The sequence below is a fragment of the Nautilia sp. PV-1 genome (genome assembly GCF_004006315.1).
Lineage (GTDB): Bacteria > Campylobacterota > Campylobacteria > Campylobacterales > Nautiliaceae > Nautilia > Nautilia profundicola_A.
The window spans coordinates 672,501-787,843 of sequence record NZ_CP026530.1; the positions used below are offsets into that span (position 1 = coordinate 672,501).

Annotated in this window: 114 protein-coding genes and 1 rRNA gene (2 of these 115 cut by a window edge); 64 read left to right on the plus strand and 51 right to left on the minus strand. The window is 35.1% G+C overall.

Annotation, left to right across the window (positions count from 1 at the left end; genetic code table 11):
• From rrf to C3L23_RS03720, 3 genes are all read left to right on the plus strand, one after another.
• Positions 1–100: ribosomal RNA gene (gene rrf / locus C3L23_RS03710) — 5S ribosomal RNA — on the plus strand (it extends 16 nt beyond the left edge of the window).
• A 272-nt stretch (positions 101–372) separates the two neighbouring features.
• Positions 373–1,566 (plus strand): M48 family metallopeptidase, encoded by a 1,194-nt coding sequence (locus C3L23_RS03715; RefSeq protein ID WP_127679973.1) that lies wholly within the window; start codon positions 373–375, stop codon positions 1,564–1,566.
• Positions 1,563–2,222 carry an SDR family NAD(P)-dependent oxidoreductase gene (locus C3L23_RS03720; protein ID WP_127679975.1) on the plus strand — a complete coding sequence of 220 codons (660 nt, stop codon included), beginning with the start codon at positions 1,563–1,565 and terminating at the stop codon, positions 2,220–2,222. The genes C3L23_RS03715 and C3L23_RS03720 overlap by 4 nt, the downstream gene beginning before the upstream one ends.
• 1 nt (position 2,223) lies before the next feature.
• On the opposite strand, the gene C3L23_RS03725 is transcribed toward C3L23_RS03720, so the two are convergent.
• Complete coding sequence (locus tag C3L23_RS03725) at positions 2,224–3,030, minus strand: ABC transporter substrate-binding protein (RefSeq protein WP_246831098.1); 807 nt, start codon at positions 3,028–3,030, stop codon at positions 2,224–2,226.
• Between the two features lie 75 nt (positions 3,031–3,105).
• Between C3L23_RS03725 and prmC the strand changes: the two genes are divergently transcribed.
• The gene (prmC, locus tag C3L23_RS03730) at positions 3,106–3,879 is read left to right on the plus strand and encodes a peptide chain release factor N(5)-glutamine methyltransferase (protein WP_127679977.1); all 774 of its coding nucleotides are present in this window, start codon (positions 3,106–3,108) and stop codon (positions 3,877–3,879) included.
• Here prmC and C3L23_RS03735 read toward each other — a convergent pair.
• From C3L23_RS03735 to C3L23_RS03745, 3 genes are read right to left on the minus strand one after another with little or no spacing between them, the layout of a single operon-like run.
• Complete coding sequence (locus C3L23_RS03735; RefSeq protein WP_127679979.1) at positions 3,869–5,008, minus strand: MFS transporter; 1,140 nt, start codon at positions 5,006–5,008, stop codon at positions 3,869–3,871. The two genes, prmC and C3L23_RS03735, sit on opposite strands and share 11 nt — an antisense overlap.
• Positions 5,005–5,277: a hypothetical protein gene (locus tag C3L23_RS03740; RefSeq protein ID WP_127679981.1), complete on the minus strand. Its 273-nt coding sequence runs from the start codon at positions 5,275–5,277 to the stop codon at positions 5,005–5,007. The genes C3L23_RS03735 and C3L23_RS03740 overlap by 4 nt, the downstream gene beginning before the upstream one ends.
• A 9-nt stretch (positions 5,278–5,286) precedes the next feature.
• On the minus strand, positions 5,287–5,862 hold the full coding sequence (locus tag C3L23_RS03745; RefSeq protein ID WP_127679983.1) for a MarC family protein: 576 nt from the start codon (positions 5,860–5,862) through the stop codon (positions 5,287–5,289).
• Positions 5,863–5,910: 48 nt separating this feature from the next.
• Between C3L23_RS03745 and C3L23_RS03750 the strand changes: the two genes are divergently transcribed.
• Positions 5,911–8,664 (plus strand): DNA mismatch repair protein MutS, encoded by a 2,754-nt coding sequence (locus tag C3L23_RS03750; RefSeq protein WP_127679985.1) that lies wholly within the window; start codon positions 5,911–5,913, stop codon positions 8,662–8,664.
• On the opposite strand, the gene C3L23_RS03755 is transcribed toward C3L23_RS03750, so the two are convergent.
• Complete coding sequence (locus C3L23_RS03755; protein ID WP_127679987.1) at positions 8,661–9,275, minus strand: hypothetical protein; 615 nt, start codon at positions 9,273–9,275, stop codon at positions 8,661–8,663. The two genes, C3L23_RS03750 and C3L23_RS03755, sit on opposite strands and share 4 nt — an antisense overlap.
• Before the next feature lie 123 nt (positions 9,276–9,398).
• On the opposite strand from C3L23_RS03755, the gene C3L23_RS03760 reads away from it, so the two are divergent.
• The 12 genes from C3L23_RS03760 to ubiE all read left to right on the plus strand — a co-directional run bounded on the left by C3L23_RS03760 (position 9,399) and on the right by ubiE (position 18,934).
• Complete coding sequence (locus C3L23_RS03760; protein WP_127679989.1) at positions 9,399–10,409, plus strand: ABC transporter substrate-binding protein; 1,011 nt, start codon at positions 9,399–9,401, stop codon at positions 10,407–10,409.
• A 9-nt stretch (positions 10,410–10,418) separates the two neighbouring features.
• On the plus strand, positions 10,419–11,399 hold the full coding sequence (locus C3L23_RS03765) for an iron ABC transporter permease (protein WP_127679991.1): 981 nt from the start codon (positions 10,419–10,421) through the stop codon (positions 11,397–11,399).
• A 1-nt stretch (position 11,400) separates the two neighbouring features.
• Positions 11,401–12,153 carry an ABC transporter ATP-binding protein gene (locus C3L23_RS03770; protein WP_127679993.1) on the plus strand — a complete coding sequence of 251 codons (753 nt, stop codon included), beginning with the start codon at positions 11,401–11,403 and terminating at the stop codon, positions 12,151–12,153.
• A 376-nt stretch (positions 12,154–12,529) separates the two neighbouring features.
• Positions 12,530–13,171 carry a cobalt transporter CbiM gene (gene cbiM / locus C3L23_RS03775; RefSeq protein WP_127679995.1) on the plus strand — a complete coding sequence of 214 codons (642 nt, stop codon included), beginning with the start codon at positions 12,530–12,532 and terminating at the stop codon, positions 13,169–13,171.
• On the plus strand, positions 13,168–13,539 hold the full coding sequence (locus tag C3L23_RS03780; protein ID WP_127679997.1) for a PDGLE domain-containing protein: 372 nt from the start codon (positions 13,168–13,170) through the stop codon (positions 13,537–13,539). The genes cbiM and C3L23_RS03780 overlap by 4 nt, the downstream gene beginning before the upstream one ends.
• Positions 13,536–14,084 carry an energy-coupling factor transporter transmembrane component T gene (locus C3L23_RS03785; protein ID WP_127679999.1) on the plus strand — a complete coding sequence of 183 codons (549 nt, stop codon included), beginning with the start codon at positions 13,536–13,538 and terminating at the stop codon, positions 14,082–14,084. The genes C3L23_RS03780 and C3L23_RS03785 overlap by 4 nt, the downstream gene beginning before the upstream one ends.
• Complete coding sequence (locus C3L23_RS03790; protein WP_127680001.1) at positions 14,077–14,835, plus strand: energy-coupling factor ABC transporter ATP-binding protein; 759 nt, start codon at positions 14,077–14,079, stop codon at positions 14,833–14,835. Before C3L23_RS03785 ends, C3L23_RS03790 begins: the two co-directional genes overlap by 8 nt.
• A gap of 178 nt (positions 14,836–15,013) precedes the next feature.
• Positions 15,014–15,727, plus strand: a complete 714-nt coding sequence (hypB, locus tag C3L23_RS03795; RefSeq protein WP_127680003.1) for a hydrogenase nickel incorporation protein HypB — start codon at positions 15,014–15,016, stop codon at positions 15,725–15,727.
• A 27-nt stretch (positions 15,728–15,754) separates the two neighbouring features.
• Complete coding sequence (locus tag C3L23_RS03800) at positions 15,755–16,066, plus strand: HypC/HybG/HupF family hydrogenase formation chaperone (protein WP_127680005.1); 312 nt, start codon at positions 15,755–15,757, stop codon at positions 16,064–16,066.
• Positions 16,067–16,086: 20 nt separating this feature from the next.
• Positions 16,087–17,205: a hydrogenase formation protein HypD gene (hypD, locus tag C3L23_RS03805; RefSeq protein WP_127680007.1), complete on the plus strand. Its 1,119-nt coding sequence runs from the start codon at positions 16,087–16,089 to the stop codon at positions 17,203–17,205.
• Positions 17,206–17,217: 12 nt separating this feature from the next.
• The gene (hypE, locus tag C3L23_RS03810; protein ID WP_127680009.1) at positions 17,218–18,195 is read left to right on the plus strand and encodes a hydrogenase expression/formation protein HypE; all 978 of its coding nucleotides are present in this window, start codon (positions 17,218–17,220) and stop codon (positions 18,193–18,195) included.
• Positions 18,196–18,232: 37 nt separating this feature from the next.
• The gene (gene ubiE, locus C3L23_RS03815) at positions 18,233–18,934 is read left to right on the plus strand and encodes a bifunctional demethylmenaquinone methyltransferase/2-methoxy-6-polyprenyl-1,4-benzoquinol methylase UbiE (RefSeq protein WP_127680011.1); all 702 of its coding nucleotides are present in this window, start codon (positions 18,233–18,235) and stop codon (positions 18,932–18,934) included.
• Positions 18,935–19,090: 156 nt separating this feature from the next.
• On the opposite strand, the gene thiS is transcribed toward ubiE, so the two are convergent.
• Together thiS and glyS are read right to left on the minus strand one after the other, a co-directional pair.
• Positions 19,091–19,291, minus strand: a complete 201-nt coding sequence (gene thiS, locus C3L23_RS03820) for a sulfur carrier protein ThiS (protein ID WP_127680013.1) — start codon at positions 19,289–19,291, stop codon at positions 19,091–19,093.
• An 8-nt stretch (positions 19,292–19,299) separates the two neighbouring features.
• A complete protein-coding gene (gene glyS / locus C3L23_RS03825; protein ID WP_127680015.1) occupies positions 19,300–21,273 on the minus strand; it encodes a glycine--tRNA ligase subunit beta in 1,974 nt (657 codons plus the stop codon).
• A gap of 87 nt (positions 21,274–21,360) precedes the next feature.
• Here glyS and C3L23_RS03830 point away from each other — a divergent pair, with 87 nt between their 5' ends.
• The 5 genes from C3L23_RS03830 to C3L23_RS03850 are packed head-to-tail and all read left to right on the plus strand — an operon-like array spanning position 21,361 to position 27,472.
• A complete protein-coding gene (locus tag C3L23_RS03830; RefSeq protein WP_127680017.1) occupies positions 21,361–23,250 on the plus strand; it encodes a hypothetical protein in 1,890 nt (629 codons plus the stop codon).
• The gene (locus tag C3L23_RS03835) at positions 23,247–23,636 is read left to right on the plus strand and encodes a hypothetical protein (RefSeq protein WP_127680019.1); all 390 of its coding nucleotides are present in this window, start codon (positions 23,247–23,249) and stop codon (positions 23,634–23,636) included. The genes C3L23_RS03830 and C3L23_RS03835 overlap by 4 nt, the downstream gene beginning before the upstream one ends.
• A complete protein-coding gene (locus C3L23_RS03840; protein ID WP_127680021.1) occupies positions 23,633–25,093 on the plus strand; it encodes a sensor histidine kinase in 1,461 nt (486 codons plus the stop codon). Before C3L23_RS03835 ends, C3L23_RS03840 begins: the two co-directional genes overlap by 4 nt.
• A complete protein-coding gene (locus C3L23_RS03845; RefSeq protein WP_127680023.1) occupies positions 25,086–27,059 on the plus strand; it encodes an EAL domain-containing protein in 1,974 nt (657 codons plus the stop codon). Before C3L23_RS03840 ends, C3L23_RS03845 begins: the two co-directional genes overlap by 8 nt.
• An 8-nt stretch (positions 27,060–27,067) precedes the next feature.
• Entirely contained in the window at positions 27,068–27,472 is a 405-nt protein-coding gene (locus C3L23_RS03850) for a thioesterase family protein (protein ID WP_127680025.1), read from the plus strand.
• 5 nt (positions 27,473–27,477) lie between these two features.
• Here the strand turns inward: C3L23_RS03850 and C3L23_RS03855 are convergent, their stop codons facing one another.
• The 8 genes from C3L23_RS03855 to C3L23_RS03890 all read right to left on the minus strand — a co-directional run bounded on the left by C3L23_RS03855 (position 27,478) and on the right by C3L23_RS03890 (position 35,672).
• The gene (locus C3L23_RS03855) at positions 27,478–27,978 is read right to left on the minus strand and encodes an NADH-quinone oxidoreductase subunit B family protein (RefSeq protein ID WP_127680027.1); all 501 of its coding nucleotides are present in this window, start codon (positions 27,976–27,978) and stop codon (positions 27,478–27,480) included.
• A 193-nt stretch (positions 27,979–28,171) separates the two neighbouring features.
• A complete protein-coding gene (locus C3L23_RS03860) occupies positions 28,172–29,536 on the minus strand; it encodes an NADH-quinone oxidoreductase subunit C (RefSeq protein WP_127680029.1) in 1,365 nt (454 codons plus the stop codon).
• Complete coding sequence (locus C3L23_RS03865) at positions 29,533–30,912, minus strand: proton-conducting transporter membrane subunit (protein WP_127680031.1); 1,380 nt, start codon at positions 30,910–30,912, stop codon at positions 29,533–29,535. The genes C3L23_RS03860 and C3L23_RS03865 overlap by 4 nt, the downstream gene beginning before the upstream one ends.
• Positions 30,913–31,500: a hydrogenase gene (locus C3L23_RS03870; protein WP_127680033.1), complete on the minus strand. Its 588-nt coding sequence runs from the start codon at positions 31,498–31,500 to the stop codon at positions 30,913–30,915. It abuts the gene before it with no gap.
• Position 31,501: 1 nt separating this feature from the next.
• Positions 31,502–32,422: a respiratory chain complex I subunit 1 family protein gene (locus tag C3L23_RS03875; RefSeq protein ID WP_127680035.1), complete on the minus strand. Its 921-nt coding sequence runs from the start codon at positions 32,420–32,422 to the stop codon at positions 31,502–31,504.
• Complete coding sequence (locus tag C3L23_RS03880) at positions 32,419–34,278, minus strand: proton-conducting transporter membrane subunit (protein WP_127680037.1); 1,860 nt, start codon at positions 34,276–34,278, stop codon at positions 32,419–32,421. Before C3L23_RS03880 ends, C3L23_RS03875 begins: the two co-directional genes overlap by 4 nt.
• Before the next feature lie 93 nt (positions 34,279–34,371).
• Positions 34,372–35,277 (minus strand): CoA ester lyase, encoded by a 906-nt coding sequence (locus tag C3L23_RS03885; RefSeq protein ID WP_127680039.1) that lies wholly within the window; start codon positions 35,275–35,277, stop codon positions 34,372–34,374.
• A gap of 11 nt (positions 35,278–35,288) precedes the next feature.
• Complete coding sequence (locus C3L23_RS03890) at positions 35,289–35,672, minus strand: cytochrome c (RefSeq protein ID WP_127680041.1); 384 nt, start codon at positions 35,670–35,672, stop codon at positions 35,289–35,291.
• A gap of 61 nt (positions 35,673–35,733) precedes the next feature.
• On the opposite strand from C3L23_RS03890, the gene folD reads away from it, so the two are divergent.
• Genes folD through C3L23_RS03910 form a run of 4 tightly spaced genes read left to right on the plus strand, consistent with a single transcriptional unit; the run spans position 35,734 to position 38,510 of the window.
• Positions 35,734–36,588: a bifunctional methylenetetrahydrofolate dehydrogenase/methenyltetrahydrofolate cyclohydrolase FolD gene (gene folD, locus C3L23_RS03895; RefSeq protein WP_127680042.1), complete on the plus strand. Its 855-nt coding sequence runs from the start codon at positions 35,734–35,736 to the stop codon at positions 36,586–36,588.
• Complete coding sequence (lepB, locus tag C3L23_RS03900) at positions 36,585–37,418, plus strand: signal peptidase I (RefSeq protein WP_127680043.1); 834 nt, start codon at positions 36,585–36,587, stop codon at positions 37,416–37,418. The genes folD and lepB overlap by 4 nt, the downstream gene beginning before the upstream one ends.
• A gap of 13 nt (positions 37,419–37,431) precedes the next feature.
• Positions 37,432–38,091 carry a site-2 protease family protein gene (locus C3L23_RS03905; protein WP_127680044.1) on the plus strand — a complete coding sequence of 220 codons (660 nt, stop codon included), beginning with the start codon at positions 37,432–37,434 and terminating at the stop codon, positions 38,089–38,091.
• The gene (locus C3L23_RS03910) at positions 38,088–38,510 is read left to right on the plus strand and encodes a hypothetical protein (protein WP_127680045.1); all 423 of its coding nucleotides are present in this window, start codon (positions 38,088–38,090) and stop codon (positions 38,508–38,510) included. The genes C3L23_RS03905 and C3L23_RS03910 overlap by 4 nt, the downstream gene beginning before the upstream one ends.
• Here C3L23_RS03910 and dnaJ read toward each other — a convergent pair.
• Positions 38,497–39,591: a molecular chaperone DnaJ gene (dnaJ, locus tag C3L23_RS03915; protein ID WP_127680046.1), complete on the minus strand. Its 1,095-nt coding sequence runs from the start codon at positions 39,589–39,591 to the stop codon at positions 38,497–38,499. The two genes, C3L23_RS03910 and dnaJ, sit on opposite strands and share 14 nt — an antisense overlap.
• Positions 39,592–39,773: 182 nt before the next feature.
• Here dnaJ and purL point away from each other — a divergent pair, with 182 nt between their 5' ends.
• Complete coding sequence (gene purL / locus C3L23_RS03920) at positions 39,774–41,969, plus strand: phosphoribosylformylglycinamidine synthase subunit PurL (protein WP_127680047.1); 2,196 nt, start codon at positions 39,774–39,776, stop codon at positions 41,967–41,969.
• 57 nt (positions 41,970–42,026) lie between these two features.
• Here purL and C3L23_RS03925 read toward each other — a convergent pair whose 3' ends face one another.
• The 15 genes from C3L23_RS03925 to C3L23_RS03995 all read right to left on the minus strand — a co-directional run bounded on the left by C3L23_RS03925 (position 42,027) and on the right by C3L23_RS03995 (position 61,287).
• Positions 42,027–43,427, minus strand: a complete 1,401-nt coding sequence (locus C3L23_RS03925) for an MBL fold metallo-hydrolase RNA specificity domain-containing protein (RefSeq protein ID WP_127680048.1) — start codon at positions 43,425–43,427, stop codon at positions 42,027–42,029.
• A gap of 17 nt (positions 43,428–43,444) precedes the next feature.
• Positions 43,445–45,844, minus strand: coding sequence for a phosphoenolpyruvate synthase (gene ppsA / locus C3L23_RS03930; protein WP_127680049.1), 2,400 nt, complete (start codon positions 45,842–45,844; stop codon positions 43,445–43,447).
• 18 nt (positions 45,845–45,862) lie between these two features.
• The gene (locus tag C3L23_RS03935; RefSeq protein ID WP_127680050.1) at positions 45,863–47,248 is read right to left on the minus strand and encodes an NAD(P)/FAD-dependent oxidoreductase; all 1,386 of its coding nucleotides are present in this window, start codon (positions 47,246–47,248) and stop codon (positions 45,863–45,865) included.
• A gap of 46 nt (positions 47,249–47,294) precedes the next feature.
• Positions 47,295–48,200, minus strand: coding sequence for an aldolase (locus tag C3L23_RS03940; RefSeq protein ID WP_127680051.1), 906 nt, complete (start codon positions 48,198–48,200; stop codon positions 47,295–47,297).
• A gap of 12 nt (positions 48,201–48,212) precedes the next feature.
• Positions 48,213–49,466, minus strand: a complete 1,254-nt coding sequence (locus tag C3L23_RS03945; RefSeq protein ID WP_246831100.1) for a DUF4010 domain-containing protein — start codon at positions 49,464–49,466, stop codon at positions 48,213–48,215.
• A complete protein-coding gene (locus C3L23_RS03950; protein ID WP_127680052.1) occupies positions 49,463–52,123 on the minus strand; it encodes a plasma-membrane proton-efflux P-type ATPase in 2,661 nt (886 codons plus the stop codon). The genes C3L23_RS03945 and C3L23_RS03950 overlap by 4 nt, the downstream gene beginning before the upstream one ends.
• Positions 52,120–53,415 (minus strand): NAD(P)/FAD-dependent oxidoreductase, encoded by a 1,296-nt coding sequence (locus tag C3L23_RS03955; protein ID WP_127680053.1) that lies wholly within the window; start codon positions 53,413–53,415, stop codon positions 52,120–52,122. The genes C3L23_RS03950 and C3L23_RS03955 overlap by 4 nt, the downstream gene beginning before the upstream one ends.
• Entirely contained in the window at positions 53,408–54,643 is a 1,236-nt protein-coding gene (locus C3L23_RS03960) for a dihydrolipoamide acetyltransferase family protein (protein WP_127680054.1), read from the minus strand. The genes C3L23_RS03955 and C3L23_RS03960 overlap by 8 nt, the downstream gene beginning before the upstream one ends.
• Positions 54,633–55,607, minus strand: a complete 975-nt coding sequence (locus C3L23_RS03965; RefSeq protein WP_127680055.1) for an alpha-ketoacid dehydrogenase subunit beta — start codon at positions 55,605–55,607, stop codon at positions 54,633–54,635. The genes C3L23_RS03960 and C3L23_RS03965 overlap by 11 nt, the downstream gene beginning before the upstream one ends.
• Complete coding sequence (locus C3L23_RS03970) at positions 55,594–56,565, minus strand: thiamine pyrophosphate-dependent dehydrogenase E1 component subunit alpha (protein ID WP_127680057.1); 972 nt, start codon at positions 56,563–56,565, stop codon at positions 55,594–55,596. The genes C3L23_RS03965 and C3L23_RS03970 overlap by 14 nt, the downstream gene beginning before the upstream one ends.
• Positions 56,558–56,890: a carboxymuconolactone decarboxylase family protein gene (locus C3L23_RS03975; protein WP_127680059.1), complete on the minus strand. Its 333-nt coding sequence runs from the start codon at positions 56,888–56,890 to the stop codon at positions 56,558–56,560. Before C3L23_RS03975 ends, C3L23_RS03970 begins: the two co-directional genes overlap by 8 nt.
• Positions 56,891–57,026: 136 nt before the next feature.
• Complete coding sequence (locus C3L23_RS03980; protein WP_127680061.1) at positions 57,027–58,934, minus strand: acetate--CoA ligase family protein; 1,908 nt, start codon at positions 58,932–58,934, stop codon at positions 57,027–57,029.
• A gap of 9 nt (positions 58,935–58,943) precedes the next feature.
• Entirely contained in the window at positions 58,944–59,903 is a 960-nt protein-coding gene (locus C3L23_RS03985; protein ID WP_127680063.1) for a 6-phosphofructokinase, read from the minus strand.
• Positions 59,904–59,912: 9 nt separating this feature from the next.
• Positions 59,913–60,728 carry a lipoyl synthase gene (locus C3L23_RS03990; protein WP_127680065.1) on the minus strand — a complete coding sequence of 272 codons (816 nt, stop codon included), beginning with the start codon at positions 60,726–60,728 and terminating at the stop codon, positions 59,913–59,915.
• Positions 60,697–61,287 carry a lipoyl(octanoyl) transferase gene (locus C3L23_RS03995; RefSeq protein WP_127680067.1) on the minus strand — a complete coding sequence of 197 codons (591 nt, stop codon included), beginning with the start codon at positions 61,285–61,287 and terminating at the stop codon, positions 60,697–60,699. The genes C3L23_RS03990 and C3L23_RS03995 overlap by 32 nt, the downstream gene beginning before the upstream one ends.
• Before the next feature lie 51 nt (positions 61,288–61,338).
• On the opposite strand from C3L23_RS03995, the gene purH reads away from it, so the two are divergent.
• Entirely contained in the window at positions 61,339–62,853 is a 1,515-nt protein-coding gene (gene purH, locus C3L23_RS04000; RefSeq protein WP_127680069.1) for a bifunctional phosphoribosylaminoimidazolecarboxamide formyltransferase/IMP cyclohydrolase, read from the plus strand.
• Here purH and C3L23_RS04005 read toward each other — a convergent pair.
• Entirely contained in the window at positions 62,850–64,001 is a 1,152-nt protein-coding gene (locus C3L23_RS04005) for a TDT family transporter (RefSeq protein WP_127680071.1), read from the minus strand. The genes purH and C3L23_RS04005 overlap by 4 nt on opposite strands.
• 99 nt (positions 64,002–64,100) lie before the next feature.
• Here C3L23_RS04005 and C3L23_RS04010 point away from each other — a divergent pair, with 99 nt between their 5' ends.
• Positions 64,101–64,979 carry a LysR family transcriptional regulator gene (locus C3L23_RS04010; protein WP_127680073.1) on the plus strand — a complete coding sequence of 293 codons (879 nt, stop codon included), beginning with the start codon at positions 64,101–64,103 and terminating at the stop codon, positions 64,977–64,979.
• Here the strand turns inward: C3L23_RS04010 and C3L23_RS04015 are convergent.
• Complete coding sequence (locus C3L23_RS04015; RefSeq protein WP_127680075.1) at positions 64,976–65,734, minus strand: sulfite exporter TauE/SafE family protein; 759 nt, start codon at positions 65,732–65,734, stop codon at positions 64,976–64,978. The genes C3L23_RS04010 and C3L23_RS04015 overlap by 4 nt on opposite strands.
• Positions 65,735–65,743: 9 nt before the next feature.
• Positions 65,744–66,145 (minus strand): rhodanese-like domain-containing protein, encoded by a 402-nt coding sequence (locus C3L23_RS04020; RefSeq protein ID WP_127680077.1) that lies wholly within the window; start codon positions 66,143–66,145, stop codon positions 65,744–65,746.
• 121 nt (positions 66,146–66,266) lie between these two features.
• Between C3L23_RS04020 and C3L23_RS04025 the strand changes: the two genes are divergently transcribed.
• From C3L23_RS04025 to C3L23_RS04045, 5 genes are all read left to right on the plus strand, one after another.
• Positions 66,267–66,698: a phosphoribosylaminoimidazolecarboxamide formyltransferase gene (locus C3L23_RS04025; protein WP_127680079.1), complete on the plus strand. Its 432-nt coding sequence runs from the start codon at positions 66,267–66,269 to the stop codon at positions 66,696–66,698.
• Positions 66,699–66,837: 139 nt separating this feature from the next.
• Positions 66,838–67,101 (plus strand): DUF2018 family protein, encoded by a 264-nt coding sequence (locus C3L23_RS04030; RefSeq protein WP_127680081.1) that lies wholly within the window; start codon positions 66,838–66,840, stop codon positions 67,099–67,101.
• Entirely contained in the window at positions 67,094–67,477 is a 384-nt protein-coding gene (locus C3L23_RS04035; protein ID WP_127680084.1) for a hypothetical protein, read from the plus strand. Before C3L23_RS04030 ends, C3L23_RS04035 begins: the two co-directional genes overlap by 8 nt.
• Positions 67,474–68,337, plus strand: coding sequence for a polyprenyl synthetase family protein (locus C3L23_RS04040; protein WP_127680086.1), 864 nt, complete (start codon positions 67,474–67,476; stop codon positions 68,335–68,337). The genes C3L23_RS04035 and C3L23_RS04040 overlap by 4 nt, the downstream gene beginning before the upstream one ends.
• Positions 68,337–68,798: a nucleoside deaminase gene (locus C3L23_RS04045; protein WP_127680088.1), complete on the plus strand. Its 462-nt coding sequence runs from the start codon at positions 68,337–68,339 to the stop codon at positions 68,796–68,798. Before C3L23_RS04040 ends, C3L23_RS04045 begins: the two co-directional genes overlap by 1 nt.
• On the opposite strand, the gene C3L23_RS04050 is transcribed toward C3L23_RS04045, so the two are convergent.
• Complete coding sequence (locus C3L23_RS04050) at positions 68,795–69,457, minus strand: ParA family protein (protein ID WP_127680090.1); 663 nt, start codon at positions 69,455–69,457, stop codon at positions 68,795–68,797. The genes C3L23_RS04045 and C3L23_RS04050 overlap by 4 nt on opposite strands.
• Before the next feature lie 74 nt (positions 69,458–69,531).
• Here C3L23_RS04050 and ppk2 (C3L23_RS04055) point away from each other — a divergent pair, with 74 nt between their 5' ends.
• Genes ppk2 (C3L23_RS04055) through C3L23_RS04075 form a run of 5 tightly spaced genes read left to right on the plus strand, consistent with a single transcriptional unit; the run spans position 69,532 to position 73,795 of the window.
• Complete coding sequence (ppk2, locus tag C3L23_RS04055) at positions 69,532–70,437, plus strand: polyphosphate kinase 2 (protein WP_127680092.1); 906 nt, start codon at positions 69,532–69,534, stop codon at positions 70,435–70,437.
• Between the two features lie 19 nt (positions 70,438–70,456).
• Positions 70,457–71,440, plus strand: a complete 984-nt coding sequence (gene trpD, locus C3L23_RS04060) for an anthranilate phosphoribosyltransferase (protein WP_127680094.1) — start codon at positions 70,457–70,459, stop codon at positions 71,438–71,440.
• 17 nt (positions 71,441–71,457) lie between these two features.
• Positions 71,458–71,859: a tRNA (adenosine(37)-N6)-threonylcarbamoyltransferase complex ATPase subunit type 1 TsaE gene (gene tsaE / locus C3L23_RS04065; RefSeq protein ID WP_127680096.1), complete on the plus strand. Its 402-nt coding sequence runs from the start codon at positions 71,458–71,460 to the stop codon at positions 71,857–71,859.
• Positions 71,847–72,566, plus strand: a complete 720-nt coding sequence (lptB, locus tag C3L23_RS04070) for an LPS export ABC transporter ATP-binding protein (RefSeq protein WP_127680098.1) — start codon at positions 71,847–71,849, stop codon at positions 72,564–72,566. The genes tsaE and lptB overlap by 13 nt, the downstream gene beginning before the upstream one ends.
• Positions 72,563–73,795 carry an RNA polymerase factor sigma-54 gene (locus tag C3L23_RS04075; RefSeq protein ID WP_127680100.1) on the plus strand — a complete coding sequence of 411 codons (1,233 nt, stop codon included), beginning with the start codon at positions 72,563–72,565 and terminating at the stop codon, positions 73,793–73,795. The genes lptB and C3L23_RS04075 overlap by 4 nt, the downstream gene beginning before the upstream one ends.
• On the opposite strand, the gene ybeY is transcribed toward C3L23_RS04075, so the two are convergent.
• Positions 73,792–74,211, minus strand: coding sequence for an rRNA maturation RNase YbeY (ybeY, locus tag C3L23_RS04080; protein ID WP_127680102.1), 420 nt, complete (start codon positions 74,209–74,211; stop codon positions 73,792–73,794). The two genes, C3L23_RS04075 and ybeY, sit on opposite strands and share 4 nt — an antisense overlap.
• A gap of 171 nt (positions 74,212–74,382) precedes the next feature.
• On the opposite strand from ybeY, the gene queC reads away from it, so the two are divergent.
• From queC to C3L23_RS04120, 9 genes are all read left to right on the plus strand, one after another.
• On the plus strand, positions 74,383–75,051 hold the full coding sequence (queC, locus tag C3L23_RS04085) for a 7-cyano-7-deazaguanine synthase QueC (protein ID WP_127680105.1): 669 nt from the start codon (positions 74,383–74,385) through the stop codon (positions 75,049–75,051).
• Positions 75,052–75,076: 25 nt separating this feature from the next.
• Entirely contained in the window at positions 75,077–75,919 is an 843-nt protein-coding gene (gene argB, locus C3L23_RS04090) for an acetylglutamate kinase (protein WP_127680107.1), read from the plus strand.
• 88 nt (positions 75,920–76,007) lie between these two features.
• The gene (locus tag C3L23_RS09475) at positions 76,008–76,175 is read left to right on the plus strand and encodes a hypothetical protein (protein ID WP_168175703.1); all 168 of its coding nucleotides are present in this window, start codon (positions 76,008–76,010) and stop codon (positions 76,173–76,175) included.
• 64 nt (positions 76,176–76,239) lie between these two features.
• Entirely contained in the window at positions 76,240–76,602 is a 363-nt protein-coding gene (gene fliW / locus C3L23_RS04095) for a flagellar assembly protein FliW (protein WP_127680109.1), read from the plus strand.
• A 48-nt stretch (positions 76,603–76,650) separates the two neighbouring features.
• Positions 76,651–78,678, plus strand: a complete 2,028-nt coding sequence (locus tag C3L23_RS04100; RefSeq protein ID WP_127680110.1) for an ATP-dependent helicase — start codon at positions 76,651–76,653, stop codon at positions 78,676–78,678.
• Positions 78,679–78,774: 96 nt separating this feature from the next.
• Complete coding sequence (locus C3L23_RS04105; protein WP_127680112.1) at positions 78,775–79,110, plus strand: hypothetical protein; 336 nt, start codon at positions 78,775–78,777, stop codon at positions 79,108–79,110.
• Between the two features lie 89 nt (positions 79,111–79,199).
• The gene (locus C3L23_RS04110; RefSeq protein WP_127680114.1) at positions 79,200–80,408 is read left to right on the plus strand and encodes an MFS transporter; all 1,209 of its coding nucleotides are present in this window, start codon (positions 79,200–79,202) and stop codon (positions 80,406–80,408) included.
• Complete coding sequence (locus C3L23_RS04115; RefSeq protein ID WP_127680116.1) at positions 80,408–80,980, plus strand: DedA family protein; 573 nt, start codon at positions 80,408–80,410, stop codon at positions 80,978–80,980. The genes C3L23_RS04110 and C3L23_RS04115 overlap by 1 nt, the downstream gene beginning before the upstream one ends.
• Complete coding sequence (locus C3L23_RS04120; RefSeq protein ID WP_127680118.1) at positions 80,977–81,663, plus strand: ATP-binding cassette domain-containing protein; 687 nt, start codon at positions 80,977–80,979, stop codon at positions 81,661–81,663. Before C3L23_RS04115 ends, C3L23_RS04120 begins: the two co-directional genes overlap by 4 nt.
• A 7-nt stretch (positions 81,664–81,670) precedes the next feature.
• Here the strand turns inward: C3L23_RS04120 and C3L23_RS04125 are convergent, their stop codons facing one another.
• Complete coding sequence (locus tag C3L23_RS04125) at positions 81,671–82,264, minus strand: NifB/NifX family molybdenum-iron cluster-binding protein (protein ID WP_127680120.1); 594 nt, start codon at positions 82,262–82,264, stop codon at positions 81,671–81,673.
• 22 nt (positions 82,265–82,286) lie between these two features.
• Entirely contained in the window at positions 82,287–82,556 is a 270-nt protein-coding gene (locus tag C3L23_RS04130; protein ID WP_127680122.1) for a DUF134 domain-containing protein, read from the minus strand.
• 151 nt (positions 82,557–82,707) lie between these two features.
• Between C3L23_RS04130 and C3L23_RS04135 the strand changes: the two genes are divergently transcribed.
• Positions 82,708–83,904: an NAD(P)/FAD-dependent oxidoreductase gene (locus tag C3L23_RS04135; protein ID WP_127680124.1), complete on the plus strand. Its 1,197-nt coding sequence runs from the start codon at positions 82,708–82,710 to the stop codon at positions 83,902–83,904.
• 4 nt (positions 83,905–83,908) lie between these two features.
• Here C3L23_RS04135 and C3L23_RS04140 read toward each other — a convergent pair whose 3' ends face one another.
• The 3 genes from C3L23_RS04140 to C3L23_RS04150 all read right to left on the minus strand — a co-directional run bounded on the left by C3L23_RS04140 (position 83,909) and on the right by C3L23_RS04150 (position 86,086).
• A complete protein-coding gene (locus C3L23_RS04140; protein ID WP_127680126.1) occupies positions 83,909–84,238 on the minus strand; it encodes a NifB/NifX family molybdenum-iron cluster-binding protein in 330 nt (109 codons plus the stop codon).
• A 1-nt stretch (position 84,239) separates the two neighbouring features.
• A complete protein-coding gene (locus C3L23_RS04145) occupies positions 84,240–84,977 on the minus strand; it encodes an NAD-dependent deacylase (protein ID WP_127680128.1) in 738 nt (245 codons plus the stop codon).
• Positions 84,978–85,084: 107 nt separating this feature from the next.
• On the minus strand, positions 85,085–86,086 hold the full coding sequence (locus C3L23_RS04150) for an NAD(P)-binding domain-containing protein (RefSeq protein ID WP_127680130.1): 1,002 nt from the start codon (positions 86,084–86,086) through the stop codon (positions 85,085–85,087).
• A gap of 219 nt (positions 86,087–86,305) precedes the next feature.
• Here C3L23_RS04150 and C3L23_RS04155 point away from each other — a divergent pair, with 219 nt between their 5' ends.
• The 9 genes from C3L23_RS04155 (at position 86,306) to C3L23_RS04195 (ending at position 101,007) form a co-directional block, all read left to right on the plus strand.
• Positions 86,306–87,541 (plus strand): glutamate-5-semialdehyde dehydrogenase, encoded by a 1,236-nt coding sequence (locus tag C3L23_RS04155; protein WP_127680132.1) that lies wholly within the window; start codon positions 86,306–86,308, stop codon positions 87,539–87,541.
• Positions 87,542–87,600: 59 nt separating this feature from the next.
• Positions 87,601–88,512, plus strand: coding sequence for a phosphatase (locus tag C3L23_RS04160; RefSeq protein WP_127680134.1), 912 nt, complete (start codon positions 87,601–87,603; stop codon positions 88,510–88,512).
• A 112-nt stretch (positions 88,513–88,624) separates the two neighbouring features.
• Entirely contained in the window at positions 88,625–90,322 is a 1,698-nt protein-coding gene (locus C3L23_RS04165; protein WP_127680137.1) for an acetolactate synthase large subunit, read from the plus strand.
• Positions 90,319–90,780 (plus strand): acetolactate synthase small subunit, encoded by a 462-nt coding sequence (gene ilvN, locus C3L23_RS04170; protein WP_127680139.1) that lies wholly within the window; start codon positions 90,319–90,321, stop codon positions 90,778–90,780. Before C3L23_RS04165 ends, ilvN begins: the two co-directional genes overlap by 4 nt.
• Positions 90,781–90,934: 154 nt before the next feature.
• Complete coding sequence (gene lpxD, locus C3L23_RS04175; RefSeq protein WP_127680141.1) at positions 90,935–91,909, plus strand: UDP-3-O-(3-hydroxymyristoyl)glucosamine N-acyltransferase; 975 nt, start codon at positions 90,935–90,937, stop codon at positions 91,907–91,909.
• 64 nt (positions 91,910–91,973) lie between these two features.
• Entirely contained in the window at positions 91,974–93,146 is a 1,173-nt protein-coding gene (locus tag C3L23_RS04180; protein WP_127680143.1) for a cysteine desulfurase family protein, read from the plus strand.
• Between the two features lie 76 nt (positions 93,147–93,222).
• A complete protein-coding gene (locus C3L23_RS04185; RefSeq protein ID WP_127680145.1) occupies positions 93,223–94,188 on the plus strand; it encodes an iron-sulfur cluster assembly scaffold protein in 966 nt (321 codons plus the stop codon).
• Between the two features lie 195 nt (positions 94,189–94,383).
• Positions 94,384–98,967, plus strand: coding sequence for an autotransporter domain-containing protein (locus C3L23_RS04190; protein ID WP_127680147.1), 4,584 nt, complete (start codon positions 94,384–94,386; stop codon positions 98,965–98,967).
• Between the two features lie 129 nt (positions 98,968–99,096).
• Positions 99,097–101,007, plus strand: coding sequence for an EAL domain-containing protein (locus C3L23_RS04195; RefSeq protein ID WP_127680149.1), 1,911 nt, complete (start codon positions 99,097–99,099; stop codon positions 101,005–101,007).
• On the opposite strand, the gene C3L23_RS04200 is transcribed toward C3L23_RS04195, so the two are convergent.
• Positions 101,000–102,550, minus strand: coding sequence for an L-aspartate oxidase (locus C3L23_RS04200; RefSeq protein WP_127680151.1), 1,551 nt, complete (start codon positions 102,548–102,550; stop codon positions 101,000–101,002). The two genes, C3L23_RS04195 and C3L23_RS04200, sit on opposite strands and share 8 nt — an antisense overlap.
• A 44-nt stretch (positions 102,551–102,594) precedes the next feature.
• Here C3L23_RS04200 and C3L23_RS04205 point away from each other — a divergent pair, with 44 nt between their 5' ends.
• From C3L23_RS04205 to C3L23_RS04220, 4 genes are read left to right on the plus strand one after another with little or no spacing between them, the layout of a single operon-like run.
• Positions 102,595–103,218: a plasminogen-binding N-terminal domain-containing protein gene (locus tag C3L23_RS04205; RefSeq protein WP_168175704.1), complete on the plus strand. Its 624-nt coding sequence runs from the start codon at positions 102,595–102,597 to the stop codon at positions 103,216–103,218.
• Position 103,219: 1 nt separating this feature from the next.
• On the plus strand, positions 103,220–104,602 hold the full coding sequence (locus tag C3L23_RS04210; protein ID WP_127680155.1) for an FAD-binding oxidoreductase: 1,383 nt from the start codon (positions 103,220–103,222) through the stop codon (positions 104,600–104,602).
• 23 nt (positions 104,603–104,625) lie between these two features.
• Positions 104,626–105,378 (plus strand): exodeoxyribonuclease III, encoded by a 753-nt coding sequence (xth, locus tag C3L23_RS04215; RefSeq protein WP_127680157.1) that lies wholly within the window; start codon positions 104,626–104,628, stop codon positions 105,376–105,378.
• Positions 105,368–105,967: a DedA family protein gene (locus C3L23_RS04220; protein ID WP_246831103.1), complete on the plus strand. Its 600-nt coding sequence runs from the start codon at positions 105,368–105,370 to the stop codon at positions 105,965–105,967. The genes xth and C3L23_RS04220 overlap by 11 nt, the downstream gene beginning before the upstream one ends.
• A gap of 1 nt (position 105,968) precedes the next feature.
• On the opposite strand, the gene C3L23_RS04225 is transcribed toward C3L23_RS04220, so the two are convergent.
• Genes C3L23_RS04225 through C3L23_RS04235 form a run of 3 tightly spaced genes read right to left on the minus strand, consistent with a single transcriptional unit; the run spans position 105,969 to position 108,455 of the window.
• Positions 105,969–107,009 carry a GGDEF domain-containing protein gene (locus C3L23_RS04225; protein ID WP_127680161.1) on the minus strand — a complete coding sequence of 347 codons (1,041 nt, stop codon included), beginning with the start codon at positions 107,007–107,009 and terminating at the stop codon, positions 105,969–105,971.
• A gap of 2 nt (positions 107,010–107,011) precedes the next feature.
• Positions 107,012–107,293, minus strand: a complete 282-nt coding sequence (locus tag C3L23_RS04230) for a Dabb family protein (protein WP_127680163.1) — start codon at positions 107,291–107,293, stop codon at positions 107,012–107,014.
• Positions 107,286–108,455, minus strand: a complete 1,170-nt coding sequence (locus tag C3L23_RS04235) for a pyridoxal phosphate-dependent aminotransferase (RefSeq protein WP_127680165.1) — start codon at positions 108,453–108,455, stop codon at positions 107,286–107,288. Before C3L23_RS04235 ends, C3L23_RS04230 begins: the two co-directional genes overlap by 8 nt.
• Positions 108,456–108,539: 84 nt before the next feature.
• On the opposite strand from C3L23_RS04235, the gene ppk2 (C3L23_RS04240) reads away from it, so the two are divergent.
• Both ppk2 (C3L23_RS04240) and C3L23_RS04245 read left to right on the plus strand, forming a co-directional pair.
• Positions 108,540–109,448 (plus strand): polyphosphate kinase 2, encoded by a 909-nt coding sequence (gene ppk2, locus C3L23_RS04240; protein ID WP_127680167.1) that lies wholly within the window; start codon positions 108,540–108,542, stop codon positions 109,446–109,448.
• Between the two features lie 34 nt (positions 109,449–109,482).
• Complete coding sequence (locus C3L23_RS04245) at positions 109,483–111,840, plus strand: methyl-accepting chemotaxis protein (protein WP_127680169.1); 2,358 nt, start codon at positions 109,483–109,485, stop codon at positions 111,838–111,840.
• Positions 111,841–111,845: 5 nt separating this feature from the next.
• On the opposite strand, the gene cysE is transcribed toward C3L23_RS04245, so the two are convergent.
• The 6 genes in view from cysE to lon are tightly spaced (at most 12 nt apart) and all read right to left on the minus strand, a layout consistent with a single transcriptional unit that may run on beyond the window.
• A complete protein-coding gene (cysE, locus tag C3L23_RS04250) occupies positions 111,846–112,547 on the minus strand; it encodes a serine O-acetyltransferase (RefSeq protein WP_127680171.1) in 702 nt (233 codons plus the stop codon).
• Positions 112,525–113,109 (minus strand): dTMP kinase, encoded by a 585-nt coding sequence (gene tmk / locus C3L23_RS04255; protein WP_127680173.1) that lies wholly within the window; start codon positions 113,107–113,109, stop codon positions 112,525–112,527. The genes cysE and tmk overlap by 23 nt, the downstream gene beginning before the upstream one ends.
• Complete coding sequence (gene coaD, locus C3L23_RS04260) at positions 113,109–113,573, minus strand: pantetheine-phosphate adenylyltransferase (RefSeq protein ID WP_127680175.1); 465 nt, start codon at positions 113,571–113,573, stop codon at positions 113,109–113,111. The genes tmk and coaD overlap by 1 nt, the downstream gene beginning before the upstream one ends.
• The gene (locus tag C3L23_RS04265; RefSeq protein ID WP_127680177.1) at positions 113,573–114,088 is read right to left on the minus strand and encodes a UbiX family flavin prenyltransferase; all 516 of its coding nucleotides are present in this window, start codon (positions 114,086–114,088) and stop codon (positions 113,573–113,575) included. Before C3L23_RS04265 ends, coaD begins: the two co-directional genes overlap by 1 nt.
• A gap of 12 nt (positions 114,089–114,100) precedes the next feature.
• Positions 114,101–114,697 (minus strand): flagellar basal body P-ring formation chaperone FlgA, encoded by a 597-nt coding sequence (gene flgA / locus C3L23_RS04270; RefSeq protein ID WP_127680179.1) that lies wholly within the window; start codon positions 114,695–114,697, stop codon positions 114,101–114,103.
• A gap of 12 nt (positions 114,698–114,709) precedes the next feature.
• Positions 114,710–115,343, minus strand: the 3' end of a protein-coding gene (gene lon / locus C3L23_RS04275; protein ID WP_127680181.1) for an endopeptidase La. It continues 1,691 nt past the right edge of the window; only the last 634 of its 2,325 coding nucleotides appear in the window; its start codon lies beyond the right edge, outside the window — the gene reads right to left on this strand; it ends in the stop codon at positions 114,710–114,712.

Below are 115,343 nucleotides of genomic sequence, written 5' to 3' on the forward strand. Positions count from 1 at the left end.
TAGGGGAAACACCCAGTTCCATTCCGAACCTGGCAGTTAAGCCCTACAGCGCTGATGATACTGCACCTTTCAGGTGTGGGAAAGTAGGTCCCCGCTAGGATTTATAGTATATACTGTAAGTCCCAAAGCTGCCTATTCATCATTTCAATCAACTCTTTTTAATATCCTACATATGGGTCTGGCACTTTTTGATTTGTTGTGTCCTTTCTTGTTTTTGTAGTTGTTTAGGGTGTCTAAGGTGTCTGTCACTGTTAGTATCTTTCATTCTCATCCTTTCGAATAATTTGTAAATATTATCTTTATTTTTTATGAGATAATAAATTTCTTTTTAATCAAGTTTAAATGCTATAATTCACATAAAAAAGGTTGAGTATGGTAAATCTGCTGATAGGAATATTTGGGGTGTATGTATTTATAAAAATTATTTTGGAAATTAAAGAAGTGATATACATTAAAAATGTATTTGGACTCGGTGCCGTATTAATGGATATAGAAACATATAAAGACGCAGCGATATATTCTATATATAAACACACCCTTAATATTTTCAATGCTTTAATTTCACTTTTTTTAGTTGTGTTTTGGTTAAGCGGAGGACTGTTTATTATTAATTTCTTACTTTACAAAAGTAATTCTTTGCTTAGTGAACTTGAAATACTCTTGGCTTTTTTTGCAATTAACTATATTTTAACTTTGCCTATTAATATCTGGGAAAAGCATATAGATAAAAGATTCGGGTTTAATGTGGCACCTTGGAGTATGTTTTTTGTTGATGAAATTAAAAAGATCTTTTTATTTATAATATTCGGAGGTGTATTTTTCGCTGGACTTATATATTTTATTGAGAATTTTCAAAACTGGTGGTTATACGGATTTGTATTCACATTCGGTGTAGTAATAATGATTAATCTTTTATATCCGTTTTTTGCACAGATGTTTAACAAATTTACTCCTCTTGAAGATGAAGAACTTAAAGATGCCATTGAAGATATGATGGCTAAAGTCGGATTTAAAAGCAGCGGTATATATGTAATGGACGCAAGTAAAAGGGATACGAGGTTGAATGCTTATTTTGCAGGGTTTGGTAATACTAAAAGGGTAGTGCTTTTTGATACGCTTCTTAAAAAACTTTCTAAAGATGAAATTTTGGCAGTTTTAGGGCATGAGCTTGGGCATTTCAAACACAAAGATATATTCAAAAACATTGCTGTTGTGGGGGTGATGCTTTTTGTATTGTTTGCGATATTCGGTAATCTGCCGGATACTCTTTTTAAAGAACTTATGGTGCCTAAAATTGGAGCGAATATAATTATTTTAGCACTGCTTTTCAGTGAAGTGATTTTCTTTGTATTACAGCCGTTTGTAAATCTTATCAGCAGACACAACGAATTTGCTGCCGATGAAATGGGAAGTGAGCTTGTAAGCAAAAAAGACCTTGCAAGCGCACTTAAAAAACTTGTAAGCGAAAACAAGCACTTTCCGAGAGTCAGCAAACTATATTCGTTTATTTACTATTCACATCCTCCTATTTTGGAAAGACTCGAAAAGCTGGAGAATGAGAAATGAAAGTATTAATAACTGGGATTAGTAGAGGTATAGGATACGGACTTGCGAAATATTACATTGAAAACGGGGATGAAGTTTATGCAATAGGCAGAAAAAATCCCTTTGATGATGCTGTAAGGTTTTACAGGCTTGATGTAAATGCATTTGAAAAAATACCTCACGCCGTAGAATCTCTTGAAATTGATGAGCTTGATGTGGCTATTTTAAATGCGGGAATATTGGGTGAGATTAAAGAGATGAAGTATTGGAGTGTTAAAGAACTTCAAAATATATTTGATATTAATGTGTGGGCTAATAAGGTTTTGATAGACGAACTTGCTCCTTTTACTGAAAAAATAGTGGTTATGAGCAGCGGGGCGGCCGTAAACGGAAACCCAGGCTGGGGAGGATATTCTTTAAGCAAATGTGTGGTAAATATGATGGTAAGTATATATTCAAAAGAAATTGATTCTAAAATTTACGCTTTGGCTCCGGGAGTTATTGATACGGATATGGTAGAAAAAGTAATAAGCGGCGATCATTCTAAATTTCCAAGCCTTGACAGGGTAGAAGCCGGACGTGTAAGTCTGGAAGAAGGAGTTGAAAGAATTGTTAAAACGATTGAAAAACTTGACGAATTTGAAAACGGCAGTTTTGTGGATGTAAGGCTAGTTTAAATTAATATACATTATATTTGGTAAAAATTCTTTTATAAGTACCGTCTTTTTTCAATTCATCAATTGCCTTGTTTATTTCTTTTAACAGTTTTTTTGCATTTGGATAGTCTTTTGAAATAAAAATATAAAACGCTGTAGGTTTTAAATTTGGTATTCTTTGACTTGCTATATCTTTTGGTATTTTATATTTTCCAATTTTTTCTGCACCGTATATATTTGCTTCAGAAGCAACTACAAGATCACATCTGCCTACTGAAATCTTTTTAAGTACACTTTCAAAGCTTCCAGCTTCCTGGTCTATTTTTTTGCTTTTTTTTAAACCTAATTTAGTATAATAGGAATTAATATTATAACCGTTTACATCACATATTTTATATTTATTGATATTCCATTTTCCGTTATGAATGATTCCATTTGGATATTTATTTTTTGAATAAAATACAGCCTGATATGTAAAATACACAGGTTTGCTGATATAATATTTTTTTGCCCTGTCTTTATTGTATGTACCGTTAATAAACATTTCATATTTTTTAGAGGCTTTTTTGTATGAATAGACAAGATAAGTACATCTTTTCCAAGGCATTAAGGTTAACGTATATTTTGTACCTATTTTTTTAAAAATAACATTTAAAAATTCAGTCATAGCGCCAATTAAATGTTGTTTGTCTTTATGCCCGTCAATTCTTTTATAGTAAGTAAATGGCGGCCATTCATTTTCATCGTCACATATATGTATAGTCTGATTATAATTATTAGCGTTTAATTTTAATAAAATTATAATAATTAATAACAGTAATTTTTTCACTATTACCCCTCCCCCTCAATTATATTATACAATTCTAAAAAATTATGTATTTATTATATAAAATAAGGCTTAATAATGCAAATAAAAGATTTTTTAAAAGAAACAAACGGCAGTTACATACTTGAAAAAGTACTAAACAAAGACAAAACATGGCTGTTTTTGCATGATGATCTGGAAGTGCCGAAAGAAGCTGTTGAGATTTTGCAAAAAGTAAAATCAGGGTATCCGATTGAATATATATTTGAGGAAGTCTGGTTTTACGGTGATAGGTTTTATATAAAAGAGGGTGTGCTGATTCCAAGGGATGATACGGAGGCAGTGCTGGAAAGAGCGATAAAGTTAATAAATGAAAAGTGTAAAACGAAAAGTGAAAAGTGTAAGGTAGTGGATTGCTGTACGGGAAGCGGGGTGATTGCGATAGAAATTGCCAAGCATACAAATGCCAAAGTTATTGCGACAGACATCAGCGATACTGCCATTGAAGTGGCTGAAAAAAACATAGCTTTGCATAATGTCGATGTTGAAATAAAAAAATGTGATTTATTGAATTGTGAAGGAAAGGAGATAAAAGCTGATATTCTTGTTTCCAATCCTCCGTATGTGGAAAACAGTTGGGAAAAACCTAATGAGTTTGAGCCTGATTTGGCTTTTTTCGGAGGGGATGACGGGCTTGATATAGTAAAGGAGCTTATCCTTAAAGCAAAAGATCTGAAATACAAAGCTGCGGTAATAGAAATAGGGTATAACCAAAAAGAACTTTTAAGCGGATTTTTAAAAGACAAGGTTGAAAGTTTCGAATTTTTTAACGATTTGGCGGGGAATGTGAGAGGGGTTGAGATTATTTTTTAAGTCTGTTTATAAAAAATATTGAAATTAATGTTAATACAACCGTAATTTCAAATGTTTTAAATAGACCAATTTTTTCCCCTACAAGTCCTACAAGATAGACTATAACAGAGCTTACTCCGAAATTTATTCCCATGTAGATACTGTTGACAAATGTCGGTTTGTCTGTTTTTAAGTCATGGACGAAAGCCAGCAGAACCGGTGAGGATGTAAACAGGAAAAATCCGAGAGGCGCAAGCAAAAACCATAAAAACTGTTTAAAAAACAGTAAAAAAAACATTAAAGAAACTGCGGATCCTAGCGCGGAAACCATCAGCATATTTACGCGACCGATTTTATCCGAGAATCTTCCTGCAAAAAAGGCTCCTAAAATACCGAAACCCTGTAATATACCAAAAGCAATACTTGCGCTCTCGACACTGTAGCCGTGATGAGTTAAAAAAAGCGGTAAATAAAGTGACATGGCGTATTTTGACGTATAATTGAACATAATAAAAAGAGTCAGCATTTTAAAAAACGGTTTGACTTTGTTTAAGACACCTTTGATTTCGCCTTTTTCAAACTTTTTGGCATTAAATGTAGTTTTGTAGTCTTTAAGTTTGTAATATAAAAAAAGACTTGAAATGATTCCAATAGGTGTCAGCTTCCAGATACCGTCAAGCCCCCAAAGAGAAATTACCCCGGCTGCCAAAATTGGTCCTACGGTTCTGGCACTCTCACCACCGACCATAAAATAGCTCATCCCTTTGCCGCTCTCTTTGCCTGAAAACTCTTTAATCATCGTAGGGCTTGGAATATGAAAGAACGCTGCGCTGAGTCCCGCAACAAACAATAAAAAAAGAGCTACTGCATAAGATGACGTCAGGCTTAAGAGCCCCATTGAAACCGCCGTAATTGACGGTGTCAGGATTACGAAATATTTTGCGTCGTTTCTTTCAGCTATCAGTCCCAGAAAGGGATTGAAAAGTGAAGGCACTTTTCTTGCTATATCCAAAAATGACGCTTCTGTAAGAGTGATACCAAGTCTACTTATAAGAAGAGGCAGTATGGGTGCCAGAAGTGCAGAGAATATATCATGTGTAAAATGAGCAAACGATATTAACAGTACTTTTGATTTTTGAAATTTTTTCATTTCAGTTTTTCGTTCATTTTAATGTATTCCGGTTTTGTTTCAATACACTGCATGGCTGGAGCGGCTTTTGGGTCGTCTCTGAATACTACAACGCAATGCATTCTAGGATATCCCTGTGTGTCAAATTCATATACTCTAGGATTGATTCCGCTTGTAGCAATGGTGTAACTTAAAGTATTAACCGTTTTTTTGAAAACTCCTACTAAACTGTTCCAGTTGAATGCGAGTGAAAAAGTGGCGATAAATGCAAGTGTGATTAATTTTTTCATGTTAACTCCTTAAAAATGTAAATATTTTGCGATTCCGTCCAATAACATCTGGACGGAGAGTGAGATTAAAAGCATACCCATCAGTTTTTCAACAGCGCTGAATACGCGGTTTGGGATAATTTTAGAAAATTTGAGTGAAATTATAATAATAAAAGCGCTTAATGTCCATGAAACAAAGGATGCTCCAAGGACTAAGCCTATACCATATTGTGAAGAAAACAGTATAAGTGTTGCCAGCAGTGAAGGACCTGCAATCATAGGAATTGCAATAGGCACCAGATAAAGTTCGTTTTCTTTTCCGAACATCGGCTCACTGCTTGGAAAAATCATTTTAAGCGCAATTAAAAAGAGAATTATTCCTCCGGCGATTGATACTGACTCTTCCCTGAGTCCCAGGAAACTCATAATGCTTTTTCCAAAAAAGATAAAAATAAAAATAACAATAAAAGCAAATATCAGTTCTCTGATAATTATTTGAAATTTCTGTTTTTCGTCGTAATCTTTTAATAAAGATAAAACAACAGGAAAGTTGCCAAAAGGATCCATTATAAGAAAAAGTGTTACGGCAATATGCAAAATATCCATAATCCGCCTTTAGAAAATTGTGTATAATTATACACAAAAAAGGCTGTTATGGACGTTAATAAACTACTCTCGTCTAAAAAACTTTTAACCGAGATATATTTTGACCTGCAAAAATATTATGACGATATATATCCCAATGCCGTAGTATTAATGGAAGTCGGAACATTTTTTGAAACTTATGAGGCCGAGGGAGTCGGAAAAGCCAGGGAAATTGCAAATGTATTAAATATACAGCTTACAAAAAAGAATAAATCCATTCCCGAAATTGACGTTAAAAACCCTCTGATGGCAGGATTTCCGAATCATGCGCTTGATCGCTATCTTGAAAAACTTATAGAAGAAAACAGATATACAATTATTCTGATAAAACAAAAAGGAACTCCGCCAAATGTTAAAAGATATCTTAGTGAAATAATATCTCCAGGTGTAAATCTTGAATATTCAAAAACTCCTGAAAATTACGTAACTTCAATAATAGTAGAAAAGTATTCCGCTTTTCATGTAGGGTTTGCAAACGTTGATGTAACAACCGGAAAAAGTTACGTATATGAGAATTATTCGACAAAAGACGATCCGACTTTTGCTTTGGACGAACTGTTTAGACTGCTTCAGACATATAAAAGTCATGAAATTATACTTACGCTTAAAAACGTTGAATGTGATGAAATTGTAAATTATCTGGAACTGGACGGAAAAAACATTGTAATCAACAGAACAAGAATGGATATAAAATATCAAAATGAGATATTTAAAAGAGTTTATAACATTCAGAGTCTGCTGAGTCCCATTGAAGTAATGAATTTTGAAAAGTTTCCTTTAATTACTGAATCATTGGGTATATTGCTTGAGTTTGTAATAGCCCATAATAAAGACCTTTTAAGTAAACTTAAAGAGCCTGTGCTTATCGAGGATGACAAGTTTGTGTATTTAGGAAACAATCCTATAAAACAGCTTGAAATTTATAAAGTTTTAAAACTTATAGACAAAACTAAAACCGCCATGGGAAAAAGACTTATTAAAGAAAGACTTTTCAATCCCATCAGAGATGAAGCGGAACTTGAAAAAAGATATAAATCCGTTGCTTTTATGTTGAACCGGTATCAGGAATTTGAATCTCTGCTGAGAGAAATATATGATCTTGAAAAAATAGACAGAAAAATAAAACTTAAAAAACTCCATCCGTTTGAAATTACTTTTTTACTTAATTCTCTTGAATCTGTAAGCGAAATTTATTTAAAGCTGAAAAAGAGAACAACAAAAATAGATTTTTTTGTAGAGTTTATAAAAAGAAATTTTGAACTGGATAAAATTAACGTAAAGTTTGAAGATATTAAAGAAAGTTTTTTTAAACGCGGAATAGATAAAAATCTTGATGAGCTTGTAGACGAAAAAGAGAAATATATATTACAGCTGAAAAAAATAAAAAACAAAATCGAATCTTTGGGTGATGTAAAAGTGGAGATTAACCAGCTTGATAAAGAAGGGTTTTATTTCAGTCTTACCAAAAACAGATTTAATATGATTAAAGACAAATTTAGTGAGAGCTTTGTAGATATTGACGGAGAAAAACTTTTTTTAGATGATTTGAGAGTAAAACAGCTTACAAACAGTGTTAAAATAAGCGGAGATTTTATTGATGAGATAAGTGATAAAATTATTGCCCTTCAAAATAAAATTATAAAAAAGACAAGTAAAATATTCATTAAGAAATTAGGGGAGATAGAAAAGGAATTTGATATTTTACAAAACATAGCAAATGAAATAGCCAAAATCGACGTAGCTGTCAGCAGTGCAAAAATTGCTAAGGAATTGAATTATTCAAAACCTAAATTAAAAAACAAAAAAGCATCTTTTAAAGCCCTGAGGCATCCTTTGATTGAAATAAATCAGGAAAACGGTGTTTATGTTCCGAATGATATAGATTTTAACGAATATGACGGAATGCTTTTATACGGAATTAACAGCTCGGGTAAAAGCTCTCTGATGAAAAGCGTAGGAATAGCTGTGTTTTTGGCTCAGGGAGGTTTTTTCGTTCCGTGTGAGAAAATGGAATTTACTCCTTATCAGGGGATTTTTACCAGAATTGAAGCCAGTGATAATTTAACTAAAGGTCTTTCAACTTTTGCCGTTGAAATGTTGGAACTTAAAAATATATTCAACCGTGCAAACGAGCATTCCCTTGTATTGGGAGATGAAATAGCACACGGGACTGAAACAACTTCGGCTTTGGCTATTGTGGCAAGTGCCGTTGTGAAACTTGCAAAAAGGAAAATAAACTTCCTGTTTGCCACACACCTTCATCAGCTTATGGATATAGATGAGGTAAAAAATCTTTCAAACGTAGTGGCAAAACATCTTGAAGTGTGGTTTGACGGAGAAAAACTCGTATATGACAGAAAACTTAAAGACGGAAGCGGCAGCAGTGTTTACGGACTTGAATTCGCAAAATCTATTTACATGGACGGTGAATTTATAAAACTGGCAGAAAATATAAGAAAAAAACTGACCGATGAATACAGTGAAATCGAGCTTCTACTTAAGAAGAAAAAAAGCAGATATAACAAAAACCTGTTTGTTACAACCTGTGCAATTTGCGGCAAGCCGGTTGAAGATGTTCATCATATAAAAGAAAAAGAAAAAGCAAAAGAGGGATTTATCGACCATATGCCGGTTCATCACAAATACAATCTCATACCTTTATGTAAAAAACACCACAAAATGGTTCATGAAGGGAAAATAAGAATAACCGGGTTTGTCACTACAAGCAAAGGGATTGAGCTTCATTTTGAAGAAGCGGATTAGACGATGTCTTTTACCTCGATTTTGAATTTATTAAACCTGAATTCCGCTTCTTTTAGATAATAAAAGAATTTATCTTTTTTTATCCCTTTGAATTTCGTAATGAAATTTTCAAAATATTCCCAAAACATAGGAATATTGATATTTTGTTTTATTTTTATAATATGGCTCTGGCGCATAAGCTTTTTTATCTCTTCCGGGTCCATGTTTTCGTAAACTTTCATATCGTTAAGAAGAATGTTGTATATTTTTCCTCCGTAATCAATTGTCAGGAAATTCTGAGCTTTATATATTGAATGAATGTTTTTTTTATTGGTTTTAGGAATATACAGATATTCGTCAAATTCAGTTATTTCATTTTTTTTAAGAAATTCATCTTCACATATTTTAGCCATAACTTCTCGAATATGCTGTATTTCTTTAACTACGCTTGCATATGCGAAATTATATTTTTCTGAAATTTTCGAAGGGGTCAGTTCCATTAAAAACGCATGCAGAATTTTTGCCTTTCTGTCTATTTTTTTGGGTGAAAACTTTCTTTTGCATTTTGCACATTTATAATAGCCGTCTTTTAATTTATACAGAATATAATGGTCGCAGTAAACACAGCTCATGTTGTTCCTTTAAAGTTTTGTTCTAAAATTATATAAGAAAAATTAAAATTTAAGAAATATTTAAGTTTATATGATATGATTTTATTGACCTTTTTAGAAAATCCCCTCTCTTTGGAGTTATCAATGAAAAAATTTTTTCTGTTAATTTTGGCAGTAATTGCGTTAAACGCAAAAATAATAGTAGATTCTTTAAACAGACATGTAAATGTGTCTGACAATATTCAGAGTATTGTTGCTGTTGGACCCGGAGCTTTAAGGCTTGTAGTATATTTACAGTCTCAAAATAAAGTAGTCGGAATAGAAAAAAAAGAAAAAAAATTTATTTATGCCAGACCGTATATCCTTGCCCATAAAGAACTTTTAAAACTTCCTGTAATAGGAATGGGAGGTCCAAATCCCAGAATAAACCTGGAAGCCGTTCTAAAACTAAAATCGGATGTGATAATCGCCGGATACATTTCTAAACAAAAAGCGGATATGATAACTAAAAAAACCGGAATACCTGTTATTGTAATCAGCTACGGCAATTTGGGTACGTTTGCTAATAAGAAGTTTTTTAATTCTATAAAAATTTTAGGAAATTTGCTGAATAAGCAAAAAAGAGCTGATAGAGTAATAGATTTTATAAAGAAGCTGGACAGGGATATAAAAAGCAGAAAATTTAAATGTAATAAAAAAGTATATATCGGGGCCGTCGCTTTTAAAGGTCTTCATGGTATAACTTCTACAATGCCTAAGTTTCCTCCTTTTGAAATGCTTGGAGTTTCAAATGCGGTAAATGTAAATGCTAAATCACAGATCTTTATAGATAAAGAAAAACTTTTTATTATTAATCCGGACGTTATATTTATAGACGAAAGCGGACTGAAGTTTGTAAAAAAAGACGGTCTGATTAAAAAATTAAAAGCATTCAGGCAAAAACAGATCTACGGGATACTTCCATATAATAACTATATGACAAATATCGGCACGGCTTACGCGGATACATATTATATAGGTAAAGTTTTGGCTCCTGAAAAATTTAGAGATATTAACATAGTTGAAAAAAGCAACGAAATTTATAAATTTTTAGTAGGAAAACCTTGTTATAATTCCATGGCAAAATTTTTCGGAGGATTTAAAAAACTATATTAAAGGTTTTCATTGCAGGATTATTTAAAAATTCTTAATAAAAATATTTTTTTTATTTTTTTTGCTTTTATAGTTTTAACAGCTGTTTTTTTAATATCAGTCAAAGTCGGAGATATTAATTACAGTATAAAATCTATATTTAACGCATATTTTACTAAAAACAGCGAATATTTTGTAATTTATGAAATCAGGCTTCCAAGAAGTCTCGCTGCTGTATTGGTAGGCGCTTCTTTAGGAGTCGCCGGACTTGTAATGCAGTATATTCTCAAAAACCCTCTGGCATCTCCTTTTACTCTCGGCATCTCGCACGGAGCGCTGTTCGGTGCCAGTTTGAGCATAGTCTTTTTTTCATCCTTATATCTGCCTTTGTTTGCATTTTTGGGAGCAAATGTCTTAACGGCTATGATACTACTGTTGAGCAGATTAAGAGGTTTTTCTCCTGAAGTTCTGGTATTAAGCGGTGTAGCTATAAGCGCACTTTTTGGGAGTGCAAGTATGTTTTTGCAGTATTTTGCAGATGATCTGCAGCTTAGCAATATAATAAACTGGAGTTTTGGAGATTTAAGTAAAGCTGAATATTTCAGTATAGGTATTGTAGCTTTGATTTTTGCCGGCAGTGCGATTTATTTTTATTTTAAAAAATGGGATTTTAACGCTTTGGACATATCGGAAAGTGAAAATGTCGGTGTAAATGTAAAAAAACTGACATTAGTTTCTCTGTTAATTGCTACTTTGTTAAGTTCTGTCAGTGTGGCTTATTTTGGAATTATAGGATTTATAGGTTTGATAGCTCCGCATTTTGCAAGACTTGTCAGCGGAGATTTCAGATTTTTACTGCCTATTAGCGCAATTATAGGGGCGACTTTGCTGCTTGTTTCCGATATTGGCTCCAGAATGCTTCTTTCTCCTATAGAACTTCCGGTGGGGATACTTACGTCTTTTATCGGCGCACCTTTGTTTTTAATACTTCTTATAAAACTGTACAGGAAATAAAATGATTTTCAGTGTTGACAATTTAAGATTCTGCTACAAAAGCAGTAAGATATTAAATGATATCAGTTTTGAACTTAAAAAAGGTGAGGTCGTTGCTATTTTAGGTGTGAACGGAGCCGGTAAATCCACTCTTTTAAAATCTATAGCAAGAATAATAAAACCTAAAAAAGGAACCGTTTATTTAGGAAAAGAGGATTTACACAGACTTGATTATGCCGAACTGGGTAAAAAGGTAGGCTATGTTAATCAAAAAAGCGAAGGCGGATATTTAAACGTATTTGATACGCTGCTGCTAGGAAGAAAGGTTTATTTTAGACATTCTCCAAAAAAAGAGGATTTGGCAAAAGTTGAAGAGATGCTGAAAATTCTTGATTTAGAAAAAAAGGCTTTTGTTCCGACTAATGAGTTAAGCGGCGGAGAACTGCAAAAAGTTGTAATTGCCAGAGCGCTTCTTCAGGAAAGCGAAGTGCTGCTTTTAGACGAACCGACAAATAATCTGGATATAAAAAATCAGGTAAATATATTAAAATTAATTAGAAACTACAGCAAAAATAAAGAAATTTTGAGTATTTTAGTCATGCATGATATAAATCTTGCTTTAAAATTCTGTGATAAATTTATATTTATGAAAAACGGTAAAATAGAAGAAGAGGGTGATATAAGTATAATTAATGGAGATATTATAAAAAAAATCTATGACATAGATGTAGAAATATGCGAATATAAGAATGATAAAATTATTATTATAAAGTAAATGAATGGTCGTTTAATCTAACTTTAAGTTTTGTTTTATAAAATTTCAGTAAGCCTTTTAAAAAGTTTCTTCAAGAAGGAAATGTTTTCCTTCTTATCTTCTGTTAAGTGTCTGTCACTAATCATTAAATAAAGATAATATTTAATTCTTTTTTAAATATTGACGGTTTTGTCTGTTTTCTATAACAACAAGTTATGCTATGGCCATAAGATTAAGTTAATTGTATTAAACAATTAGACTTGTATAAAATTGGGACCGTAAATTAATAAAAACAGTTAATTATTGGTTCTAAAAATATATAAGAATAATGTTTTTTTAAGTTTTTTTTAAAAAAATGAGTTACAATTCACTATAAAAATTAACAAAGGAGTTTACAATGCATATTCCTGACGGATATTTATCACCTGAAACATGTGTTGCAGCTTATGCAGTTGCAGTACCTTTATGGGTGTACGGTTTTAAGAAACTAAAAGAAACTTTAAATGAAAAAACACTTCCATTGCTTGGAGCTGTGAGCGCTTTAAGCTTTGTTATTATGATGTTTAATATACCTGTTCCAGGCGGAACAACAGCACATCCTGTCGGAGCGGTGTTGATATCGATACTGTTTGGACCTTGGGTTGGATATGTTTCAGTTTCCTTGGTATTGCTTATACAGGCTATTGTTTTTGGAGACGGCGGAATTACGACATGGGCTGTTAATTCTTTATCGATGGGATTTATAGGAAGTTTTGTAGGTTATTATGTGTTTCAAGCGCTTAAAAATTATAAATTCAGTCCGTTTATTGCTGGTTATGTAGGTATAGTGTGTTCAGCTTTATTTACCGGTACTGTATTAGGAATTCAGCCGATTTTTTGGACAGCACACGGGCATCCTCTGTATTTTCCGTTTGATTTGAAAGTTTCAATACCTGCTATGGTTATTGCACATCTGGTAATAGGTTTTGCTGAAGGTACATTAACACAGATTGTTTATTCATTATTATCTAAAAATGTTGCTGAAAGGATGATGGCATGAGTGTAAAACATAATGATAGTCCAAAAACTTTTGGTGAAAAAATTGCTGAAATGAGTACTACTAAAAAGATAGTTTTGTCGGTTTTAGCGATTTTAATAGTATTTGTTCCATTAGGACTGTTAGACAGTGCAGATGCTTACGGAGAATGGGATCCAAGCTGGTATAAAGAGCATTTAGGATTTGTACCACAGGGTCTTGTAGAATGGGGTAATAAATTCCAGTTTCCGCATTTATTGCCTGATTACGGAATTCCGGGAGCAAATGAAGTATTAGGTTATTATGTCAGTGCTATAGTAGGTGTTGTTTTGCTTTTTGCAGTTTATTTTATACTTGCAAAAATAATTTCAAATAAAAATAGCAGCAAATGAAACAAATACTTCTTTTTTTCTTTTTCTTTTTGATTTTGTCATTAAAGAATATCGAATATTTGGCGTTAGCTTTTGCGGTTGTTGAATTAATAGCTTTTAAAAATGCCTGGAAACTGAGTAAAAAAGTTATAAAATCTATATTTTTCTTTAATCTTAGCGTAAGTATAGGCTATCTGATTTTAAGCATTTTTAAAAGTATTAATCCATGGTATTATATAGCGTATATAAATCTTAAAGTTTTTACTTTGACCTTGTTTGTTTTTTGGTTTTTCTCAAAAGTCAGTATTATAGAATTTTTTTCATTTTCAAAAGAAATGAGTTATCTGCTTACTATAACGCTTTCTCAGATATATTCTTATAAAAAAACGTTTGAAGACTTCAGAATGGCTTTTAAAGCCAGAGTTGTAAATTTGAGAAATAAAGAAAAAGTGTTTGTAAAAAATGTATTTATGTTTTTCTTGAAAAAATCGATGCATGACGCACATGAAAGAGCTTTGGCAATGAGAGCCAGAGGGTTTTTTGATGATGGGAGTAAAAATGAATAAAATAGAACTAAAAAATATAAGTTATTACTATGAAGATTCTTTAGCTTTGGATAATATCAGTTTTTCTATTAAAAACAGAGAAAAACTGATTTTGTTAGGGAATAACGGAAGCGGAAAATCTACTGTGCTCAGAATATTGGCAGGCTTGTATTTTCCTAATAAAGGTGATTATTATTTAGACAATGTTAAAATAACTAAAAAAAATGTAAAAAAAGATTTTAGAAAAAAAATAGGTATTCTTTTTCAAAATCCGGAAGCTATGATATTTAATCCTACAGTATATGATGAAATTGCTTTTTCTCTTAAAGAGTTCGGTTTTGACAATATTGATGACAGGGTAATCAATATTGCAAAAAAATTTGGAATAGAAAAATTTCTTAAAAAATCTCCGCTTGAACTGAGCGGTGGTGAAAAACAGAAAATTATGCTGGCTTCAATACTGGTTTATGAGCCTGAAGTTTTGCTTTTAGACGAGCCTACTGCGGCCATGGATCCGAAAACGACCGGATGGTTTATAGATTTTATTTATGATCTCGATATTACGGCAATAATTGCAACGCATGATCTTGCTGTTGCGTATGAACTAAGCGACAGGGCTGTTGTTATGGATGAAAATCATAAAGTGGTATATGACGGCGATATGGAAGAGCTTATGAAGAATCTTGATGTATTATTACAAGCTAATCTTATTCACAAACATAAGCACAGACATAAAAAATTTATACATTCTCACTATCATTTACACTTCTAACAGTCCAAAACATATACAAGAAAAATCAGATTTTAAGTTTTTTTTAAATTTTCAGTGTATAATTCAAATTGTGAAGTTGTGAAGCAGTTAAGTTGGTTAAGCAATAAAGAATGAAGATTCATTAGATCTTATCTACTTCACTACTTAAGTATATTTCTACTTTAAAAAAGGAGTCGATATGGCTGAAATTATTAATGAAGATATTAAAAATAATCCTCAATTATCTCACAAAGTTACGGTAATTGAGAAAATTCTTTCTAAAAACAACGCAATGGCAGATGAAATCAGAAAAACTTTTGATGAACATAAAATTACATGTTTTAATATGATGAGTTCTCCCGGAAGCGGTAAAACAACCACACTTGAAAATCTGGCGGACAGACTGCCTTATAAATTCGGTGTAATCGAGGGAGATTTAGAAACAAGCAGAGATGCAGAGAGGATCAGAAACAAAGGTATCTGGTCTTTTCAGCTTCAAACAGGAAGAGCATGTCATCTTGACGCCGGAATGGTTAAACATGCTATGCCTGAATTTCCTTTTGATGATGTTGAAGTGGCTTTTATAGAAAACGTTGGAAACCTTGTGTGTCCTGCAAGCTATGATGTCGGAGCACATTACAATATGGTATTTGTAAGTGTGCCTGAAGGAGACGATAAAATTGAGAAATATCCTGTAATGTTTAGAAAAGCCGACATAGTTGTTATTACAAAAGCGGACATGGTTGATTATTTTGATTTTGATATCGAAAGAGCAATTGAAAATGCCAGAAAACTAAAACCAGGAGTGCCTGTAGTGCTGCTTAATAATAAAACAGGCGAAGGTTTGGATGAAATAATCGAATGGATTAAGCAAAAAAGAGAAGAACATTTAAACTCGCTCAAAAATCAGTAATTTTGAGCGCAAAAAAAAGGAGAAAATATGTGTTTGGCAATTCCTAGCAAAGTTTTGAGTATAGATGAAAACAACATAGCGGAAGTTGATACTTTAGGCGTAAAAAGACAGGTTAGCCTTGACTTGATTCAAGAAGAAGTTAAACCTGGCGATTATGTGCTTATCCATGTTGGATACGCAATGGGTAAAATAGACGAAAAAGAAGCGCTCGAGAGTATAGAGGTGTATAAAATGCTTGCAGAAGCCGCCATGAACGAGGATTTTGAAATAGATCCCGAACGGCTTGTAACAGAAGACGGTCCTTTATTATACAAACCGGAAGAAGAGGAAAACAAATAAAAAAATAACGGAGCTGAAAAATGAGCGATTTAACACTTAAAGATTTATATTTTAAATTCAGAGATCCTACGGCTATGAAAACGTTAGCCGAACTAATAAGAAAAGAAGCAAAAGATCTTAAAGAACCTATGAGGGTTATGGAAATTTGCGGAGGTCATACACATACGATTATGAAATACGGAATTAAGCAGCTGCTTCCGGATAATATCGAGTTTATTCACGGTCCCGGATGTCCTGTGTGCGTTATGCCAAAAGAAAGAATTGACCACGCGATTGAGCTTGCAAAACAGGAAGGTGTGATTTTAGCTACTCTGGGAGATATGATAAGAGTTCCCGGAAGCAAAAGCTCTCTTGCCAAAGTAAGGGCGGAAGGAGCTGATGTAAGACCTCTTCATTCAACTCTTGACGTGCTTAAAATCGCAAAAGAAAACCCTGATAAAAAAGTTGTGTTTTTTGCTATAGGTTTTGAAACAACAACTCCTATGACGGCTGCTTTAATGGAAAGAGCCTTTAAAGAAGGTGTTAAAAATATTTATTATCATATTAACCACGTTCTTGTCCCGCCTCCTATGAGAGCAATTATGGACAGCGGAGAAGCAAAGATTAACGCATTTATAGGTCCTAGCCACGTGAGTGTTATAATCGGTGCAAAAAGTTATCAGTTTTTGGTTGACAGATATAATACGCCTGTCGTTGTAGCGGGCTTTGAACCGGTTGACGTTATGGAAAGTATTTTGATGCTTGTAAGGCAAAAATTAAAAGGCGAGCCTAAAGTTGAAATCCAGTATAAACGTGCTACTACATGGGACGGAAACGTTCTTGCGCAAAAAATGATAGACAAGTATATGGACGTAAGAGATTCATTTAGATGGAGAGGGCTTGGGGATATTCCTAAAAGCGCTCTTAAATTAAGAGAGGAATATGCCGAGTTTGATGCTGAAAAAGTATTTGCAGACATATTGCCAAACGAACCTATTGACGATCATAAACTGTGTATCTGCGGACAGATTTTAAGAGGGCTTGCAAAACCTACCGACTGTAAAGTGTTTGGTAGCGCCTGTACGCCTAGCAGCCCGCTTGGAAGCTGTATGGTTAGTGATGAGGGTGCATGTAACGCATATTACAGATATGCAAGATAATAAGGAGTTTAAATGAAAATTACATTGGCATTCGGCGGTGGCGGAGAAGAAACAAATAAATTAATAAACGACCTGTTTTATAAAAATTTTTCAAATCCTGTATTGGAATCGGCTGAAGATGCGGCTGTAGTGGAAATGGACGGAAAAACGGCATTTACAACTGACAGTTTTACAGTCAGTCCCGTTTTTTTTAACGGAGGAAATATCGGAAAGCTAGCGGTAGCCGGAACATGCAACGATTTAGCGATGATGGGTGCCGAGCCGCAGTTTTTGACGTGCGGTTTTATGATTGAAGAGGGGCTTGAATTCAGCGAGCTTGAAAAGATTGTAAAAACAATGGCAAAAGAACTTGAAAAGGCGGGAGCTAAGATTGTCGCAGGTGATACGAAAGTCGTTCCTGCAGGAAGTGTCGATAAGATATTTATAAATACTTCCGGAATAGGGAAAATTATTAAACCTGGAATAAGCGCACATAATTTAAAAGAAGGCGATGTTATTATTGTAAGCCGTGACATTGGAAGACACGGAACAGTTGTTATGGCACACAGATATGAGGTTGAAACGGATCTGGAAAGCGACTGTAAAGTTTTATGGGACGAAGTAAAAGCCCTTATTGATGCGGATATTGATATTAAAGCGATGAGAGATGCCACAAGAGGAGGGCTTAGCGCCGTTTTAAATGAATGGGCACAGGCCAGTAATGTTGGTATTGAGGTATATGAAGATAAACTGCCGATTTCTGATGAGGTAATAGGTCTTTGTGAGATTTTCGGTTTTGAGCCTCTGGATTTGGCAAATGAAGGAACATTTATTGTCGCAGTTGACAAAAAAGATGCTCAAAAAGCCGAAGAAATATTAAGAAAATTTAATTCGTCTGCAAGTATTATAGGCAGTGTAAACAGCGATAAAAAGGTTGTGTTAAAATCTCCTTGGGGAAGTAAAAGATATATTGAACTGCCAAAAGGTGAATTATTGCCGAGAATTTGCTAAAATTACATAAATGAATAATTATTTATGAGGGGGCTTTGTGAGTAAACAAGAACAGATAGTCCGAATGTTTGACTCTATTGCAAACAGATATGATTTTGTAAATAGGGTTTTGACATTCGGAATAGATAAGAAATGGCGTCAGAACGCTATAAAAGACGCATTAAACGCAATTGATAAAAAAGAAGTGAAAATTTTGGATGTTGCATGCGGTACAGGCGATATGATTGAAATATGGCAAAAAGAAGCGTCTAAAAAGAACATATCTACTCGTATCTGCGGACTGGACCCAAGTGTGGGAATGCTTGAAGTAGCAAAAAACAGGTTTCCGAGTTTAAAATTTTATAATGCCTATGCTACGGATATACCTTGTCAAAGCAATACGATAGACGGTATAAGCATTTCTTTTGGAATCAGAAACGTACTGGAAATTAAAAAAGCTATAAGCGAATTCCACAGAGTACTGAAAACTGGAGGAATTGTTTTGGTGCTTGAATTTGTCAAAGCGGAAAATCCTAATAAATTCAGAAAATGTGTGGATTTTTATTCAAATAAGTTTTTGCCTAAAATCGGAGGAATATTGAGTAAGAATAAAGAAGCTTATGAGTATCTTCCTAACTCTATAGAAAATTTTTATACTCCAAGCGAGTTAATAGGGCTTTTTGAAGAATCCGGATTTAGCACTTTAAAACAAGACAGTTATAACTTTGGACAGGTAGGGGTCTTTATATTTAGAAAGTAAGGGATTTATAAAGACTCCTTTGCTTCTTTTATCTATTTGGTGACAGACACTAGCTGTTAATAAATGAAAAATTTAAAATAAATATATATCAATAATAATTTATAAAAAAATTTAGGTCAAACACTGTCATTATAAATAATAAAAAAAAAGAGGGAACTAACCTCCTCCTACAAAATTAAGAGCCTCTATTTTGTCATTTTCATGAAGAGTGTATTTGTCCCATTCGTCTTTTTTTACAATTTTCATATTAACGGCTACAGCCATTGTTTTATCAAGCACTTTTAAATCTTCTAAAAGCTTCTTGATTGTTGTGTTTTGTGCTATGTCTTTTTCGTGTCCGTTTATTATTATTTTCATCGCTTTCCTTAAATAGTGATTTCTTTAATATCTGCAATATCAAGAAATTCTTTATAGATTGACGCGATAAGGCTTTTTCTGTTGTGTCTTACTTTTTCATCTTCAACATTTACCATTACGTTATCAAAGAATTTGTCAATCAGAGGTTTTAACGAAATTAAAAAGTCCAGTTTTTCTTCAAGGTTGTCTATTGCGTTTACTTTTTTAAATTCATTCCATAAATTTCTCTCTTCATCTTTTTCAAAAAGATTCTCATCAACACTGATAGTGTTAAGATCAAAATCTTTAACAATATTAGCAACCCTTTTGAAGGTTGTTGAAAGCTCTTTAAAATCTTTAGAATTTACCATATTGTTAATCAGTTTTATTTTTTTGTCTATTTCAAGAAGATTACTTTCACCCGTGGCAAGAACGCTTCTTATTACTGACGGATTGATATTATAGAATTTGTACAGTCTTTCAAAAATGAATTCAATCAGCTGATTTGTATCGAATTCTTTATAAGCCGGTTTTAATTCGTTAATGATTTCTTTAATATCTAAAGGTATGCCGTTTTCATTGGCAATTTTAATCATGTAGTTTGCCGCACGTCTGAGTCCGAAAGGGTCTTTGTTTCCTTTTGGAATTTTGCCTATACTAAACAGAGCCATTAAAGTGTCCAGATTTCTTGCAATGTTTAATAATGCTGAGATTTTATTAGAGGCTCTGTCCGTATACTGCTCTTTTATTGCAGTTGCTATTTCGTCATCGATACCCTGGGCTTTTGCATAATAATATCCCATAATTCCCTGAAGTTCTGTAAATTCATAAACCATTTCAGTTAGAAGGTCGGCTTTTGCAAGATTAACGGCTTTTAGCAGTTTTTCTTTATCGGCATTATATTTGTCCGCCAGAATTTCTGCAATATTTTCTTCTCTTTTTACTTTATCGTATACGCTTCCTAAATTATCCATGTATACGATATTTTTAAGTCCTTCAATGCTAAGGCCGTTTTTCAGGTCGTTTTCCCAGAAGAATAAGGCGTCGCTTAGTCTGGCTCTTAAAACTTTTTCGTTTCCTGCAATAATTTTTGCAAAATTGTCGGTGTATGCATTGCTTACTACAACAAACGCGTTTGTAAGTTCTCCGTTTTTATATACCGGGAAATATCTTTGATGTTCTTTCATAGAAGTAATTATTACTTCAGGGGGAAGTACTAAAAACTCTTTGTCAAATTTTCCTAAAAGAGGCGTAGGATATTCAGTAATCGCAACTATTTCATCAAGAAGGTCTTCGTCAATTTCCACAGTGATATTATGCTCTTTTTGAAGTTTTTCTATTTCTCTTAATATCTTGGCTTTTCTTTCATCTTGGTATAAAATTACTCCGTTTTTGTCGAGTTTGCAGAAATAGTCTCCCACGTAGTTTATTTGTATGTCTTCTTTAAAAATTCTATGAGGTTTTGTAATGTTTGAAGATTTTACACAGTAAGCGTTAAATTCAACGGTTTCATCTTCAAACATACATAAAATCCATCTGACGGGTCTTATAAATTCTTCTTCGCATACTCCCCATTTCATTGTTTTTCCGAAATTTAAAGAATGCAACCATTCATTAATCATCTGAGGAAGCAGTTCTTTAGCCTCTTTTCCCTGTACTTCTTTTTGGAAATATGCAAATTCTTTGTTGCCTTTGGTTTTGAAAATCACATCTTCAGGAGCTATGCCGCATTTTTTTGCAAAACCTTCAAGTGCTTTAGGGTTTTTTTCAATAATTTCTTTAGGCGCTCCCCATATTTCTTCTACTTTGTCTTCCTGTTTTACCGGGAACTCTCTGTGCCATAATGTTAAACGTCTTGGCGTATAATAAAATGAAAAGTTTGCTTTTAAATCGTGTTTTTCTAAAATATCAAGCCATTTTTTTTCTATATTTGGCAGTTCTTTAAGAAGGGGAATTGCAGGAAGCTCTTCAACTCCGATTTCTATTAATAAAGGTTTTAACATTAAGTTTCCTTTTTGTTTGTAATTTTAACAAAATTGTTGTTATAATTTGTAAATTAATTTATTTTTAACTTGGGGAGAAGGATGAAAATGAGGCTGCTTGTTGCTTTGTTAATTGTTGCGACTTTTCTTTTTTCTTCAGAAAGTGTAAATTCTTTACTTAACGAAATTGAAAAAAAAGAAGATCTTTCACAGAAAACGAAACAGGAAAGTTTGGGTATTTCATATATTATTACTAGATATCAGCTGGATATGATGCAGGCGAGATATTTGAGAGATATTTTAAAAAATACGGTTGTCGGATATGATATAAGCAGATATGGTGTATTAGATCCGTGGAGTGCGAATAATTTACCTTATGCCAGCAGCGGAATAAGGGTTTTTATAGATAATCAGGAAATAACTACAGGCAAATACGACAACGGTGTTTTTTTATTAGGTAATATTAATCTTTCATTTGTCGATCATATTGAAATATATTATTTAAGCCCCTCGTATAAAATATCTACAGAACCCGCGTATGTGATAATTAAACTTTATTCGAAAAATCCTAAAAGAGATGAAGGTAAAAAATTTGCAGTCAGTTACAGTTCGTATAATTCTAATTCTGAATACTTTGATACAGCTGACGGAAATAAAAATTATTACTTTCATTTTTCAAGAAGCAAAGTAGGACATAAAGATATATATATTGACGGCAAGAATGTTTCAAGAAACGATTTAAATTATCACTGTTTTTGGACATACCAAAATGGAGACGCTAAATATCTTTTAAATGCTATTTATCATAAGCAAGATCCCTTTATGGGAATTAGTATGGATGGAAAACTTGACAGCGCTTATGAAAAGTACAAAGAGCTGCATTTTGGGACTGAACAGAAATTTGAGCAGGTGAATTTTAAATATACTTTAGATTATCTACAGGATTTTACCTACTTTTATGAAAAAAGCGGACTATTTTTAGAGCCGGTAAATACTTACCCATATTATATACCTATACAGAAAGTTGAGACTAAAGGTTATGATTTAGTTAATACCTTTAAAATAAATAAAGAGTCTAACTTTGAAAAACATAGACTTGTTTATGGGATTAGTTTAAGAAATAAACTGATGGATTATTATACTTTAAGACTCAATGATACCGATATAAATTATAACGGCATAAAACAGCAGAATATCGGAACAGTTTTTTTAGAAGACAACATTCAATTGAAGAGAAATTTTATAGTGACAATGGGTTATGAATTTAGCAGATATTTGAATGATATTATTGATAATTATAATTTACACCAGTATAAAGTTGGTACTACATATCTTTTTAATAAAAAAAATATATTAAAACTTTCATTCCAGCACATTGAATATACAGTACCTCCGTATTTATATAAAACTTTTTATGGCGACAATATATTAGATCCACAAAAAAATGATGTGTTTATTGCAAAATATAAAAAAATGTTCAATAATACAAATGAAATCGAATTAGTAGGATTTTACGGGATTAACAAAAACTTCCCGGTAACGCAGCAAGACGGAACTTTGAGAAGCTATGATAAGAATATTTATGTAAAAATGCTGGACTTAAAATATCATAAAAACTATAATGTAATTAATGACTTTATATTAGATTATATATATTTGAAACTGGAAAACGTTCCTTTAAACAGAACACATAAAGTTGTGCTTTTAAATACGCACAGATACAAACAGTTTGATTTTTTTGAAAATATCGTTTATAAAAACAACGAATACAAATTTAACGGTGAAAAATCAAAAAAAGAAGGTATTGATGTAAGTCTGGGTGTAAAATATAACTATAGTAAAAATTTGACGTTTTCTTTAAAAGGTGAAAATCTTCTTAATAGAGCATATGAAAATTCTTTTATTAGAGTTGTGAATTTTAATCTCAATGATCTGGAAAAAATAAACACTCAGTTAATCGATAGAAAAATTACTGTTGGAATGGAGTATTGGTTTTGAAAAAAATTATACTGCTGTTTTTTATTTTTTCAGGAATGTTGTTTTCTCAGGATATAGAAGTAAAACTGTTTTCAAAACTGTTTACAACACTGTTTAATAAAAAAACAGTGTTTGTTTATACTGAAAATAAAAAATATCAAAACCTGCAGTCAATTTTTCTTGTAAATGTTAAAGACTGTAAAAAAGCCGATATCGTTCTTGGAATTAGTAAAAAATGTAAAACGAAACCGCATTTTTTATTGGATTATTATAATTATAAGAAAGATAAAAATGCCATTGGAGCGTTTTACTGGAGAAAGGGCCGTCCTCAGCTGAGACTAAGAAAAAAAATGATATTAAAATATCATCTTTACATTTCTCCTGAATTTGAGGATTATCTGGAATGAAAAAGACAACATATATCTTAGGTGTTTTAATACTGATAATGATTGCCTTTTTATTGTGGGCATCAAATATTTTTCAGTCTACGGAATATAAAATAAGCAGAGATTTATTTAAATATCAGATAAAAGAAATGAAGTGTTTTATGAAAAATATAAATAGATACATATCTGTTGAATATGGGGATAACCTACTTGAATCTCTTAGAAGAAATCCAAAATTGAGAAAAGAGCTGAATTTTTATTTAAGCAGTTTTATGACCGGTAAAGTAAAAAATCTTTTTATTGTATACAAACCGGAAAATGAAAAATTTTTTAGAGTTTTAGCCGACGGAAGTAGAAACCCTGATGACAGATTTGCTTTTAATGAAAAATTTGAACCGTTGAAAAGTAAATACTGGTATAAGGTTTTAGCAACGAAAGAACCTATTGTATTTAAGCAGAAAATTAACGATATATGGACTACACTTTTATATCCGGTCGTAAAATTTAACAGGGTTGATTATATAATAGTAGTGGATTTTTCAGTACTGCCTCTTATTTTAATAAATAAAAACCTTGAAATACTTAAAGGAAATTTAAAAGTAATTATTTTTATAATGATTATGTCTGTAATAATACTGGTTATTTTTTTATTTTATGATTGGAAAAGACAGAGGGAAATGCAAAAACTTATTAACGAACTTCAAATATTAAACGATACACTGGAAGATAAAGTGAAGGAAGAAATAGAAAAAAACAGGGAAAAAGAAAAACAGCTTATACTGCAGTCAAGAATGGCCTTGATGGGAGAACTTTTGAGTATGATTGCCCATCAATGGAGACAGCCTCTTAATGTAATGGGACTGGTTGTTTCAAAACTGAAATTAAGATCTCAGCTTGGAGCTTTGACTGATGTCGAGATAAAAGAGGCTATTTCTAAAATAGACGAAATGATTAAACATTTAAGTAATACCATTGATGATTTTAGGAAGTTTTACAGAAAAGAAGATGATTTAAAATCTGTCAAGTTATATGATATAATTAATCAGACTTTGAATATAGCCAAGGCTTCAATAGAAAATAAGAATATCCAGATAAAATTAAATATAAATTGTCCAAAAGAATTAAAAACATTTCCTAATGAATTAAAACAGGTGCTTTTAAATATTATAAAAAATGCGGAAGATATTTTGGTGGAAAGAAAAATAAAAAATCCGTATATTGAAATCAGTGCGTATTTTGATAAAAAAGAAAAATTATGCGTTTTAGAAATAAAGGATAACGCCGGAGGTATCAGAGAAGATATTATAGATAAAATTTTTAATCCATATTTTACTACAAAGGATGAAAGAAATGGTACGGGGCTTGGTTTATATATGAGTAAACAGATTGTAGAAGAAAGGTTAAAAGGTAGGTTAATAGCGTATAACGATGACAAAGGTGCTGTGTTTAGAATAGAATTAAAGGCTGGGTATGAATAATTTACATGAAATAATAAACTTTACTAAGAATTTTACTGTTTTATATGTAGAAGACAATGAAGATGCTAGAATTGAAACAAAACAGATTCTTAAAGATTTTTTCAAAAATGTTATTACAGCGGTTGACGGAGAAGACGGTTTAAATAAATTTAAAAACAATAAAGTGGATGTTGTTATAACTGACATTAATATGCCTAAAATGAACGGGCTGGAAATGATTAGGCGTATTAAAGAAATAAAACCGGATATAAGTACGCTTGTCGTGTCAGCTTATAATGAAACGGAATATTTTATTGAAGCAATCAAACTTGGTGTTGACGGATTTGTATTAAAACCGTTTGAAATTGAACAGTTTGTTGATATGATACAAAAAATAGCTCAAAATCTGATTTTAAAAAAACAGGCTGAAGAGTTTGAAAATCTTTTAAAACAGTATCAGAATATTGTAGACAAAAGCGTGATGGTTGCCAAATTCGATATAGAAAAAAAGTTTACTTACGTAAACGACGAATTTTGTAAAATACTTGGATATGATAAAGACGAAATAATAGGAAAAGAAATTGAATATATTTTGCATCATCCTGAAAAAATCAAAGAAGAAATCGAATATTTTTGGAAAAAAATAATTGAAGACAAAAAACTTTGCACCACTTTAATAAAAGCAAATGATAAAAACGGAAAAATTATTTATATTAAAACTATTGTAAGCCCAGTACTTGATGAAAACGATAATATAATAGAGCTGATATCTCTTTGTTACGATATTAGTGAAATGATGAAACCTAAAAAACTGTTATATGATTATATAGAAAACGCAAAAGAACCTTTTGTGGCTTTAATAGAGATCGAAAATTTCCAAAGTTTCAGTAATTTTTTCGGTGAAAAAATTGCTGAAACCATTGAAAACAAATTTGAAGAATACCTCGAGGACCTTTTGCCAAGAGGTTTAGATAAAATATTTGATCTTGATGACGGTGTTTATGCAATTGTTACAGATTTGAGTCAAGACGGGATATGTTACAGACAGTATATTGAAGAGCTGAAAAATTTACAAAAAAAGATTAATTATTCTCAACTGGATATAGGAGAATTTTTATATGACGTTACAGTAATAATGAGCGTTTCCAAAGGTAAAGAGGCTTTTGAAAATGCCAGAATAGGTATGTTTAAAATTAAATCGAACAAGGATTCTTTTATAGTTGCCGACGGACTTCTTGAAAAAGAAAAAAAAGTGGCTCAGGAAAACCTTCAGATACTTCATATATTAAAAGAAGCGATAGACAATAAAAACATAGTCTGTTTTTATCAGCCTATAATTGATAACGAAACAAAAAAAATAGTTAAATATGAAACTCTAGTGAGGATAGAATATAATAATGAAATTATACCGCCTGCAAAATTTATAGACGTTGCAAAGCAGGGGATTTATTATTCCAAAATTACCGAGATAGTATTAAGTGAAGCTTTCGATATTGTTAAAAAAATGAAAGATTACGATATTAGTATAAATATCTCTGAAATAGATATCGAAAAAGAGATAGTAAGAGAACTTATTTATGAAATGTTGAGTAAAAATAAAGAATATGCAAAATATGTTACTTTTGAACTGTTGGAAGATGCGGATGTGGAAAAATATGACGTTTTGCATGAATTTATTAATAAAATTAAAGATCTCGGTGTAACCATTGCGATAGATGATTTCGGAAGCGGTTATTCGAATTTTGTAAGACTGATAAATTATAAACCGGATTATCTAAAACTGGACGGAACACTGATAAAAGATATTCATAAAGATAAATTTTCTTACAGCGTAGTAAAATCGATTGTAGAATTTGCCAAAGCAAATGAAATTAAAACTATAGCCGAGTTTGTTGAAAATGAAGAAATTTTTAAGACTGTGAAAGAGCTTGGAGTTAATTATTCTCAAGGATATTACTTTGGAAAACCTCAGAGACTAGCTTTATAAGGAAGAATATGGAGCCTAAAATTTTTGAAAAACATATTGTCGTAAAAAAAGAAGATATTGATTTTAATGGACATGTAAACAATCTGAAATACCTTGAATGGATGATAAACATAGCTATGGAACATTCTACGCATGAAGGTTTCGGAGTCGATTATTATAAAAAGCACGGTGTGAGCTGGGTAGCCAGGAAACACTGCATAGAATACAGACTTCCGGCATTTGAGGGAGATGAACTTATATTAAAAACATGGATTGATGAGGTTAAAAAACTGCTTGTAATCAGAAAATACGAAATTTACAAAAACGATAAACTGATCACATCCGGATTTAGCGAATGGGTTTTTGTAGATTTTAAAACACAAAGACCGAAAAAAATTCCGGAAGATATTATAAAAAAATTTATTATAGAATAAATATATTATTCGAAATTTTTTAAAAATTCCAAAATTCCTTTTATGATGTCTTTCGGGCTTGGAGGACATCCCGGAATAAAATAATCTATTTTTAAATCATTTCCTTTAATCGCATACGTTTTTTCAAAAACTCCCAAATCTTTTACGCAGTCCCCCACTGCGATAACCCATTTAGGACTTGGCATCTGATTATAGCAGTCGATTGCGTGATGATACATGTTCATGGTCATAACGCCGCTTAACAACATAACGTCAGCGTGTCTCGGGCTTGCCACGAAATGGATTCCAAGCCTTTCAAGGTCGTAATACGGATTGCTTAGCGCGTTGCATTCGGCTTCGCATGCGTTACAGCTTCCGCTATCTACCATTCTTATGGCGAGACTTCCAGCAAAATGTTTTTTGATTTTGTCTTTTATCTGTTTTTTTATCTGTTCAAGTTCTTTATCAAATTCGGGATTTTCCGTGAGGATTCCCGTTTTTATTCTTTTTTCCCAGAATCTAAGCATTTTTCAGTCCTTTATATAGGAAATATTTTAAACTTTCTAAAAGCACTCAGCAAGAGTGCGGATTTTAGATATTTCAAAAAAGCTAAAAAGTGCAAACGCAAGCGCCCTTTGAGTTTAGAGCACTTTTTTATACGCTTTTTTTCCATTAAAATCAGCAATTGTTTCACTTTATTTAGTAAATTTTTATTTTAATTTACAAATCGTTCCCCGCATAACTCAAATCGAAACTTTTGTTTATCAGCGGAAAATCGGCGATAATATCTTTGTAAATGGTCGTATGAAACGCCTGCCAGTTTATGTGCGAAGGGTCGCGCGCGTAAAACCTCTCAACCGCGCCGTTTTTTATTTTCATATACATAAAAAGTTCTCCGATTGAGCTTTCCACAAAGCTCATGTATTCGCCGTCTTTAAAGCTATTAAGTATATATTTTTCTTTTTTATCCGTTTTGAAATTTTTTATCATTTCTATGGAATTAAGCACTTCTTTTATTCTGACTTTAAACCTGTCCCCGACTTCACCCTTCACGCCAAACTGCATTTTATATCCGAAATTTTTATAAAAAACATTATCCCTCACGTCGATTTTAATTCCGCTGGCTCTTGCGCCGACTCCCACTACGCCGTATTTTATCGCTTTTTCCCGGCTGAGCGCCCCGGTGGTATTGAATCTGTCCCAAAGACTTGCGATGTCGTCCGTCCAGTCTTCGAAAAACTCCACTTCTTTTTTAAGATAATTTACAAAATCAACGAGCGTTTCGTAATCAACCGAGAGCTCTTCTTTTATAGCTCCAAAACCGAATCTGTGCCCGGTGATTTTTGCCATAACCCTTCTTGCGTCTTCACTTAGTTTGCTCATAAAAGCAAGGGCAGGGGCAAATCCGGCGTCGTTTGGAATGAACCCGAGGTCCGTTAAGTGATGAATTATTCTTTCAAGCTCAAGCAGGGTGTAATATTTTTGTTTTAGAGAATTTGGGATTTCGGTTTCACTTGCCTGGGCCAAAATATCCATAAACGCTATCTGATAAGCGATGCTTTCATTCCCGCTTATTCTTTCAACAATTTTTTTTATTTCTAGGGGTTTTTTGCCTTCGACCATTTTTTCGATTCCGCGGTATTTGTAATAATGCCTGACTTCAAGGTGAAGTATTTCTTCTCCCGCCTGTGAAAATTGAAAATGTCCTGGTTCTATTATTCCGGCGTGAATTGGACCAACCGGCACGACAAAAACGTTGTCACCTTCTATTTCTTCATATTTATAAGGCTTGTATTCGTCAAATTCAACGTCTTTTTTGTCAAAATCTTTTCTCAAAGGGAAGATATTTTTTGGAAATCTTTCGTGTTTAACGAGGGGTCTTTTATCAAACGCCCCTTCAAATTCTATTCCGAATTCGTCTCTTATTTTTCTTTCCATCCAAATGGCTGAGGGATATTTTGGCATAATGGATTTTACGATAGGATTTTGTTTATCGACTTTTTGGCGGCGTATTTCCTTGTCAAAAACGTCTATAATTTCAAAATGCTCAGTATTATCCAGTGCAAATCTTGCTATCAGTCTCATTTTACGATCCCTTCTATAAAATCAAAACTTTGCGGAAGTAACAATAGCGCGGTTGATATAAAAAGAATAAAAACGGCGATTATTTCACTAATGTAAACTTTTTTTTCTTTTTTATCGCCCGCATATAGCATATCCTGATAAATATGGACGAATCTGTAAAAAATAATGCTTAAAAGTCCTAAAATCGCAAAAATAGCAAAAAGCATCAAAAATAAATAGTATGAATCTTTTGCGACGTCCACCATTGCCTTAAATCCGTATATTTCACTGAAAAACATAGGACTCGGAGGCAGTGAAATTACTCCCAAAAAAAGAGCCGCTATCATAAACGCCGCAAATTTATTGACGTTTTTTAACGCTCCTCTGAAAAGATATTTTTTGTTTTGTTCTAAAACCTGTGAACTTATAAAAAGCCCCGGTTTCATAAATGCGTGTGCCGCAAAATGAAGCAGTGCTGCAAAATATCCCCCGCTAATCCAAAAGAGCGCGATCAGACTCATATGCTCAATTCCGGAAAGCGAAAAAAGACGAACGAAATCTTTTGCCCTGTAAAGCAGGAAACTTATAAAAAATAAAGTTACAAGTATATATCCGTATCCGATACCGATTAAATGGAAATAATTTATATGTTTTTCTATTTCGCTGAATCTGAAAAACCCTAAAATTATCGCACTCTCAAGAATTCCGCTAAACAGTGCCCCCACCTGATAAATGGATGCCCTTTCAATGTCCGCAAGCCATAGATTCATAGGGAAAAATCCCATTTTTATGAACATTCCGACCATTACGAATAAAAATCCTAGCTCAAAAAGATAATTGTTTATTTTTCTGGTGTTATTCATAAGGGCGTAAAAATTCATGGCGTAATCACCTAAAACATCTTTGCTTGATGCGTAAATTAGAATAATTCCAAAAAGAATGAGAGATATTGCTATAGCCCCTACGATTAGATATCTCCAGGCTTCAATGTCGGCTTCTTTTGTGATTTTTACTTTTATCATATAAACGGTTGAAAGGGTCGCAAATTCAAGTCCTATCCAATAAAGCCCCATGTTGTTAGAAACGATTGAGATAATAATTCCAAGCCAGAAAACCGCAAAAAACCTGTAAAACCGTTTAATTGATTTGTAGTTTAAGTTTATTCTCTCAGGCAGTGAAATCATCGAAACGAATACCGCTACGGCGACTATTGAAGATACAGTCAAAACAAAACCTCCAAGTTTATCGACAAAAAAATATTTATTGATAAACGGATGAAATAATACATAAATCACCCCGATCGCAATAGTTGAAGAAATAATGGCCATAAGCGTTCTGTTTATTTTAAAATAACTTAGTATAAAAATTAAAACCGGCGGTACGAAAAGAAATTCCATCTATTCTCCTTGATATTTAAAAAGTAGATTGATTATCAGAATAAACATCATTAAATCAAAAAACACGCCAAGCTCTATCAGCATAGGCATACCGTTCGTTGCGACTACGCCTAGTAAAAATAGGGCGTTTTCGATGAATAAAAATCCGACTATTTTTGCAATCATTCTTTTGTGTTCCATTATCAGCAAAAGGGCTAAAAACAGAGAACTTATAGAAATTGCAACGAAATTCGGATGCGTTTGAAACGTTTTTAAGACAGGTGTTATGAGATAATAGGTAAATACCAGAATTACGGGTACGAGTATCGTTAAATACTGGATTTTTATAATCGGCGTAATGTCCCTTGAAATTTTGAATTTGAACGTTATTTTTTTCAGAATAAAAGGAATGATTAAAAATTTTACCAGTATCGTAATTATTCCCATAACTATAAGCTCGTTAAGACCGTAAACGCTTCCAAGTGTAATTCCTATAAGTCCCAAAATAAGCGAATTAATCCCGTACCAGAAATAGAGCCTGAAAAGCCTGTTCGTAAAAAGAGCCGTTATCAGTACGGCGATAAAAAATCCTATTAAAACATTTATCATTTTATTCTCCCACTACATAATAAATAAATAGAGATAAAAAACCAAAAATTATCGCAATGCCAAGAAGATTTGGAACTTTAAAAAGTCTGAGTTTTGCTGTATTTACCTCTATAAAAGCTACCAAAACTGAAACTAAAATTAATTTTATTATAAAAACTAAAACAGCCAAACACCAGCAAAGATTTGTTCCAAAAGGTAAAAAGAGACTTACAAATAAATTTGCGAAAATTGCAAATTTAAGCGCATTTGCCGTCTCTATCAGAGCCAAATCGGCTCCCGTGCTTTCAAGAATCATGGCTTCGTGCACCATCGTCAGTTCAAGATGAGTTTCAGGGTTGTCCACAGGTATTCTTCCGTTTTCTGCTATTAAAATAATAAAAAAGCTGATTGCCGCCAATATAAAACTTGCTGCGTGGTTTATATCGAAGTGATTATTAAGATTTAACACCGCTCCACTGATCCCAATGCTTTTTCCAATAAGCGAAATACTGAATATTGTTAAGATCATAGCTGGTTCTACGAGTGCCGAAATAAACGCTTCACGACTGCTGCCTATTCCTCCAAAGGCGCTTGCACTGTCAAGCCCTAGAAGCATCAAAAAGAAAGTGGAAAGCGACAAAAGCCCCGTAATTGTAAATGCGTCTATAAATGAAATATAAAAACTTTTACTAAAAACGGGCGGCATTAAAAACACCACCACTACTATCGGAGCCAAAATCATAAATACCGCAATTCTGCTCATAATACTTGATTCTTTGGCGTAAACCAGCTCTTTGTTGATGAGTTTCATAAAATCGACATACGGCTGAAAAGGTGAAAGCGGTTTTTTAAACAAAAGATACATTTTAACGGATTTCGTAAGTCCCAGTAAAAACGGTGCTATTAAAAAAATAATTAGAATGGTTAGCAAATAATTTATCATTTTTTCTCTCCGAAAATGAATTTGTAAAATATCGCCATTACCACAATTTCAAGCAAAATATTCCCCCAGTTGTATTCTTTGTAAAACACTCTGAAACTGAAAAGCGTAAAAATTAAAAGCATAAAAATAAGGCTTGAATATTTGGTTCTTTCAAAATGTGAAAGTCTGTATACGAAATAGCTTAAATAATTTAGTCCTTTTACTACACTGTCATACAGACTTTTTTCAAAAAGAGGTTTTATATGCACTTCGTAAAGTGATGACGAAAATTTGGTTTTGTGACCGGCGAGGGTCTGAGTGTGAGTATGCACTTCAGGGCGGTAAAGCCACTCAAAAAATCTTCTGATAGGTCCGGCAAAACCGGTGGCAGAATATTGGCTTTTTGCGGATGTGTTGTATCCGCATGCCCATGTATGATAAATTCTGATTTTCGGATTTAGGTATTTGTAAAATGCGTATATAGCAGATACGACGATTATCAGTCCCGCCAAAATCAAAATAGGCGCAACCGCTCCGTTTGAATTAAGTGAATGCATAACCCAGATATTTTGGAAAAGTTTATGATAAATATCTGCAATCGGCATGGAGTGGTTTATTATTTTTATAAAGAAAGGCATAAAAAGCATGAGCGAAATTACAACACCGGCCATTAAAATCTGACCTGTGAGCATTAATCTGTTTACCTCTTTTGCGTGTTTTGCGTTTTCGCTTCTGCTTAGTCCCAAAAAGGTAATACCAAAGGCTTTTACAAAACAGGCTATTGCAAGACCTCCGGTGAGGGCAAGGGCGAAAATCGCAAAAGGGAATGAAAGTTTAAGCACGAGATTATCAATACCGCTGGAGTTAAGCATACTTTGAAATATCATCCATTCGCTCAAAAATCCGTTTGTAGGAGGAAGTGCGGAGATTGAAATAGCCGCTGTTAAAAACATAAAAGCGGTTATCGGCATTAATTTGATAAGTCCTCCGTAACTTTCGATGTTTTTTGTATGAGTTGCATACAAAACGCTTCCCGCGCTCATAAAAAGGAGGGATTTAAAGCTCATGTGGTTAAACGTGTGATACACGGCCGCAATAAACGCAAATGCCGCCAAAACAGGAAGTTTTAAGTAGGTAAAAATCATACCCACCCCTATACCTATAAGGATAATTCCTATATTTTCTATGGAGTGGTTTGCAAGAAGAGCTTTGATATCGTGGCTCGCTATTGCGTATAATACCCCGACAAGAGACGAAATTGCGCCAAGTGCCAAAATTATTACTCCCCATTCAATCTGCCAATTCGGGATAATAAAAAGAAATCTCAAAAATGCGTAAATCGCGACTTTAAGCATAACACCGCTCATTAAAGCCGATACCGGAGAAGGGGCCGCCGGATGGGCGTATGGCAGCCATACGTGAAGAGGCACGACCCCGGCTTTACTTAAAAATCCTATCGTTATCAAAAAAAAGAGAATTGAAGGGTATTTAAACTCAGCCGCAAGGTTTGAGAGGGTGTGAAAATTGGTAAACAAGGAATTTCCGCCAAGCATTAAGAAAAACATTAATATAAAAACAAACCCAAAATGCGTCATAAAGAAATAAAATCTTCCGGCTTTTACCGCTTCATCGGTCGGTTCTGTTAGGATTAACTGCCAGCTGCTGAGACTCATCAGCTCCCAGAAAAACAAAAACGGAAGTATCTCGTTTGATAAAACGACGCCTATCATGGAAATAATAAAAGTAAAGTAATGGATAAGAAAATGCGTTTTTCTTTTTATATGCGAAAGATATCCAGCCATATAAAAAAGATTCGGAATAACCCCAAGTAGAATTAAAAACAAAAACAACACTGAAAGTGGATTTAAATTAAACATTAACTTTGCCTTTAAGTAAATTTTAAGGAAAGAAAAACTGATGAAATTATACTATTTCTTACTTATAAAATTCTTAAAAAATTAAAAAAAATATTAATATGTTACAAAATTACTCAGTAAGAATTTATAATTTTGATAAATAGGTTCGTCCACATACAGGCCGTCAAAGGTAAACGGTCCTTCTTTTTCAAACCTTTCTACTATTATTTTTGCAAACTCCAAATCTTCATCAAATATTTTATTCGCTATTTCGCACTGGGCAGGAGTTATACATCCCACTCCCTGAATGCCGAGGTTCTTTTGTATTAAGCACCATTTTTTAAACCCTTCAAGATCTTTGTAATGCTGATATACAAATCCAATCGGGGTTATGTTTAAATATCTGCTTGTGAGTGAAAAATCGCTTAAAATTTTATGGATCAGAGGATTTTCCGGCGTAATTACCGAATGTGAAATTTTAAGTTCGTTAAGAAGATCGTAAATACCTATGTAAAACGTAGTAAGTTTCGGATGCTTAAGCTCTTTTAAATTAAAAAACGCTTCTTTTGTTTCTATTGAGGCGTGTATTTCCTTGTCCGTTTTCATAAAAACGTCGTCAATTTCTTCGATACTGTTAACTTTTGGAATTCTAAACGCATTGAAACTGAATTTATCTAAAAATTTAATATCTTCAAGACCTCCTTCGTTTATAGGATTGACTCTTATTACAATTTCTTTCCCGCTGTTTTTTAAGTTGGATAAAAATACGGCTGTCATTATTCTTGCTATTTCTTTTTTTTCTTTCGGGACGCCGTCTTCAAGATTTAGCATTATTACATCTGCCGGAAGAGAGTCTATTTTGTTTAGATGTTTAACCTGATGGCCGCTTACCATAAGAACGCTTCTTTTTTTTGTACTGAATAACTGGGAAGAATATGAATGTTTAATATAGGAGAGGGCTTTTTTGATATCGTTGGTTTTGACAATGTTTTCAAATTCCGAGATGTCTTCGAAGATCATGGTCAGTCCTTTTATTTGAGATATAACAGCAGCGCTTTTATTTCATCGTTGGTGAGATAATCGTATTTCGGCATAATGTTCATAAATCTGAGAGGTGATTTAGGGTTTTTGCGAAGTACCGGTTTTATTTTTATCTGATGGAAAAGTGCTTTTTTTAGCTTATCAAATGTTATGTTTTTGATAGGAACCGTTTTAATGATTACTTTTTTATCTTTTGAATTAATGTAAGAGGTAATAACTTTGCCTTTTCCTTTTATACCGTGACATTTTGCACAGCTTATTCCTCTTGGGTTGTTGTAGAGCATTTTGCCGTATTCCAGGTTTGTAATGAACCAGTTGTCTTCTTTAGCGTAAAGAAAAACAAACAAAGTGGCAAAAAATAATCGAATTAACATTAACTTTTACCTTTTATGTTAAAATTTCAAATATTTCTCATTTTATCAAAAAGGAAAGATAATGACAATTCTTGATGGAAAAAAACTATCCGAAAAAATAAAAGATAATTTAAAAACAGAAGTTGAAGAGTTAAAAAACAAAGGGGTAACTCCCGGGCTTGCCGTAATACTTGTAGGTGACGATCCTGCAAGTCATACATATGTAAAAATGAAAAAAAATTCATGTCAAAAAGTAGGTATTTACAGTGTGGTACATGAATTTCCTGAAAGCATAACCGAAAAAGAGCTTTTATCAACTATAAAAATGATAAATGAAAATCCTAATATACACGGGCTTTTAATTCAACTACCACTGCCAAAACATATAGATACCACAAAAATACTTGAAGCGGTGGATCCGAGCAAGGACGTAGACGGTTTCCATCCTTATAATATGGGAAGACTTGTCGAAGGGCTTGATACTTTTGCTCCTTGTACGCCTTTAGGTGTAATGGAACTTTTTGAAGAATATGACATTGATCTTAAAGGAAAAGACGTTTGCGTAGTTGGTGCGAGCAATATTGTAGGTAAACCTATGTGGGCGCTTCTTGTAAACGCATGGGCTACTGTTGATATCTGCCACATAGAAACAAAAGACTTATCCGCCCATACAAAAAGAGCTGACATAGTAATAGTAGGAGTCGGAAAGCCTAATCTGATTACAGCAGATATGGTAAAAGACGGAGTGATTGTTATAGATATAGGTATTAACAGACTGGATGACGGTAGACTTGTAGGTGATGTTGATTTTGAAAACGTAAGTAAAAAGGCTTCATATATTACTCCCGTACCTGGCGGTGTAGGGCCTATGACAATTGCTATGCTTCTTAAAAATACTGTAAAAGCCGCTAAAAATTTTGCGAAAGAGGTTAAATGAAAGAGAAACTGAAAAAACTGTATAACTGGTCGAATACATGGACCGGCACTATTGTTATTGTTTTACTTATTATTTTCTTTTTGGCTCAGGCTTTTGTAATTCCGAGCGGCAGTATGAAAAGAACGCTAATGCCGGGAGACGCGCTTTTTGCCAAAAAATTTGCATACGGAGTTCCAATTCCTCATATTCCCTGGTTAGAGATACCGCTGCTACCGGATTTCAGGGGTGACGGGCATCTAATCGACGGTCCGAGACCAAAAAGAGGAGATATAGTTATATTCAGATACCCTGTAAATCCTAAACTTCACTTTGTTAAAAGATGCGTGGCCGTAGGCGGCGACAAATTGATGGTTAGGAATAAAAATCTGTATTTAAGAGTTGAAAACAATGATGAAAAAACAGTTGCTTTTGCTAAAAAAATGAAAGCGAAAGTAGTTGAGATTAACGGTGAAAAATGGGCTCTTAATCCATATATGAAAATGCATCCCGGTATTCATCACGATCCTAAAGTGGATTTTCCTGAAGAAGTTATTAATTACGGACCTGTAATAGTGCCTAAAGACAATTATTTTATGATGGGTGACAATAGAGACCACAGTGACGACAGCAGATTCTGGGGACCGGTGCCGTATAAACTGATAGTAGGGAAACCTTGGTTTATCTATATGAGCTGGGTAATGCAAAAACCTGGAGAGGACGAAGCTGAAAACTGTCCAAACTATACAATCAGATGGAACAGAATAGGTAAAACGATCAATGAAATTGAAAATGAACTAAGAGAAGGTAAAAAGCCGTATCTGACAGCCGGCTGTAATCCTAATGCAGATTAATTAAAGGATTTATGTGGAATTTTATATTATTAAATACACGGCTTTGGCTTTTGCTTTTGTCATTGCGATAGTCGGCCATGAAATAATGCACGGACTAGTAGCCAAACATTATGGGGATCTTACTGCCACACAAGAAGGCAGGCTTAGCATCAATCCCTTAAAACACATAGACCCTTTTGGAAGTATTGTTTTTCCATTGATTTTGTTTATTTCTCAAAAGCTTGCAGGTGTTGCCGATCCGATAGTTTTCGGATGGGCTAAACCTGTGCCTGTAAATATATTTACCGTTGTAAATAGGGGTGGTTATATCGGAGCGTTTAATGTTTCCGTTGCAGGAGTTGTTTATAATTTTGCTTTAGCCGTTATTGCTTCAAGTGTTATCGGTTTGGTAGGTGAGCCAAGCGGTTTGATTAGTCTGTTTTTATATATGTTTTTGATGTATACTGTACTTATAAACGTTATATTGGCTGTGTTTAACCTGTTTCCGATTCCTCCGCTTGACGGTGCTAATGCGCTTAAGTATCTGTCTTTAGAGTTTAAATGTCATAAGGTTGTGCAGTTTTATAATAAAATAGAACCGTACGGTATGATTATATTAATGATTATACTGTTTACACCGTTGAGTAATTATTTTTTTTATCCGGCTGAGGTTTTGATTAAGATATTATTATGAATAAACTTACGGAATTACCTAAAGAAAAGCTCGTTGAAATTATTGAAAAACTGTATGTTAATTTAATTAAAGATCCTAAATACGATATTTATTCAAAAGCTTTTTTTATTGAATATTTAAAACAGAGTCTCGAAATATACAAAAGATACAAAAATATAAAAATCAGCCTTCTTTTATTTGCATTTAAAGCAGATAAAATCGATGTACTTAAAAAAAACATAAGAAAAAGCGATTTGCTGGCAAAATATGACAATGCTTTTGTAATATTACTTTTTGAAACCGGGGAATTAGGTATGTATAAAGTAAGACAGAAGCTGGAAAATATTTTAAATGAAAAGGGTGTTTCTGTCAATATAACGGTAACTGAAAATATTGAAGAGATAATAGAAGAGATAGAAAGTAAAATTAAGATTTATTAAACCAGCTTTTTACTTTATCTATAGCTTCTTCCAGCAGGCTTTTATGTTCTTTAATTTCTCCTCCGAAACTTTTATGAAGTTTTTCAAGCAGTTCTTTTTGTTCATCGGTCAGTTTTTTAGGATAAACGATTTTTAATATTGCTATCAGATCGCCTTTATATCCCGTATTCGGATCAGCAATACCTTCTCCTCTGAAAACGATTTTTGTATTGTCTTTTGTGTGAGGTTTGATTTCTATCTCTTTTTCTCCGCTTAAAGTTGGTATTTTTACGCTGTCTCCGAGAATTGCGCTTGTAAAAAATATTGGAACTTCAACGATAAGATTATTGCCTTTTCTTTTGAAGATTTTTGATTCTTTAACATTGAAAATCAGATATAAATCGCCTCTGTATCCGCTTATATCCTGGTTTCCGTGGCCTTTTATTCTCATTCTCATACCGGTATCGATTCCGGCGGGAATGTCAACTTTTACTTTTTCTTTTTCTACAATATAACCTTTTCCACGGCATTCGTTACATACCTTTTTGGCAATAAAACCTCTACCGTTACACTGAGGACATGTTTGGGAAATTCTCATAAATCCGTTGCCCATGATTATACTTCCTCTTCCGTGGCAACTAGGGCATGTTTCTTTCTCTTCCGCTCCTGTTCCGTGACATTTCGGACATAATTTAAAATAACTAATTTCTATTTCTTTGCTTATCCCGTAAACCGCTTCTTCAAATTCTAATGTTACTTCAACGGCTTTGTCTATGTCGTATGGCATCTGTACTTCAGCTCTTCCCCCGCCGAATCCTCCTCCGAATATATCGTTAAACATATCGAAGATGTCACCGAAATCAAAATCCGTTTTGAATCCCTGTCCTTCAAGACCTTCTTTTCCGTATTTGTCGTAAATGGCTCTTTTTTCATCATCGCTTAAAATCTGATAAGCCTCATTTATTTTTTTAAACATCTCTTCTGCTTCTTTGTCGCCCGGATTTTTGTCAGGATGGTATTTCATAGCCAGTTTTCGGTATGCTTTTTTTATTTCTACTTTTGTAGCAGTTCTTTCAACACCTAATATTTCATAATAATCCAACTGCCCCTCCTAAATTTTTTGTGGAATTATAACAACTTTAGTGGGTAAGTTGTGAAGCGGTTAAGTTGTGAAGCTGTAAAAAGTTTTATGATTGTCTAAATTCCTTAACCACTTATCTACTTACCCACTTAACAACTTCCCAACTTAATATATGGTATAATTTCTTTAAAAAAAGGTATATTATGGCATATGAAATTGATAAGAATCAATTAAATGAAGTGCTTGAGAAACATAAATTATCTTGGGAAGATTATGAACATATTAAAAAAATTTTAGGAAGAGAACCTAATTTTGTTGAACTTGGTGTATTTAGTGCGATGTGGAGCGAACACTGCTCATATAAATCAAGTAAAGTATATCTAAAAGGATTTCCTACTGAAGCGCCTTGGGTTATTCAGGGTCCCGGAGAAAATGCAGGGGTTATTGATATAGGCGGTAATATGGCGGCTGTATTTAAAATGGAATCTCACAACCATCCATCTTTTATTGAACCTTATCAGGGAGCGGCTACGGGAGTAGGGGGAATACTTAGAGATATTTTTACAATGGGAGCAAGACCTGTTGCAAACCTTAACGCCATCAGATTCGCACACATTAAAGGCGACGATGAAACCGCTAAATTTCACAGACATCTGCTTCACGGGGTAGTTGCCGGAATTGCCGGGTACGGAAACTGTATAGGCGTTCCTACGATCGGAGGAGAGACTGCGTTTGAAGAGTGTTATAAAGGTAATATTTTAGTTAACGCATTTTCACTCGGAATTTGTCCTCAGGATGAAATATTTTACGCAAAAGCCGAAGGTATTGGAAACCCTGTAATTTACGTAGGGTCTAAAACAGGAAGAGACGGACTTGGCGGAGCCGTAATGAGCTCTGATAGCTTTAAAGAAGGTGACGAAGATCAAAGACCTACAGTTCAGGTAGGAGATCCTTTTACTGAAAAACTTTTAATGGAAGCCTGTTTGGAACTTTTCAAAACCGATTATATAGTGGGTATTCAGGATATGGGTGCTGCGGGACTTACATCTTCAAGTTTTGAAATGGCCGGAAAGAGCGGCAGCGGACTTGTAATGCACCTTGACAAAGTTCCGATGAGAGAAGAGGGAATGAACCCTTATGAGCTTATGCTTAGCGAATCGCAAGAAAGAATGCTTATTTGTGCCAAAAAAGGGTATGAGGACAAAGTTATCGAAATATTTAAAAAATACGATCTTGACGCTGAGGTGATCGGTGAAGTTACGGATACGGGAAGGGTTGAACTGTTCTGGCACGGTGAAAAAGTGGCGGATATCCCTGTGGATCCAATTACTGAAGAAGCATCGGAACTTGTGAGACCTATAAAAGAACCTGAATACCTTAAAGAAATCAAAAACGTACAAATCCCTGAAGTAGATCCGCAAGAAGCGTTTGAAAAACTGATGGCTGAGAGCGAAGTGGTTGACAAAGCGTGGATTTATGAGCAGTACGATTCAATGGTACAGACAAATACCGTAGATACAAAAAGAGCCGACGGAAGCGTCATTAGAGTCAAAGAAAACGGAAGATTCCTTGGAATGGCGTGTGATTGTAACGCAAGATTTAATTATATCGATCCTAAAAAGGGAGCAGCAGCTGCTGTAATGGAAGCCGGAAGAAACGTAGCCGTTAAAAAAATAAAGCCTTTAGCGATTACCGACTGTCTGAATTACGGAAACCCTCTAAATCCTGAAATTATGTGGCAGTTTAAAATGGGATGCGAAGGTATCAAAGAAGCATGCCGTGAACTGAACACTCCTGTTGTCAGCGGTAACGTATCACTTTATAATGAAAATGAAGGTGAGGGTGTATATCCGACTCCTGAAATTGCAATGGTCGGTGCGGGCGACGATTACAGAACGACTGATCTTAAAAATGAAGGAAACAGCGTTTATATTTTAGGCGAAACGAAACCTGAGTTTGGCGGAAGTCTTTATCTTAAAGTTTTCGGAGATAAAGTTGCAGGAGTTCATCCTGAGGTTGATTTTGAAAAAGAACTTAAACTTTGGGACGTACTGCAAAGTGATCTGATTGAAAGCGCAAAAGATATTTCTACCGGTGGAACGGCAATTGCTGCATATAAATGGGCGTGTGTAAGCGATAAAGGGCTTGATTTGAATATCAGCGTGAATTCTCCTAAAGATATATTTGCCGAATCTTTAAGCAGGGCTTTTGTGGAAGTTAAACCCGAAAACGAAGCCGAGTTTGAAAAACTCTGCAGTGATAAGGGCATTTATTTTGAAAAAGCAGGAAAAGTCGGCGGAGATAAAATTAAAATTAATGATGTCGAAGTTTCTCTTGAAAAAGCTAAAGATATATACTTCAATACTTTCCCTAAAATCCTTAAAAACGAAATAATTTAATAAATTCCGGCTTTTTGCTTCTTTTTTGATTTTCGATTATTGAATTTATAGAAGGGATTAAAGATAAATCTTTTCTCCCTGTTCTACTATATGTGCTTTTTTATCGAAGTATGAGTGGATTACGGATTTAAATATAACCTGTTTGTCGTATTCACCGTGTATTAAGAAAATTCTGTCAAGTTTTTCAAATTCATTCATCCATTCAAGAAGCTCTTTTTGATCGGCGTGTGCGGAGAATCCGTTAATTGTGTAAATTTTTGATTTGACTATTATTTCTTCATGATAAATTCTTATGAATTTTGCACCGTCAATAATATCTCTTCCGAGTGTTCCTTTTGCCTGATATCCTACAAACAGCAGTGCGTTTCTCGGATTCCATATTCTGTGTTTCATATGATGAAGAATCCTTCCGCCGTTACACATTCCGCTTCCGGCTATAATTACGGCTCCTCTTTCTATTTTGTTTATGGCTTTACTTTCTTCTACGTCTCTTACTAGTCTTAACTGATCGAATTCAAATGGATGTTTTTTATATTTTTGACATTTTTTGCTTAAAAGCTGGTCCCATTTTTTATATACAGTTGTAACTTTCGTAGCCATAGGCGAATCGAGAAATACTTTTGCGTTTTTAGGAAGTGATTTTTCTTCACTCATTTCTTTGAGTATACACAGTATCTGCTGTGCTCTTTCTATTGCAAAAGTTGGAATTAATACGTTTCCTCCGTTTAAAAGAGTGTTTATAATTACGCTTTTAAATTCTCTGATACTGTCGTCAATGTTTTTATGGTTTCTGTCTCCGTATGTAGATTCAATAAACAAAGCGTCGGCATATGTCGGAGTATGTGGTTTTGGCAGTATTCCGTTGTTTTTATTTCCCAAATCTCCGCTGAAAACTATTCTTTTTTTTATATCAAATTCTTTAAAGTCGATTTCTACGAAACTGCTGCCTAAGATATGTCCGGCGTCTTTAAATGTGGCTTTGATATCTTTTGTGATTTTTATTTTTTTGTCATATTCTATTTTTTGTCTGTTCATTTTTTTGAATATTTCTTTTACTTCATCCTGAGTGAAAAGAGGTTTTCTGACATCTTTTTCTTTTCCGCGTCTTTGAGCTTTTTTATATTTGGTTTTATATTCTTCTTCTTGAAGTTTTCCTGCGTCCATTAAAACTATTTTTGCTATGTCAAACGTGGCCGGGTGGGCAAAAACTTTTCCTTTAAATCCTCCTTTGTAAAGAAGAGGTATTCTTCCCACATGGTCTAAATGTCCGTGGGTAATTATTAACGCGTCTATTTCTTTGGGATCAAAACCAAAAGGCTCATAGTTTTTATGCTCTTCCAGCCCCTGAAACATACCGCAGTCGATTAAAATTTTGCTTTTGCCTGTATCTAATAAATGTGCTGAGCCTGTTACGACTTTAGCGGCACCGAAACTTTGCTCATATGTTTGATTTTCCATTACCAGTCCTTTATAAATTATTTTTTATTTTCCATTTCTGCTATATCTTTTATAATTTTAAGTACGCTGTCAGGGTTTAGACTCATACTTTCAATTCCTATATTTACTAAAAATTCTGCAAATTCAGGATAATCGCTTGGAGCCTGTCCGCATAGTCCTGAATATTTTTTATTTCTTTTAGCGCCTTCTACGGCCATTTTAACCATTTTTTTGACGCCTTCGTCTCTTTCTTCATAATCGAACGCCACTATTTGAGAGTCTCTGTCAACTCCCAATGTAAGCTGTGTCAAATCATTTGTACCAATACTTATTCCGTCAAAAACATCTAAAAATTCATCTATCAGTATTACGTTGTTCGGAATTTCGCACATCATGTATGTTTCAACATCTCCAAGGCCGTTTTGAGTTAAAATTTCTTTTACTCTTTTTGCTTCTTCGACTCTTCTGCAAAACGGTATCATTAAAACTATATTTTCAAATCCCATATCAAATATAGCCCGTTTCATTGCTTTACATTCAAGCTCAAATCCGTCTTTGTAATTAGGGTGAGTATATCTGGCGGCTCCTCTGAAACCTATCATAGGATTTTCCTCCACAGGTTCAAAATGTCTACCGCCAAGAAGGTTGGCATATTCGTTTGATTTAAAATCACTCATTCTGACAATGCATTTTTTAGGATAAACTCCGGCTGCAAGGGTTGCAACACCTTCACTCAATGTTTTGATAAAGAAATCTTCGGGTTCACCATTGTAAGGAAATGCAAGTTCGTCTATTAAAGCTCTTTCCGTATCGCTTAAAATTTCAGGATGTTTTATAGCCATCGGGTGAGCTTTGATGTATGTGTTTATAATAAATTCCATTCTAGCCAGTCCTATACCGTCTACCGGAAGTTTGGCAAGAGAAAAAGAAAGTTCAGGGTTTCCTAGGTTCATCATGATTTTTGTTTTAGGACGAGGAAGTTTTGAAATGTCCACTTTTTCTATTTCAAAATCAAGTATTCCTTCATAAACTTTTCCGACTTCCCCTTCTGCACAGCTGACAGTTACTTCCTGATTTTCTTTTAATATCTTAGTGGCGTTTTTTGCACCCACTATTGCCGGTTTGCCAAGCTCACGGCTGACAATCGCCGCATGGCATGTTCTGCCTCCGGTTTCCGTAATGATAGCGCTTGCTATTTTCATTACAGGTTCCCAGTCCGGAGAAGTGGTTGTCGCGACAAGCACGTCACCTTTTTCAAATTTATCGGCTTCAGCCATGCTTTTTAGGATTTTTACTTTGCCGGCTCCTATTTTTTCTCCTACGGCATTACCGGTTAAAATAACGTTTGATCTTTCTTTTAGTTTATATATTTCAAATTCGTTAATACTTTCCTGAGAATGAACCGTTTCAGGTCTTGCCTGAACCATATATAATTTTCCGTCTACTCCGTCTTTTGCCCATTCCATATCCATAGGCGTATAATGACCGTTTACTTCTGTATAGTGTTCTTCTATTTTGATAGCCCAGTCAGCCAGCTGCAGAACTTCTTCATCTGTAATTGCAAACTGCATTTTTTTATCTATAGGGGTTTTAATGTTTTTAGTGAACTGTTCCGCTAGATTAGCGGTTTCTAATTTGTCAGAAAAAACCATTGTTTTTTCTTTATTTCCTCTTTTTCTTTTCAATACAGCTTTATGGCCTTTTTTGAATGTAGGTTTATGTATAAAAAAGCTGTCAGGATCGATAGTTCCCTGAACTACGTTTTCACCAAGTCCCCATGCCGCGTTTATAAATACAACGTCTTTAAATCCGGTTTCGGTATCAATACTGAACATAACACCGCTGCTTCCTAAATCGCTCCTGACCATTTTCATTATTACGGCTGATAAATATACTTTTAAAGGATCGAAATTATGAGTGTATTTGTAACTTATACTTCTGTCGGTAAAGTTGCTAGCTATACACATTTTATATGCCCACAGCAGGTTGTCGTCACCTTTGATATTTAAGTACGTTTCATTCTGTCCCGCAAAAGAAGCTGTGGGAGAATCTTCAGCCGTTGCAGAACTTCTGACAGCCAAACTTACGTCATCTCCGTATTCTTCTTTAAGTTTTGCATAACTGCTTAGAATTTCTTTTTTTAAATCTTCAGGCACTTCGCCTTTCATTATAAGGCCTCTTGCTGCTTTTCCTACAGCTTTTAATTCGTCTATGTCGTCAGGATTGAAATTTTCAAACAGTTTGGCAATAGGCTCCCATAAATTATTCACATCAAGATAATGCCTATATGCGGTTGCAGTTACTGCAAAGCCGTTTGGGACGTTTACGCCTAAAGGTGTCAAATGATTATACATTTCTCCCAGACTTGCGTTTTTGCCTCCGACTTCATCAGTGTCTTTTATACCTATTTCTTTAAACCATTTGATAAACGCGCTCATAATTTCTCCTTTTTGTTTTTAATTTGGATTGTTTTTGAATCTTTTAATCATTTCTTTAAAAAATATCTGCTGTGCAAGTTTGCCGAACCCTTCCGTTAAAGTAGGATGGGGATGAATTGTGTTTAACAGGTCTGTTGGCGACATTTTCTTAGATACTATTAATGACGCTTCTCCTATCAGAGTTTCGGCGTCTTCGCTTAAAATCTGAATACCTATAATCTGGTTATTATGTATTACGAATTTGATAAACCCGAAAGGTTTTTTGTCTATTTGAGCTTTGGCGTCTATTTTATAATCGTATTTTTCTACGGTGATGTCTATGTTTCTTTTTTCCGCTTCTTTTTCGTCAATTCCGACTGATGCGATTTGAGGGCTTGTAAACAGAACCCAGGAATTGTTGTCGTAATTCACCTCTCTTTTATTCGGGGCGAACATATTATGAACGGCCACTCCTGCTTCATATGTCGCCGTATGGGCGAATTTAGGAGTATTTATACAGTCTCCGCAGGCGTAGATGTTTTCATTGCTAGATTTAAGGGTAGAATCTACTCTTACTCCGTGTCTGTCATATTCAACGGAAGCTTTTTCAAGGTTAAGACCTTCAAGATTTGCAATTCTTCCTGTGGCAAGAAGAACTTTTTTGGATTCTAAAACTGAAGTGTTGTAATATATTTTGAATTTGCCGTTTTCATAATCTATCTTTTCCAGATTTACGTTCAGTTTTATATCAACACCGTTTTTTATCATTTTATTTTGAACGAACAAGGCCGCTTCTTTATCGAGTCTTTTAAGTATTCTTTCTCCTCTTTCAAGGATAGTGCATTTTACACCGAGTTTATTAAACATTCCTGCAAGTTCGCAGCTTATGGCTCCGGCTCCTATAAAAACGATTTCTTTAGGAAGCTCTTTTTCAAAAAAAACATCCCTGTTTGTCCAGGCTTTTTCAATACCGTTGCCTTTAAAAGGCGGCAGATTTACTTTTGCGCCGGTAGCGATCAGAGCTTTTTTAAAAGTAAAAATCTGACTGTTTACTTTAATACTGTTTTTACTTTCAAAACTTGCAGCACCTTGAATATAATCGATATTCGGGTTTTGCTGGATCTGTTCGTATGCTGCTTCAGCTCTTTTTTTTATAATTGCTTCTTTGTCTTTTAATACTTCTTCCCAGTGGATTTGAGGTGATTTAGACAGATCTATATGGAAATTCGGAGCTTCTTTCAGTAAAGCGAATTTATTAGCGGCGTTTTCCAAAACTTTTGAGGGTATACATCCTTCAAAAAGACATTCACCGCCGGGTTTTTCTCTTTTGTCTATTAGTAAAACTTTTTTACCGAATGCGGCTGCCGCCATTGCTGCGGGCGTTCCGCCCGGTCCGGCTCCTATTACGATTAAATCATACTCCATTTTCTATCCTTTGGTTTATTATATCTTTTTAAAACTTTAAGAAAGCTTAAGAATTCAAAATTTTTAATGCTTCTTGCGTGTTTTTGTTTTCGCAAGTTATTGCATATATAGCATTTGCCATTTTTATTGCTTCTTTAAGAGGTCTTTGGTGTATGTTTCTGCCCGTACCGTTTCCTCTCGTGCCTCCGATGTGAATCTGTTCGTATAATTCTTTTAAAAACTCTTCTTCATTTATTTTTTTACCGCCTTCACATAATACACCGCATTTTCCGGCAGCCTGAACTACTTCATGAAGGAGTTCGGGTTTAAACTGACTGTTTTCATAAGGAACTTTCACTTTTGCAAAGTCCGCTCCGAGACATACCGCTACACCTGCGGCTCCCGCTATCAGGTGTTTATCATGTTCGTCTTGAATGAATTTTCCTTTCGGATACATCCATAATACTGCCAAAAGCCCGTTTTTGTGTGCCTGATGAACTATATTTGCGGCTTCTTTGAGCATTGAATGTTCGTGTTCGCTTCCGAGATACACGGTATATCCTACGCCTTTAATGTTAACTCCGCTGTATTTTTTAAATTCAACAACGTCATTAACACTCAGCCACTGTTCGGAATACGGATCTTTGGCTTCATACGGGATTATGTTGGTTTTAGAATTCAGTTTAACAAGATAAGGTATATCCGGATAATCCACTCCGTATCTGCTGATAAGTCCGAACTGTGTTGCAAAAACTCCTATTTTTGCATTTGATGCGATTTGAAAAAGATGTTCGGGATTATGGTCGTCTGCCGGGATTCCCTCACCGTAGAAATCATTGTTTAGATGTTCTACTTTCTGATCTCCCGCAAACAGCATAAGTCTTCCTGTAGAGTTTGTAACCTCTTCAAGGATATTTAAAAATTCTTTTCTTTTTTCTGCCGGAACATCGGCAGGTAAATATTTTTCTAACATTTTATACTCCTTTTAGTATACGAATAATCCGTAAGCTATTGTTAAAATACCAAGTACAAAAAGCCATATTGCCGCTGTTTTTGCTATTTTTTTACTGAAAATCAGCGCATATATGGCTTTTAATATATTGTTGCTTCCGGCTGCTATTACTATTGCCGCCGATATTGCATTCAATGTAATGTGAAATTTGCCTGTCATTAGAGACAGGACAAACGGGTCTATATCCGTAAAACCTATAATGAAAGAGAGGATTTTAAGTCCTACGTTTCCAAAATGAGCCGTTACATAATGGGTAATAGCCATCATTGCTACAAACAAAAATGCAAAAACGAAAGCCGTTCCAAGTTCTAAAGGGTTTCTGTCGTCAATAGGCACATTGCTTGCGGTCTGTTTTTTGTAAAGGGCAAAAGATATTACTATTCCGGCTGCCGCAAATAAGATTAAAGGCAGAGAAATGGCTTTTGCCACCTGAAAATTGAAAATCACAGCAATTACAAGAAGTCTTAAGTACATCATCGAAGTAGCCACGATAATAGATGAATTGATAATACTTAATATGTCTCCTTTTGCCTTAATGCTTAACGCTTTTTTGCTTAATACAACGGTTGTGGCCGTAGAGCTGTAAAGACCTCCGAAAATTCCTGTAAGCAGGTATCCTTTGTTTTTGAATATGAATTTTTGAGCCAGATAGCTGCCGTATGATATTGCAGAAATGATAACGACTACAAGCCATATTTTAAAAGGAGAGATATTTATGTATTTGATTTCCGTATCAGGCAGTATAGGCAGGATTACCGCACTTAAAAGCAGAAATTTTCCTAGTGTTTCAATCTCTTTTTCGTTTATTTCGTTTAAGAAATTCTGGGTGTGGGATTTATAATTGAGTATAAATACAACAAGTACGAATAAAAACGCCACAAGCCATACGTTGTTGTAGGCCTCTATCAGAGCGCCGAAACTGTAAACTATACTCATTACAAGATATGAAACGATGGAAGTTCTGTCGTGTATTGTTTTGTAATAGTAATGAATCGCATATAAAAGCGTAAGGGATAAAAATCCCGCAATATAAAAATAAAGATTTATTTTAAAGAACACAAATCCCGCAATACCTATGAAAGTATAGGTTCTTGCGGAGCCGATATGAGTTTTTTGTACATTTTTGCTTTCTCTGTAGCTTTTTAATTCAAGGCCTATCAGAAAAGAAAGGGACGTGACTATAATAAGATAAATTAAATCCTGAGGAATAAAACTTAACATTTTCATAGTACGTCAATTCCTTTTGCTTTTCTGTAATATTTTACAACCGCTCTTTTAACGAAATCGTTAAATACAAACCACACAACGGTATAGAAAAATAGGAATATTCCCCATTTCCAGCCGATAGGCGTAATTAATCCGAATCCGTAAACACCTATAATGAGGCCTAAAAACGCAGTTGAAAAAGAGGCTACAAGCAAAATCCAGCTTGGATAAGGTTTTTTAAAGAACCAGTCGCTTGTTCTGGTGTTATAGATAGTCCAGTGTCCGGCCATTACAAGTTTGGTAAAAAATGCGCTTTGCACGAACAACAGCCAGCTTTTCGGATCGTGAACGTTTATCCAGCTTGGGATATCAGGGAAGAATGCACTGTCTGGATGCGCCTGGATATATACCATCGTAATATAAAAAATTGTAAAACTGCTGAGCACCCCTGCGATACCAAGCCACGTTGAGAGTACAAGCATTTCATGCATATCCCATCGGACCGGTTTTTTTTCTATTTTTGTGTTGTCATATGCGATTGAAAGAATAGGGATATCGTTTAAAAGTGCCAAAAGGATAATCATCAGTGCCGTAATAGGATAGAAATTAAAAATAACGATAGCAAGAGTCATAAATAAAATCACCCTGATTGTTTCGGCTATTCTGTAAATGGTATAGCTTTTCATCCTTTCAAACGTTATTCTGGCTTCCTTAATCGCGTCTACTATAACCCTGAGTCCCGGTGCCAGCAGCACAATATCCGCAGCAGCTCTTGCCGCGTCCGTTGCTCCGCTTACCGCAATTCCGGTGTCCGCTTTACGCAAAGCCGGTGCGTCGTTTACGCCGTCACCCGTCATACCTACGATATGATCGGCTTTTTGAAGTTCGTCGACTATAAAATATTTGTCTTCCGGATAAACTTCCGCAAATCCGTTCGCCTCTTCTATTATTTTTACTATTTCGCTTTCGTGTCTTTTTACGCTGCCTTTTGTAAGTTTACCCACTTCTTTTTTTACGAGAGATGTGATCTGATCAACTTTTTCTTTTATTTCCTCATCGCTTAAATTCATACTTTTGAGTAAAGCTTTGGAAATAATCTGAGCGAGTGTGATATATTCGTCGTGCGTTTCGTTTTTAAGCTCTCTTATTGAATATATGTTTTCTCCGATTCCGAGTATTTTTGCTATATATTTTGCAACGGCTACATTGTCTCCCGTTACCATTTTAACTTCCACGCCTTTTTCTTTGGCTTCTTCTATAGCTTCTTTGGAGTCCGGTCTTGGCGGGTCATACAGAGGAATCAGACCCAGGAAATGAAAACTGTTTTCATCTTCGAGTTTGTAAGCAACTCCGAGTGTCCTAAAGCCGTCCTGGGCGAACTCTTCTACTTTTGCATAAGCTTTTTGTTTATGTTCTTTATCCAGGTTGCACATTTCAATAATAACCTGAGGAGCGCCTTTTGTCGCTACTATTTTTTTACCGTCCAGTTCTATATAGGCTTCCGTTCTTTTACGTACAGGGTCAAACGGTATAAATTTAATCAGTTTAAATTCAGGCAGTTTCAGATTGTTTTTTTCCGCCCATTCAAAAATCGGTTTTTCGATAGGGTCGTTATTTTCTTTTTTACTGGCAAACAGAGCGTATTTAAAAAGCTCTTCGGGAGTGTGGTTTTCCTCTATGTAAGGAGTGCCTACCGTCATTTTATTTTGGGTGAGCGTTCCTGTTTTATCCGAACAGAGTATATCCATACCCGCCATTTCCTCTACTGCGGCAAGACGGGATACTATTGCCTGTTTTCTTGCAAGGTTAACCGCTCCTACCGCCATTACTACGGTAAGCACGGTTGGAAGTGCGACAGGTATTGCCGCGACCGTTAATACAAGCGAAAATTCCAAAAGCTCCCAAATATTTTCGTGTCTTTTTACTCCGGCAAAAATGATAATAGCTACCATAATAACGGTAATTAATATAAGATAATTACCAACGTTAATAACCATTTTTTGGAAATGGCTTCTTTGATTGTGTTCGGCTTTGGCTACAAGCCCCACCGTTTTGCCGAAATATGTATTAAGGCCGGTGCCTACAACCAAAGCAGTCATTTCTCCTTGTTTTATTACCGAATTTGAAAAGGCGACGTCTCCCGGTTTTTTGGTTACCGGCAGACTTTCACCCGTCAGTGCCGACTGGTCGACTGATAAAAACTCGCCGCCGCCTATAAGTTTTACGTCTGCTGGAACAATGTCTCCGATTTTTATTTTAATAATATCTCCGGGTACCAGTTCTTTAGCCGGTATTTCCATCCATTGTCCGTTTCTTAAAACCGTGGATTTGCGCGCCAGTTTTTTCTTTAATACTTCAATTGCGTTTAATGCTTTGTGCTCCTGGTAAAAGTCCAAAATAGCATTTGTAAAAAGCATTATCATAATAATGGTGAAATCTTCCCATCTGTGGACCAGTGCGCTTAAAACGGCCGCAATTTCGATCATCCATGGAATCGGTCCCCAGAATCTTCTGAAAATCCTGTGCCACAAAGGCTCTTTATATTCAGGGATTTCATTCGGTCCGTATTTTTTAAGTCTTTTTTTGGCTTCTTCCGAGCTTAGACCTTTTTCAAGATCCGTCTGAAATTCTCCTGCAACTTTTTCAACGGGTATATTTTTATAATCTTCCGTTTTCATCTAAACCTCCTTAAAGTTCTGTCGATTGCCTCACTGTATGTAGGGTGCGGAAATATTGTTTTTTTGAACGTATTAATATCAAGTTCTCCGGTCAGTGCAGCAGCTATAATTCCTATAAGCTCTTCCGCATTGGGTGCGAGTATGTCGGCTCCCGTTATGAAATTTTCATCATCCGAATAAAGTATCACCATTCCGTTTTTATCTCCAAAGCCGCTTCCTGAAATACCCAAATAAGAAAGCGGAAAAGAAGCGGAGTTTTCAGTGGCTTTACCGATGTTTGCGTAAGAAAGAGGAAGAGTGTATATGAATTTTGGAATATTTTTAAGATTGAGTTTTTCTTTGTTTCCAAGTATCTGATCTGCTACGTTGAGGGCTTCCGCCCTTGCCGCGTGGGCTAAAAGTAGTTTGCCGTTACAGTCGCCTATAGCAAATACCCCGGGCATTGTGGTTCGGAAATATTCGTCTGTTTTAACGGCGCCTTTTTCTATTGCGATTTTATCTGTTTTAACGGCGTCTGTATCAGGCACTCTTCCGGTTGCCACAAGCAGATATTCCGTTTCAAAGGTTTTGTCTTGCGTATGTATTACCGCTTTATTGTTTTTAACATAAGCTTTTTGTATAGAAGTATTAGGAATAAGATTTACTCCTATGTTTTTTAGCTGTTTTTCAAGATTTTGAGTAATAGCCTGAGGAAATTTTCTTGATATGTTTTCATGTCTGTATATCAGGTTGACTTTGCTTCCGAATGCGGCAAAAACGGTTGCCATTTCCAGACCTATGGCCCCAGTGCCGTAAATGGAAATTTCTTTTGGAATATGTTCCATTTTTAGCGCTTCGTCTGATGTGATTATTTTTTTGTAATCTATTTCTATTTCTGAAGGAATTCTCGGTTTTGAGCCGGTTGCTATTATTGTATACGCCGGGTTAAATATTTTGTTTCCGACTTTTACCCCTTCATCAGTTATTTCGGCTTTTCCTTCTATAAGATCTACTCCTGCGGCTTTACACTGGTTTATAACGGCCGAAGTGCTTTTTTGCAAAATCGCTTCGATTTTTTCTTTTATATTTTTAAGATTTACGGAAGCCTTTTTTGTAAAAACGTCTTCTTTGGATTCTATTACTGTTTTAGCCCTGTGAAGCAGGTTTTTAGAAGGAATACATCCGTTATGCAGGCATGTTCCTCCAATATGTGAGAGGTCTTTTTCTATTAAAGCCACTTTTTTGCCGGCTTTGCCTAGGACTATGGCTGCTGTGTATCCCAAGCCTCCTCCTATAATTATTACGTCATACATTTTTTATCTCCTCTTTGAAATCATTAACAAACATCGCAGCCTCCACACCGTTTAATATTCGGTGGTCTATCGTAAAAGCTGTTTTTATTTTATTTTCCGTCAGTTTTCCGAATGCCGCTATTCCCGCGTCTTTATCATTGATTACCGCTGTGAAGCTTTCAATATTAAACATTCCTAAATTGCTTATTCCGAATGTGGAACCCGTCAAATCTTCGATGCTGAGTTTTTTTGTTTTAATTTCTTTCAGCCATTCGTTTATTTCCTGTAAAGTTTTTTCTTCCGCATTTTTAATTACACACATAAAAAGTCCGTCTTCTCTGCTGACGGCTACCGAAATATTAGAAGCGGGATAGGTTAGTAAATTACCGTCTTTTAGAATTGATCGGCTTAAAGGGTTTTTCTGCATTGCGTTTGCGAGGGCTTTTATAATCTGAGCCGTTATTTTGATGCCTTCTTTTTTGGTGATTTCTATTTCTTCAAAAATAAAAAACACCGGCTTGGTAAGTGAATTTTCAAGAGTTTTTATAACCGCTTTTTGATTTGGCGTAAGTGTTGAAATTTTCGGTATATTGTTCTGTTTTATGTAGTTTATAACCTCTGTGCTGTCAATTTTATGATCAAGCTTGAATGTGTCGTAATTAATATTGTACTCTTTAAGCAGTTTAGCGGCTTTCGGTGTGAAATATCTGCTGATTATATGCTCTTCTATGTCTTTTATATGTGCGGGTTTTGGAATTTCGTTTTTTTCCTGAAGTTTTTCTATGTCTATTCCGAATTCAGCCGCCTTTTTCTTTGCTGCGGGACTGGCGCTGCCGGAAACGGTTCTGTTTTCTTCAGACGTATTTAAAACCGAACTTATAATTGTGTCAATATCAATATCTTCCGGCTCTTTTGAGGATTCGGTCTGTTTTTTATTTTCAGATGAGGTGTTTTTTTCACTCTTTGACTCTTCTGCTGTATTTACATTTTTTCCATTCTCAATTTTCAATTCTCCATTCTCAATTATAGCTATTACGCTTTTTACAGGAACCTCATCGCCTTCTTTTACAACTATTTTTTTTACTTTTCCGTCAACAAAACTTTCAATATCCATAGTGGCTTTGTCGCTTTCGACTTCGCACAGTTTATCACCTTTTTTTACGATGTCGCCAACTTTGACGTACCATTTTGTAATTTTGCCTTTGTCCATCGTATCGCTGAGAATAGGCATGGTTACTTTATATTCCATTTTCAGCCTTCCACTCTAAAATTTTTTTGACTATTTTTTCAGGGGTAGGGATTGAAGCGAGTTCAAGTTTTCTGTTATACGGAATCGGTACGTCTTCTCCGGCTATTCTTAAAACCGGCGCGTCTAAATCGTAAAAACATTTTTCTGTTATCTGTGCAAGTATTTCAGCGCCCATTCCTCCCGTTTTATGATCTTCTTCCACAATTACGGCTTTTTTTGTTTTTTTAACGGAATTAGCAATTGTTTCGATATCAAGAGGCCTTAGAGAATTTAAATCTATTATTTCAGCGTTTATTCCGGCTTTTTCAAGTTCTTTTGCGGCTTCAATTACGTCATATCTCATTTTCAGGTATGTGATGATCGTAACATCTTTGCCTTCTTTTACTATTTCTGCTTTAAACGGATCAAAATTTTTTATTTCTCTGAATTCCATATCCATGGGATACAAAAGCTCGTGTTCTAAAAACACAACAGGGTCGTTGCTGAAAATAGCCCATTTTAAGCCGTAATAAGCATATGAGGCATTGCTTGCGGCAAGAACAATAAGTCCGGGTATTGAACTGAAAAGCGTTTCGTAATTTTCACTGTGCTGCGCAGCGAGCTGTCTGCTGACTCCTCCAGGCATTCTGACAGTCAGAGGAATAGTCATTTTGCCTCCGCTCATATATCTGAATTTTGCAGCATGGTTTATAATCTGATCCATTGCAAGCAGGGAAAAGTTTGCGGTCATTATTTCCGCTATCGGTCTGAGCCCGGCAATTGCCATACCTATTGCGTTTCCCACTATGCTGAGTTCCGCAATAGGTGTGTCAATTACCCTTTTTTCTCCGTATTTTGAAAAAAGCCCCTCGCTGACGCGGTAGCTGCCTCCGTATCTCCCTACGTCTTCACCTAAAATAACTACACTTGAATCCGCTTCCATGGATTCGTCTATCGCTTTATTTAATGCGCTACGGTATAACATTTTCACACTCCTTACAAAATACCCCGTCATACAGTTCTTCCACATCGGGTTCAGGCGAATTTTTCGCAAATTCAACGGCTTCGTTTATTATATGTTCTATTTTTGCGTCGGTTTCCCGGAAATATCTTTCGTCAGCCAGACCTTTTTTTAACGCTTCTTTTTTAAGATTTTCAATAGGGTCTTTGCTTTTGTATATTTCAAGCTCTTCCTCGCTTCTGTATTTCCCGGCGTCACTCATGCTGTGCCCTTCGTACCTGTAAGTTTTCGCTTCAATAAAATATGGACCAAGTCCGTTTTCTATATATTCTTTTGCTTCGGTTACGGCATCATACACTTCACATACGTTCATACCGTCTATTACTTTTGCCGGCATATAGTTTTTGACTTTATGGAACTGTTCAATAAACGGGCTTACCCATGAAATATGCGTACCGATTGCGTAAAAGTTGTTTTCTAAGAAAAATATTACGGGCAGTTTCCATGCGCTTGCGATATTGATACTTTCAAAAAAAGCGCCCGCATTGCTTGCACCGTCTCCGAATATAGCGAATACACCGGCATTTTCGCCCTGGATTTTTCTGGCATATGCACATCCGACGGCTATAGGCAGATGTCCTGCCACTATCGCGTCTCCCCCGTAAAAATCAAGTTTTGGCTCAAACAGGTGCATTGACCCGCCTTTGCCTCTGCTTATACCCGTTTTTTTGCCGAACAGCTCGGCCATTACGAGTTTGGGATCCATTCCTCTGGCAATCGCTAGTACGTGTTCTCTGTAGTGTGTAAACACGTCTCCTTTGTCAAAAGCCTGCATAGTTCCGACACTTACGGCTTCCTGACCTATATCAAGATGTAAAAATCCGGCAATGTTCCCGTTCATATATTCGCGTTTTGCCGCAAGCTCAAACTCGCGGCCGAGTCTCATTAAATAATAAAACTTTTTAACTCTTGCGCTATTCATTGCTAAACTCTTCTATTGCTTTAAAAAGGGGAGTCATATACATGAGTGCCGGACCTCCGTGCATAAGTACCGCCTGCATTGCGGCTTCAACTATTTCTTCTTTGCTGGCTCCGAGTTTAAGAGCGTTTTTGGTATGAAACGCAATACACCATTCGCACTGTGCGGCTACCGCCAACGCAACATTAATAAGCTCTTTGTTTTTTGCGCTTACAGCTCCGTCTTTTTCTACACTTTGCATAAATGAAAAAAATGTTTTGGTTTCTTCAGGTGCGTTTTCCTGCAGATTTTTAATGAGAGTTTGAATTTCCTGTAGTTTTTCTTTCATCATTTGAACCCTCCTTCAGTGAAGTAGACTAAATCTTTTTTAGTCCTTTATTTATTATAACTCCGTAAACTTTAAACAATCCTTAAAAAAAGGAAAAAATAACATGAAAATGACAAAAAAATAAAAAAGAGAAAAATCAGAGGATTTTAGAAGCTTCTTCCAAAGAGGTAAAATAAAGCGTATGGGATTTTTCAAAAATTTCATTTGCTTTTTCAAAGGAGGTTTTTCCAAGCATAACGGGTATTACATTTTGATATTTAACCAGTATCCGGGCTATTTTTTCAGCATCCGTCATAAACTGGGGTGTTACGATAACAAAAATAAGTTCGCTTAGTGGCGCTAAAATTTTTAAAGCGCTGTCGTATCTTTGGGCGGTTGCGTCTCCTATAACATCGACGGGATTGTTGTGAGACCATGTTGGGGGCAGTACGCCGTTTAGTTTTTCTATTATGCTTTTATCCAGTGTTTTAATTTTTTTATATCTGCTGACAAGATCGGTTAAAACAGTGCCCGGACCCCCTGCGTTTGTAACGATAACAATTTCTTCAATATGATTGAATTTAGGTGAAAAAATAAGACTTTCTATCGATTCTTTTATCTCAGCTCCTGCCGAACGGGCAAGGTTTATTATCATTTCATAGTTTCCGGCTATATTTCCGGTATGGGAAAATGCCGCTTTTTTAGCCGCATCGCTTTTCCCGGCTTTAAAGAGAAGTACGGGTTTTGTGGATTTTCTAAGAGATTCTAAAAATGCTTTTCCGTATTGCAGGCCTTCTGCATAAATAGAGATTATTTCGCACGATTTTTGGGCGTTTAATTCGTCAATGGCGTTTGCAAAATTAAAATCGGCCATATTTCCCATCGAAATTATATGTGAAAAACCTATTTTATAATGTTCGGCTTTGTCCATTATTGCCGTTAAAACCGCTCCGCTTTGGGAAATGAGACCGATATTGCCTTTATGGATTTTGCTTTTTGCAAATGTAAGATTTAGAGTTTTTTCGGCATTGTAAATTCCCAGGCAGTTTGGACCGACAATGTTTATATTATATTTTTCGGCAAGAGATTTTAATTCGTTTTCGGCTTTTGTATTTCCGATTTCTTTAAATCCCGCTGAGATTATAATGAAGTTTTTACATCCTTTTTTAATAAGCTGTTTAACTGAGTCTAAAACAAACTGTGTCGGAATGGCTATTACAGCCGTGTCTATTTCCGGAAGAGAGTCTATTTGGTTATATACAGGTTTATTAAAGAGTGTTTTAAGTCTCGGATTTACAAAATATACCTCAGCGTTTGATTTGAGGGAGTTTTTTGCAATTGCATATCCTACTTTGTTTTCTTTGTCCGTTGCGCCTAAAAGGGCTATTTTTTCATTATTAAATAAAGACACCGTTTTGTTTAAATGATGTTTTTTTTCCGGTTTTCCTTTTTTTATTCTTGCATCTACCGCAATGAGACCTTTGTCGGTGTATAAAAAAGGATTGATATCAAACTCTTTAATATTTTCGTTTTCAAAAAGTTTTTGAAATTTTTTGATTTCGTTTACTACGATGTCTATATCATACCGTCTGCCTCTGAATGAAGGGAAAATTTTTGATATTTTAGTATCAAAAACGGCTTTTTTTATTTCTTCGTAGTTTGCATTCGTATCGATATAACATACGTCTTTTTCTATTTCTATAAGAGTGCCTCCTTTTCCGAAAAGAAGAATCTCTTCAAAAATAGTATCAAATATTCCTCCTATAAAAAGTTCGAGCCCTTTTATCTGTTCTTCTATAATAAAACCGTCTTCATTATCAAGGGTTATACCGTTTTTTTTAAGATTGTTAATGATGGTTTCTTTTGCTTTTTTTAACGCTTTTTTATCAGTAATATCCGTAATAACTCCGCCCACATCGCTTTTATGAACGACTTTTGAACTGTGTATTTTTAAAACGCACGGAAATATGTTGAAATCCAGATCTTCGTTTAATTTAAATACCTTATATTCGGGATGTTTTATGTTATATTTATCCAGCAGTGTATAAACTTCGGCTTCTTTCATTTTTTTCCTTTACAGACCCATCAAAGGTTTGGCTATTTTAACCATTTCTTTATCCAGGGTATATTTTGTGTTTATTATTTCTTCTAAATCTCTCAAAATAAAGCTGTCATTGTAAAAAGTTACTATTTTGTTGGGATTTGAATGCAGGCTGTCAATTGCGTTTACAATAAATTCCGCTGCTCTCAGTCTTTCTATAACGGTAGGGCTTCCTCCTCTTTGCACATGGCCGAGTATCGTAATTCTGCTTTCAAAACCTATTTCTTCTTCAAACCATTTTTTTATTCTGTCCGTTATTTTTAGCCCTTCGGATACTATGGAGATAAAATAATTTCGGCCTTCTTTAATTTCGTTTAGATATCTTTTTTTAAGATTTTCAAGATTGTATTCAATTTCGGGAATCAGACACATTTCCGCTCCGTTGGCTACTGCGCTTGTGAGTGCCAGATATCCGCATTCCCTTCCCATCGTTTCTATAACGAAAGCACGGCTGAAGCTGCTGGCTGTGTCTCTTATTTCGTCAATTGCGTGCCTGATTACATTTAGGGCCGTATCTACGCCGATAGAATACTCGTTTAAAGCTATATCGTTGTCAATGGTGGCCGGTATTCCCATAAAAGGTATTTTGAATTCGTTGTAAAAAATATTAAGAGCATGAAAACTTCCGTCTCCGCCTAAAATTATAAGAGCGTCTATTTGGTGTTTTTTGAGGTTTTCATAAGCCTGTTTTCTATATCTCTTTTCATACCATCTTTTACTTCTGCTCGAACGTATGACGGTGCCTCCTTTGTATATGATTCCTGCTACGTCTTTATACGAAGCGGATTTGATTTTCCCGTCTATAAGACCTTCAAGACCGTCATATACGAAGTAGGGAGATATGTTTTTTTGTTTTGTATATTCTACGAATTTTTTTATTGCGGCGTTCATACCGCTGCTGTCGCCTCCGCTTGTAAGAATTGCTACATTCATGAGTATCCTTTATAATTTGTCTGCGTAATAACTGCTTCTGATCAGCGGTCCGCTTACTACCGATTTGAACCCGGCTGAAACGGCCATCTGTTTAAGCAGTTCGAATTCTTTATGCGTATAATGTTTTTTTACGGAAACATGCTTGGCTGAAGGCTGAAGATACTGGCCTATTGTTAGCTGGGAAACTCCAGCGTTTATAAGATCTTTCATAGTGGCTTCGATTTCTTCAAACATTTCTCCTAACCCTACAATTATTGATGATTTGGTAATTTTGAATTTCGAATAGTACTCCAGCACTTTAAGACTCAGAGAATAAGAGCTTTTGGGCTTTAAGCGCTTATGAAGTCTTTTTACTGTTTCTATATTATGTGCGAGTTTGTAAGAATCGGAAGAGACCATCAGATTTAACGCATTAATATCTCCGTTAAAATCCGGAGTAAGACTTTCTATTTTGGTATCCGGGTTTTGTCTGTGTGTTTCTTCTACAACACTGTAAAAATGTCCGCTTCCGTAATCCGGCAGATCGTCTCTGTCTACCGAAGTGATAACTACATATGAAAGCCCTAAATCTTTTACGGCGGAAGCGATCTTTTCGGGTTCATTATAATCAAGGGGATCAGGTTTTGCGCTTGTAACGTTGCAAAATCTGCAGTTTCTTGTGCATTTTGACCCCATTATCATAAAAGTTGCCGTGCCTCTTTCGAAACATTCGGCAAGGTTGGGACATTTTGAAGAATAGCATACGGTGTTTATACCGTATTTGTCAATTATATTAAGCGTTTTTTTTATTGTTTCAAATGCCGGAGCTTTGACTTTGGGTTTCATTAAATACCTCTGTTATTATTTCTTTTAAAATATTTTTTGATTCTTCGATTGATATATCCACTCCTTCATTATACAACGATGTAGCTTTAATATTGCTTAAATTGCAGGGTCTTATAGTGTTAAACGTTTTTAAGTCGGGATTGATATGAATGGATATACCGTGATTGGATCGGCCGTCTGTATAGCTGAAACCGAGTGAAGCGATTTTTCTGTTTTGTATGTAATATCCGGGCTTGGTTTTGTCGTATTTGATGGGAAGCGCAAACTCCTTAAAAAACATATCCAAAACTTTTCTTATTTTTTTAAAAAAATTAGGAGGGCTTTTTACGCTGAAAATAAAATAGACCATCAGAGTCCCTTCGTCGAAATAGGTTATGCTGCCTCCTCTTTTAACCGGAACCGCATTAGGAAATTTTTCTTTTTCGTTTATTCCGACCGTAAAAACAGGGTAATGTGTGGCAAAAAGAACTATATTTTGTTTTAATGGAGTGAGTTTTTCCTGTATTTCTAAAAAGCGTTCATATTTTATCAGTCCTAAATCTCTGAAAATAATATTCATTTTTTTCCTTTTATAAATTATAGTAAAATTTCATAAAAAAAGGATTATTTAATGAGAGCACTTTTAAGCGTGTCTGACAAAACGGGTATTGTTGATTTTGCAAAACAGCTTGTAGATTTGGGATTTGAGATAATCTCAACCGGCGGAACTAAAAGAATACTCCAGGAAAACGGAATCAATGCGATCGATATCAGCGAAATTACGAAATTTCCAGAATGTTTCGGCGGAAGGGTGAAAACACTTAATCCGTACGTTCACGGAGGAATTTTATACAGAAGCGGGATTGACGACGAAGAGGCAAAGAAACTTGGAATTACAAGAATAGATTTGGTAGCTGTAAACCTTTATCCGTTTAAAGAAACGATCGAAAGAACGGACGATTTTGATGAAATTATCGAAAATATCGATATTGGCGGGCCTACAATGGTAAGAAGCGCGGCTAAAAACTTCAAAGACGTGCTAATTGTAACGGATCCGGAAGATTACGATACTGTGGTAAACGCACTTAAAGAGAAAAAAGACACATATGAATTCAGAAGAGATCTGATGATAAAAGCATATGAGCACACAGCCGCATACGACAGTATGATTGCGAACTATATGAACGAAAGATTCAACGGCGGGTTCGGGAATAAAAGATTTATCGTAGGAGAGAGGGTGTTTAACACAAGATACGGTGAAAACCCTCATCAAAGAGGCGCTCTTTATGAATTTGAAGATTTTTACAAAGGCCTTAACATTATAAAAGGAGAGCCGAGCTTCAATAACCTCACAGACATTAACGGTGCCGTAAAAATTGCGGTGAGTCTGGGAGAAGGCGCTATAAGTATCATCAAACACGCAAACCCGTGCGGAGCAGCGAAAAAAGACGACCTTGTTACAACATGGCAAAAAGCTCTTGAATGTGACCCTATCAGTGCTTACGGAGGGGTTGTTGCGGTTAACGGCGTAGTTACGAAAGAACTTGCGGAGGAGATTAACAAAATTTTCGTAGAAGTGCTTATTGCGGGTACTATTACGGATGAAGCCGTTAAAGTGTTTGAAAAGAAAAAAAGAATCAAACTATTCGATTTAAGAAAATCTAAACTCGAAATTCCGGGAGATGTATGGGATTTCAAACACATTGAAGGCGGATTTGTATTCCAGGATGCGGATGTAGTAACTGAAGATGAGGTTGCTCAGGCTAAATGCGTTACTAAAGTATGCGTGGAAGATAAAAAAGATCTTGAAATGGCGTGGAAAATTGCAGCTCTTACGAAATCAAACTGCGTTGTATTCGTAAAAGACTCTCAAATGGTGGCAATCGGCATGGGAATGACCAGCAGGGTTGACGCAACAAGATGTGCCGTTGAAAAAGCAAAATCACTTGGACTTGACATTACGGGAAGCTCACTTGCGAGTGAAGCGTTCTTCCCGTTCCGTGACAGCGTAGATTACGCGGCTGAAGTAGGGGTAAAAGCTATTATTCAGCCGGGCGGCAGTATCAGAGACGATGAAGTTATAGAGGCGGCTGACGAAGCAGGAATCGCTATGTATTTCACAGGAAAAAGACACTTCCTTCATTAGTCTTTTTCTTTGAATTTTTTACACTCTTCCATGTTTTTAGGAAGTCCGCTCTCTTCTGAAAGACAAGGGGCGTTAAACAGATATCCGCTCCATATACCCGGCAGAGTTTTAAAAAATACGATAAACCAGAATGTCAGAAGCTGGACGGTAAAAATGTATCCTAATATTTTGAATATTTCATATCCGGTAAGGTTGTATATCGCATAAGTAGATGCGGTAAATACTCCCACAGGGAATGTAAACGCCCACCATCCCATACTAAACGGCAGTCCTTCTTTAAAATATTTTAAAGTAATAAGCCATGACATAATCCACCACCAAAGAGCGTATCCCCATATTAAAATACCGGTAATTATTCCAAAATGGTTTAAAAATTCTCCAAAATTTTCATGCAGTTTTATATCTGACGCGTGACCTAAAAGCAGCAGCGAAAGAGCGCCCGTCCCAAGAGGTCCCAAAGTCAGCCAGCTTGTCGTCGCCATTGCAATGTCGGGCAGTTTGTGCGTGACAAGCCTCAAAAAAAGTATTACAAGCACCGAAAAAGCCAAAGGAACGGAAAAACTCCACAACACATAGCTTGAAAAAATAAGAACTTTAGCAGTATGAATATTAAAATAAGGTGCCAAAAAACCTCCGGCGGACGCCGTTACCTCGCAGGCAACTATCGGTAAAAGCCATACCGCGGTCATGTTTTTGAGTGAATGTTCTTTTTGAATCGTAAACATTAAAAATACGACGCCAAGTCCTATTGTAACCGCGAGAAACGCATCAAACCACCATAAAAAAAGAGATACATTTAAATAATGAATGCCCGGCAGATTAACTTTAAAAACGGTAAAACCTTCCAGTATAGGCACCAGTCCCATAGGAATAGCACCTAAAAACATAGACTGGACGGGATGTTTAAGCATAAGTTTGACTGTTTCGGGGAAAAATATAATTCTGCTTAAAAACAGTATGGAAAATAACAGAAAAAAGAATATGTCCATAACCCAGAAACTTTTAAGAATAATATTTTCATACGGAAAATTTATTCTAGTGTTATGCATAATTAAAAACGAAATTCCGGTACCCATATTCAGGGTAAACCAGTTGGGTGTAAAATTTTTGACTATTTCTTTGAGATTCTTGTGCTTAAACGGTTTCATTATGCTCCTTTTTATTTTTTGAGAGTATAGTTAAATGAATTTAATTTAAAAAATTTATAAAATTTAATATAATAATAAAAAAAACAAATAAGGCTTAATATGACCCTCAAAGAACTTGAAATATTTTATAAACTTGCCAAATACAATCATATGGGAAAAACGGCAAAAGAGCTTGGGATAACACAGTCGGCGGTTTCACTGGCTATTAAATCACTTGAAAACAGTGTCGGTGAGAAACTGTTTGAAAGAATAGGCAAAAAAGTCGTATTAAACGAATACGGCAGAAGGTTTTACGAAGAAACGGTTTTTTGTTACGAAGCTCTTACTGATGCTGAGAAAATGTTTGACAAAAACAAAATATCCGGACATTTAAAAATAGTAACGAGCAAAAGTTTCGGAAATTTTTTAATGCCTGAGCTTATTATCAGATTTCTTAATAAATACAAAGACGTTAAAATATCGCATTTTATAAGAAACTCTTCGCAGATTATACAGATGATTAATAACGGCGAAATCGATTTGGGTATTATTGAGACTGAAATAAACGAAATAGATATAATCAAAGAAAAAATAGGCAGCGATAAACTGATTATAGTAAGCAGCAATGAAAAACTTTCAAACAAAGAGGTGTTTATTGATACGCTTTTTGATAAAAAGTGGATTTTGAGGGAGAAAGGATCGGGTACCAGAGAAATGTTTATAAAGGCTCTGGGCGAACTTAAAAAAGATATAAATCTGTTTTTGGAATGCAGCGAGTTTGACGAAATTAAAAACTTTCTGCTTAAAGACAGCGATATGGTAACCTGCATTTCCGAATATGCTGTTAAAAAAGAGCTGAAAGAAAAAAAGCTCTTTGAAATAAAGGTGAAAAATATAGATTTAAAAAGAAATTTTTATATCGTTTATCATAAAAATAAATATAAAAGCAAACTTTTAAACGAATTTATAAAATGTATCAAATCCGGTCATAAAAATTAAATCAGTTTGAAAATGTTTTCCAAAAATATAAATACCGCCATAGCCATCGTAAAATAAGCGAATATCAGTCTTAATTTTTCCTGATTAAGATTTTCTCCTATTTTTGCACCAATAAAACCTCCAAGCGTTCCTCCTATAACGAAAACGGCGCTGATAAGGAAATTAACCTCTCTGTGCTGTAATATATAACTTGTCATTCCGAAAAGTCCGAACAGAAAAATAATAAATAAAGATGTTCCGACTGATTCTTTCATGCTCAGATTTGCACCCATATACAAAGCCGGAACGAGTAAAAACCCTCCTCCTACACCGAAAAGTCCGCTGGCAAATCCTACAATAAAGCCCAAAACGATAATTTTTAAATAATTTTTTTTCTGAACTGTTTTTTCAGGCGTTTTTCTTTTTTTGGTCATTCTGTAGCCGATGTAAAACATTAAAAACGAAAACAGAACAAGCAAAAGATGACCGTTAAGGTGTCTATTTACGAGTGAGCCCAGATAAGTGCTCAGAAGTCCCGGAGCCGCCATTAAAAACGCTGTTTTAAAGCGCACGAGATTATCTTTCATATATGTAATCGATGAAATTAATGATGTGGCTCCTACGGCAATCAGAGACGTTACAATAGCCAGATGTATATTTTCTCCCACCAGGTAGACCAATAGCGGTACCGCCAGTATAGAACCGCCTCCGCCGGTCAGTCCGAGGGCGAGGCCGGAGAGCAATCCGCTGAAAACCGTCAGAATGTATGTTTCCATATTTTCTCCTTACGGTTTCACTGCGTCTGCAAACGCTGCAATTCCGCCTTCAAGGGATTTTGAATTTTCAATGCCTAAAAGATGTAAAAACGCTGTAGCTACGATAGTTCTGGCTCCGCTGTGACAGCTTACTATTATTGTATGGTCTTTATACTGAAGTAGTTTTTCTATGTTTTCTTCTTCAAACAGTTTATTTAAAGGTATATTTAAAGTATTTTTGTATGTATATCCTACCAGAGAAGTTTCGTATTCGGTTCTGATATCTAAAATAAGTATTTTTTCGTCGTTTTTTATTTTTTCAATTACTTCTTCCACTTTAATTCTGCAGGGTTTAAGTTTTAAAAACTCCTGGTCAAAATGTTTGAAATGTTCGTTGATTTTATTTAATAGTATCAAATCTATATTTTCCATATACGCTCCTTAAAAATTTTTCGAACTTTTAATGATATTTTTTTTATTTGATAAATTAAATTTTTTCAATATAATAATAAATATTATTTATATGACCTCAATTTTGATTAAAAGGAAAGAAATGCTTGCACCGATTATAGAGCATCAGAAAGATATAAAAGAAATTTATAAAAAAATGGAGTTTTTGAGAGACAATTTTATTCCCGGGCAGAATGCTTTTTTTGAAGAACTGGAAGAACTGGCAAAAAATATGAAAGAAGAAATCGAATATCATTTTAATCTTCAGATTCATTCCGTTGGAACAAATCTGAAAACCGAACATCTTGTAAAAGAAAATCTGCTTGTAAGGGACATATTGTTCAGAATGCTTGATTTTATCGTATTAAAATCAAAAGAAAATTCAATGGACGCTTTTTTGAAATTTGACGATTTTGATGAAATATTAAGAGCTTACCTTAAAAAAGAAAAAGGGCTGTTTATACAAAATATCGAGTCTGAACTGGATGAAAAAGGGATAAAAGAGATTGAAGAAAAGCTTCTTACACTAGTATAGAGACATAAACGAGCTGTTATTTTCTAAATTATAACAGCGGACGGTTTTATTTTAGTGAACCGTTTTCATGTTGAAATGAAAGATTTATTCTTGCAAAAATTGTTATTTTATGATAAATTGCGCCAAAAAAGGAGATATGATGGATTGGTTTGACGAAAGTAAAAGTCCTAAAGATAAATTTTTTGAAATAGTGTACCACGCAAACAGAAATCTGGTAATCGAAGAGCTTGAAGACGTGTTTAAAAGACTTGCGGCACTTGAAATAATAGCTGAAGAGTGTTTAGGCGACGAGGTGGATCAGAAAATTAACGAAATAGTTTTTAACAGAAGCTCTGAGCTTGAAGCGGTGGAAACAGACTTGTATATTCACACAATGTCAAATATACTTACGAAAAATGAATAAGCTTTTTATTTTTTTTCTCCCCGTTTTATTACTGGCTGAATTTTGGAATTTTCCTCATCAGATTCAGCTTAAAAAAGATCAGACTGCAAATTTCGACGTTTATTACAACGGCGAAGTTTATCCTTTTAAATTCAGATGGACCCTTTACATTAACGATATATTGACCGTTCTTTACAGATATGACAATTTTCCCAGACAGATTACCCTTTATAAAGATCCTCCTTTAAATACATTTAAAGTGCCCGTTGCAAAAATTAAGCAGATATATCCGTATTTTTATATAGAATTTAAAGATTTTAATGGTAAAATAGCAACATTCGATATATATTTAAAAAACGGGGGCGGGGTAAAAGTCGATTTTAAAGGTAAAAAATGAGATATTTCGAAATAATGGACAATATGTTTGAAAAATTTGAAGAATATAAAGACATACAAAAAGGCAAAGGAATCAGAGGCAAATTAATTACAATTATAAACCCCGAAGCTGATAAACTTGCCGCTGTCGTAGAATCCATTCATCTTGCAAGTCTTCTTCACGACGATGTAATCGACGAAGCGGACAGCAGAAGAGGAGTTCAGTCAATCAATTCAAAATATGGAGATTTTACAGCTGTAATGCTTGGAGATATCGTATATTCAAAAGCTTTTTACGAATTGATAGATTTCGGAAAAGAAATTGCCAAAACTGTTTCAAACGCTGTATTTTTACTCTCTCAGGGAGAACTTGAAGATGTTAAACTCAGTAAGGAAATCAATCTGGACAAACAGAAATATATGGATATGATCTATAAAAAAACCGCTTCGCTTATAGAAGCTTCGTGTAAAGCGGCGGCGATCAGCGCAGGATTTGATTCCGATAAATTTGCGCTTTACGGTAAAAACATTGGAATAGCTTTTCAGATTATAGACGATCTGCTCGATATTACACAGGATGAGCAGACACTCGGAAAACCGGCAATGCATGATTTTTATGAAGGTAAAACCACACTTCCTTATATATATCTTTTCGAATCTTTAAACGGCAGTGACAAGGAAAAATTAAGAAGTCTTTATAAAAAGAAACTCTCAAAAGAAGAAACAGAGTGGATAAGAGATAAAATGAAAGAAAACGGAATTATTCAAAAGTGTTACGCCGAATCCAAAAAGCTTGTAGAAGAGGCAAAAGAAGCAATAAAAGAATATAATATAGCGGCATTGGACGTTATTGCAAATAAAGTGGTTGAGAGGGAGTTTTAATGTATAAATTTATGCTTGAAGCTCTCAAAGAAGCCAAAAAAGGTGTAGAGTCCGGGGACGGAGGGCCTTTTGGAGCTGTAATAGTAAAAGACGGAAAAATAGTCGGAAGAGGCCATAATCAGGTAGTAGGTCTTAAAGATCCGACTGCACACGCCGAAATTCAGGCCATAAGAGACGCAAGCAGGAATTTAAACGATTTTTCTTTAAAAGGGTGTGTTTTATATGTAACGGCCGAACCTTGTCCTATGTGTTTCGGTGCGATACACTGGGCCAGGTTAGACAAGGTTGTTTACGGAGCGACAAGAAAAGACGCAGCCGAGATAGGTTTTGACGACAGTCTGATTTATGACATTATACAGGGCAAAACTGAAGACAATGTTGAATTTATACAGAAATACAGGGACGAATGTCTGGAAGTTTTTAAAGAGTGGTACAATAAAAAGGACAAAGTCCCTTATTAAACTATTTCGTTAAAAAGTTTTTCATATCTTTTCGCCTCTTGAGAATGTGGAAATCTTTCTACGACGCTCATCTTTTCAAACGACATTGATTCAATAATATTGCTTTTAGGTATATAAGTGTTAAGATATTGAGATTTAGGCAGTTTAAGTATTGTCTGGATTATTTTTTTATGTGCGGGTTTGTTTTCATAGCCGTTTACGAACAGTTTTATGTTTTTTGCCAGTTTCGTTTTAAGTATCTGGTTGTATGTTCTGAGGGAAAGTATATTCGGAAGCACGGGTACTATAATAATATCCGAATTTTTAAGAAGGTCTCTTGTGAGCTGGTTAAGTGTGGCAGGCGCGTCTAAAATGATAAAATCGTATCTTTTTTTCAGGATACTTAAAAGATCCTTCATTTCGTTTTTGTATTTTTCAAGTTTGGTATCCGCTGGAATTATATCTATGTTTTCATATTGGGTGGCTTTTATTATTTTTTCCGCCGGTTTTTGAAATATATATCTTTTTTTGGGCTTTTTATTGAAAAAATAACTGCTGGCTCCCTGAATATCCAAATCCCAAAGAAGCGTTTTGCCTCTTTTTGAAGCAACACTTGCAAGATTTACTGATGTGGATGTTTTACCCACGCCTCCTTTGATGTTATATAATGATATTATCATTTTCTTCCTTCGGATATTCGCACTTTATAATTGCTTACTTTTGATATAATATCAAAAAGCATGCGGAGTTTCAAATGAAAGAGATAAATATAAACGAACTGCAAAATCCGGAATACGTACTTGTCGGGAATAAAAAGATGCCTCTTAACGATCTTATAAACGAATATGTCGATTTAAAAAAAGTAAATAAAAAAGCTATAAGAAAATATTTACAGGAGCAGGAATTAAAGCCTTACCAGGCCGAGCTGATTAAAATGCAAAAATATCTTGAAGACAATCAAAAAAGAATGGTTGTTCTTTTTGAAGGAAGAGACGCGGCAGGCAAGGGCGGAACCATAAGAAGAATAGTCAGATATATGAATGAAAAACACTACAGAGTCGTGGCACTCGGAAAGCCGAGCGACGTGCAGAAAACACAATGGTATTTCCAGAGATACGTAGAACAGCTGCCTCACGGAGGAGAAGTGGTGCTGTTTGACAGAAGCTGGTACAACAGGGCGATGGTGGAACCTGTTTTCGGGTTTTGCACTCCTGAGCAGTATGAAACGTTCATGCAGGAAGTCCCTATGTTTGAAAAATCTCTTGTAATGGAAGGGTCTATTCTGGTTAAAATTTATCTTTCTATTTCAAAAGAGGAACAGGCAAGAAGATTTGACAAAAGAAGAAGGGATCCTTTAAGACAGTGGAAACTCAGCGAAATAGACCTGCAGGCACAGGATAAATGGGATGAGTTTACAGAAATGAAATATAAAATGCTAAAAGCCACCCATACGCATTTCGCTCCTTGGACTGTAATAAGAAGCGACAACAAACATTTAGCCCGTCTTAACGCTATGAAAGTTATTTTAAATGCGGTGGACTACCCTGACAGAAACGAAGAACTTGATTACGTACCTGATGACGGAATAGTTGTCAGCGGCGCGAGGGAAATAGAAATTATGGAAGCCGACAGAATAAGAAGCGGTAAATTCGTTAGTTAATTTATTTTAAGGAGAGTTGATGATTTACAGTGAAGCAAGAGAGAAATTTGAAAAGCTTTTTAATAATGAATTAAGCGAGGAAGAAGCGAAAAATCTTCTTGTAAGTTTATACGAAAAAGGTGAAGAGGCAGCTGAGATTGCGGCGGCGGCGGATGTAATGAGGGAACACAGCATTAAACTTCCGGTAAGCGAAGAGCATAGGGAGAAATTAATAGACGTAGTCGGAACGGGAGGAGACAAATCCAACAGCTTTAATATATCATCCACAACGGCTTTATTATTAGCGGCGGCAGGGAGCTATGTCGCTAAACACGGAAACAGAAGCATAACTTCCAAGTCAGGAAGCGCCGACATGCTTGAAGCTCTCGGAATCAATCTGAATTTGAGCCCGGAAAATCAGGTGAAAATGTTAGAAGAGGTCGGATTTACGTTTATATTTGCGATTAACCATCATCCTGCAATGAAATATATTATGCCGATAAGAAAATCCCTGCCTCACAGAACAATATTCAATATTTTAGGTCCGCTGACCAATCCTGCAGGGGCCAGAAAATATCTTTTAGGCGTTTTTTCACCGGATTTTGTTGAAAAAATCGCAGCGGCGCTCAGTTTGATGGACGTAAAAAGCGCTATGGTCGTAAGCTCTTTAGACGGAATGGATGAAATAAGCGTGGAAGAACCTACAAAAGCCGTTTATTATAACGGTATCATTCTTAAAGGCTTGCTTATCAGACCGGAAAGTTTCGGTCTTAAAGGCAGGAAAGAAAATCTTATAGGAGGAGACGCCCCGGAAAATGCGAAGATCACCAGAGGAATATTAAGCGGTGAGATAAAAGACGACAAAAGAAAAGCCGTACTGTTAAACGCCGCAGCGGCATTATATGTAGACGGCAAGGTTAATTCGATGGAAGACGGTACAGCTATGGCCGCTGAGGTTATAGACAGCGGAAAAGCGTTGAAACATCTTGAAAAAATTATTGAAATCAGCAATAAACTGAATTGAAAATGGAGAGTTGAGAATTGAGAATAGAGGTAAACAGTTTAGAAGATTTGAATAAAGTTACGGAATGTATAAAAAAGAGCGGTAAAAATATTGTAATCCTCAGCGGAACGCTCGGAAGCGGAAAAACAACGCTTGTTAAGGAGTTTGTAAAGAACGAAGGGTTAAACGACACTGTTACATCTCCTACATTCGCTATTCAGAATATATACGCCGACACTGTATACCATTATGATTTGTATAACAAGGGAAGCGGGGAGTTTTTGGCTCTCGGGATGCTTGAAGAGCTGGAAAAAGACGGATGGCATTTTCTGGAATGGGGAGAAGGGCTTGAAGAAGTTTTAAAAACTTACGGACTTGATTATTTGAAAATAAAAATTACGATAGACGGTAATAAAAGGGTATATGAATGTCTAAATTAGTTGCGGAAAATTTAAAAAAAGCATTTAAAAAAACACTTATAATAAAAGGAGTTTCCCTAAATGTAAGAAGAGGGGAAGTTGTAGGACTGCTTGGTCCGAACGGTGCAGGGAAAACGACTTCGTTTTATCTTATCTGCGGTCTTTTACAGCCTGATGAGGGCAGGGTTCTGATGGACGGGAAAGATATTACGAAACTGCCTCTGCATAAAAAAGCGAGGCTCGGTATAGGATATCTGCCTCAGGAGAGTTCGGTATTCAGGGATTTAAGTGTTGAGGACAATCTTTATATAGTGGCCGAACAGTATTATGATAAGAAAACTCAAAACGAAATAGTTGAAGATCTGCTTGAAAAATTCAATATTGAGCCTATAAGAAAAAGAAAAGGAATAAATCTCAGCGGAGGGGAAAGAAGAAGGGTTGAGATTGCCAGAGCGCTTGTACCCAAACCTAAATTTCTGTTTTTGGACGAACCGTTTGCCGGTGTCGACCCCGTAAACGTTAATGATATTAAAAATCTCGTAGAACTGCTGGCTAAAGAAAATATCGGTGTAATTATCACCGATCATAACGTCAGAGAAACCCTTTCCATATGCCACAGGGCATATGTATTAAAAGACGGTATGATTTTAACACACGGAGACGCCGAACATATCGTTAATCATCCGGAAGTAAAAAAATCTTATTTGGGGGAAGATTTTAAACTATGAAGTTAAAGACAAAAGTAACAAACAAACTTTCCACAAAACTTCTCGGTTTTTTGCCTATACTAAAAGCCGGTGTTGACGAGCTTTTTGAAGAAATAAAAGAAATAAGCAAAGAAAATCCGTATATTGAAGTCAGAAATAAAAGATTTGTTACCGTCAGTAATTTGAAAAACGCAAACGCCGATGAAATAGAAGCTTTGACACTCAGTGAAGAAACGCTGTATGAAGCGCTGCTTAAACAGATTGAAGAATCCAATCTTTTTCCGACCGAAAAATCGAAAAAAATTGCGTATGAAATTATAGAAGACATTAACAGCGAAGGGTTTTTTGAAGGGGATGAGAAGGAAATAGCAAAAAGGCTCGGTGTCGACAGTGAGAAGGTCAGAAAAATCAGAGAAAGATTTATGTATCTAAACCCCGCAGGCGTCGGAGCAAAGGATTTAAAAGAAAGCATGTATTTTCAGCTTCAAAACATTGATATGCCTGAAGACGTTTACAAACTGGCAACAGAGATGATAATGTATCTTGAAAGAATAGACAAATTTACAGAGGAGCCTAAATATCAAGAAGCCATGAAAATTATCAAACAGCTCAAAGTCGTTCCGGCCATGGAGTATATTAAAGATGAGGAAATAATACCTGAAATTATAGTTTTAAATATTGACGGGGAGCTGGAAATAAGAATAAACGACGAGCATTATCCGGAAATAAACGTAAAAGATCCGGAAAATAAAAACAGTTTTTCAAAAGAAAAGTTTAAAGAAGCGAGAAATATAATAGATGCGCTTGAAATGAGAAAAGCCACTCTTAAAAAAATAGCTCTTATGATAGTGGAGCTTCAGTATGAGTTTTTTCAGGGCGGGATTATAAAACCTATGAAAATTAAAGACCTCGCAGATGAGCTTGAATATGCGCCTTCTACGATAAGCAGGGCGATTTCAAATAAATATCTTCTTTGTGACAGAGGTATAATTCCTTTAAAAAACTTTTTCTCGGTAGCACTTGACGAAGATACTTCTTCCAATCAGATTAAAGAAGAAATAAAAAGCCTTATAAAAAACGAAGACAAAAACAAACCTTTAAGCGATGATAAACTAACTGAAATTATTAATCAGAAATATAATTTGAACCTCGTAAGACGTACGATATCCAAATACAGGGATCAGCTTAAAATCCCGACAAGCAGGGAAAGAAAAAGAATTTATAAAGTCGGAGGCGAAATAAGCTTTTAATCTTCGTTTCTAATTATAAGACTTGCTGGAAGGTTCAGTTTTTTGATAATTTCTTCTTCTTTTTTTCTCATTTCTCCATTGTCTGTTTCGTGGTCGTATCCCAAAAGGTGTAAAAGTCCGTGTAAAAAAAGCAGTTTGATTTCATCATCTGTGTCATGACCGAACTCTTCTGCGCCTTTTTTTGCCGTGTCTATTGAAATTACAATACTGCCAAGCGGCATACCAGGCATATCTTCAAGAGGAAAGCTGAGTACGTCCGTTGCTTTGTCCTTGTTTCTGAACTGTCTGTTTATTTCTTTTATTTCTTCATCGTCTGTTAAAATAAGCTCTATATCTCTGTCTGTGAGCAAATTGTAAATATCGTTTAGTTTATTTGTATCAAATTCGTAAGACGTTCTATTGTCGAAATCTATCATTAAGGAGCCTTTTTTAGTAAAATTATAATAAAAAATTATTGATTAAAAATTTTCATAAGAATTATTTTTTCAAACGGCTTCACTACGGTACCCGAAATCATAGATTTCGACCGTAACGTTGCAGATATTTTCTCAAAATAATTTTATGCAAAATTCAAGAAAAGGCGGCAAATGAAAAAAGCGGTAGTCATATTAAGCGGCGGTATGGATTCAACGACTGCGGCGTTTATAGCAAAAAGCGAAGGTTACGAGATAATTCCCGTGCACTTTAATTACGGGCAGAGAACCGAAAAAAGAGAGCTTAAAGCCTTTAACGACATATGTGATTATTTAAATCTGGATAACAGATATATAATCGATATACCGTTTTTTAAGCAGATAGGCGCCAGCGCTCTTGTGGATGAGAACATTGATGTTCCTGTTGACGGGGTCAAACCCGGTATTCCTGTAACATACGTGCCTTTTAGAAACGGTATTTTTCTTTCCATAGCAGCGGCAATAGCGGAGAAAGAAGGAGCAGACGCCATATATATCGGTGTAGTCGAAGAGGACTCCAGCGGGTATCCGGACTGCAGGGAAGATTTTATACAAAATATGCAAAATGCTATTAATTCCGGAACAAAACCCGAAACGAAAATAGAAATAAAAACGCCTCTTGTGCATCTTAAAAAAGAAGATATTGTAAAAACCGCAATAGAATACGGAGTGCCTCTGAATCTTACCTGGAGCTGTTATAAATACGAAGACGAAGCATGCGGGGTGTGCGACAGCTGCAGACTCAGGCTCAAAGGATTTGAAAAAGCCGGAAGCAAAGACCCTATACCTTATAAAACAAAATAATAAAAACAGTGTAAAAAGGAGAATTATGCAAAAGAAAATAGAAACCGTAAAAACACTGCTTGACTCGCTCCCGTTTATCAGAAAGTTTTACGGAAAAACAATCGTGATTAAATACGGAGGAGCCGCTCAGATAGATGAAAAGTTGAAAGAATCGTTTGCAATAGACATTCTTATGCTTTATATGGTAGGTATAAAACCCGTAATAGTTCATGGAGGTGGGAAAAGAATTACAGAAATTTTAACGGCTCTTAATGTTAAAACAGAATTTAAAGACGGCGTAAGGGTTACTACGGCCGAATCTATAAAAATAGCGGAAATGGTTTTAAGCGGAGAGATAAATAAAGAGATTGTAAATATGCTTAACCAGCACGGTGCAAAAGCCATAGGAATCAACGGTAAGGATATGAGTTTTATGAAAGCAAAATCGCTTGTAGGCTATACCGGTGAAATTACATCAATAGACGGCGTTTTTGTAAATAAACTTTTAAGCGAAAACCTTATACCTGTAATCGCGCCTATTGCAGCGGGAGACAGCGCCACACATCCGGGATATAATATAAACGCCGATACCGCCGCAAGTGAGATAGCCGCTGCCATCGATGCAAAAAGGGTTATCTTTTTAACGGATACTCCGGGCGTTCTGGATAAAGATAAAAACTTAATAAGCTCTTTAAAAAAAGACGAAATAGAAAAACTGAAAAAAGACGGCACTATAGCCGGGGGAATGATACCTAAAGTTGACGCCGCCCTTAAAGCGGTGGAAAGAGGCGTTGAAAAAGCGCATATAATTGACGGAAGAATTGAACATTCAATACTTCTCGAATTATTGACAAGCGAAGGTATAGGTACTGAAATCAAGGAAAACTGATGCATTACATATGGACCGAGCTTTTTTTACTTTTTTTGACGGTGTTTGCAACGAAAATAACAGCTAAAAAACAAACAGCGTTGATGTTTTGTGGTTTATAATTTTCGAAGCGGTGCTTGGAAATCTCAGTCTTTTCAGCAGGGATCACAGATTAGAGTTTCTGGGTGAGAGAGGTATAGTTTTGGTAATGTTTGCTCTGGGATTTGAAGAAAATCTGAGCAATTTTTTAAAAGGTGTAAAAAAACCTGGGGAATAGCGGTTATCGGAGCGATTTTTCCTTTCATTATGTTAAAATAAACCAAAATCTAAAAGGAGAGAGTATGAAGTTTAAAGTAAAAAAGCCTATTCCGGGATTTGAAAACGTTGAAGAAGTGGAACTTTCCAAAGTTGACGACACTATAGCTGTATTGAAAGACGGAGAGGGAAGAGTTCTTTTTTCTTTGATTAATCCTTTTGCCCTGAGAGAGTATTCGTTTGATGTGCCTTCAGATGTAAAAGCCCTGCTGAATATAAACGAAAATTCTAAAATAGAAGTTTATAACAATATCGTAATGAAAGAGCCTGTTACCGAATCTATAGTTAATTTTAAAGCGCCTTTTTTATTCAATCTAGACAATCAGACCTGTGCTCAGGTTATTTTAGAAAATGAAACTTTTGAAAAAATGGGAGAATTTTTAAATTAATTCTTCCTTTGCTACAATTCCACTCCAAAACAATCTAAAGGACATATGTTGCCGCTTTCTAAACTTAATAAAGAACAGCTGCAGGCTGCGACGGCTGATCTTGGACACAATCTTGTAATAGCAAGCGCCGGAACAGGCAAGACTTCTACAATAGTGGGAAGAATAGCCTATCTGCTTCAAGAAGGGATAAAACCTGAAGAAATACTGCTTTTAACGTTTACGAACAAAGCCGCAAACGAAATGAAAGAAAGGGTCGGAAGTTTTTTACCGGAGGCTAAAAATATAGAAGCGGGCACGTTCCACGCCGTAAGTTACAGATGGCTTAAAAGGCTTAATAAAAATATTGTTTTAAAACAGCCTAAAGATTTGAAAATACTGTTTAAATCTATTTATGACAAACGCGATTTTTTGCGTATAAGAGGCGAGGAAAAGCCTTACAGTTCCAATTATCTGTTTGATCTGTATTCGCTTTTTTTAAATTCCAACGCGGATGATTTTAGTGAATGGCTTGCTCAAAGAGCCCCTTTGCAGGAAGAGTATGCACTGGTTTATGAGAGTATATTCGATGAATATGAGGAAATTAAAAAAGCGCACGGGTTGGTTGATTTTAATTCGCTTTTGATTAGAATGATTGAAGAGCTTAAAAACGGCATTGAAGTGCCGTTTAAAGAAGTGCTTGTGGATGAATACCAGGATACAAACCCCCTGCAAAACGAACTGATTGAAAGCATCAAACAAAGTTCGCTTTTTTGTGTAGGTGATTATGACCAGAGTATTTATGCCTTTAACGGAGCCGACATAAGTATTATTTCCACTTTTGACAAACGCTATCCCGATGCGAACGTTTTTACCCTTAAGAAAAATTACAGAAGTTACGGCGAAATTTTGGAAATCGCAAATAAAGTAATAGCGAATAATCCGAGAATTTATCCTAAAAATCTGGAAGTTACAAGGGGATTTTCCGGAGAATGGCCTAAGGTGCTTTATTATAACGATACTTTTGAGGAATACAGGGATGTTGCAAACAGAATTCTTAATTCAAGCGTCAGCAGGGACGAAATAGCCGTACTGTTCCGTAATAATTCAAGTGCAGACGCGATAGAGGCAATGCTTAGGGAAAAAGGAATTGAGTGCAGAAGAAAAGGCGGGGTCAGTTTTTTTGATTCCAGAGAGATAAAAATTACATTGGATATACTGACTTTCATTGTTAATCCAAAGGATATTATGGCATTTATACATATTTTTGAATACGCAAAAGGAGTCGGAAGCGCTATAGCGAATGAAATATTTGAAGCATTGATGACTCTGGGAGACGGAGACGCAAAAAAAGGCTTTTTAAATCCTGACCTTTCAAAAAAGGTGTTTACAAAGAAAAAAACCTCATACCAGCTGGGACTGTTTGACGATTTTGCCCAGCTTGGAAGCGTAAGCAAGTTTAAAAGCGTAGGAATGGATGAAGTGTTCCTGGCAAACCCGATACTGAAACATCCGAAACTTTCTGTTGAAGGAGGGGAGTTTTTATATAATTTTTATAAGCTGCTAAAAAGATTAAATAAACTTAAAAATCCGCATTCCGTTTTTAATGAAATTATTGCCAGCAAAACGTTTAAACATATAATACAGAATATTGCAAAAGAAAGAAGCAAAGATAAAAACGGTAAAATAATTGAAGAAAAATATCTTGAAGCTCTTGAAAAAATAGAAAATAAAGTTAAGGTTTTAGGCAATCTTTTAAGAAATTACAACGATTTGGAAAAATTTTTAAACGCTATGGTTTTAGGAGCAAATGAAATGAGCGAGGGAAGAGGGGTTAACCTTCTGACTGTTCATGCGAGCAAAGGCCTTGAATTTAAAGAAGTTTATCTTGTGGATTTGATGGAAAAAAGATTTCCGAATATAAAACTTTCAAAACCGGCAGGCGGTATTGAAGAAGAAAGGCGTCTGTTTTATGTAGCCGTTACAAGGGCAAAAGACAGGCTGTTTTTATGTCTTGCCAAAAATGACAGAATCAGAAATCTCTCTTACGAACCAAGCAGATTTTTAAGCGAAGCAGGTTATAAAATAGAAGTAAAATAAAAAACTGAATATAAATTCACTATAATTAAGTGAAGTTTAAGTTTCAATGAATATAATAAAGAAAATCATTTTGAAAAATGAAATCAAGGATCTAAATTGAAAGTGACAAGATTACTGCTGCTGCTGGTTTTCGTATCGTCTTTGTTTGCTTTAAGCCCTTATGTCAAAGGATACAGAGACTATATCAGATATATTAAATACAGCTCCGGAAGAGAATTGAAATCTCCTTATCTGTTAAGGAAGCTGAATATTGTAACTCCTGAAGAGTTAAACAAATATTTTGAAAACAACGCAACGCTGTTATTAAAAAAAGTTGAAAAAATTAATCCTAAAATCGCCGAGGGAATTAAAAAAATTATAAAAAAAGGCGATTTGAAAGACTTAAAAGTCTTTTGGAACAGTATTATCAACGGTAAAATACCTCCCGGCTGAATGTAAAAATCAAGTGCACAGGCTGTGCATTAACTAAATATTGAGAGTTTCTTTCCTTTTTGCTACAATTCGCTTCAAAAAGGACTTTCTTGTCTCCGAATTATAAAGAAAACAACATTAAAAACGTACTTCACGGTTTTTTTCTTGCCATAGCAATGGCAGTGGCTGAACCGAGTACAATTTTGCCTCTGATCGTTCATCATTTCAGTCAAAGCGTTATTCTTGTGGGAGTGTTTGCTTCACTGCTTAGAGGAGGGGCGATTGCGGTACAGCTTTTTGCTGCTTTTTATGCTCAGGGATATAAAAAAGTAATGCCTTATATGAGAAAAGTCTTTCTTGCAAGGTTTATAAGCTGGTTTATGATAGGACTGGCTATTTTGCTTATCGGGGACAAAAATCCTGCCCTTACTCTGTGGGTGTTTGGAATCGGGCTGTTTATTTTCAGTTTTTCCGCAGGATTCGGAAGCATATATTTCAGTGAAATAATTGCAAAGATTTTCGATAAGACCGAACGCGGAAAATCTATGGCTAACAGACAGTTTTTTGCCGCGATAGCTTCAATAATAAGCGGAGGTATTGCAGGATGGGTGCTGAGTAATTTCGAACCTCCTAAAAGTTACGCATATCTTTTTATGATAAGCTCTTTTTTGCTCGGACTCGGTCTTTTGGCTTTCGCAACAATAAAAGAGCCTGTAAAAGAAAATATCAGACATAAAGAAGAGAGCTTTTGGAAGTTTTTAAAAAACGCTTTTAAGTTTTTAAAAATGGATAAAGCGCTTCAGATTCAGATAGTGACTATTTTGTTCAGCTACTCTTTTCTTTTTGCTTTTCCTTTTGTAATTCTTAAAGCAAATCAGACCATACATCTGACAGGATGGCTGATAGGGGGGTTTGTAACCATACAGATGCTTGGAGCGCTTATCGGAAATCTTGTTTGGAAAAAACTGGCGCCGGAATATAAAAAAATTATAATTTTGGCTTTTATAAGTATAATCCTTGCTTTTGTGGTGGCTTTATTTGCAAAAAATGCGTATATGTATGCGCTCGTGTTTTTTTTAATAGGTTTTGCTATGGACGGATTTAAAATAAGCGGGTTAAATCTCTTATTTGAAATAGCTCCCGAAGATAAAAGACCGATATATGTGGCTTTGCAAAACAATCTGACATCCATTGGTCTGTTTTTTGCAATTCCGGGCGGGTTTATCCTTGAGAAGTTCGGATATAACGTGCTGTATATTTTTACAATAGTAATGCTTTTTATAGGACTGTTTTTTGCAACAAGGCTTAAGGCTGTATAATGAACGAAATCATTTCCTGGATTGTGGCAACTGTAGGAGATATGGGGTATGCGGGAATATTTATAATGATGTTTTTAGAAAGCAGTTTTTTCCCTTTTCCAAGCGAAATTGTAATGGTGCCTGCGGGATATCTTGCCAGCAGGGGTGAAATGAACATTGTTATTGCTGTACTAGCCGGAACTGCAGGATCCGTCGCAGGAGCGTGGTTTAATTATCTTTTGGCTGCCAGCGCAGGCAGAAAAGCCGTATCTAAATTTTTAAAAGAACACCATTTGAATAAAATTGAAAAATTTTTTGAACAGCACGGAGAGATATCCACATTTAACGGGAGACTGATTCCGGGCATCAGACAGTATATATCTTTTCCGGCCGGACTTGCTAAAATGCATCCGGCAAAATTTACTTTTTATACCGCGCTTGGAGCAGGGATCTGGGTTACTGTTTTGGCTCTTCTGGGATATTATATAGGAGAAAACCAGCAGCTTATACACAGATATTTAAGAGAAATTACTTTAGCTCTTATAATTTTACTGCTGCTTGGCACTGTAATATATATTAAGAGGAAAAAATGATAGAGCTTGAGTTTAAACATCTTTTTTTAGACATAAATCTTCGTGCTGAAGACAGTTTTACCATTTTAGGCCCTAACGGCAGCGGAAAAAGTATTCTTTTGAAAGTAATAACACACGAGCTGTATCCTCAAAAACTTGTCAAACGCAATATTTTAGGAAATAAACTTACATTAAATGAAGCAAGAAAAATATTCGGTGTTGTAAACAGCGATTTGGAGTATTTTTTCAAAAACGAAAATATTACCGTATACGATGCAGTTATTTCAGCGTTTAAAGAAGCGTTGGTTGTATATAAATTTTTTGATTTTACAGATTATGAAAAAGAAAAAACCGAGCAGCTTTGCAGGATGTTTAAAATTAACGCCTCACAAGATGTTTCCACTCTTTCTTTGGGAGAATTAAAAAAGGTTTTAATAGCAAGAGCGCTTGTGCACGATCCTGAAATTATCTGTTTTGACGAACCTACAAACGGTCTTGATATTAAAGCCAGATATCAGTTTTATGATTTAATACGGGAACTGGATAAAAAACTGATTTTAATTACCCATAATTTCGATGAGGTTTTAAAAAATAAAAAAATATTTATGTTAAAAAACGGTCGTATTGTAAAAGAGACTTTTGAATTGAAAAAAAGCGATTTGAGTTATCTGTTTGATATAGAAGAAGAAAAAATAAGATTATGAAAGAGGATTAGTCTTCCCATCCTCTTCCGAATCTCCCGAAGCCTTGGCCTCTGCCAAAACCAAATCCCTGGCCTCTTCCGAATCCGAAACCTCTTCTTCTTCCAAATCCCTGTCCTCTTCCAAGTCCTGCTCTTCTTCCAAAACCTTGGCCTCTGCCAAAACCGAAACCTTGTCCTCTTCCGAAACCGTAACCTCTTGATGCCCTTCTTGGAAAATCAAAAGCTTCTGAATTGTACTGAGTATTCATTTCTCCCTCCTTGATATCGTTAATTATTTCATCGATATTTTTTTTATCAGTGATAACATATCCGATACCTTCGGCTTCAAGGTTTCTGATCATTCCTTCTCCGAATTCGTCAGAAACAAGCACGTCAACACCCGCTTCTGCTAACAGAGGAGGAATTATTCTGCCTGTTCCGAAACCTCTGCTGCCTTCAGGCAGGTCTTTTAAATTAATGTGTTCTTCCTGAATTTTCTCCATTACAGGATTTGTGATATAAAACTGTTCGTTTGTATCGGTGTCTATTACTAAAAACCCTTTGCATAATCCTATATGCGGTGAAAGTGTTTTTTTATTGTTTGTAGGTATTGCTATTCTCATTTTACCCTCCTTAAAAGTTTTTTTATATTAATTCTATTGATTTGCCATTTATAATGGCATCGGCTATTTTAGCCCTTGCATTGCTTAAAATTCTTCCGAATGTCGGTCTTGAAACTTCCATTTTGCTGGCTGCTTCTTCTTGATAAAGACCTTCAAGATCGGCAAGTCTGATTGCTTCTAATTCGTCTTTCGTTAAAGTTACGGTTTGTAAATCATGTGCCGGAATTCCGCACGGTTTAAAACAGATATTGTTAAAATTTCCCCTGATACGTCTTCTGATTCTTCTTGGCATTTAAACCTCCTTGAACATATGCTCAATGAAATTATACAACTTTTTTGAACATATGTCAATATATTTTGATAATTTTATCTTATAATTGGTAAATGAAAATAATTTTTTGTTATACTTCGATCGATTTTATAATTTTTAAGGAGATAAATTTATGGCTAAAAAAGTTTTAATATTAGGCGGCGGATTTGCAGCTTTGGAAAGTGCGATATGGCTTAAAAAATACGGCTTTGATGTAACTGTTATCACAAACAGAAAATATATGTACGTATATCCTATTTCTATTTGGATTCCTACCGGTGAATATACTTTTGAAGACTGTATCATTGACTGGGAGGATTTGAGAAAAGTCCACGGTTTTGAGGTTAAATACAATAAAGTTGAAAAAATAGATATTAAAAATAAAAAAGTTGTATGTGAAAACGAGCAGCAGCAGTGCGAGTTTGACTATCTTATAATCGCCATCGGTGCTGATAAAGTCAAACATAAAGGGAGTGAACATTTTCTGTCTATATGCGGTGCTCCTGAAGAATCTATTAAAATTAAAGAAAAACTTGACGAACTCATAAAAAGGGGGCATGGAAAGCTGACATTCGGATTTGGAGGAAATCCTAAAGATCCTAGTAACGTAAGAGGCGGTCCTGCTTTTGAGCTTATGTTTAACGTACATAATAAATTGAAAAAACTTGGAATAAGAGACAAATTCGAAATAACATTTTTTGCACCGATGCCTAAACCGGGCGCAAGAATGGGACAAAAAGCGCTGGAAATTATGGATATGTGGTTTGAAAGACTTAATATCAAACAGGTCAAAGGCAAAAAAATTACTGAGTTTGTTGAAGACGGAATCATTTTTGAAGACGGAAGCAAACTTGAAAGTGATTTAACAATGTTTATTCCGGCCGGAAACGGTCCGGAGCTGTTTAAAGATACAGGTCTTCCGTTAAATGAAGCCGGATTTATAAAAGTTAACGAATACTGCGAGGTTAATCATGATTTTGACGAAACAAGCAGCGATGTTTTTCCTGTTTTTGCAATAGGCGACAGTGCGGCGATTGACGGTCCCGACTGGAGGGCTAAACAGGGACATTTGGCCGAAGTAATGGCAAGGGTTACCGCATTTAATATTAAAATGATGGAAGAAGGAAAAGAAATCAGAAAAGAATATATTTCTCATATTAATATTTTATGTGTAATGGACAGCGGTGACGGTGCGGCGTTTGTTTTCAGAAACAATAAAAGAGCAATACTAATTCCTCTGCCTATTATCGGACACTGGATGAAAAAAGGGTGGGGTTGGTATTTCAAAAATTCAAAATTAAACAGATTTCCTAGAATTCCGGGAATGTAGGAAATCAGATAACTTTTTCTATTTCTTTTTCATCAGTAAGTTTGTATTTTATATTATAAACTTCCAGATTATCAAGCATTCCTTCGCCTAGTTTCTGTGCAATTAAAAGCTCTACATCATAATTTTTAAGCAGGGGAGGGATTATCTCTCCTGTATGAAGAGCGTTTTCACCGCAGTCTCTTTTTTTAATATGTTTTTCTTTAACTATGTCAAACATAGGGTTGTTTATCAGTTTTTTTTGTTTTGTTTCTGTATCGTAAAGTAAAAAATATTTGCAAAAAGGAATAAATTCACAAATAGTTTTTTCATTTGAAGTCGGAACCGCGATTTTCATTTCATTCCTCCAATGCTTTTTTTAGATTATTACAAGCAATTGTAGCACGATTTTGAAGAAAAATATCTGTTACAGTGTCTGTATAGTTTGATTTTTCTATATTTATTTCGATAATAGAGGCTCCGTTTTGTTTAGCGATTAGAGGAATCTGGCTTGCCGGCTGAATTTCTCCGGTTGTACCGATTACAATCATACAGTCGCAGTTTTGTGCAAGCTCAAGAGAGTTTTCCAGAGCTTTTTTAGGGATAGGTTCTTTAAAAAAAACAAAATTCGGCTTTAAAACTCCCCAGCATTTAGGACACAGCGGAGGCAGATCGTTTAAATCTATATCTTTTGAATCGTATTTCTTAAAACAGTTCATACATACCAGATTTTTTGCGGTTCCGTGGAATTCTATTACGTTTTTGTTTCCGGCTTCCTGATGGAGATTATCAATATTCTGTGTTATTACTGCTTCTAAAAGCCCCTTTTTTTCTAAATCCGCCAAAAAATAATGCGCGTCGTTCGGCTTAATATTTTGCATATAATCGTAAAAAATTTCTTTTATTTTTTCCCAGGCTTCTTTGGGATTTACGGTAAAATAATCTATATCTAGTATTTTTGGATCATATCTGCTCCAAAGTCCGTCAGGTCCTCTGAATGTAGGTATGCCGCTTTCTACTGAAATGCCGGCACCGGTAAAAGCGATGCATTTTTTGGAATTTTTTATTAATTCTGCAGCTTTTTTGTAATTATCCATTCTTATATTCCTTTATAAATATTAATTTAAAAATTTTAGCATAAATACAAATGTTAAATTATAAGACGGATTAGAAAATGAATAAAGTAAAGAAGGGAAAAAAAGAGTTATTTTTTGTTTGCTATATCTTTTACCGCTCTGTATGCATGGTTAAATGCAAGTGCGATACTTCCCGCGCTTGTAACAACGTCACCGATTACATATAAACCTTCCACGTTGCTTTCCATTGTTTCTTCATTATATGCAGGCTCTCCCCATTCGTTAAGCTCGATACCGCTGTTTTTAAGAAAATCAACAGGGCTTGTTCCTCCAAGAGCATATACAACTCTGTCGTAAACTTCGCTTGTTCCGTCTTTAAAATTAACTTTTACTCTCGGAGGAGTTACACCGTCTTCTTCATAAGGTTCAACGCTCTCAACGTCAACACCCAGTTTTGAGTGAAGTTTTCCTTCAGCTATGTATTTTTCTACTATTTCTTTATTTGTAGGGTTCATTCTTGTGATTTCGGCTCTTCTGTAGTTTAGTGTTACGTCACATCCGATATTCATATCTACAAGTCCGTATGCATATTCTCCGGCTGTATCTCCGCCGCCTACTACCATTACTTTTTCGCCAGGCTGAACTTTGTCCAGATTAAAATTAAGTCTCGGTCTGATTTTTCCAGGGAATTTATATCCAGGTTTGTTAGGTTTGCCCATTCTGCCTATCGCGATAATTACTTTTTTTGCCTGAATTACGCCTAGTTCGTGGTCTGAACCAATTTCAAAAAAACCATTGCTATTTTTTTCTACCGCATATACGTGATGATTATATTTGAATTTGTCAGCTACTCCGGCATCCTGGATTTTTTTCTCCATCTGCTCAAGGAATTCTTCTTTTGAACATTCTTCAAATGTAACGTTTCCTTCAAATTCGAATTTTTTACCCTGCCAGTCTTTATCCACTCTTTTGCCAGGTTTATAAAATTTTCTGATCATATCTGAATGATTGTCTGCTTTTTCCAAAACAATAACTTTTTCAATTCCTGCAAGTTTTGCTTCTATTACACTTGCAATTCCACCAGGCCCGGCACCTATTACCACTATGTCTAATACTTTATCTAAAGACATATAGACTCCTTTTTTATTTGAATTATAACGCACTATATTCGCATACAGACCTCTTTGTAATAATCAGTTATTTTCTTAAGAAAAAACGTGTAAAAAAGTAACACTAAAAAGAAATATTTATAACAAGCATATTATAAATGAATATTTATTCACCATAAATACGATAATATTGTCATTATTCTCTTAATTTGGTAAAATAATATATAAAAAAGGAAGCAAATGACTGATGTGTTACAAAAAGTAAAAGAAGCGTCCAGAGTAACTGCCACCCTTACAGCTGATGTAAAAAGAAAAGTATTAAATGAAATGGCTGAAGCTTTGATTGAAAACGCAGCCGAGATTATTGAAGAAAATAAAAAGGACCTTGAGTTTGCAAAATCAAACAATCTCTCATCCGCATTAATAGACAGGCTTTTACTTGATGAAAAAAGAGTAAACTCCATGGCCGAAGCGTTAAAAGATATTGCTAAGCTTAAAGACCCTGTGGGTAAAATCATAGACGGATGGAAGCTGGACAACGGTCTTAGAATTGAAAAGGTAAAAATACCTATCGGAGTTATTGGGATAATATACGAAAGCAGACCTAACGTAACAAGCGACGCCGCGGGGCTATGTTTTATGAGCGGAAACGCATGTATCCTTAAAGGCGGCAAGGAAGCCATGCATTCCAATATTTCAATAATAAATATTTTACAAAACGTATTAGAAAAAAATTCTCTTCCTAAAGAAGCGGTTTCACTGCTTCCGGATTATTCCAGAGAAGGTGTTTATAAACTTATCCAGGAAGATAAATATGTTGATTTGATAATTCCTAGAGGCGGGGAAAAACTGATTAAATTTGTAAGCGAAAATTCAAAAGTGCCCGTAGTCAAACATGATAAAGGGCTTTGTCATATTTATGTGCATAAAGACGCGGATATCGAAGAAGCGGTAAAAATCTGCGTAAACGCAAAAGTTCAGCGCCCTGGTGTATGCAATGCCGTTGAAACGCTTTTAATTGATTATGATATAAAAGATAAAATACTTCCAGAATTAAAAAAAGAGATGGAAAAAGAGGGTGTAGAGCTTAGAGGATGTGAGAAAACACTGGAAGTTATAAATATAAATAAAGCGGATGAAGAAGACTGGAATACTGAATATTTAGATAAAATTCTCTCTATAAAAATAGTCGGAGGGGTTGACGAGGCGATTGAACATATTGAAAAATACGGTTCAGGCCACAGCGATTCTATAATCACTGAAAACTATACGGCCAGCGAAGAGTTTTTAAACAGAGTTGACAGCGCGTGCGTATACGTAAACGCTTCTACAAGATTTACGGACGGAGGAGAGTTCGGTTTCGGTGCTGAAGTCGGAATATCGACCAATAAACTTCATGCCAGAGGTCCTATGGGAATTGATGATCTGACAACATATAAATATAAAATATACGGAAACGGCCAGATCAGAAAATAGCAGTGAAATGCCGTTTTGGCTGATTTTGTTAAACAAATAATAAATGATAAGGAGAATAAGTGGTAGCTATAGATTTAGGCAGCAACACAATCAGAGCCGTTAAATATGACTGTGCGACACATACCAAACTGGACGAATTCGAAAGAATAGTCAAAACCGCCGATAAACTTGTTAAAACGGACGGTATAACGGATGAAGCAATACAAAGAGTTATTAATGCAATAAACGATATGAAGCAGAGATTTAATATGTCTGAAAACGAAAAAATCAGAGCCGTTGCGACTGAAGCTTTAAGAGCGGCCAAAAACAGAGATTATGTACTGGGAAAAATTAAAGAAAAAACCGGAATAGAATTTGAAATAATTTCTCCTCAGCAAGAAGCTGAATATACCGCCGTAGCAGTTGAAAAATGTTTGGAGAAATGTGATTATGTTAATTACAATCATTTTCTTTTGGTGGATATAGGAGGAGGAAGTACCGAAATTACCGTTAAAAATAAAGAAAACATCGTAAGTGAGAGTTTCAGGCTCGGAATTGTAACCATTACACAAAAACATAAAACTCCCGAAGCCATTAAATTTGCCGTTAAAAAGAAAGTAAAAGATATTAAAAACTTTCTTGATTTTGCTTTTAATACATTAAGAAAACCTAAACTTTTCGTTGCGAGCAGCGGAACGCCTACAACGCTTGCCGCTTTGAAACTCGGAATGAACTATTCCACTTACGACGGAAGCAGGGTTAACGGCACTATAGTTACTATGGAGGATCTGGATTACTGGGCTGAAAAACTAATGAAAATGGAAATGAAAAAAAGAGAAGAACTTGTAGGAGTCGGGAGAGGGGATTTGATTATCAGCGGTATTTATATATTTAAAGAAATATTCAAAATTGCGAAATTCAAAGAATGTGTGGTCTGTGACGACGGGCTCAGAGAAGGCGTTGCCATAGAAGAGTGTGAAAAAAATAAATAATAATATTCGGTATAAAATTGTATTTCAGAAGAATAATTCAAATTAAAATGAAATAAAAATAAAAATAAAAATAACAGCTAATTTGCTATAATTTCGACAAAAAGGTTTTTTAATGAAATTGACCGGCGCTCAAATTGTAATAGAAAGTCTTATTAAGGAAAACGTAGAGGTTGTTTTCGGGTATCCCGGCGGGGCTATTATGAATGTATATGATGAGATATATAAGCAAAATTCATTTAAGCATATATTAGCCAAACATGAACAGGGCGCTGTTCATATGGCTGACGGATATGCAAGGGCAAGCGGAAAAGTAGGCGTTGCCATGGTAACAAGCGGACCCGGGCTTACAAACGCCATAACAGGAATTGCCACTGCTTATACGGATTCTATTCCTATGGTGATTATTTCGGGGCAGGTTCCTACAACCGCAATCGGTACTGACGCATTTCAGGAAGTTGACGCAGTCGGTGTGACAAGACCCGTAACAAAACACAATTTTTTGGTTAAAGACGTAAAAGATCTTCCTTTTATTATGAAAGAAGCGTTTTATTTGGCTAAAAGCGGAAGGCCTGGACCGGTTCATATCGATATTCCAAAAGACGTAACCGTAGCGAAAACAAAATTCGAATATCCGGAAAAAATAGAATTAATTACATACAAACCGACATACAGAGGAAACAAAAGAGCGATTAAAAGAGCTGTAGACGCGATAAAAAGAGCTAAAAAACCTGTATTTTACGTAGGAGGAGGGGCTGTTTTAAGCGGAGCGTACGAACTGGTAAGAGAAGTTGTAAAACTTACAAAAATACCTGCCGTTGAAACATTGATGGCCAGAGGCGTTTTACGCTATGACTGTCCGTATCTTTTAGGAATGGTTGGGATGCACGGTACATATGCCGCTAATATGGCTATGAACGATGCGGATTTGATTATTTCACTAGGAGCCAGATTTGACGACAGGGTTACGGGTAAACTCGACGAATTTGCAAAAAACGCCGATATCGTACATATTGATATAGACCCGAGCCAAATCGGAAAAGTAGTCAATACCAAATATCCTATAGTGGGTGATTTGAAAAATGTTTTAGAAGATATGCTGCCTTTACTTATTGAGAGTATAGAGCCGGAAAGATATGAAGAATGGAGAGAGGTTTTAAACAGATATCAGGAACTTTATCCTTTAAAATATAATGACGACGATACTGTTATAAAACCTCAGTGGGCTATACAAAAAGCAGGTGAAATAGCTCCGGAGGATACTGTCATTTCTACTGATGTCGGACAGCATCAGATGTGGACGGCACAGTTCTATCCGTTTACATATCCTAGACAGCTTTTAACGAGCGGAGGACTGGGAACTATGGGATTCGGTTTTCCTGCAGCGCTTGGAGCTAAAAGAGCGGTTGAAGACAGACTTGTAATAAACTTTACGGGTGACGGAAGTATAATGATGAATATCCAGGAAGTCCTTACGGGCTACAAATATAAACTTCCTGTCATAAATATTATATTAAACAACAATTATCTTGGAATGGTAAGACAGTGGCAGACAATGTTTTATGACGACAGGCTAAGTGAAACAGACCTAAGCGACGTTCAGCCTGATTTTGTTAAACTTGCTGAAAGTATGGGGGGAATCGGCTTCAGGGTTAAAACAAAAGATGAGTTTGAAAAAGCCCTCAAAGAAGCTATTGAAGCGAAAAAAGTAGCGTTTATAGACGTTCAGGTTGACAGGCGTGAAGACGTTTTACCGATGGTACCGCCTAATTCACCGCTTAAAAATATGCTTATATTCAAGGAAGACAAATGAAAAGAATAATATCAGTAATAGTCGAAAACGAACACGGTGTATTGGCCAGAATAGTAAATATGTTCGCAGGGCGCGGGTATAATATTACGTCTTTAACGGTTGCGCCAATTCCCAGCAGCGAATTTTCAAGAATGACAATAGTGAGCGAAGGCGATCCGAAAGTTTTTGAACAGATAGTTAAACAGCTTCATAAGCTTATTCCCGTATATAAGGTAATAGAAAGCGACGATTTTATAGAAAAAGAAATGGCGATGGTCAAGTTTCCTATAGAAAACCATCTGGCAGACATAGACGCTCTTGCAAGATGTTATAACGGCAGTATAAGCAATGTGGGTGAAAAACACGTAATAGTCAGCGTAGTTGACAGACCTGCGAGAATTGACAACTTTTTAAAAGCGATAAAAAAATATAAACCTATTGAGATAGTAAGAAGCGGGGCAAGCGTTATCGAAAGATAACGTTTTGCTTTTTTGTTGTTTATATTGGTGTCTGGCCCTAATAAATTGAGAAACTGACAGTTTATTATTTATTGTTTTCTAAATAAAATTACATATGTAAGAATAGTTGATAATTATATTTATTGTATAATAAAAAAAATTGAAAAGGTTTATAATGTGCGAGAGAAATCAGTCCAAAAAAACATACACATTAAAAGAAATAGCGAAATATTTGGATTTACAATGTGATAAAGATATTGAAATTACTGGAATTAATACACTTCAGGATGCCGGTGAGACGGAAATCAGCTTTTTAGAAAATCCTAAATATGAAAAGTATCTTCCTAATACAAAAGCGGCGGCCGTTTTAATCAGAAAAGAAGACGCCGGCAAGCTTCCTGAAAATACTATAGCGCTTATTACGGATGAACCGTATTTGAAACTGGCTTATTTAACAAAGCTTTTTGCAAAAGAGCCTTGGGAAGACGGAGGCTATCAGGTGGCGTTCAGTGCAAAAGTACATCCGGGTGTTACACTCGGAAAAGGTGCCAGAATCGGTAAAAATACGGTAATTATGCCGGGATGTGTAATAGGTCCTGATGTTGATATAGGCGAAAACTGCGTTATTTATCCTAATGTTACCGTTTACAGAGATACCAAAATCGGAAACAACGTAAGAATACATGCCGGCACTGTTATCGGAAGCGACGGTTTCGGATATGCTCATACGAAAGACGGCAGACATGTAAAAATATATCATTTAGGATATGTTGAAATAGAAGATGACGTCGAAATAGGTGCAAATACGGCCGTTGACAGGGGCGTGTTCGGTAAAACGATTATAAAAAAAGGCACTATTATCGATAATCTCGTTCAGATTGGACATAACTGCGAAGTCGGTGAATGCTCTATAATGGTCGGGCAGTCAGGTCTGGCGGGCAGTACCAAGCTCGGAAGAAATGTAATTATGGGCGGACAGGCTGCTACGGCCGGACATTTGGAAATTGCCGATTTTACAACTATTGCGGCAAGAGGAGGAGTGTCTAAAAGTATCAAAAAACCGGGTGTTTATTCAGGGTTTCCGTTAATGCCTCACAAACAGTGGCTTAAACTTCAGGGCGTATTAAGCAGACTTCTTAAAAAATCTTGATATATATCAATCTTTTTTTTTCTTCTTTCGCTAAAATTAATCAAAAATATTTAAAGGTGTCGATATGATGGTCTATTTAGATAACAATTCAACTACTCCTATGGATGATAAAGTTAAAGATGTTTACTGTAAAAGTACAGATTTGTTCGGAAACGTAAACGTTATTTATCAATTAGGAATAGAAGCCAGAAAAGCGATGAACGACGCGTATGATATTTTATATCCTGGGATTGGCGCGGCAGACGAAGACGATATTATTATTACTTCGTCAACGAGCGAAGGTAACAATACGGTAATAAAGACTTTTATTGACGCCTATCTTAAAGGAAACGGTAAAAAGCATATCATTACCACTGTCAGTGAACATTCGTCAATTAAAGCCCCGTGCGCATATGCCAAAACACTCGGTATGGAAGTTACTTATCTTTATACGGATGAAAACGGAAGAATCGATCCTAAAGAGCTTGAAAATGCAATAAGAGAAGATACGGCTCTTATAAGCGTGCTATTAGCTAGTAACGAAAGCGGTGCCATTCAGCCGATTAAGGAAATAAGCGAAATTGCAAGAAGACATAATATACCTTTTCACTGTGACGGAGCTCAGGCTATCGGAAAAGTAAAAGTAAACGTAAGGGATCTCGGGGTTGATTATTTTACGTTCGCAGCTCATAAATTTCACGGACCTAAAGGAGTAGGAGCGCTTTATGTCAGAGATGGGGCTCCTTACGTCAACCTTATTCACGGCGGAAACCAGATGGGAGGAAAAAGAGGCGGAAGCGTATATCTCAACGGTATGATAGCCATGGCCGAAGCTCTTAAGCTGGCTAACGAACACCTGGATGAAATGAATACGAGAGTTGCAAAATTAAGGGATAAACTGGAAGAAGCGATACTGAAAATTCCGGATACAAAAAGCTATGTGGATAAAAAATACAGACTTCCTAATACGGTTGTTGCTTCTTTCAAAGGAATTGAGGGTGAATCCATGCTGTGGGATTTAAACGTTAACGGAATATATGCCGCAACGGGCAGCAGCTGTTCGAGTGAAAGACTTGAGGGAAGCGAAGTCCTCGAAGCGCTGGGTGAAGATCCTGAAATAGCACATACGGGGATAATATTTTCACTCAGCCGTTTTACTACGGAAGAAGAAATAGATTACGTCATTGAAAAACTTCCGGGAATTGTTGAGAGATTAAGAGCTATATCAATGACTTACGCCAAGGTTGCGCCTAAATAAATTGAGAATGTAGAATTGAGAATTAGAAACTTAAAAACTTTAAAACCTTAATAACTTATAAATACAAGGAGATAAAATGGGAAGAAACGATTTAATAACAGGAAACGTGTGGGAACAATATTCGAATAAAGTAATCGAAAGAATGAACAATCCGAAGTATCTCGGAGAATTTACCGAAGAAGACGCCAAAAAAAGAGGACTTAAGCTTGTAGTTGCCGATTTCGGAAGCGAAGCGTGCGGGGACGCAGTAAGGCTTTACTGGCTGGTGGATCCTAAAACCGATAAAATAGTGGACGCAAGATTTAAAAGTTTCGGATGCGGAACCGCAATAGCGTCTTCTGATATGATGACGGAGCTTACTATCGGAAAAACAGTAGACGAAGCCATGAAAATAACAAATCTTGACGTTGAAAAAGCTTTAAGGGACGATCCGAATACGCCTGCGTTTCCTCCTCAGAAAATGCACTGCAGCGTAATGGCATATGACGTAATTATTGAAGCAGCGGCAAAATATAAAGGTAAAAACGCGGACGAATTAAGAGACAATGAAATCGTATGCGAATGTGCAAGGGTTACGAGAAAAGAAATAGAAGATATTATAAGAAAACACAATGTCAAAACCGTTGAAGAACTTCAGAAATACACTGATGCCGGTAAATACTGCAAAAGCTGCGTGGCACCGGGCGGACATGAAGAAAAACCGGTATATCTTGTGGATATCATTAAAGAAGTTCAGGAACAGATGAAAAAAGAAAACTTAAAACAGGCCGCCGAAACGGAAGATTTTGAAAAAATGAGCCTGATTAAAAAAATAAAAGCGATTGAAGAGTTTTTGGATACGAAAATCAAGCCTATGCTTGCAATGGACGGGGGAAGCCTCGAACTTGTCGATATCAGGGAAGAAGACGGAATTACGAAAGTATATATAAGATACATGGGAGCGTGTGCGACATGCGCAAGCGGAGGCGTTACGCTTCTTGCCATTGAAGACGAATTAAGAAAACACTTCAAAACGGATAAAATCAAAATCGAACAGATTTGATTTTCTAACTTTCTTTTTCTTCAGCTTTTTCTTAATAACTTTTAAAAACTTCTTTAAATAATCCTTTAAAATAAAAGTTTACTTTTTAATATTTTAGGTGTATAATATTAATGTAAAATTAAATTTACTATAATTATTAATTAAGGAGTCGAAAGATGAAATAATTAATCGTTATAGAAAAGAAAGTGAGTTGTTATGAAAAATTCTTTTGATTATAAATCAAGGTTTAGAATTTTAAAAGGCGGTAAAATATCGCTTGTTGTATCTGCGATGGTTTTAAATACTCTTGTGATGTCTCCGTTAAATGCGGCAATAAGTATTAAATCTCTTGTTTCATTAGATGATAGTAATGCTACTTTTACCCTTCAAAATCCATTAACATATTGTGGTGAAACAATTACAAATGTAGTGGGTATAGGATTTTCAAGTCAGATTGCTAATCATAATATTGTAATAGGAAAAGACGTTTATGTTAATCTGCATAATGATGCAGACAGCGGTAATATAGGGGTATTATACAGTGCATACGGAGTTACGAATACTACAATAACCAATAAGGGGATTCTAAACAGTTCTTCTTCCGACGGAAATGCGGTAGGAATATTCTTGGAAAACGACGTAAACACTTCGGTTTTAAACAATGAAAATAAAATTAATATAACTGCCAACGATTGGGCAGTAGCGATGTTTGGGAAGAATTTAAATTCTTCTTCAATTCAAAACAGCGGTGAAATCAATGTTCTTTCATCAACCGGTGAAGAGGTTAGAGGAATAGACACAGTTAATATGAACGGCTCAACTATTTCAAATTCCGGTGACATTACTTTGAAATACGTTAACAGCGGATCTTATAACAGCGATGAGGATTATAACTTAAGCGCTGTGGTTGTGGAAAAAAACGCGACTGCCTCTTCAATAATAAATAATGGAAATATTTCCGTTGCCACGTTTGAACGCCTGACGCTGGTTTCGGGGATTAAAATAGGCGGAAATATTTCCGGAAGTTCGGTTTTAAACACTGGAAATATAAATTTAAACGGATACAACGTTTTGGGATTCTTTTTTAACGGAGACGTTGAAAACACCGTAGTTGAAAATAGACAGACAATAAACATTCTCAGCAGCGATTCAGGTATCGGAGTGGAAAGTGACGGTAATTTTTTTAATTCTAAATTTATAAATTCCGCAAAAATTATTATCAACGGTGAGAATGCCATAGGAATGTACGCAACGGAAATCAACTCTTCAGTAATTTCAAATACAGGGACTGTCATTTTAAATTCAAGAAGCAGGTCAGCGACTTCCGGAGGTATAGTTGTTGACGATTTAAATAACCGTTCAATAATATTGAATACAGGTGATATTAATTTAAGTGCCAACGAAACGGGAGGCGGTTATTCTTACGGACTTGAAGCTGATTGGATAAGCGGGGGGTCTAAAATTATAAACGACGGCAAGATTACTGTTGTAAATCATAAGTCTGTTTCAGGAACGACCGCGGGAATAATGGTTGATAATTTCAAGCCCCTTCCTGCTTCATACGACAATATTTATTATCTTATCAATAGAGGGACAATCAGTATAGGTGTAGATACGAACGCGAGTCTGGTTTTAGGTATAGGTTCCGCTCAGGATTTGGAGCAGAATTCGTATATTTCCAACAGCGGAAGTATGGTAATTAATGCGGACGATAACGCGAGTTTGATTGCAGGTATAAGCGTTAACGGCGGCATGGATGACGATTCGTATATATCAAACAGCGGCAGTATAGAATTTAATGCAAACAACAATACAAATGTGGCTTCCGGAATTTATATAGAAAAGAGCATGAGCGGAAGCTCGTTTATAAGAAACAGAGGCACGATTACCGGTAATATTGTAAGCGGAGCGAAAATTGACGGAATAGGCGTTTACAGTTTAACGGAAAATTCAAGTGTCGTTAACGACGGAAACATTATACTAACCGAAACAAATTCTTCCGATTCAGATAATTATTTTGACGGTATAGATATTGGAAGGATGGAAGATAACGCGTCCGTTTACAATAACGGTCTTATATCTTTGAATTTAACGCAAAACAGTGTAAGCGGGGAAGCTACGGGTATATTTATTTTTGAGAACAGATATAATTATGCAACACAGCTTGTTAATAACGGTAAAATAGAAATAAGCGCTGAAAGCAAAGACGAAGATTCGTATTTTTATTTGTCCGGATTGTATAAAGAGAATACGATAGGGTATGATAAAATAATAAACAAAGGTCTTATTTCAATAAACTCAAAAGCCGCAGATATGGATATCGAAGGTATATACGCCGGGGATGTAACTGGTATTGCAACGGTTGAAAATAAGGGATATATAATGATTAGTACGGATTATATAATCCCAGCTTCAGCTGCGGCAAATATCCTTACAATTGAGCCGGAAGACAATCTGGGTAAAAACATAGGAATCAGTATATACCATTTGGAAAACAATGCCGGTATAATCAACAGCGGAGGGATTTATTTTTCCACTTCGCAAGAAAGTATAGGCGGGACTATGACGGGAATTGAGATATTAAGTGCAATAGAGGAGAGTTTTATTTTAAACAGCGGCGATATCGTAATGAATACCAAAACCGACTTAAATGATTCACAGTTGAGACTCGGCGGAATTTTAATTGAAAGAGGACTCGACGACAATTCAGTATTAACAAACAGCGGTAATATTATAATAAACGCAAAAGCTGACTATACCGATATAAAAGGTATAAGTATCGAACGCGGTATGAAATCAAACGCTTCCGTCGGAAACGGAGGACTTGTAAGTATAAATGTTAATTCCTTGTCTTCGGACAATGTAATAGGAATAAACACGAATGATTTGCGTGACGATACAAAAGTCGAAAACAGCGGAAAAATAAGCGTTGACGTAAACAGTGACGGAGCTAATATAATAGCGGGTATATATGTTGACGATATGAGCGATAACGCGCAGGTCGTAAACACCGGCTCAATTAATATCAATACGCATTCAACAAAATCCAAAGCTATTAACGGAATATATATCGACAGTATGAAATCAAACAACAGTATAATAAACAGCGGTTCGATTACGGTTGATTCAGGAGTAGGTTTGTATGCCGCAGGTGTTTATGTAAACGGTGCGGAAGAAGGTGCTTATTTTGAAAATAGAGGAAGTATCATAAGCAGTGCTTATTCGGTTTTTGTAGACAGAGACTCAAACTTTTCATTAAACAATACGGGTTATATGAGCGGGTTAATTTATGCTCCGCTGACGGAGATAGACAACGGAAAAAACGGTGAGGTTTCTTTATCCTCGCCAGGTGAATCCGAGGTAAAGGATTTCTACAACGAAGAGGGAGCGGTATTGGAGTTTAATGTAAACACGGAAGATAACGGCAGTGTGAAATATGCGAAACTAAACGCTTCTGATAAAGTAGTGGTTTCAAATAATTCAACGTTAGGTTTTAAAGTTGATTCCGGTTTTTATTCAAGCACTACCGACGGCGAAGTTTTAAACGAAATAGTAAAAACACCCGAAATGGATATCAATACGTCTAAAGTAAACGTTACCGACAATTCCCTGCTTTTAGATTTTGAAATAGAAAAAGGCGTTTCTTCTGACGGCAATGAAACATTAAACGCAAAAGTTGTAAAACATACACTTAAAGATGTTATGCAGACTATAAATACCAATACCAATTCTGTTGCAAAAGTTTTAGACACAAAATTTGCCACAGCAACGGGGGAATTGAAAAGATATCTTGATAATCTGGTAACAATATCCAGCTCTTCGGGAATGAACAATGCAGTAAGAGAAGCACAACCCGTAACGGCTGCAAATGTGTCGAGAGTTTCCGTTGCGGCTGTAAATTCTATGTGTAATGTAATTCAAAGCAGACAAACAGCTGCAAGAGGTTTGAACTCAGGTGATACAGTTTTTAGCAATAAACATATATGGTTTAAACCTTTTGGATCTCATACCACTCAGGATGATATAGACGGAAAAAACGGTTACAGCGCAAATACATACGGATTTGGAATAGGAATTGACGGAGAATATGATGAGGCAAAAACCGCAGGAATATCATTTTTCTATGCAAGGCTGAAATCAGACACCAATGATATTGATCAGGAAAGCACCGGAAACATTTTCAGTTTGATTGCATACGGAAATAAACCTGTTATGGATAATAAAACAACTATTTATTATCAATTAGGCTTTACCAGACAAAACATCGAATCAAGAAGAAACATTACAACAGCTGCTGTAACAGCAACTGCAAATTATCACACAAATTCAATTTTAGCGAACATGGCCGTAGAGAAAATATATGAATTTAAAAACAGATGGAACATCAAACCAAAATTTAGATTATCATACCAGTATGCATATACTCCTGGCTACAGTGAAAGCGGTGCGGGCAATTTAGATTTAAATGTAAATTCATATCATGCAAAATCTTTTATTGCAGGAATCGGCAGTACATTTAGTTATTTAACCGAGAATAATATCAGATTTATGATGAATTTTGCGTTGGATTACGATTTTAATGCTAAAGGACAGAGTATTGATTCAAGTTTCCAAGACGGTGAAGGTGCTGTATTTACAACTCAGGGAATTGATAAAGACCCGTTGATTTACAATGTCGGAATGGGTATGCATGAGAATTTAAACAAAAATCTTACTTTTGAGTTGAAATACGATTATAAAGGAAGAAGCAGCGGATTTGCAAATCATTCGTTGTATGGATTGTTTAATTATAAATTCTAATTTAAAATGTTTTTAAGAAAGAAAAGAAATGTGGTAAGTCGCGAATAATTCTTTTCTTTTTTTTAAAACACATTAAAGACACATAAAAAGAGTATAATAATATATCAATTTGTCTTTTTAGGTGTTAATATGAATATAAGCGAACTTTTAAAACAGAAACTGTTAAACGACGAAATAGTAAAAAATTCTTATAATGCCGATGATTTAGAGCGAGTCTCCGGTATATTGGAAGAATATCTCTCTTCAGAAACTATTGATGAAGAAGTGTGTTATAACTTCTATAAGGAAATGAAACTTCCTTATTCAATAGTTTACCGTTCTTTTGGTCTTATTAAAGAGGAAATAAAAGACAATGAAATTAAAAGAAAACTAAACAAATTATTAAATATAACTGCCAAAGTTTATATAAAAAAAGAAATATCTTCTTTAAAAACGCTTTTACTACAAAAACAAAAGCATGATTTTTTACTTTTTAAAGCCCATGAAGAGTGGATTGAAAAAATAGTTGTTTCCGTCAAAAATGATGATTTGGACAGTTTTCCTCTCGTTGAAGCAAAAAATTGTAAATTTAAGAAATATCTTTCATATCTGGAATCTTTAATGATATGTCTTGATGTTAATTTATGTGTTTATATTCATGATCTTCATAATTTAATACACACTCTGGCCAATTCTTTTTATATTTTTTATAAAAGAGGGTATTATGCCGAGTCTTATTTTGTTTTTAGGGACTTAAAAGAACAGATTTTAAAATTTTATAATACATTAAACGAACTATATATGGCTACATTTACCAATACGGAGAAAAGTTTTTTCGATTTAATTGAAATTTTAGTCAAAAGCAAAACATTGTTTGTTGCGGTTATAGATTTGAAAAATCTAAAAACAATGAATAGTGTTTTTAATGAAAATACCGTTACCAACGCTAAAATAGTCTTATTTAACAAGCTTCATAACCTGTATAAAGATAAAAAAAACTTCTTGCTCATACAAGGTTCAAGTAATGACTTTTATTTTATAGGAACCGATATCGATTTTGAAATTTTTCAAAAAGAAATAGACCATATACACGATATAATTTGTGAGACAATTGATATAAACGGTGAAAAAATAAATTTTGACGGAGCAATATTCGGTATTAAATTAGATAAATACACACAGATACAAATAAAAGATTTAATTAATTATTTCCGTTTTTTAAAACAAGCAGCAAAAAAAGAACATAAAAATATAATTTTAAACAATAAAGAAAATCATCTTGAAGAGTGGATTAAAAATCAAATTGATATTAAATTTATCAAAGAAAAAATTGAAAAAAAAGAAATAGACGTTATGTTTCAGCCGATTTTTAATTCAAAAGACAATACGGTGTTTTCTTTGGAAGTTTTAGGCAGAATATCTGATAACGGAAAACTTATACCGGCCGGAATGTTTATAGACCACATATATGCAATGAATAAAATAGCCGAATTTGATATAGTGGTGTTGGATAAAATACTGGAAAAAGAATATTTAATAAAACAGATTACAAACAGAATTTTTCTTAATATCTCTTTTGAAGCTTTAAAAAATGAAAAATATATAAAAAAACTGTATCAGGTAATAAAAAAAATAGATGTTGATATTGTTTTGGAACTTACAGAACAGCGTTTTGTGGAAAATCTGGAATTAATTGAAAAAATACATAAAAAAAACGATACATATTTTGCCGTAGACGATTTTGGGAGCGGTTATTCGTCTATACTGCTTGTTATAAATCTTTTGAGAAAAAACATGATAAGAGTGCTTAAAATTGACGGAACTCTGGTAAAAGGTATAAAAAATGATGAATATCTTAAAAAAGCGATAAAAATAATTGCAGGGTTTAGAAAAGAGTTTGATTTAAATCTGGTGGCGGAATTTGTGGAAGATAAAGAAACTATGGATTTTTTGAAAGAATCAGGTGTGAATTTGTTACAGGGGTTTTATCTGTCTATGCCTAAAACTATCGAAGAGCTTTTAATAGAAAAAGAAGAAAGAATAAGAGAAATTGTTAATTGAGTTTTGTATAAGTATGATGTAAAAATGCGTGGTCGCTTTCAGGGTAATCAAGTCTGAAATGAGCGCCTCTGCTTTCTTCCCTGTCAAGTGCGGCTTTTGCGATAGCCGTTGCAATGTCTAGACCGTTTATTAGTTCAATTTTTTCCTGGATAGAAGAGTCTTTTTCGCTTTGAAGATTGTTTTTCATATCATTAAGAGTTTCAAGAACTTTTTTAAGCTGATAGCCGTTTCTTATAATGCCTACTTTTTGAAATAGAAGGTCTCCTAATTTATGTTTAATTTCTTTAGTGTCAATTTTAGTGTTTTGTAATCTGTTAAGAAACTCTTTGTCTTTTTCTATCTGTTCTTTTGGCAGATCAACATATGTTTTTTGTCTGTGAGAATATTTTACGGCCTGATAACCCGCTATTTTTCCAAAGACCGCACCTTCGCTAAGAGAGTTTCCTCCGAGTCTGTTTGCACCGTTAACACCGTTGTTTCCTGCTTCTCCCGCATAAAACAGACCCTCAATGTCTGTAACACAGTACGTGTCTGTTTTAATGCCTCCCATTGTATAGTGTGCAAGAGGAGTGATAGGAATTGGCTCTTTTGCTATATCTATGCCTTTTAGAGATTTTACTCTTTTTTTAAGGTTTACAAGCTTGGTGTTAATAATCTCTTCAGGTATGTCCGTTAAATCTAAATAAACTTTTTTCCCTTTTTGGAGCTGTTTTACAATTGCTCTTGTTACGAAATCCCTGGTATTAAGTTCGTCGACAAATTCTTTGCCTTCGCTGTTAACCAGTTTTCCTCCTTCTCCTCTGGCGGCTTCGCTAATCAGATAATTGCTGCCTTCAAGTCCGGTAGGGTGGAACTGAATGAATTCCATATCCATTCCTTCAAGGCCGGCTCTGAGTCCCATTGCTACGCCGTCGCCGGTTGCGTCGTTAACGTTTGTCGTAAATCCTTTATATAATCCTGCATACCCTCCGGTTGCCACGATTACGGCTTTTGCCTGAACGGCTTTGAGTTCGTTTGTTTTTTCGTCCAGAAACGTAACTCCCGCTATTTTGCCGTCTTTAACCAGCAGATTGACGGCAAGGTGGTTTTTAATTACGTCTATACCTAAATCTTTAAGAGCTTTGTTTAACGCTTTCATAATAGCCGGGCCGGTTGCATCTGCAGCGTAGACCGTTCTTTTGAATTTCGTTCCGCCAAAAGGCCTTTGGGCCAGTTTGCCGTTTGGGAGTGTATTAAAAGGCACTTTAAATCTTCTGTAAAGCTCTCTTACTACCTGAGGAGCCTGTTCGCAGAAGATTCTGACGGCTTCTTCATCGGCAATTCCGACACCGCCCTTTAACGTGTCCTGTATGTGGTGTTCTATAGAGTCACCGTCTTCCATATTGTTAAGCGCTGCGTTGATCCCGCCTTTAGCCATAAAAGAGTTATTGGCCATTGGTGATTTTTTTGTAACGATTGCAATGTTGCTTCCAAGCTCTTTTGCTTCAATCGCAGCCATCATTCCGGCAATTCCGCTTCCGATTACCAAAATATCATATTTCATTAATGTCCTTTTTGATATAATTGTATCAAAAAAGAGGAATGCCTATGAGATGGTTTGTTTTTTTGATATTCGCAGTACTTTTAAATGCTTATGATGTTACTATTACCAATGTAAATTCTGATGTTGCCACGCTTGACAAATATGTAAAAAAAGGCGTAAGCGGTGTGGTTCTCTGTCCATATAACGGGAAAAACATAATATGCGCTAGAGCTGTATGCTACGGAAAAAAAGCTAAGCTTTTGGTTTATAAGGAATTAAAAAACGACGCTTTTGCACTTCCGGTTGTTTTACCTAAAAAGGGAGATAAAATACTTCTTGCCAAAGATTATGACAGAATTTTGATTATTGCCCCTAATCAGCTTGAATATTTAAAAATGAAAGAAAAATATAAAAACGCTACCGTTATCAGTTCTGATAATTTTGCGGCGTTTTTAGAAGGTATACCGAGCAGGGAGAATTTTATAAATTTTGCAAAAAAACTGAATATAGGGAGAATTATATTCGTATTGGATAAAATATACGAAGTGGACGCAAACAGCTTTTATGCCGTTAAAAAATACGGCAGTATTAATGCCAAATATAAAGAAATATTCTTTACAACATATCCTAAATTCGATATAAAAGGCAAAAATATTATCGCATATTATAAAAGTCTTATAAAGGAATGATATGATAGATGCAAAACATATTGAATTTTTAAAAAATATAGTCGGTGAAGAAGACGTCAAAATTGACAAGCCTCATTTAAGAGCGTATTCGTATGACGCCACTAAAGAGCATTATGAGCCCGATGCGGTTGTGTTTCCTGCCGATGAAGAGGAAGTGAGCAGAATTTTAAAATACTGTAACGATAATAAAATAGCTATCGTTCCAAGAGGTGCGGGAAGTGGCTTTACAGGAGGCGCTCTTCCGGTAAACGGAGGTATCGTTCTTGCTTTGGAAAAATACATGAATAAAATTTTAGAGATTGATGAGAAAGACATGGTCGCTGTTGTTCAGCCGGGTGTAATTAACGCCGACTTGCAAAAAGCAGTAGAAGAAAAAGGGCTTTTTTATCCTCCTGATCCTGCAAGTATGGACTATTCTACAATCGGAGGAAACGTGAGTGAAAATGCCGGAGGTATGAGAGCGGCTAAATACGGTCTTACAAAAGATTATGTAATGAGTCTTAAAGCGGTGCTTCCGAACGGAGATATCATAAGAGCCGGGAAAAGAACGATTAAAGACGTTGCGGGTTATAATGTGGCCGGGATATTGATCGCGAGTGAAGGAACGCTTGCGGTAATTACGGAAATCACTATGAAGCTTCTTCCCAAACCTAAACTTAAAAAAACTTATATGGGTATTTTTGAAAACGTAGAACAGGCGATGAATGCCGTATATAAATCACTTGCAGGCGGGGCAATGCCAGTAGCAATGGAATTTATGGATGCATTAGTCGTAAAAGCGCTTAGGGAAAAACTTGGAGTAAATCTGCCTGACTGGGCCGGAGCTCTGTTAGTGGGCGATGTTGACGGCAATGTTGAAGAAGAAATAAACTATCAGCTTCATATTCTTGAAAAAAGCTTCAAAGAAGAAGGGGCTAAAGAATTTAAAATAGCCGCTAACGATGAAGAAGCAAATGAAATATGGTATGCAAGAAGAAATGCGTCTCCGTCTATTACAATGTATGGAACCAAAAAAATTAATGAAGACATTTCAGTTCCTAGAAGCAAACTTCCGGATGCCTTAAACGGTATATACGCAATAGCTGAAAAATATAACGTTTTAGCTCCATGTTTCGGACATGCAGGTGACGGAAACATTCACGTAAACGTAATGGTTGACGGAAGCAAAGAAGATGAGGTAAAAAGAGGGTATGAGGCAGTCGAGGAAATATTTAAGCTGGTTGTTGACCTTGGAGGAACGCTAAGCGGAGAACACGGAATAGGTTTAAGCAAAGCGCCTTTTATGAAACTTGCTTTCAGCGATGCGGAATTGAATCTTTTCAGAAAAATAAAAAACGCATTTGATCCGAACGGAATACTTAATCCAGGTAAAATGGGACTTTAAAATATAAAATGGAGAAATGAAAGTTGAAAATTTGCACGTTTAATGTTAATTCCATAAGAAGCAGACTGGAAATTGTTCAAAATTTAATTAATGAATACGGAATTGATATATTATGCATACAGGAAATTAAAGTAGAAGAGGAAAAATTTCCTAAAATCGATAATGACTTCGAATGTGTAATACACGGACAGAAAAAATTAAACGGAGTTGCAACTTGCTCCAGGCTCCCTATAGAAAAATATCAAAAAGGTTTCGACGGAGAATTGGAAGAAGCAAGATTTTTGTATACTCTTATTGACGATATACATATTATAAACGTATATGTGCCTTTAGGGGATAATTACGGTGAAAGATTCGAATATAAAATGTATTTCTATGAAAAACTGTTTGAATTTTTAAAAAAATTTGACTTAAACAAAGATAAAGTGGTTTTATGTGGAGATATGAATGTGGCTTTTAGCGATTTGGATGTATGGGATCCGGAAATATGGGAAGGGGAGGTTACTTTTCTTCCTGAAGAAAAAGCTATGATAAATACTCTTTTAAATATGGGATTTATAGATGTTATCAGAGAATTTCATAAAAATGAAAGAGTTTATACTTTCTATGATTACAGAGGCGCCAAAGTATATAAAAATGAAGGTATGAGGCTAGATTATTTTCTGCTGAGTCCCGCCGTGGCAAAAGAAGTGTCTAATGTCGAAATACTTACACAGGTAAGAAGAAAAAGAAAACCCACTCCTTCGGACCATGTTCCGGTAATAATTGAATTGTGAGGTTGTAATGTTTAATGAAATAGTGAATTTTTTAGTACATTTTTGTAATTCCATCGGATATTTGGGAGTATATGTGTATATGCTGCTTGTAGGTACTTTTATACCTGTACCGAGTGAATTGGTACTGCTGCCTGCAGGATATCTGGCGGCTACCGGACAAAAACATCTTCTGCTTTTATGGCTGGTAGGCTCTTTAGGCTCTTTGACAGGAGCTCTTATAAACTATTTTTTAGCTAAATATCTTGTAAATAAACTTTTAAAAGATAAGCCGATTATAGAAAAAGTCAATAAATTCTGGAAAAGACACGGAAAAATTTCCGCTTTTTTGGCACCTCTTACTCCGGGACTTGGACAGTATATTTCAATTCCTGCCGGGCTTTCGCATATGCCTCTTCGCTGGTTTATACCTTTGACTTACAGTGCCAATTTAATCTGGGTAGGTTTTATGCTTATGATAGGTTATCTTTTCGGGACCGGAGAGAGCGCTCATAAAGAGGTGGTTTACGGCAGCCTTTTTTTACTCGGAGGGGTAATTGTTGTTGCAAGTATTTATGTTTTTATGGATTTGAGAAAAGATAAAAACAGCTGAATTATTTACTGATAATAACTCTGTCTTTTCCTTTTCTTTTTGCTTCATAAACCGCTTCGTCAACTCTTTCTATAAATGAGAACATGCCTTCTCCGTCATAAGTTCCGACGCCCATACTTACAGTTACCGGTTTTGATTTTATTTTTATTTTGTTTTTGATGCTTTCTCTCAGTCTTTCCGCAATCTGATAAGCTTCATAAAGCTCTGTTTCAGGAAGAATTATTACTATTTCTTCGCCTCCGTATCTGAAAGCCAGATCGGTGTTTCTTAATTCATGCATTATGTGTTTTGAGAGGTTAATTAATATTTCATCACCTTTTTGGTGGCCGTATGTATCGTTTATCTGTTTGAAATTGTCAATGTCCAGAAAAATAATTGAAAACGGTCTTTTATATCTTTCATATAGATCAATAAAATAGTTAAAATTATCAATAAAATGTCTTCTGTTGTACAGTTTAGTAAGAGGATCAATAATTTTTTCTTTTTCAAGACCTTTTTTTATCATAAAATATACGAAGAATATTATCAATAGTATCAAAAATGCGGTTGCAAGAGTAATGTAAGTCACTTTTTTAAGAAGTTTGTTTTTTTTGTATTCGGATACCTGCTCAGCATAATTTGTAAGATTATTAGCTTCACTCCAACAGTTTTCGCTGGTTATCAAAATAGATTCTTTGCTTTTTTCTTTTTTAAGTTCATCCCAGTCATGTTTTACTTTTTTTAAAAGATACAAAAAATGAGGTTTTTTAGCATCAGGTATATAATTTTGTTTAACGAACTGGTTAATAATATTAAAATCGTTTTCTATCTGTTCTTTAACGAAATCAGCTGATATGTTGTTCAGTTTGAGTTTGGCGTATCTTTGTATTGAACCTCTAATTTGGCCTAATTTATTAACTAAAAAAGCATCTTGGTAAATAGAGTTTTTTAAGGATTTAGTAAGCAGATATCCGTTAAAAAGAGTTATGGATAATATTAAAATTAATAAAACTAAAATAGGGCTTGAGGCGGTCATGCCTCTTTTTTTTAATCTGATTAACATTTTTATACCTTAAAGTCTACTACTTTCCTTTCCGTTATATATGGTTTAATAAAAGATATTACTTCTAAATGATCCGGATGATTTGCATAAATTTCTAAATCTTTTATATTTTTTACATCCGTTATTACACAGAAATCGGAAGAATTAGGGTCAAACTTAATATCCAGACCTACATTTATATTAAGAATTTCAGGTATTTTGTGTTTTAAGTTTTCTATTTTTTCCTTAAAAAGAGGCAAAGGGGCACCTTCTTTGGTTTTAAAAAGCACAACGTGTCTAATCATTCAGTCCCTTTACAAACTCAGTAATTCTTTCAATTCCGGCTTTAATTGTGTCTATATCTGTTGCAAATGAAAATCTGAAATATCCTTCGCTTCCGAAACCTATGCCAGGAACAACGGCAACACCTTTTTCTTCAAGCAGTGTTAATGCAAATGCCATTGACTCTTCCATTATTTCTTTGTGGTTAACGTAAATATAAAAAGCTCCCTGAGGTTTTGCGGCACTTAGTCCAGGGATTTTATTAAATTGTTCATATACGAAATCTCTTCTTTTTTTGAATTCTTTTCTCATCATTTCAACATCGTTATCAGCTTTTCCTAAAAGAGCTGGTATTGCCGCTTTTTGTGTTATTGAGTTAATATTTGAAGTCATTTGTGACTGGAGTTTGGTCATTGCTTTTACCAAATCTTTATTTTTTGTTGCAAGATAACCGAATCTCCATCCTGTCATTGCATGAGATTTGCTTAAGCCGTTTACCGTAATGGTTCTTTGAAGCATGTCTTCGTTTATACTGGCAGTTGCACAGAATTCGCCTTCATAAATAAGTTTTTCATACATTTCATCGCTTACGACCCATATATCTGTGTCTTTAAGCACTTCCGCAAGAGCCGAAAGCTCTTCTTTAGAATAAACTGCTCCTGTAGGATTGCTAGGAGAAGTTAAAATAAGCATTTTTGTTTTTGGTGTAATTGTATTTTTAAGCATTTCAGGGGTTATTTTGAAATTTGTCTCTTCAGTTGTATGAATTGAAACGGGAACACCGTCGTGGTATTTGACAAGTTCGGGATATGTAACCCAGTACGGTGCAGGAATTATTACTTCATCGTCTTTTTCAATAAGACAGGCCATAATATTGTATAAAGACTGTTTTGCGCCGTTGCTGACAATGATTTCGTCTGTTGAATAATCAAGCCCGTTATCTCTTTTTAATTTTATTTTTATCGCTTCTAAAAGTTCTGGAATACCGGCAACGGCAGTATATTTGGTAAATCCTTCGTTTATTGCTTTTATCGCTTCTTCTTTTATTATTTCAGGAGTGTCAAAATCTGGTTCTCCGGCACTAAAAGCAAGCACGTCCCTTCCGGATGCTTTAAGGTCTCTGGCTTTTTGGGATATGGCTATAGTCAGAGAGGGAGAGAGTTTTTCAATTCTTTTGCTAAACATTCTTAACCCTTATATTTTTACCATAATTATATAATATTTTTTTGATTTTGCCGATTTATTATAAAATTAAATAAAAGGTAATACATGAAAACACTGTTCAATACGATTAACGATTTAAAAAAAGAAATTAAAAACGAAGAGTTGCAGAAAAAACTTGATTTTTTGGAAGAAGCTTTTAGAAAACTTCGAACAAAAACGGGTTTAAAAGGACTTGTAAGAAAAAAGAAACTGCGAAAAGTTTTAAGAGATGTGGAATATGAAGAAGAACTGATAAGACTTCAAATAGAATTAATTAAACTGCAAAATTGGGTTTTCGAAAATAAAAAAAGAGTGATGATAATTTACGAAGGACGTGATGCCGCAGGAAAAGGCGGGGCCATAAAAAGATTTACCGAACATTTGAATCCTCGTAAATACAGAGTAGTGGCACTTCCTAAGCCTACAGAAGTTGAAACGGGCCAGTTTTATTTTCAGAGATATTTCAAACATCTTCCGGATCCGGGAGAGGTTGTTTTCTTCGACAGAAGCTGGTATAACAGGGCTATAGTCGAACCGGTGTTTGGGTTCTGTACGCCTGAGCAATATGAAAAATTTATGATGGAAGTACCTGAAATCGAACATGCCTTAATTGATGATGGAATGATTATGATTAAATTCTGGTTCAGCATTTCAAAAGAAACGCAGAAAAAAAGATTTGAAGAGAGAATGAAGAACCCTTTAAAACAGTGGAAGCTTTCGCCGGTGGACAAAAAAGCCCAGGAATTGTGGGATGAAATAACACATTACAAAGAGGAAATGTTTAGTAAAACGCATACGAGTTATTCGCCATGGATTATTGTTAATTCAAACGACAAAAAAACGGCGAGACTTGAAAGTATAAGATATGTTCTTTCTCAGATACCTTATGACGGTAAAAAAGACGCAAAAGTATCTCTGCATCCTGACCCTGATATAGTGCAGAGATATCATAGAAAAAATTTACAAATAGATTAAAATATGATAAAATCAATCTTAAAAAAGGCTTTTAATGTTTAAAAATCTCAGTATACGACAGAAATTACTAATAGCGGTAGGAGTGCCGTTAACATTTGTTGTGCTTTTTGCAAGCTATTTGATTTATTCCCAATATTCTAAACTTACTAGACAAAAAACATATCAGAAAATTGTTGTTTTAACTGTTAATTATATGTCTAATGCTTTGGTTGAACTTCAAAAAGAAAGGGGACTTAGTACTGCTTACATAGCAAATCATGGAAAAAAATTTGCTTTGCAGCTTAAAGAGCAAAGAAAAAAAACTGATAAAAAAATTGCTGAATTAGAACATTATATTGAAAAAATTCAGCTTAAAAAATTAGATGAAAATATATATAAAAGATATGAAGAAGCTTTTGAAAAGCTTGATAAACTGCCTATAATCCGTCAAGAAGTCGATAATTTAAAAATTAATGTGTTAAATGAAATAAAATATTATTCTGATATAGACAAAGCATTTTTGGAAACAAAAGATGAAGTTGCAAAATATTACATAAACGAAGAACTTAATGATAAAATGAATAAATATTTTAAAATATTAATACTTACAGAAAACGCTGGTAAAGAAAGAGCGTATATTGCTTATATGCTAAGTACTGGAAATTTGGATCAGACAATTTTAACCGCTTGGAACTTTACAATTGTTAATCAAAAAAATCTTTTAGAAGAACTTCCTGATTTGAATGCAAAAACCAGAATATATTCACAAAAAGTAGCGGAAATCAGAAAAGAATTTCAGGTTATACCTTTAAAACTTGCCATAGTTTCTAAAATGAAAGATTTAGCCGGATACGGCGGACTGATTCACAATTTTAAAAATTATGTTTTAAGAGGTAAAGAGAAATATGAAAAAAGATTTAACAGAGACTATAAACAGCTGTTAAAAGAAATTCAGGAGTATAAAAAATACGGAACTTCTAAAATTGAAGAAGCTGAGCTTAAAAAAATACACGATGTATTTACACAATATTACAACGGATTGCCTGAAGTTGTAAAAGCATATAAAGAGGGAATGAGTATAAAACAGCTTGATAAAATCGTAAAAGTAAATGATTCTCCGGCTATTAACGCATTTAAAACTCTTAGTAATGGGAAACATATAAATATTATAAGTGTTGCAGATTGGATAAAAATTTCTACCCAAAGAATAAATGCATTTAAGAAAATTGCAGATAATATTGGTCAGCAACTTTTAAAAAACATAGATGAAGTTATTTCTAAAACTTACGTTTTCATTATTACTATCAGTGTATTGACATTATTGCTGGTAATTCTCATTTTATATATTGGTGTATCTATTTCTAAAAATCTTGTTGAATCTGTTGAAAAGCTTAAAAATGGACTTTTGGAATTCTTTAAATTTTTAAACAGAGAAACGAATGAAGCAAAAAAAATAGATATAGAATCAAATGATGAACTAGGTGTAATGGCTAAAAACATCAATGAAAATATATCTAAAATAGAAGAAAATTTAATGCAGGACGCTAATATGATTAGCGGTCTGGTAAGAGAAGTTGAAAAGATGAAAAGAGGAGTTTTAGAAGGCAGAATTACAGAAAAAGCTGCAAATCCTGAACTTGAAAGAGTGAGAGTGTTATTTAATGAAATGCAGGATGCTTTGGAAAAAATAATTGGTATTGATGTTAATAAAACAGTTGTTGTACTTGACAGTGCGATGAATAAAGATTTTACTAAAAGAATACAAAATGCAATAGGAAAAGTAGAAATTGCCGTTAACAGTGTTATTGATACAATAGTGGATATTTTAAAAATAAATAAAGACAATGGAGAAATTCTGACGCTTAAATCTTCAGAATTAAAAGAAAAAATGGATTACTTAAAAGAAGTTGCTAAAAACTCATCAGAAGAACTTTCTCATCTGTCAGCGGTAATGCAAAATTTAAATAATGAAATTATTGATATTTCAAATCAGACAAGAACAGTTGTTGATCAGTCTCAGGATATTAAAAATGTTGTAAATGTTATTCAGGAAATAGCTGATCAGACAAACCTTCTTGCACTTAATGCCGCAATAGAAGCTGCAAGAGCAGGGGAACATGGTAGAGGATTTGCTGTTGTAGCCGATGAAGTAAGAAAGCTTGCTGAAAAAACACAAAAATCTTTAAGCGAGATTGATGCTAATATTAATATTCTTACCCAGTCTATTACAAGTATAGGTGATGCTATAATTAAACAGACTGATGAAATTTCTTCTGCTACTGCAAAAATTGAAGAAGTAAATCAAAAAACCCATGAAATGGAAGGTCTTGTTTCGGAAGTTGACAATGTGGCTGATGAAGTAAAAGAAATGGCCGATACAATGCTTAAAAACGTAGAACGAAATAAGTTCTAACGTTTTTATTTATATTTTAACGCTTCAAGGTAATCTCTGTATTTTTTCTCTATTTCTTCATCTTTTTCTATAATGTCTTTATCGTTATTTGTAATCGCTTCTTCAAGCACCTTAATTCTGTCCATTAAGTATTCAAAAAGCTCTTTTTCTATATCGGGAAGTTTATTATGCGCAAGAGGCGAATAATCCTGTCTTTTTATTATTTTACCAGGAATTCCTACAACGGTTGAATAAGGGGGTACATCTTTTACTACAACGGAGTTAGCACCTATTTTGCTGCCTTTTCCTATAGTTATATCTCCGAGTATTTTTGCGCCTGCTCCTATTGTTACGTCATCTTCTATGGTAGGGTGTCTTTTGCCGGGACTAAGACTTACACCTCCTAATGTAACACCCTGATAAATCGTTACGTTGTTGCCGATAATGGCGGTTTCTCCTATTACAACGCCGATTCCGTGGTCTATAAATACATTTTCTCCTATATTTGCTCCGGGATGTATATCCATATTTGTCAAAAACTGATTTATTGACATAATAAAGCGGGCAAATCTTTTAAAGCCCTTTTTATATATTTTGTTGGCAATTCTGTAATTTACAAGAGCCCATACTCCCGGATATGCGTATAAAAGTTCTACTTTGTTTTTAAAAGCCGGGTCTCTGTTTTTGACGGCTTCAAAATCCTTTTTAATCAATGTCCATATACTCACTGATCACCTTTTTTATCCTGAAATTGATCTCATCTACCGGTTTTGAAGCATCCAGCAGCAGATATGGAATTTCCAGTCTGTTGCAGGCTTCTACCATGTTGTCCTGAATATTTAACAGATATTCAATTCCTCTTTTCTCAATATTGTCGTGATTTTTTTGAGAAAGTCTGAACGACAATGTTTCTTTATCTAATTTTAAAATTATAACAAGCTCCGGAAATATTCCGTCTGTAGCGAATTTATTAAGGTTTACTAGCATATTAAAATCAAAAAACTCCATTGCATATGCAATACCGCTTATTACGCTTCTGTCGCTTATAATTTTTTTATTTAAATTAGGTTTAATTACCGTCTCTAACGTTTCTGCCCTGTCTGCCAGGAATAAAAACAGTTCCGTTTTTTTAGATATGTTGTCGTTAAAAATTATATTTCTTATTTTTTCACCGAATTTTGTAAACCCGGGTTCTTTAATAAAAATGATGTTTTTTTCATATTCTTGTTTTAACAGTTCTATCTGCGTAGATTTACCGGCAGTGTCGATTCCTTCTATAGCTATATACATTATAAATCCTTAATAATTTCTTTAGGTATGAGATGGGATATGTCACCGTTATATTTTAAAATACTTCTCACAACGCTGGAAGATATAAAAGCGTTTTCAAGATTAGGCATAAGATATATAGTGTCAATTTCAGTGTCTAGACTTTTGTTGGCATAACCCATTTGCAGTTCATATTCAAAGTCGCTTACCGCCCTTAAGCCTCTTATAATTATTTTACACTCTTTTTCTTTTGCAAAATCTACCAGCAGGGAATTAAAACTGTCTACTTCTATTTTAGGCATATCGGCAGTCGCTTTTTTCATAAGTTCCACTCTTTTTTCAAGAGAGTACATTGTGTTTTTGTCTTTATTGTCCGCAACGGCGACTATAATTTTATCAAACATTTTACAGGCTCTTTTTATAATATCCAAATGACCGTTTGTCACGGGGTCAAATGTGCCCGGATAAATCGCTTTTGTATACACTATTTCCACCTTTTGAATAAATTATTTTCGATTCCGGCAAGGTCAAACCATTTGCCTATCATAAACATTTCAATATCTTCTATTGATTTCGGATTATTATAATAAGCCAGTACAGGCGGTGCAATTATAACATTTTGAAAACGAGAGAGTTTTAGCATGTGTTCGAGATAAATCTCACTAAAAGGCATTTCCCTCGGTGCGATAATCAGCTTTTTTTTCTCTTTAATAGCCACTTGGGCGCTTCTGGTAATTAAATTATCGGTTATGCCTAAAGCTATTTTTGCAAGAGTGTTCATACTGCAGGGCACGACAAACGTAATGTCTATTCCGAAGCTGCCGCTTGCCGGAGCAGCGGCAATATCATTGTCTAAAAAAATATTTTCTTCTTTTTCAAATACGGTTTTTGCATTTTCGCTGAGGACTAAAAACCTTTCATGTTCGGAAGGGATCAGATTATATAATTTAAGTCCTAAATTTACACCGCTTGCTCCGCTAATACATACTAATATTTTCATGTATGGCCTTGTTTATTTTATTATCACGTTTCCGTTTTTATCGACTGTTCCTTCATATATTTTACCATTAATTTTTACTTTTTCCGGCTCTCCCGCGTTTGCATCATGCAAAGCGGTTCCTTTTGCGTAAATTTCAATATTTTTATCTTCAAACAATACACTTACCGATTGTCCCGCAAGGACGGTAGGTCTTATTTTTGTATTGGATTTGTTTATTACCGAATTTTTGGAAATAATTTTAGATGCGACTAAATCAGATGTGATTTTGGTAAGGGGCTGTGAATAAAAGTTTCTGAATTTTATTGTTTTTTGTTCAACGTTTGGAAGAATAGGCTGATTGACTCTTATTACATTCACTGCTACATACACTTTTATAAAAGCTTTTATGTTGTAAAAATAATATTTTCCGTCAATAATTACGGTAGAAGAGGGCAGTTTATAGTTTGCCAGTCTGAAACTGATTTTTTTATAATGTTTAGGCAGAGGTTTGTTAAAATTAACAGATATTATTTCAATAGAAGGGTAATGGTTTTTGTAAAACTTTATAATTTCTTCTTTAACAGAAGCAAAAAGAAAAAAAGGAATAAATAAAAATAAAAGTTTTTTCATTTTTAATTTCCATTATGTAAGTGCATTTTGTAATACTTCTTCAATTCTTTTAACAGGAATTATTTCCAGTCCTTCTTTAACTTCTTCCGGAATGTCGTCAAGGTCTCTTTGATAATTTTTTTCAGGTATAAGAACTTTTTTTATTTTAGCTTTATATGCGGCTATAAGTTTTTCTTTAAGCCCGCCTATTGGAAGCACGTCTCCGGTCAGGGTTATTTCGCCCGTCATTGCTACGTCTGCTTTTACTTTTCTGTTTGTAAACAAACTTGCAATTGCGGTAGTCATTGTAATACCCGCACTTGGGCCGTCTTTCGGAATGGCGCCTTCAGGCACGTGGATATGGATATTGTATTTTGAATATATCGGATCTTTTGAGCGTTCTGCGACTTTTAATTTTTTATTGTCTATCAAAACTTTAATAAGGGTATAGGCGATATGAGCCGATTCTTTCATAACGTCACCGAGCTGACCTGTTAAAATAACCTGGCCTCTGCCTCTGTATTTAACGGCTTCAACCCTTAAAACATCTCCTCCCACAGGAGTCCACGCAAGGCCGTTTACCACGCCCACTTTGTCTTTTTTATCGACGCTGTCGATACCGTAATAGCCTTTTTCTAAAAATTCTTCAAGATTTTTAATGCTTATT

Coding starts and splice junctions, on each gene's coding strand:
- C3L23_RS03715 (WP_127679973.1), top strand. CDS start 373: ATGGTAAATCTGCTGATAGGAATATTTGGGGTGTATGTATTTATAAAA.
- C3L23_RS03720 (WP_127679975.1), top strand. CDS start 1,563: ATGAAAGTATTAATAACTGGGATTAGTAGAGGTATAGGATACGGACTT.
- prmC (WP_127679977.1), top strand. CDS start 3,106: ATGCAAATAAAAGATTTTTTAAAAGAAACAAACGGCAGTTACATACTT.
- C3L23_RS03735 (WP_127679979.1), bottom strand. CDS start 5,008: ATGAAAAAATTTCAAAAATCAAAAGTACTGTTAATATCGTTTGCTCAT.
- C3L23_RS03740 (WP_127679981.1), bottom strand. CDS start 5,277: ATGAAAAAATTAATCACACTTGCATTTATCGCCACTTTTTCACTCGCA.
- C3L23_RS03745 (WP_127679983.1), bottom strand. CDS start 5,862: ATGGATATTTTGCATATTGCCGTAACACTTTTTCTTATAATGGATCCT.
- C3L23_RS03750 (WP_127679985.1), top strand. CDS start 5,911: ATGGACGTTAATAAACTACTCTCGTCTAAAAAACTTTTAACCGAGATA.
- C3L23_RS03755 (WP_127679987.1), bottom strand. CDS start 9,275: ATGAGCTGTGTTTACTGCGACCATTATATTCTGTATAAATTAAAAGAC.
- C3L23_RS03760 (WP_127679989.1), top strand. CDS start 9,399: ATGAAAAAATTTTTTCTGTTAATTTTGGCAGTAATTGCGTTAAACGCA.
- C3L23_RS03770 (WP_127679993.1), top strand. CDS start 11,401: ATGATTTTCAGTGTTGACAATTTAAGATTCTGCTACAAAAGCAGTAAG.
- cbiM (WP_127679995.1), top strand. CDS start 12,530: ATGCATATTCCTGACGGATATTTATCACCTGAAACATGTGTTGCAGCT.
- C3L23_RS03780 (WP_127679997.1), top strand. CDS start 13,168: ATGAGTGTAAAACATAATGATAGTCCAAAAACTTTTGGTGAAAAAATT.
- C3L23_RS03785 (WP_127679999.1), top strand. CDS start 13,536: ATGAAACAAATACTTCTTTTTTTCTTTTTCTTTTTGATTTTGTCATTA.
- C3L23_RS03790 (WP_127680001.1), top strand. CDS start 14,077: ATGAATAAAATAGAACTAAAAAATATAAGTTATTACTATGAAGATTCT.
- hypB (WP_127680003.1), top strand. CDS start 15,014: ATGGCTGAAATTATTAATGAAGATATTAAAAATAATCCTCAATTATCT.
- C3L23_RS03800 (WP_127680005.1), top strand. CDS start 15,755: ATGTGTTTGGCAATTCCTAGCAAAGTTTTGAGTATAGATGAAAACAAC.
- hypD (WP_127680007.1), top strand. CDS start 16,087: ATGAGCGATTTAACACTTAAAGATTTATATTTTAAATTCAGAGATCCT.
- hypE (WP_127680009.1), top strand. CDS start 17,218: ATGAAAATTACATTGGCATTCGGCGGTGGCGGAGAAGAAACAAATAAA.
- thiS (WP_127680013.1), bottom strand. CDS start 19,291: ATGAAAATAATAATAAACGGACACGAAAAAGACATAGCACAAAACACA.
- glyS (WP_127680015.1), bottom strand. CDS start 21,273: ATGTTAAAACCTTTATTAATAGAAATCGGAGTTGAAGAGCTTCCTGCA.
- C3L23_RS03830 (WP_127680017.1), top strand. CDS start 21,361: ATGAGGCTGCTTGTTGCTTTGTTAATTGTTGCGACTTTTCTTTTTTCT.
- C3L23_RS03840 (WP_127680021.1), top strand. CDS start 23,633: ATGAAAAAGACAACATATATCTTAGGTGTTTTAATACTGATAATGATT.
- C3L23_RS03845 (WP_127680023.1), top strand. CDS start 25,086: ATGAATAATTTACATGAAATAATAAACTTTACTAAGAATTTTACTGTT.
- C3L23_RS03850 (WP_127680025.1), top strand. CDS start 27,068: ATGGAGCCTAAAATTTTTGAAAAACATATTGTCGTAAAAAAAGAAGAT.
- C3L23_RS03855 (WP_127680027.1), bottom strand. CDS start 27,978: ATGCTTAGATTCTGGGAAAAAAGAATAAAAACGGGAATCCTCACGGAA.
- C3L23_RS03860 (WP_127680029.1), bottom strand. CDS start 29,536: ATGAGACTGATAGCAAGATTTGCACTGGATAATACTGAGCATTTTGAA.
- C3L23_RS03865 (WP_127680031.1), bottom strand. CDS start 30,912: ATGGAATTTCTTTTCGTACCGCCGGTTTTAATTTTTATACTAAGTTAT.
- C3L23_RS03870 (WP_127680033.1), bottom strand. CDS start 31,500: ATGATAAATGTTTTAATAGGATTTTTTATCGCCGTACTGATAACGGCT.
- C3L23_RS03875 (WP_127680035.1), bottom strand. CDS start 32,422: ATGATAAATTATTTGCTAACCATTCTAATTATTTTTTTAATAGCACCG.
- C3L23_RS03880 (WP_127680037.1), bottom strand. CDS start 34,278: ATGTTTAATTTAAATCCACTTTCAGTGTTGTTTTTGTTTTTAATTCTA.
- C3L23_RS03885 (WP_127680039.1), bottom strand. CDS start 35,277: ATGATCTTCGAAGACATCTCGGAATTTGAAAACATTGTCAAAACCAAC.
- C3L23_RS03890 (WP_127680041.1), bottom strand. CDS start 35,672: ATGTTAATTCGATTATTTTTTGCCACTTTGTTTGTTTTTCTTTACGCT.
- folD (WP_127680042.1), top strand. CDS start 35,734: ATGACAATTCTTGATGGAAAAAAACTATCCGAAAAAATAAAAGATAAT.
- lepB (WP_127680043.1), top strand. CDS start 36,585: ATGAAAGAGAAACTGAAAAAACTGTATAACTGGTCGAATACATGGACC.
- C3L23_RS03910 (WP_127680045.1), top strand. CDS start 38,088: ATGAATAAACTTACGGAATTACCTAAAGAAAAGCTCGTTGAAATTATT.
- purL (WP_127680047.1), top strand. CDS start 39,774: ATGGCATATGAAATTGATAAGAATCAATTAAATGAAGTGCTTGAGAAA.
- C3L23_RS03925 (WP_127680048.1), bottom strand. CDS start 43,427: ATGGAAAATCAAACATATGAGCAAAGTTTCGGTGCCGCTAAAGTCGTA.
- ppsA (WP_127680049.1), bottom strand. CDS start 45,844: ATGAGCGCGTTTATCAAATGGTTTAAAGAAATAGGTATAAAAGACACT.
- C3L23_RS03935 (WP_127680050.1), bottom strand. CDS start 47,248: ATGGAGTATGATTTAATCGTAATAGGAGCCGGACCGGGCGGAACGCCC.
- C3L23_RS03940 (WP_127680051.1), bottom strand. CDS start 48,200: ATGTTAGAAAAATATTTACCTGCCGATGTTCCGGCAGAAAAAAGAAAA.
- C3L23_RS03945 (WP_246831100.1), bottom strand. CDS start 49,466: ATGAAAATGTTAAGTTTTATTCCTCAGGATTTAATTTATCTTATTATA.
- C3L23_RS03950 (WP_127680052.1), bottom strand. CDS start 52,123: ATGAAAACGGAAGATTATAAAAATATACCCGTTGAAAAAGTTGCAGGA.
- C3L23_RS03955 (WP_127680053.1), bottom strand. CDS start 53,415: ATGTATGACGTAATAATTATAGGAGGAGGCTTGGGATACACAGCAGCC.
- C3L23_RS03960 (WP_127680054.1), bottom strand. CDS start 54,643: ATGGAATATAAAGTAACCATGCCTATTCTCAGCGATACGATGGACAAA.
- C3L23_RS03965 (WP_127680055.1), bottom strand. CDS start 55,607: ATGTTATACCGTAGCGCATTAAATAAAGCGATAGACGAATCCATGGAA.
- C3L23_RS03970 (WP_127680057.1), bottom strand. CDS start 56,565: ATGAATAGCGCAAGAGTTAAAAAGTTTTATTATTTAATGAGACTCGGC.
- C3L23_RS03975 (WP_127680059.1), bottom strand. CDS start 56,890: ATGAAAGAAAAACTACAGGAAATTCAAACTCTCATTAAAAATCTGCAG.
- C3L23_RS03980 (WP_127680061.1), bottom strand. CDS start 58,934: ATGAAAGAAGCCGAAGTTTATACACTGCTGGATAAATATAACATAAAA.
- C3L23_RS03985 (WP_127680063.1), bottom strand. CDS start 59,903: ATGAATGTAGCAATTCTTACAAGCGGAGGCGACAGCAGCGGTATGAAC.
- C3L23_RS03990 (WP_127680065.1), bottom strand. CDS start 60,728: ATGAAACCCAAAGTCAAAGCTCCGGCATTTGAAACAATAAAAAAAACG.
- C3L23_RS03995 (WP_127680067.1), bottom strand. CDS start 61,287: ATGAATATTATTTTCAGAGATTTAGGACTGATAAAATATGAACGCTTT.
- purH (WP_127680069.1), top strand. CDS start 61,339: ATGAGAGCACTTTTAAGCGTGTCTGACAAAACGGGTATTGTTGATTTT.
- C3L23_RS04005 (WP_127680071.1), bottom strand. CDS start 64,001: ATGAAACCGTTTAAGCACAAGAATCTCAAAGAAATAGTCAAAAATTTT.
- C3L23_RS04010 (WP_127680073.1), top strand. CDS start 64,101: ATGACCCTCAAAGAACTTGAAATATTTTATAAACTTGCCAAATACAAT.
- C3L23_RS04015 (WP_127680075.1), bottom strand. CDS start 65,734: ATGGAAACATACATTCTGACGGTTTTCAGCGGATTGCTCTCCGGCCTC.
- C3L23_RS04020 (WP_127680077.1), bottom strand. CDS start 66,145: ATGGAAAATATAGATTTGATACTATTAAATAAAATCAACGAACATTTC.
- C3L23_RS04025 (WP_127680079.1), top strand. CDS start 66,267: ATGCTTGCACCGATTATAGAGCATCAGAAAGATATAAAAGAAATTTAT.
- C3L23_RS04030 (WP_127680081.1), top strand. CDS start 66,838: ATGGATTGGTTTGACGAAAGTAAAAGTCCTAAAGATAAATTTTTTGAA.
- C3L23_RS04035 (WP_127680084.1), top strand. CDS start 67,094: ATGAATAAGCTTTTTATTTTTTTTCTCCCCGTTTTATTACTGGCTGAA.
- C3L23_RS04040 (WP_127680086.1), top strand. CDS start 67,474: ATGAGATATTTCGAAATAATGGACAATATGTTTGAAAAATTTGAAGAA.
- C3L23_RS04045 (WP_127680088.1), top strand. CDS start 68,337: ATGTATAAATTTATGCTTGAAGCTCTCAAAGAAGCCAAAAAAGGTGTA.
- C3L23_RS04050 (WP_127680090.1), bottom strand. CDS start 69,457: ATGATAATATCATTATATAACATCAAAGGAGGCGTGGGTAAAACATCC.
- ppk2 (WP_127680092.1), top strand. CDS start 69,532: ATGAAAGAGATAAATATAAACGAACTGCAAAATCCGGAATACGTACTT.
- trpD (WP_127680094.1), top strand. CDS start 70,457: ATGATTTACAGTGAAGCAAGAGAGAAATTTGAAAAGCTTTTTAATAAT.
- lptB (WP_127680098.1), top strand. CDS start 71,847: ATGTCTAAATTAGTTGCGGAAAATTTAAAAAAAGCATTTAAAAAAACA.
- C3L23_RS04075 (WP_127680100.1), top strand. CDS start 72,563: ATGAAGTTAAAGACAAAAGTAACAAACAAACTTTCCACAAAACTTCTC.
- ybeY (WP_127680102.1), bottom strand. CDS start 74,211: ATGATAGATTTCGACAATAGAACGTCTTACGAATTTGATACAAATAAA.
- queC (WP_127680105.1), top strand. CDS start 74,383: ATGAAAAAAGCGGTAGTCATATTAAGCGGCGGTATGGATTCAACGACT.
- argB (WP_127680107.1), top strand. CDS start 75,077: ATGCAAAAGAAAATAGAAACCGTAAAAACACTGCTTGACTCGCTCCCG.
- fliW (WP_127680109.1), top strand. CDS start 76,240: ATGAAGTTTAAAGTAAAAAAGCCTATTCCGGGATTTGAAAACGTTGAA.
- C3L23_RS04115 (WP_127680116.1), top strand. CDS start 80,408: ATGAACGAAATCATTTCCTGGATTGTGGCAACTGTAGGAGATATGGGG.
- C3L23_RS04120 (WP_127680118.1), top strand. CDS start 80,977: ATGATAGAGCTTGAGTTTAAACATCTTTTTTTAGACATAAATCTTCGT.
- C3L23_RS04125 (WP_127680120.1), bottom strand. CDS start 82,264: ATGAGAATAGCAATACCTACAAACAATAAAAAAACACTTTCACCGCAT.
- C3L23_RS04130 (WP_127680122.1), bottom strand. CDS start 82,556: ATGCCAAGAAGAATCAGAAGACGTATCAGGGGAAATTTTAACAATATC.
- C3L23_RS04135 (WP_127680124.1), top strand. CDS start 82,708: ATGGCTAAAAAAGTTTTAATATTAGGCGGCGGATTTGCAGCTTTGGAA.
- C3L23_RS04140 (WP_127680126.1), bottom strand. CDS start 84,238: ATGAAAATCGCGGTTCCGACTTCAAATGAAAAAACTATTTGTGAATTT.
- C3L23_RS04145 (WP_127680128.1), bottom strand. CDS start 84,977: ATGGATAATTACAAAAAAGCTGCAGAATTAATAAAAAATTCCAAAAAA.
- C3L23_RS04150 (WP_127680130.1), bottom strand. CDS start 86,086: ATGTCTTTAGATAAAGTATTAGACATAGTGGTAATAGGTGCCGGGCCT.
- C3L23_RS04155 (WP_127680132.1), top strand. CDS start 86,306: ATGACTGATGTGTTACAAAAAGTAAAAGAAGCGTCCAGAGTAACTGCC.
- C3L23_RS04165 (WP_127680137.1), top strand. CDS start 88,625: ATGAAATTGACCGGCGCTCAAATTGTAATAGAAAGTCTTATTAAGGAA.
- ilvN (WP_127680139.1), top strand. CDS start 90,319: ATGAAAAGAATAATATCAGTAATAGTCGAAAACGAACACGGTGTATTG.
- lpxD (WP_127680141.1), top strand. CDS start 90,935: ATGTGCGAGAGAAATCAGTCCAAAAAAACATACACATTAAAAGAAATA.
- C3L23_RS04180 (WP_127680143.1), top strand. CDS start 91,974: ATGATGGTCTATTTAGATAACAATTCAACTACTCCTATGGATGATAAA.
- C3L23_RS04185 (WP_127680145.1), top strand. CDS start 93,223: ATGGGAAGAAACGATTTAATAACAGGAAACGTGTGGGAACAATATTCG.
- C3L23_RS04190 (WP_127680147.1), top strand. CDS start 94,384: ATGAAAAATTCTTTTGATTATAAATCAAGGTTTAGAATTTTAAAAGGC.
- C3L23_RS04195 (WP_127680149.1), top strand. CDS start 99,097: ATGAATATAAGCGAACTTTTAAAACAGAAACTGTTAAACGACGAAATA.
- C3L23_RS04200 (WP_127680151.1), bottom strand. CDS start 102,550: ATGAAATATGATATTTTGGTAATCGGAAGCGGAATTGCCGGAATGATG.
- C3L23_RS04205 (WP_168175704.1), top strand. CDS start 102,595: ATGAGATGGTTTGTTTTTTTGATATTCGCAGTACTTTTAAATGCTTAT.
- C3L23_RS04210 (WP_127680155.1), top strand. CDS start 103,220: ATGATAGATGCAAAACATATTGAATTTTTAAAAAATATAGTCGGTGAA.
- C3L23_RS04225 (WP_127680161.1), bottom strand. CDS start 107,009: ATGTTAATCAGATTAAAAAAAAGAGGCATGACCGCCTCAAGCCCTATT.
- C3L23_RS04230 (WP_127680163.1), bottom strand. CDS start 107,293: ATGATTAGACACGTTGTGCTTTTTAAAACCAAAGAAGGTGCCCCTTTG.
- C3L23_RS04235 (WP_127680165.1), bottom strand. CDS start 108,455: ATGTTTAGCAAAAGAATTGAAAAACTCTCTCCCTCTCTGACTATAGCC.
- ppk2 (WP_127680167.1), top strand. CDS start 108,540: ATGAAAACACTGTTCAATACGATTAACGATTTAAAAAAAGAAATTAAA.
- C3L23_RS04245 (WP_127680169.1), top strand. CDS start 109,483: ATGTTTAAAAATCTCAGTATACGACAGAAATTACTAATAGCGGTAGGA.
- tmk (WP_127680173.1), bottom strand. CDS start 113,109: ATGTATATAGCTATAGAAGGAATCGACACTGCCGGTAAATCTACGCAG.
- C3L23_RS04265 (WP_127680177.1), bottom strand. CDS start 114,088: ATGAAAATATTAGTATGTATTAGCGGAGCAAGCGGTGTAAATTTAGGA.
- flgA (WP_127680179.1), bottom strand. CDS start 114,697: ATGAAAAAACTTTTATTTTTATTTATTCCTTTTTTTCTTTTTGCTTCT.